The 84351-nt window shown below is 63.4% G+C and carries 74 protein-coding genes and 1 pseudogene; 48 read left to right on the forward strand and 27 right to left on the reverse strand.

Annotated features, from left to right (window positions below):
• Positions 1–39 precede the first annotated feature (39 nt).
• Genes NTD82_RS01970 through atzF form a run of 3 tightly spaced genes read right to left on the reverse strand, consistent with a single transcriptional unit; the run spans position 40 to position 6240 of the window.
• A complete protein-coding gene (locus NTD82_RS01970) occupies positions 40–768 on the reverse strand; it encodes a GntR family transcriptional regulator (protein WP_262127579.1) in 729 nt (242 codons plus the stop codon).
• 12 nt (positions 769–780) lie between these two features.
• A complete protein-coding gene (gene uca, locus NTD82_RS01975) occupies positions 781–4407 on the reverse strand; it encodes an urea carboxylase (protein WP_262127581.1) in 3627 nt (1208 codons plus the stop codon).
• A 12-nt stretch (positions 4408–4419) separates the two neighbouring features.
• On the reverse strand, positions 4420–6240 hold the full coding sequence (gene atzF, locus NTD82_RS01980) for an allophanate hydrolase (RefSeq protein ID WP_262127583.1): 1821 nt from the start codon (positions 6238–6240) through the stop codon (positions 4420–4422).
• A 286-nt stretch (positions 6241–6526) separates the two neighbouring features.
• On the opposite strand from atzF, the gene NTD82_RS01985 reads away from it, so the two are divergent.
• The 7 genes from NTD82_RS01985 to NTD82_RS02015 all read left to right on the forward strand — a co-directional run bounded on the left by NTD82_RS01985 (position 6527) and on the right by NTD82_RS02015 (position 11442).
• Positions 6527–7906, forward strand: a complete 1380-nt coding sequence (locus tag NTD82_RS01985) for a nucleobase:cation symporter-2 family protein (RefSeq protein WP_262127585.1) — start codon at positions 6527–6529, stop codon at positions 7904–7906.
• An 86-nt stretch (positions 7907–7992) separates the two neighbouring features.
• On the forward strand, positions 7993–8385 hold the full coding sequence (tusD, locus tag NTD82_RS01990) for a sulfurtransferase complex subunit TusD (protein ID WP_095157318.1): 393 nt from the start codon (positions 7993–7995) through the stop codon (positions 8383–8385).
• Between the two features lies 1 nt (position 8386).
• Positions 8387–8746 carry a sulfurtransferase complex subunit TusC gene (gene tusC / locus NTD82_RS01995; protein ID WP_095157316.1) on the forward strand — a complete coding sequence of 120 codons (360 nt, stop codon included), beginning with the start codon at positions 8387–8389 and terminating at the stop codon, positions 8744–8746.
• The gene (gene tusB, locus NTD82_RS02000) at positions 8746–9036 is read left to right on the forward strand and encodes a sulfurtransferase complex subunit TusB (protein ID WP_175649589.1); all 291 of its coding nucleotides are present in this window, start codon (positions 8746–8748) and stop codon (positions 9034–9036) included. The genes tusC and tusB overlap by 1 nt, the downstream gene beginning before the upstream one ends.
• Complete coding sequence (locus NTD82_RS02005) at positions 9033–9368, forward strand: TusE/DsrC/DsvC family sulfur relay protein (protein ID WP_262127587.1); 336 nt, start codon at positions 9033–9035, stop codon at positions 9366–9368. Before tusB ends, NTD82_RS02005 begins: the two co-directional genes overlap by 4 nt.
• Positions 9365–10360 carry a glycosyl transferase family protein gene (locus NTD82_RS02010; RefSeq protein ID WP_262127589.1) on the forward strand — a complete coding sequence of 332 codons (996 nt, stop codon included), beginning with the start codon at positions 9365–9367 and terminating at the stop codon, positions 10358–10360. Before NTD82_RS02005 ends, NTD82_RS02010 begins: the two co-directional genes overlap by 4 nt.
• A 113-nt stretch (positions 10361–10473) precedes the next feature.
• Positions 10474–11442 carry a glutathione S-transferase family protein gene (locus tag NTD82_RS02015; RefSeq protein ID WP_262127590.1) on the forward strand — a complete coding sequence of 323 codons (969 nt, stop codon included), beginning with the start codon at positions 10474–10476 and terminating at the stop codon, positions 11440–11442.
• 104 nt (positions 11443–11546) lie between these two features.
• Here the strand turns inward: NTD82_RS02015 and cysG are convergent, their stop codons facing one another.
• From cysG to ftsK, 6 genes are all read right to left on the reverse strand, one after another.
• Positions 11547–12935: a siroheme synthase CysG gene (gene cysG / locus NTD82_RS02020; protein WP_262127592.1), complete on the reverse strand. Its 1389-nt coding sequence runs from the start codon at positions 12933–12935 to the stop codon at positions 11547–11549.
• Entirely contained in the window at positions 12936–14216 is a 1281-nt protein-coding gene (serS, locus tag NTD82_RS02025) for a serine--tRNA ligase (protein WP_262127593.1), read from the reverse strand.
• Between the two features lie 27 nt (positions 14217–14243).
• Positions 14244–14618 (reverse strand): fluoride efflux transporter CrcB, encoded by a 375-nt coding sequence (gene crcB, locus NTD82_RS02030; protein WP_095157302.1) that lies wholly within the window; start codon positions 14616–14618, stop codon positions 14244–14246.
• Entirely contained in the window at positions 14615–15940 is a 1326-nt protein-coding gene (locus NTD82_RS02035; RefSeq protein WP_095157300.1) for a replication-associated recombination protein A, read from the reverse strand. Before NTD82_RS02035 ends, crcB begins: the two co-directional genes overlap by 4 nt.
• Before the next feature lie 18 nt (positions 15941–15958).
• Positions 15959–16582: an outer membrane lipoprotein chaperone LolA gene (gene lolA / locus NTD82_RS02040; RefSeq protein ID WP_262127594.1), complete on the reverse strand. Its 624-nt coding sequence runs from the start codon at positions 16580–16582 to the stop codon at positions 15959–15961.
• 63 nt (positions 16583–16645) lie between these two features.
• The gene (ftsK, locus tag NTD82_RS02045; protein WP_175649583.1) at positions 16646–19051 is read right to left on the reverse strand and encodes a DNA translocase FtsK; all 2406 of its coding nucleotides are present in this window, start codon (positions 19049–19051) and stop codon (positions 16646–16648) included.
• A 377-nt stretch (positions 19052–19428) separates the two neighbouring features.
• Between ftsK and aat the strand changes: the two genes are divergently transcribed.
• The 3 genes from aat (at position 19429) to infA (ending at position 21208) form a co-directional block, all read left to right on the forward strand.
• On the forward strand, positions 19429–20124 hold the full coding sequence (aat, locus tag NTD82_RS02050) for a leucyl/phenylalanyl-tRNA--protein transferase (RefSeq protein ID WP_262127595.1): 696 nt from the start codon (positions 19429–19431) through the stop codon (positions 20122–20124).
• Between the two features lie 55 nt (positions 20125–20179).
• Positions 20180–20887 (forward strand): arginyltransferase, encoded by a 708-nt coding sequence (locus NTD82_RS02055; protein WP_110972431.1) that lies wholly within the window; start codon positions 20180–20182, stop codon positions 20885–20887.
• Positions 20888–20989: 102 nt separating this feature from the next.
• Positions 20990–21208, forward strand: a complete 219-nt coding sequence (gene infA / locus NTD82_RS02060) for a translation initiation factor IF-1 (RefSeq protein WP_002553999.1) — start codon at positions 20990–20992, stop codon at positions 21206–21208.
• A 96-nt stretch (positions 21209–21304) separates the two neighbouring features.
• On the opposite strand, the gene clpA is transcribed toward infA, so the two are convergent.
• Together clpA and clpS are read right to left on the reverse strand one after the other, a co-directional pair.
• The gene (gene clpA / locus NTD82_RS02065) at positions 21305–23575 is read right to left on the reverse strand and encodes an ATP-dependent Clp protease ATP-binding subunit ClpA (protein ID WP_095157290.1); all 2271 of its coding nucleotides are present in this window, start codon (positions 23573–23575) and stop codon (positions 21305–21307) included.
• A gap of 30 nt (positions 23576–23605) precedes the next feature.
• On the reverse strand, positions 23606–23968 hold the full coding sequence (clpS, locus tag NTD82_RS02070; RefSeq protein ID WP_045188377.1) for an ATP-dependent Clp protease adapter ClpS: 363 nt from the start codon (positions 23966–23968) through the stop codon (positions 23606–23608).
• 229 nt (positions 23969–24197) lie between these two features.
• On the opposite strand from clpS, the gene cspD reads away from it, so the two are divergent.
• Positions 24198–24449 carry a cold shock domain-containing protein CspD gene (gene cspD, locus NTD82_RS02075; protein ID WP_095157288.1) on the forward strand — a complete coding sequence of 84 codons (252 nt, stop codon included), beginning with the start codon at positions 24198–24200 and terminating at the stop codon, positions 24447–24449.
• Between the two features lie 66 nt (positions 24450–24515).
• Here the strand turns inward: cspD and icd are convergent, their stop codons facing one another.
• Positions 24516–25772: an NADP-dependent isocitrate dehydrogenase gene (icd, locus tag NTD82_RS02080; RefSeq protein ID WP_095157286.1), complete on the reverse strand. Its 1257-nt coding sequence runs from the start codon at positions 25770–25772 to the stop codon at positions 24516–24518.
• Between the two features lie 418 nt (positions 25773–26190).
• Between icd and NTD82_RS02085 the strand changes: the two genes are divergently transcribed.
• From NTD82_RS02085 to nuoN, 23 genes are all read left to right on the forward strand, one after another.
• Complete coding sequence (locus NTD82_RS02085; protein ID WP_095157284.1) at positions 26191–28416, forward strand: NADP-dependent isocitrate dehydrogenase; 2226 nt, start codon at positions 26191–26193, stop codon at positions 28414–28416.
• Between the two features lie 80 nt (positions 28417–28496).
• Positions 28497–28937, forward strand: a complete 441-nt coding sequence (locus NTD82_RS02090; RefSeq protein WP_095157282.1) for an NUDIX hydrolase — start codon at positions 28497–28499, stop codon at positions 28935–28937.
• A 69-nt stretch (positions 28938–29006) separates the two neighbouring features.
• The gene (mnmA, locus tag NTD82_RS02095; protein ID WP_095157280.1) at positions 29007–30122 is read left to right on the forward strand and encodes a tRNA 2-thiouridine(34) synthase MnmA; all 1116 of its coding nucleotides are present in this window, start codon (positions 29007–29009) and stop codon (positions 30120–30122) included.
• Positions 30119–30739, forward strand: coding sequence for a high frequency lysogenization protein HflD (hflD, locus tag NTD82_RS02100; RefSeq protein ID WP_095157278.1), 621 nt, complete (start codon positions 30119–30121; stop codon positions 30737–30739). Before mnmA ends, hflD begins: the two co-directional genes overlap by 4 nt.
• Before the next feature lie 146 nt (positions 30740–30885).
• On the forward strand, positions 30886–32256 hold the full coding sequence (purB, locus tag NTD82_RS02105) for an adenylosuccinate lyase (protein WP_095157276.1): 1371 nt from the start codon (positions 30886–30888) through the stop codon (positions 32254–32256).
• A gap of 82 nt (positions 32257–32338) precedes the next feature.
• Positions 32339–33505: a cupin domain-containing protein gene (locus NTD82_RS02110; RefSeq protein ID WP_095157274.1), complete on the forward strand. Its 1167-nt coding sequence runs from the start codon at positions 32339–32341 to the stop codon at positions 33503–33505.
• Positions 33498–33929, forward strand: coding sequence for a GNAT family N-acetyltransferase (locus NTD82_RS02115; RefSeq protein ID WP_095157273.1), 432 nt, complete (start codon positions 33498–33500; stop codon positions 33927–33929). The genes NTD82_RS02110 and NTD82_RS02115 overlap by 8 nt, the downstream gene beginning before the upstream one ends.
• Before the next feature lie 66 nt (positions 33930–33995).
• Positions 33996–34760, forward strand: a complete 765-nt coding sequence (locus NTD82_RS02120) for a secretin N-terminal domain-containing protein (protein ID WP_262127599.1) — start codon at positions 33996–33998, stop codon at positions 34758–34760.
• Between the two features lie 524 nt (positions 34761–35284).
• Positions 35285–36610, forward strand: a complete 1326-nt coding sequence (gene aceA, locus NTD82_RS02125) for an isocitrate lyase (RefSeq protein ID WP_095157271.1) — start codon at positions 35285–35287, stop codon at positions 36608–36610.
• Between the two features lie 145 nt (positions 36611–36755).
• On the forward strand, positions 36756–37427 hold the full coding sequence (locus tag NTD82_RS02130) for a lysoplasmalogenase (protein ID WP_262127601.1): 672 nt from the start codon (positions 36756–36758) through the stop codon (positions 37425–37427).
• 355 nt (positions 37428–37782) lie between these two features.
• On the forward strand, positions 37783–38196 hold the full coding sequence (locus NTD82_RS02135; RefSeq protein WP_095157269.1) for an NADH-quinone oxidoreductase subunit A: 414 nt from the start codon (positions 37783–37785) through the stop codon (positions 38194–38196).
• A gap of 10 nt (positions 38197–38206) precedes the next feature.
• Positions 38207–38884, forward strand: coding sequence for an NADH-quinone oxidoreductase subunit B (locus NTD82_RS02140; protein ID WP_095157267.1), 678 nt, complete (start codon positions 38207–38209; stop codon positions 38882–38884).
• A 77-nt stretch (positions 38885–38961) separates the two neighbouring features.
• Positions 38962–40743 carry an NADH-quinone oxidoreductase subunit C/D gene (nuoC, locus tag NTD82_RS02145; protein WP_095157265.1) on the forward strand — a complete coding sequence of 594 codons (1782 nt, stop codon included), beginning with the start codon at positions 38962–38964 and terminating at the stop codon, positions 40741–40743.
• A gap of 2 nt (positions 40744–40745) precedes the next feature.
• Positions 40746–41243, forward strand: a complete 498-nt coding sequence (gene nuoE, locus NTD82_RS02150; RefSeq protein WP_095157263.1) for an NADH-quinone oxidoreductase subunit NuoE — start codon at positions 40746–40748, stop codon at positions 41241–41243.
• Complete coding sequence (nuoF, locus tag NTD82_RS02155) at positions 41240–42613, forward strand: NADH-quinone oxidoreductase subunit NuoF (RefSeq protein ID WP_262127602.1); 1374 nt, start codon at positions 41240–41242, stop codon at positions 42611–42613. Before nuoE ends, nuoF begins: the two co-directional genes overlap by 4 nt.
• Positions 42614–42746: 133 nt before the next feature.
• Positions 42747–45461 (forward strand): NADH-quinone oxidoreductase subunit NuoG, encoded by a 2715-nt coding sequence (nuoG, locus tag NTD82_RS02160; RefSeq protein WP_095157259.1) that lies wholly within the window; start codon positions 42747–42749, stop codon positions 45459–45461.
• Positions 45458–46465 (forward strand): NADH-quinone oxidoreductase subunit NuoH, encoded by a 1008-nt coding sequence (gene nuoH, locus NTD82_RS02165; protein WP_095157257.1) that lies wholly within the window; start codon positions 45458–45460, stop codon positions 46463–46465. Before nuoG ends, nuoH begins: the two co-directional genes overlap by 4 nt.
• Before the next feature lie 11 nt (positions 46466–46476).
• Entirely contained in the window at positions 46477–47025 is a 549-nt protein-coding gene (gene nuoI / locus NTD82_RS02170; protein ID WP_095157255.1) for an NADH-quinone oxidoreductase subunit NuoI, read from the forward strand.
• 9 nt (positions 47026–47034) lie between these two features.
• Complete coding sequence (gene nuoJ, locus NTD82_RS02175) at positions 47035–47535, forward strand: NADH-quinone oxidoreductase subunit J (RefSeq protein WP_262127604.1); 501 nt, start codon at positions 47035–47037, stop codon at positions 47533–47535.
• A gap of 4 nt (positions 47536–47539) precedes the next feature.
• Positions 47540–47848: an NADH-quinone oxidoreductase subunit NuoK gene (nuoK, locus tag NTD82_RS02180; protein ID WP_042125487.1), complete on the forward strand. Its 309-nt coding sequence runs from the start codon at positions 47540–47542 to the stop codon at positions 47846–47848.
• Positions 47845–49698 (forward strand): NADH-quinone oxidoreductase subunit L, encoded by a 1854-nt coding sequence (gene nuoL, locus NTD82_RS02185; protein ID WP_095157253.1) that lies wholly within the window; start codon positions 47845–47847, stop codon positions 49696–49698. The genes nuoK and nuoL overlap by 4 nt, the downstream gene beginning before the upstream one ends.
• A gap of 39 nt (positions 49699–49737) precedes the next feature.
• Complete coding sequence (gene nuoM / locus NTD82_RS02190) at positions 49738–51270, forward strand: NADH-quinone oxidoreductase subunit M (RefSeq protein ID WP_095157252.1); 1533 nt, start codon at positions 49738–49740, stop codon at positions 51268–51270.
• A 7-nt stretch (positions 51271–51277) separates the two neighbouring features.
• Positions 51278–52747: an NADH-quinone oxidoreductase subunit NuoN gene (gene nuoN, locus NTD82_RS02195; RefSeq protein ID WP_095157251.1), complete on the forward strand. Its 1470-nt coding sequence runs from the start codon at positions 51278–51280 to the stop codon at positions 52745–52747.
• 170 nt (positions 52748–52917) lie between these two features.
• On the opposite strand, the gene NTD82_RS02200 is transcribed toward nuoN, so the two are convergent.
• On the reverse strand, positions 52918–53196 hold the full coding sequence (locus NTD82_RS02200; protein WP_095157250.1) for an ogr/Delta-like zinc finger family protein: 279 nt from the start codon (positions 53194–53196) through the stop codon (positions 52918–52920).
• 234 nt (positions 53197–53430) lie between these two features.
• Between NTD82_RS02200 and NTD82_RS02205 the strand changes: the two genes are divergently transcribed.
• Positions 53431–53841 (forward strand): helix-turn-helix domain-containing protein, encoded by a 411-nt coding sequence (locus tag NTD82_RS02205; RefSeq protein WP_095157249.1) that lies wholly within the window; start codon positions 53431–53433, stop codon positions 53839–53841.
• A gap of 9 nt (positions 53842–53850) precedes the next feature.
• On the opposite strand, the gene NTD82_RS02210 is transcribed toward NTD82_RS02205, so the two are convergent.
• From NTD82_RS02210 to NTD82_RS02220, 3 genes are read right to left on the reverse strand one after another with little or no spacing between them, the layout of a single operon-like run.
• Entirely contained in the window at positions 53851–54204 is a 354-nt protein-coding gene (locus NTD82_RS02210; RefSeq protein WP_095157248.1) for a putative holin, read from the reverse strand.
• A complete protein-coding gene (locus tag NTD82_RS02215; protein ID WP_262127609.1) occupies positions 54197–54586 on the reverse strand; it encodes a head completion/stabilization protein in 390 nt (129 codons plus the stop codon). The genes NTD82_RS02210 and NTD82_RS02215 overlap by 8 nt, the downstream gene beginning before the upstream one ends.
• Before the next feature lie 14 nt (positions 54587–54600).
• Positions 54601–54858, reverse strand: coding sequence for a helix-turn-helix domain-containing protein (locus NTD82_RS02220; RefSeq protein WP_095157246.1), 258 nt, complete (start codon positions 54856–54858; stop codon positions 54601–54603).
• Positions 54859–55083: 225 nt separating this feature from the next.
• On the opposite strand from NTD82_RS02220, the gene NTD82_RS02225 reads away from it, so the two are divergent.
• Complete coding sequence (locus NTD82_RS02225) at positions 55084–57165, forward strand: TonB-dependent receptor family protein (RefSeq protein ID WP_262127611.1); 2082 nt, start codon at positions 55084–55086, stop codon at positions 57163–57165.
• A gap of 18 nt (positions 57166–57183) precedes the next feature.
• On the opposite strand, the gene NTD82_RS02230 is transcribed toward NTD82_RS02225, so the two are convergent.
• The gene (locus NTD82_RS02230; protein ID WP_095157244.1) at positions 57184–58248 is read right to left on the reverse strand and encodes an AI-2E family transporter; all 1065 of its coding nucleotides are present in this window, start codon (positions 58246–58248) and stop codon (positions 57184–57186) included.
• Positions 58249–58370: 122 nt separating this feature from the next.
• Between NTD82_RS02230 and yegQ the strand changes: the two genes are divergently transcribed.
• A complete protein-coding gene (yegQ, locus tag NTD82_RS02235; RefSeq protein ID WP_262127613.1) occupies positions 58371–59690 on the forward strand; it encodes a tRNA 5-hydroxyuridine modification protein YegQ in 1320 nt (439 codons plus the stop codon).
• A gap of 13 nt (positions 59691–59703) precedes the next feature.
• On the opposite strand, the gene NTD82_RS02240 is transcribed toward yegQ, so the two are convergent.
• Complete coding sequence (locus NTD82_RS02240) at positions 59704–62019, reverse strand: acylase (RefSeq protein ID WP_262127614.1); 2316 nt, start codon at positions 62017–62019, stop codon at positions 59704–59706.
• 214 nt (positions 62020–62233) lie between these two features.
• Here NTD82_RS02240 and NTD82_RS02245 point away from each other — a divergent pair, with 214 nt between their 5' ends.
• The gene (locus tag NTD82_RS02245) at positions 62234–62617 is read left to right on the forward strand and encodes a fe2+ zn2+ uptake regulation protein (protein WP_095157241.1); all 384 of its coding nucleotides are present in this window, start codon (positions 62234–62236) and stop codon (positions 62615–62617) included.
• A 41-nt stretch (positions 62618–62658) separates the two neighbouring features.
• Here the strand turns inward: NTD82_RS02245 and NTD82_RS02250 are convergent, their stop codons facing one another.
• Positions 62659–62847 (reverse strand): hypothetical protein, encoded by a 189-nt coding sequence (locus tag NTD82_RS02250; protein WP_095157240.1) that lies wholly within the window; start codon positions 62845–62847, stop codon positions 62659–62661.
• Positions 62848–63013: 166 nt separating this feature from the next.
• Between NTD82_RS02250 and NTD82_RS02255 the strand changes: the two genes are divergently transcribed.
• The 4 genes from NTD82_RS02255 (at position 63014) to NTD82_RS02270 (ending at position 65497) form a co-directional block, all read left to right on the forward strand.
• On the forward strand, positions 63014–63472 hold the full coding sequence (locus NTD82_RS02255; protein WP_262127615.1) for a hypothetical protein: 459 nt from the start codon (positions 63014–63016) through the stop codon (positions 63470–63472).
• Between the two features lie 304 nt (positions 63473–63776).
• On the forward strand, positions 63777–64157 hold the full coding sequence (locus NTD82_RS02260; protein WP_262127616.1) for a Mor transcription activator family protein: 381 nt from the start codon (positions 63777–63779) through the stop codon (positions 64155–64157).
• A gap of 69 nt (positions 64158–64226) precedes the next feature.
• A complete protein-coding gene (locus NTD82_RS02265; protein WP_095157237.1) occupies positions 64227–64865 on the forward strand; it encodes a DUF2589 domain-containing protein in 639 nt (212 codons plus the stop codon).
• A gap of 59 nt (positions 64866–64924) precedes the next feature.
• Positions 64925–65497 carry a DUF2589 domain-containing protein gene (locus NTD82_RS02270; protein WP_095157236.1) on the forward strand — a complete coding sequence of 191 codons (573 nt, stop codon included), beginning with the start codon at positions 64925–64927 and terminating at the stop codon, positions 65495–65497.
• Between the two features lie 9 nt (positions 65498–65506).
• On the opposite strand, the gene NTD82_RS02275 is transcribed toward NTD82_RS02270, so the two are convergent.
• From NTD82_RS02275 to NTD82_RS02285, 3 genes are all read right to left on the reverse strand, one after another.
• Positions 65507–69181 (reverse strand): translocation/assembly module TamB domain-containing protein, encoded by a 3675-nt coding sequence (locus NTD82_RS02275; RefSeq protein ID WP_262127617.1) that lies wholly within the window; start codon positions 69179–69181, stop codon positions 65507–65509.
• The gene (locus NTD82_RS02280) at positions 69178–70920 is read right to left on the reverse strand and encodes an autotransporter assembly complex protein TamA (RefSeq protein WP_262127618.1); all 1743 of its coding nucleotides are present in this window, start codon (positions 70918–70920) and stop codon (positions 69178–69180) included. The genes NTD82_RS02275 and NTD82_RS02280 overlap by 4 nt, the downstream gene beginning before the upstream one ends.
• Positions 70921–70986: 66 nt before the next feature.
• Positions 70987–71637: a GNAT family N-acetyltransferase gene (locus NTD82_RS02285; protein ID WP_095157233.1), complete on the reverse strand. Its 651-nt coding sequence runs from the start codon at positions 71635–71637 to the stop codon at positions 70987–70989.
• 169 nt (positions 71638–71806) lie between these two features.
• Between NTD82_RS02285 and xthA the strand changes: the two genes are divergently transcribed.
• The 3 genes from xthA to NTD82_RS02300 all read left to right on the forward strand — a co-directional run bounded on the left by xthA (position 71807) and on the right by NTD82_RS02300 (position 75232).
• Complete coding sequence (xthA, locus tag NTD82_RS02290) at positions 71807–72619, forward strand: exodeoxyribonuclease III (RefSeq protein ID WP_175649558.1); 813 nt, start codon at positions 71807–71809, stop codon at positions 72617–72619.
• A gap of 134 nt (positions 72620–72753) precedes the next feature.
• Entirely contained in the window at positions 72754–74058 is a 1305-nt protein-coding gene (locus tag NTD82_RS02295) for a phosphate ABC transporter substrate-binding/OmpA family protein (protein ID WP_262127619.1), read from the forward strand.
• A 178-nt stretch (positions 74059–74236) separates the two neighbouring features.
• Positions 74237–75232: a TerC family protein gene (locus NTD82_RS02300; RefSeq protein WP_262127620.1), complete on the forward strand. Its 996-nt coding sequence runs from the start codon at positions 74237–74239 to the stop codon at positions 75230–75232.
• Positions 75233–75339: 107 nt separating this feature from the next.
• Here NTD82_RS02300 and NTD82_RS02305 read toward each other — a convergent pair whose 3' ends face one another.
• Positions 75340–76569 carry an acyl-CoA dehydrogenase gene (locus NTD82_RS02305; protein ID WP_095157229.1) on the reverse strand — a complete coding sequence of 410 codons (1230 nt, stop codon included), beginning with the start codon at positions 76567–76569 and terminating at the stop codon, positions 75340–75342.
• 138 nt (positions 76570–76707) lie between these two features.
• Here NTD82_RS02305 and NTD82_RS02310 point away from each other — a divergent pair, with 138 nt between their 5' ends.
• On the forward strand, positions 76708–77634 hold the full coding sequence (locus NTD82_RS02310) for a LysR family transcriptional regulator (RefSeq protein ID WP_095157228.1): 927 nt from the start codon (positions 76708–76710) through the stop codon (positions 77632–77634).
• Positions 77635–77847: 213 nt separating this feature from the next.
• On the opposite strand, the gene NTD82_RS02315 is transcribed toward NTD82_RS02310, so the two are convergent.
• The gene (locus tag NTD82_RS02315) at positions 77848–78504 is read right to left on the reverse strand and encodes a CoA transferase subunit B (RefSeq protein WP_095157227.1); all 657 of its coding nucleotides are present in this window, start codon (positions 78502–78504) and stop codon (positions 77848–77850) included.
• Positions 78505–78540: 36 nt separating this feature from the next.
• Positions 78541–79239 carry a CoA transferase subunit A gene (locus NTD82_RS02320; RefSeq protein ID WP_095157226.1) on the reverse strand — a complete coding sequence of 233 codons (699 nt, stop codon included), beginning with the start codon at positions 79237–79239 and terminating at the stop codon, positions 78541–78543.
• A gap of 131 nt (positions 79240–79370) precedes the next feature.
• Between NTD82_RS02320 and NTD82_RS02325 the strand changes: the two genes are divergently transcribed.
• Together NTD82_RS02325 and NTD82_RS02330 are read left to right on the forward strand one after the other, a co-directional pair.
• Positions 79371–80267, forward strand: a complete 897-nt coding sequence (locus NTD82_RS02325; protein WP_095157225.1) for a LysR family transcriptional regulator — start codon at positions 79371–79373, stop codon at positions 80265–80267.
• A gap of 39 nt (positions 80268–80306) precedes the next feature.
• On the forward strand, positions 80307–81128 hold the full coding sequence (locus tag NTD82_RS02330; RefSeq protein WP_262127621.1) for an aldo/keto reductase: 822 nt from the start codon (positions 80307–80309) through the stop codon (positions 81126–81128).
• A gap of 3 nt (positions 81129–81131) precedes the next feature.
• Here the strand turns inward: NTD82_RS02330 and NTD82_RS02335 are convergent, their stop codons facing one another.
• Both NTD82_RS02335 and NTD82_RS02340 read right to left on the reverse strand, forming a co-directional pair.
• Positions 81132–84233: an error-prone DNA polymerase gene (locus tag NTD82_RS02335; RefSeq protein ID WP_262127622.1), complete on the reverse strand. Its 3102-nt coding sequence runs from the start codon at positions 84231–84233 to the stop codon at positions 81132–81134.
• Positions 84209–84351: pseudogene (locus tag NTD82_RS02340) on the reverse strand (DNA polymerase Y family protein); the annotation flags it as partial. The gene NTD82_RS02335 and the pseudogene NTD82_RS02340, both read right to left, overlap by 25 nt.

Here is an 84351-nt window from a genome sequence, read left to right on the forward strand (position 1 = left end):
ATCCCCGTAGGAGCGAGCTTGCTCGCGATCCGGCCGCACCTAACCGCCGCCCACCACCTTCATCGCCAACCGCTGCCGCGCGCTGTGCAGCATGTGCAAGGTGATCTTGCGCACTTCCGCCTTGCTCACTTCGATGTGCGCGCGCAGCAACTGGCAAGCCTGTTCGCCGCGACGCTGGAGGATCGCGTCGAGGATGTCGCCATGCTCCTCGTAGGTGGCGAACACCCGCGGCGACTGGGTGAAATCCAGGCGCCGGATGATGCGGATCTGCTCGGTCACCTCGCGGTGCACCCGGGCCATTTCCCGGTTGCCGGTGGCGGCTACCAGCGCGCAGTGGAATTCCTCGTCCAGGCGTGACACCGCGCGGCCATCCTGCAAACGCTGGCCCTCCTCGACCAGCCAGATGTTCACCAGATGTTCCAGGTGCCCGGCCAGTTCGACCTCCAGCCCGCACAGATGGCGAACCGAGGCCAGTTCCAGAACGATGCGCAGGTCATACAGCTCCTCGAACCGCGCGAAGTCGAACGGCCGGACCTGCCAGCCGCTGCGAAAATGCACTTCCAGGTAACCCTCGCGCTCCAGGTGGTAGAGTGCCTGGCGCACCGGCGTGCGGCTGACGGCCAGGCGCTTGGCAACATCGCCTTCGCTGAAGCGATCGCCCGGCAGCAGGCGGAATTCGAAAATGTCCTCCTTGAGCTGCTGGTAGATGCCTTCGGCGAGGTTTTCCGGCCGCTCCCGGGCGGCCTTTTTTTCAGGGGTGGGTAACATGATCAGACGTCCTCAAGCCACGGGATCCAGCAACAGCAATGCGTCGCCGGGCAGTACCGCCTTGCCCGGCTGGCAGCGCACGGCGCGCACCGTTCCGCTGACCGGCGCGAACACCGACAGCTCCATTTTCATCGCCTCCACGACCATCAACGGCGCCCCCGCTTCCACGGTCTGACCCGGCTGCACGAGGATTTTCCAGACGCTGCCGCACATGTCGGCGCTGACCACATGGGCATCGCCGTAGTCATCGGCGTCGTGCGGTGGACGGATCGCGGCGGTGGCCTCTTCATCATCCTGCTCGCGCCAACGGGCGATTTCCGCATTGAACGCCTGTTTCTGCCGCGCCTGGAAGTCGGTGATCTCCGCTTCATTGGCCTGGAGGAAACGCTGGTACTCAGCGAAGTCGAACACCGCGTCCTCGATGCGGATCTGCGCCCGGCCCTCGCGGAAGGCATCGCGGAAGGTGTCCAGTTCAGCCTCGCTGACCGGATAGAAGCGCACCTGGTCGAAGAAGTGCAGCAGCCACGGCTGGCCGTCCTTGAACTGGGCGTTGCGCGAAAAGCGGTTCCAGATCGGCAGGGTCCGCCCCACCAGTTGATAGCCGCCGGGAGAATCCATGCCGTAAATGCACATGTACATGCCGCCGATACCGACGGTGCCTTCGGCGGTGAAGGTCCGCGCCGGGCTGTATTTGGAACTGAGCAGACGATGGCGCGGGTCGAGCGGCACCGCGCACGGGGCGTCCAGATAAACATCGCCCAGGCCGAGAATCAGGTAGCTGGCGTCGAAGAGGATGTCGCGCACTTCCTCGCGGGTCGCCAGGCCGTTGGCGCGCTGGATGAAGTCGACATTGTTCGGCAGCCAGGGCGCTTCGCTGCGCACGGTTTCGCTGTAGCGCTGCACGGCGCCGAGGGTGGCGCTGTCCTCGAAGGCCATCGGCAGGTGGATGATCCGCGTGGGGATTTTCACCTCGTCGACGTCCGCCAGCCCGGCCTCCAGCTCCAGCAAATGCGCAATCAACGCCGACTGGTGCAGTTGCCGGCTGTTGTAGCGCAGTTGCAGCGAGCGCACGCCCGGCGCCAACTCTTCCAGACCGCGCAACGGTTTGGCCTTGAGCGCTTCCATCAACAGGTGGATACGCAGGCGCAGGGCCAGGTCGAGCACGTTGTCGCCGTATTCCACCAACACGTAGGCGTCGCCCGCCTGGCGGTAGGTGACGTGCGGGCGCTTGCCGCTGGCGGGCAGCTCGGCGAGCACCGTGGCGGACACCGTGGTGGCCGGTTGCAGGCTGGGCGCCGGCAGGGTCACCGCGGCAATCGCCGCCAGCGCCGCGATGCTGCCCAGTTGCGCCTGCTCCAGGCTCTGCGCCTGTTTGAAGCTGATCGGGTGGAACCGCACGGTGTCGCCGGGCTTGACCTGGCCGACCTTCCACAGCTCGGCCTTGGCGATGGTCACCGGGCAGACGAAACCGCCCAGGCTCGGGCCATCCTTGGTCAGGATCACCGGGAAGTCGCCGGTGAAGTTGATGGCGCCGATGGCGTATTCGCAATCGTGCACGTTCGACGGGTGCAGCCCCGCCTCGCCGCCGTCGGCCCGCGCCCAGCCCGGCTTGGGCCCGGAAAGGCGCACGCCGAGGCGATTGGAGTTGTAGTGCACTTCCCATTCGGCGGCGAAGAATGCCTCGATGGATGCTTCGGTGAAGAAGTCCGGCGCGCCGTGCGGGCCGTAGAGCACGCCGATCTGCCAGGTGCGGCCGTAGGCGGGAATCAGGCTGGCGTCCAGCGCCTGCGGCGGGCTCACCGGCGCCGGCGTGGTGCAGGCGGCCAGCTCGGGACGGGACACGCCGAGGATATCGCCGGGACGCAGGGTGCGCCCGGCATGACCGCCAAACTGGCCGAGGGCGAAGGTCGAGCGGCTGCCGAGATAGACCGGCACATCCAGGCCGTTGCGCACCGCCAGATAGGTGCGACAGCCACTGGCGGCGCGACCCAGCCTGAGCACTTGTCCGGCCTTGACCGCGATCGGCGCCCAATAGGCGATGCCCTCGCCGTCCAGGGTCGCCGGGCAATCGGCGCCGGTCAGGGCGATCAAGCCGTCGCTGTGGAAACGCAGGGTCGGTCCCTGCAAGGTGAATTCCAGACCCGCGGCGCTCTCGTGGTTGCCGACGATGCGGTTGGCCAGGCGAAAGGCGAAATCATCCATCGGCCCGGACGGCGGCACGCCGATGTCCCAGTAGCCGAGCCGGCCGGGAAAGTCCTGCACGCTGGAGTAGGTGCCTGGCTCCAGCACTTCGATGGCCTGCGGCTGATAGTCGAAGCTGTCGAGCAGCCGGGTCCAGACGTCGCCGCTGTGGAAACGCGGTGCGGCCACCACCTGGCGTAGGTAGTCGAGGTTGGTGGCGATGCCGTGCAGACGGGTCGCGGCCAGCGCCGCGGTCATGGCGGCGATCGCCTGCTCGCGGGTGTCGGCGTGAACGATCAGTTTGGCGATCATCGGGTCATAGAAGGCCGAAACCTCACTGCCGGTGCTGACCCAGGTATCGATTCGCACGTCCGCCGGAAAATGCACGTCGGTCAACACACCCGGGCTCGGCTGGAAGTTCTTCAGCGGATCTTCGGCGTACAGGCGCACCTCGATCGCCGCGCCTTGCGGTTGCCGCTGCAGCGCCGGCCAGTCCAGCGCCTCGCCGGCGGCGACCTGGAGCATGCATTCGATCAGGTCCAGGCCGGTGACCATTTCGGTCACCGGGTGCTCGACCTGCAGGCGCGTATTGACTTCCAGGAAGTAGAAATCGTCGCGGGCGGCGTCATAGATGAACTCGACCGTGCCGGCGCTGCGGTAGGCCACCGACTCGCCGAGCTTCACCGCGGCGGCATGCAGGCGCTCGCGGGTCGCCTGTGGCAGGTTCGGCGCCGGGGTTTCTTCCACCACTTTCTGGTTGCGCCGCTGCAACGAGCAGTCGCGCTCGCCGAGGGCCACCACGCGGCCCTGGCCGTCACCGAAAATCTGCACCTCGACATGCCGCGCCTGATCGACAAAGCACTCCAGGAACACCCCGGCATCACTGAAAAACTGCTCGCCCATGCGCTTGACGCTGTCGTAGGCGCTGGCCAGCGCGGCGGCGTCGGCGCAGCGGGTCAGGCCGATGCCGCCTCCGCCGGCGGTGGTTTTCAGCATCACCGGGTAACCGATGCGCTGCGCGGCCTGCAAGGCGTCGTCGAGGCTGTCGAGCAGCCCGGTGCCGGGCGCCATCGGCACGCCGGCCAGCGCCGCCAATTCACGGGCACGGTGCTTGAGGCCGAACTCGCGAATCTGCAACGCGGTCGGGCCGATAAAGGCGATGCCCTCGGCCTCGCAGGCCTCGGCGAACTCGGCGCTTTCCGAAAGAAAACCATAGCCCGGATAGATGGCCTGGGCGCCGCTCTCGCGAGCTGCTTGAAGAATGCGTTCGGCACGCAGGTAACTGTCGGCGGCTTTCTCGCCGCCCAGGGCGATGGCGAGGTCGGCATCGCGGACATGCTGGGCGTTGCGGTCGGCCTCGGAATACACCGCGACACTGCGCACCCCGAGTTTTTTCAAGGTGCGAATGGCACGGACGGCGATTTCGCCACGGTTGGCGATCAGGACGGTATGGAACATTGCGCTCTCTCCTTAAGCGGGTTTGCGGCTGGCGACAAAAGCGCGCCATCCGGCAAAGGCAGTGATGTCCTCGGCGCTTTCCAGCGCCCAGGCTTCGCAGATGAATCCTTTCACCCAGCGACCGTCGTTCAGCTGCACATTGCCGATGCCCAAGGGTAGTGGAATCTCCGCGACGAACTCGCCGAAGCGCGCCAGCGGGATATCCCAGACCTCGACGATGATCGAACTTCCGCTGCCATCGGCGCTGCGCGCCAGGCCCGGCTTGGGCGGCACGGTGCCGGGCAGCGCGTACAGGCGGTAGTCGGCGCTGGTCAGGGTTTGCTCCACCAGCACCGCGTCGCGGGTCAGCAACTGGAAATTCAGCGGCATGCCGGTGAGGTGAGCGCCCACCACCGCCAGGCGCACGCAACCCGGCGCCTGCATCACCGGCGCAGCGGGCGGCAAGGCACGACCGGTGGCGCCGAGCGGCAACGCCAGCGCCTGTTGCCAGCGCTTGCCCAACGAAGCCAGCGCGTGGTCGTGCCAGGCCGGGGCAATCAGGGTGATGCCCGCGGGCAGGCCGTCGTCGCGCAAGCCGGCGGGCAGCGCCAGGGCGCTGAGGTCGGCGAGGTTGGTGAAATTGGTGTAGGTGCCGAACTGGCTGTTGAACAGCACCGGCTCGGCCTGCATCTCGTCCAGCGTGCGCAGGGTCGGCGAGGTCGGCACCACCAGCGCATCGAAGCCGTCCAGCGCCAGCTCGATGGCGCGGCTCAGCCCCGCCCGCGCGTACTCGGCACGGAAGGCATCACAGGCGCTGAAGCCGAGGCCGCTCTCGACGATGCCACGCACCACCGGGTTGATCGCCTCGGGCGCCGCCGCCAGCATCGCCGACACCGCCACCGTGCGCTCCGCGACCCAAGGGCCTTGGTAAAGCTGGCTGGCCAGTTCACGGAACGGCGCGAAATCAACGGTCACCAGTTCCGCACCGAGTTCGCGCAGGCGCTCAAGCGAACGCTGGTAGACCGCCTGGTTGCCGTGGTCGCCGAAAAATTCCAGGCTGTCCGGCACCGCCAGGCGTGGCGTCGCGCCGATCGCCACGGGCGCCGTGCCGGGATTGCGCCGGGAGTAGGCGTCACCCGCGTCAAAGCCGCCAGCGACGGTCAGCACCCGCTCGGCATCCGCCACGGTCAGGGCGAAGATCGAGATGCAGTCCAGGGTGCGGCATGCCGGCACCAGCCCCTTGTTCGACAGCAGGCCCTTGGTCGGCTTCAGTCCGACGATATTGTTGAACCCCGCCGGCACCCGGCCCGAGCCCGCGGTGTCGGTGCCCAGCGAAAACGCCACCAGCCCGCGCGCCACCACCGACGCCGAGCCGGAACTGGAGCCGCCGCTGACGTAGGCCGGATCGAAGCTGTTGGGCACGGCGCCATAGGGCGAGCGGGTGCCCACCAGGCCGGTGGCGAACTGGTCCAGGTTGGTCTTGCCCAGCAACACCGCGCCGGCCGCCTGCAGACGGGCGACGACGGTGGCGTCTTCGCCGGCGACATAGGCGAACTCGGGGCACGCGGCAGTGGTCGGCCAGCCGGCGGCATCGATGTTGTCCTTGACCGCGAAGGGCACGCCGTACAGCGGCAGCTTGGTCAGATCACCGTCCACCGCCGCCCGCTGCGCAGCCAGGCCGGCGAGACGCGCACTCAAATGCTCCGGCGAAATCCGGGTGATCCACGCCGGGTCGCTGTCGGGGAACTGTTGCAGCAGTTCGAAAAGAAAGTCCGGGGTCAGGTCGCCGCTTGCGTAAGCGTGCTGCCAATCACCGAGAGTCCAGCCGAGGGTTCGCAGAGGAAGGGATTGCATGGGGGTACTCCATCTTGTATCCAAGTTTGGATTCGCTGGAGCAAAGGTCGGGCCAAGTGAAGTAATGGCTTTCAGATCAAGGTGTTAACTCAACAATGGCTGTAGGAAAGATCCTCATGCTGCTGCAGGGTGGTGCGGGGTGCTTGGTTGTGGTGCTGACAGGACCGCCGCGCGGTCTTTGGCGACGGTTCGGGGCGAAGAGCCGCAAAACGGTGCCGAACCCGCACTACCCCAAACCGCCCCGCCCCCGTAGAATGCGCTCCTTTTTTTCCTGGGGCAGAACGCCATGAGCTCAATCGAACAAGGTCCCGGCGCACCGGCGCAGGCCAATGAACTGGTGCTTGGCCTGGAAGACCGGCCACGCCTGTTGATCGGCCTGCTGGCCGCGCTGCAGCACCTGCTGGCGATCATCGTGCCGATCGTCACCCCGGGGCTGCTGATCTGTCAGGCGCTGGGCGTGTCGGCCCGCGATACCAACCTGATCGTGTCGATGTCGCTGGTCATCTCCGGCATCGCCACCTTCGTCCAGTGCCGCCGCTTCGGGCCGTTCGGCGCCGGGCTGCTGATCGTGCAGGGCACCAGCTTCAACTTCGTCGGCCCGCTGATCGCCGGCGGCGCGCTGATGGTCAAGCAAGGCACGCCGGTGGAAGCAGTGATGGCGGCGATCTTCGGCGTGGTCATCGCCGGTTCGTTCGTGGAAATGGGCATCTCGCGCATCCTGCCGTTCGTCAAACGCCTGATCACCCCGCTGGTCACCGGCATCGTCGTGCTGATGATCGGCCTGACCCTGATCAAGGTCGGCCTGATCAGCATGGGCGGCGGTTTCGCCGCGATGGGCAACGGCACCTTCGCCAACGGCGAGAACCTGCTGCTGTCCGGCGTGGTGCTGGCGATCATCGTCGTACTCAACCGCATTCCGCTGGTGTGGATGCGCAGTTGCGCCATCGTCATCGCCCTGGCCGTCGGCTATGCCCTGGCCGGCTACCTGGGCCGCCTGGATTTCACCGGCATGCACGAAGCGGCGCTGTTCCAGGTGCCGGTCCCGCTGCATTTCGGCCTCGGCTTCTCCTGGGCGCTGTTCATCCCGATGCTGGTGATCTACCTGGTCACGTCGCTGGAAGCCATCGGTGACGTCACCGCCACCAGCAAGGTCTCGCGCCAGCCGGTGGAAGGCCCGCTGTGGATGCAGCGGATCAAGGGCGGCGTGCTGGTCAACGGCGCCAACTCGCTGCTGGCGGGCGTGTTCAACACCTTCCCCAGCTCGATCTTCGCGCAGAACAACGGCGTGATTCAGCTCACCGGCATCGCCAGCCGCCATATCGGTGTGTGGATCGCCCTGATGCTGGTGGTGCTGGGCCTGTTCCCGGCGGTCGCCGGGGTGATCCAGGCCGTTCCGGAGCCGGTGCTCGGCGGCGCTGCCATGGTGATGTTCGGCGCGGTCGCGGCCTCGGGGATCAATATCCTCGCCAGCACCAGCCTCGACCGCCGCGCCCTGCTGATCATCGCCGTGTCCCTGGCGCTGGGCCTGGGCGTGGCGCAGGTGCCGGAGTTCCTCGCGCACATGCCGTCGGCGCTGCGCAACGTGCTGGAATCCGGCGTCGCCACCGGCGGTATCTGCGCACTGGTGCTGAACTGGTTCCTCCCGGAAGCCCGTCGCGAAGACTGAAGCACGCGTCCGCGACGCCAAAGCCCGCAGCCTGCTGCGGGCTTTTTGTTTTATCATTCCCGCAGTTTTTTCCCACAGAGCCTGCCATGAAGTTCGCCATCGCAGTTTTTTCCCCAGGCCACGCGCCCTCCTCGCGCCGGGCCCTGCTCTTCGCCCAGGCGGCCCTGGCCGGCGGGCACGAGATTGTCCGGTTGTTCTTCTACCAGGACGGCGTGCACAGCGCCTCGGCCAACGTGGTCACGCCGCAGGACGAAGCCGATATCCCCGCGCAGTGGCGCGCCTTCGTCAGCGACCATCAGCTCGACGCCGTGGTCTGCATCGCCGCCGCCCTGCGCCGTGGCGTGCTGAATGAAGAAGAAGCCACGCGCTACCAACGCCCGGCGGTGAACCTGCCAGCGCCGTGGGAACTGTCCGGCCTCGGCCAGTTGCACGAAGCCGCGCAAACCGCCGACCGTCTGGTCTGCTTCGGAGGTGATTGAAATGGCCAAGTCCCTGCTGATCATCAGCCGCCAGGCACCGTGGAGTGGCCCATCGGCCCGCGAAGCGCTGGATATCGCCCTGGCCGGCGGCGCCTTCGACCTGCCGCTAGGCATGCTGTTTCTCGATGACGGTGTGTTCCAGCTCGCCGCCGCTCAACAACCGGCGTTGCTGCAACAGAAGAACCTCGCGGCCAACCTCCAGGCGCTGCCGATGTTCGGCGTCGAAGAACTGTTCGCCGCCGCCAGCAGCCTGCGCGAGCGCGGCCTGGCCGCCGAGGGCCTGAGCCTGCCGGTGGAGGTGCTGGATGACATGGCCCTCGCCGCGCTGATCGACCGTTTTGACCAGGTGGTAACCCTCTGATGAGCACCCTGCACGTCATTTCCCATTCGCCCTTCAGCGACAACCGTCTCTACAGTTGCCTGCGCCTGCTGGGCCCCCACGATGGCCTGCTGCTGTGCGGCGACGCGGTCTACGCGCTGCAACCCGGCAGCGCGCCGCTTGAGGGGTTGCGCACCCTCGGCCCGCGCCTCTACGTCCTCGAAGAAGACCTGCAGGCCCGCGCCATCACCGAGAGTCCGGCCACCGCCGTCGACTACCCGGGCTTCGTCGCGCTGTCCTTGAACTACGACAAGGTCAATAGCTGGCTATGAACACCCTTACCGTCAACGGCCGCGACATCGCCCTGGACAAGGATGGCTATCTGGTCGATTTGAGCGACTGGTCCGAGGACGTCGCCCAGGCCCTGGCCGCCCGCGAGTCGCTGGAACTGAGCGCCGATCACTGGGAAGTGCTGACGCTGCTGCGCCAGTTCTACCAGGAGTTCGAGCTGTCGCCGGCGACCCGTCCGCTGATCAAGTACACCGCTCTCAAGCTCGGCGTGGAAAAAGGCAACAGCCTGCACCTCAACCGCCTCTTCAACGGCACTCCCGCCAAACTCGCCGCCAAGCTGGCGGGCCTGCCCAAGCCGACCAATTGCATATGAATTCACCACTCCCGCTCGTTACCGAAACCCCGGAAGAACACCCCTTCGCCCAGTTCGTGCGCATCCTCGGCAAGGGCAAGCGCGGCGCCCGCGGCCTGACCCGCGAGGAAGCCCGCGAGGCCATGGGCCTGCTGCTCGACGGCAAGGTCGAGGACACCCAGCTCGGCGCCTTCCTGATGCTGCTGCGGCACAAGGAAGAAAGCCCGGAAGAACTCGCCGGCTTCACCGAAGCCCTGCGCCAGCGCCTGAATGCCCCGGCCATCGCCGTCGATATCGACTGGCCAAGCTACGCCGGCAAGAAGCGTCACCTGCCCTGGTACCTGCTGGCAGCGCGCTGCCTGGCGATCAATGACGTGCGCATCCTGATGCACGGCGGCGGCGCACATACCGCCGGGCGCCTGTATACCGAGCAGGTGCTGGATCTGGTCGGTATTCCGTTGTGCCGCAACTGGGGCGAAGTCGAGACGGCCCTTGAACAGCACAACCTCGCCTTCTTCCCGTTGCAGGACTGGGCGCCGGGCCTGCAACGCATGATCGACCTGCGCAACACCCTCGGCCTGCGCTCGCCGATCCACTCTCTGGCGCGGGTGCTCAATCCGCTGGGTGCGCGCTGCGGCCTGCAGAGCATCTTCCATCCCGGTTACCAGGCGGTGCACCGCGAAGCCAGTCGCTTGCTCGGTGACCGCGCCATAGTGGTCAAGGGCGACGGCGGCGAGATCGAGATCAACCCGGATGCCACCAGCCATCTCTACGGCACTGCCGACAGCGCGGACTGGGACGAGGAATGGCCGCAGATGTCGGAGCAGCGCCATGTGAAGCCGGCCAGCCTGGAGCCGGATCATTTGCTTCGGGTCTGGTGTGGTGAGGCCAGCGACAGTTATGGCGAGATGGCGGTGGTCGCGACCATGGCCCTGGCCCTGCGTGGCCTGGGCCACAGCCGGGACGACGCCTTCGCCAAAGCCCGTGAATACTGGGCAACGCGCCTGGCCTGATAACAACCCATCGAATCCATCGATCAAAAACCCGGGATCTTTGCGCTATTTGTTCGAACTGAAGTCCGTAGACTGGGCTCCAACTTCTATACGAATTGCCAAGGAGCCCCCTCATGGGCCTGTTGATCGATGGACGCTGGCACGACCAGTGGTACAAAAGCAGCAAGGACGGCGCCTTCGAACGCGAAAACGCCCAGCGCCGCAACGCCCTGCCCGCCGCCGAGGCCGGGCGTTATCACCTCTATGTGTCGCTGGCCTGTCCGTGGGCGCATCGCACCCTGATCCTGCGCAAGCTCAAGGGCCTGGAAAGCCTCATCGACGTCTCGGTGGTCAGTTGGCTGATGGGCGAACAGGGCTGGACCTTCGACCAGAGCCAGGGCTCCACCGGCGACAAACTCGACGGCCTCGACTTCCTGCACCAGCGTTACACCCGCGACGACCCGAACTACACCGGCCGCGTCACCGTGCCGGTGCTGTGGGACAAGCAGGAGCAGCGCATCGTCAACAACGAGTCGTCGCAGATCATCCGCATCTTCAACAGCGACTTCGATGAACTCACCGGCAATCGCCTGGACCTCTACCCCGAACCGCTGCGGGCGAAGATCGACGCGCTCAACGAACGGATTTACCCGGCGGTCAACAACGGCGTCTACCGCGCAGGCTTCGCCACCTCGCAGGCGGCCTACGAAGAAGCGTTCGATGCCTTGTTCGCGGAGCTGGATGCGTTGGAGCAGCTACTGGACGGGCAGCGTTACCTGGCCGGGGAATACCTGACCGAGGCCGATGTGCGCCTTTTCACCACGGTCGTCCGGTTCGACGCGGTGTACCACGGCCACTTCAAATGCAACCTGCGGCGCATCGAGGATTACCCGAACCTGAGCAACTGGCTGCGAGAGCTGTATCAATGGCCGGGCGTGGCCGAGACGGTGGATATGGAGCATATCCAGCGCCACTACTACATGAGCCACAAGACGATTAACCCAAACGGCATCGTGCCCAAAGGGCCGTTGCAAGACTTTGGGCGGGCGCATGATCGGGAAAGGCTGGTTGGGCGGGGGATCTGGAGGAAGACCGGCGTCTGAATGATATTTGGGTCGCTGTGCGGCCTTCGCGAGCAAGCTCGCTCCTACAGGAAGGCATCACCAACCGTGTAGGAGCGAGCTTGCTCGCGATGGCCCAAAAACGACTAGCCCTGAGCCCCTTCGAACCACTTCAGCTTGTCCCGCAACTGCACCACCTCCCCAACGATCACCAGCGTCGGCGCATGAACCTCATGCTCCGCCACCAGTTGCGGCAGGTCTGCCAGGGTGCCGGTGAAGACCCGCTGGTTCTTGGTGGTGCCCTGCTGGACCAGCGCCGCCGGCGTATCCGCCGCGCGACCGTGACGAATCAGCTCGGCGCAAATGGTCGGCAAGCCGACCAGCCCCATGTAGAACACCAGGGTCTGGGCCGGCGCGACCAGATCATCCCAAGGCAGATTGCTGGTGCCGTCCTTGAGGTGGCCGGTCACGAAACGCACCGATTGGGCATAGTCGCGATGGGTCAGCGGAATCCCGGCATACGCCGAGCAACCACTGGCCGCCGTGATCCCGGGCACCACCTGAAACGGAATGCCCTGCTCCGCCAACTCCTCGATTTCCTCGCCTCCGCGACCGAAGATGAACGGGTCGCCGCCTTTCAAGCGCAGCACCCGCTTGCCCTGACGGGCCAGGTCCACCAGTTGCTGGTTGATCTGATCCTGCGGTACGGAGTGATCGGCGCGGCGCTTGCCGACATAGATACGCTCGGCATCACGCCGGCACATCTCGATGATCGCCGGAGCAACCAGACGGTCGTAAAGCACCACATCGGCTTGTTGCATCAGGCGTAGCGCGCGGAAGGTCAGCAGGTCCGGATCACCCGGGCCGGCACCGACCAGATACACCTCGCCAGCATTCTGCTGGGTAGCGCCATCCACCTTGGCCTGCAACAGGCGTTCGGCTTCGGCGCCCTGCCCGGCCAGTTGCCGCTCGGCGATCGGGCCCTGGAACACTTCTTCCCAGAAACCGCGACGCTGATTGACGTCCGGGTAGAGCCCCTTGACCCGCTCGCGAAAACGCGCGGCCAGACCGGCAAGCTCACCATAGGCGGCAGGAATCCAGGTCTCCAGACGGGCGCGGATCAACCGCGCCAGTACCGGGGCGTCGCCGCCACTGGACACTGCGACCACCAGCGGCGAACGGTCGACGATAGCCGGGAAGATCACCGAGCACAGCGCCGGCGCGTCCACCACGTTGACCGGTACGCAACGACGCCGCGCATCCGCTGAAACCTGGGCGTTGAGCGCCGGGTCGTCGGTGGCGGCGATGATCAGTTGGCAGTCATCCAGATCGCTTTCCTGATAGCCGCGGTCCAGGGTCTGGCCTCCACTGTGCCGAGCCAGCTCGGCCAGTTGCCCTTCGATCTCGGGCGCGACCACGCGCAGCTTGGCCCCGGCATCGGCCAGCAGGCGAGATTTGCGCAAGGCAATCTCACCGCCACCCACCACCAGCACCTGACTGCCACGCAAATTGTGGAACAGCGGCAAAAACTCCATTTAGCCGATGACCTCGAGGCCACCCATGTACGGCTTGAGGACTTCTGGCACACGGATGGTGCCGTCGGCCTGCTGGTAATTCTCCAGCACCGCGACCAGGGTACGGCCAACCGCCAGGCCCGAACCGTTGAGGGTGTGCACCAGCTCCGGCTTGCCGGTTTCCGGGTTGCGCCAGCGGGCCTGCATGCGGCGCGCCTGGAAGTCGCCACAGTTGGAGCACGAGGAAATCTCGCGGTACTTGTCCTGGCTCGGCACCCAGACTTCCAGGTCGTAGGTTTTCACCGCGCTGAAGCCCATGTCGCCGGTGCACAGCGCCAGCACGCGGTACGGCAGCTCCAGCGCCTGCAGCACGGCCTCGGCGTTGCGGGTCAGGCCTTCCAGGGCTTCCATCGACGCGCTCGGCTCGACGATCTGGACCATCTCGACCTTGTCGAACTGGTGCTGGCGGATCATGCCGCGGGTGTCACGGCCCGACGCACCGGCTTCGCTGCGGAAGCACGGGGTGTGGGCGACGAACTTGATCGGCAGTTGCTTGGCGTCGACGATCTCGCCAGCGACGATGTTGGTCAGCGACACTTCGGCGGTCGGGATCAGGTAGAAATCGGCCTCGCCTTCGCGGCTGATCTTGAACAGATCTTCCTCGAACTTCGGCAACTGGCCGGTGCCTTGCAGCGCCGGCGCCTGAACCAGGTACGGGGTGTAGGCCTCTTCGTAACCGTGCTCGTTGATGTGCAGGTTGATCATGAACTGCGCGAGGGCGCGATGCAGGCGGGCAATCGGGCCACGCAGCAGGGCGAAGCGCGCGCCGGACAGCTTGGCGGCGGTCTCGAAGTCCAGGTAGCCGTCGCGCTCGCCGAGGGCAACGTGGTCCTGGATCGGGAAGTCGAACGCGCGCGGAGTACCCCAGCGACGCACTTCGACGTTGCCGTCTTCATCCGCGCCCACCGGGACGCTGGCGTCCGGCAGGTTGGGCAGGGTCAGCAGGATCTGGTCCAGCTCGGACTGGATCGCGTCCAGCTCGACCTTGCCGGCGGCCAGTTCGCCCGCCATGCGCTCGACGTCCGCCATCAGCGGCGCGATGTCCTCGCCCTTGGCCTTGGCCTGGCCGATGGACTTGGAACGGGCGTTACGCTCGGCCTGCAGTTGTTCGGTCCGGGTCTGCACCGTCTTGCGGCGCTCTTCCAGGGACTCGATGCGCGCGACATCCAGGCTGAAGCCACGGGAGGCCAGGCGGTCCGCCACTTCCTGAAGTTGGCCGCGTAACAGTTTGGAATCGAGCATATCGTTCTCTCGTTATGTAGGTGTGGTTCAGATTCGGGTCAATGCCAGGCCGGCCCAAGTCGCGAGCAGGCCGCCCAGCACGCTGGCCGCGGCATAGCCGAAGGCCAACGGCGCCTGCCCGCTTTCGAGCAGGCGCACGGTATCCAGTGAAAAAGATGAAAACGTGGTCAGGCCGCCGAGGAACCCGACGATCAGGCCGGCACGCAGCTCGACCGGCACGAACGGGCGGTGCAGAAAAAGCCCGTAGAGCAGGCCGATCAGCAGACAGCCGATCAGATTGACCGCCAGCGTACCGAGATAAAAGTGGCGAGGCCAGTGGGCGTTGACCCAGTTGGCAGCGGCAAAACGCAGCAGTGTACCGGCAATCCCCCCGGCGCTGACGGCGGCAACGAGTGCAATCACGGTTTTCTCCGCTGCCGGGGACTGGTCCGGTCAAGCTCGGCCAGGTGCTTGAGCTTCTCGCCGATCTTCAGTTCCAGGCCCCGCGGCACCGGCTGGTAATACTGGCGCGGCTCGAGTTCGTCGGGGAAATAGTCTTCGCCTGCGGCATAAGCGTCCGGCTCGTCATGGGCGTAGCGGTACTCCTCGCCGTAGCCCAGTTGTTTCATCAGCTTGGTCGGGGCATTGCGCAAATGCAGCGGCACTTCCAGCGAACCGTGCTCGGCGGCTTCGCGCAGCGCGGTCTTGAAGCCCATGTACACGGCGTTGCTCTTCGGCGCGCAGGCGAGGTAGGTGATGGCCTGGGCCACCGCCAGCTCGCCTTCCGGGCTGCCGAGCCGCTCTTGCACGTCCCAGGCCGACAGGCACAGGCTCAGGGCTCGCGGGTCGGCGTTGCCGATGTCTTCGCTGGCCATGCGCACCACGCGCCGGGCCAGGTACAGCGGGTCGCAGCCGCCGTCGAGCATCCGCGCAAACCAGTACAACGCCGCATCCGGGTTGGAGCCGCGGATGGATTTGTGCAAGGCCGAGATCTGGTCGTAGAACGCTTCGCCGCCCTTGTCGAAACGCCGACGGCTGTCACCCAGCAGGCTTTGCAGCAGATCGACGCCGATCTCGCCGCCGTCTTCGGCCAGGTCCGAGGCGTTTTCGAGGAAGTTGAGCAGGCGCCGGCCATCACCATCGGCGGCGGCAAGCAGCATCTTGAACGCCTCATCGCCGAGGCTCAGGTTGCGCTTGCCCAGTCCGCGCTCCTCGGTCAACGCACGCTGCGCCAGACGACGCAGGGCTTCTTCATCGAGGCTTTTGAGCACATACACCCGTGCCCGCGACAGCAGCGCGTTGTTCAGCTCGAAAGAGGGGTTTTCGGTGGTCGCACCGATGAAAATCAGCGTGCCATCTTCGACATAGGGCAGGAACGCATCCTGCTGGGACTTGTTGAAACGGTGCACTTCATCGACGAAGAGGATGGTCCGTCGCCCGTACTGGGCCGCCTGCTGCTTGGCGATTTCCACCGCATGGCGGATTTCCTTGACCCCGGCGAGGACCGCCGACACCGTTTCGAAATGCGCATCGCAGAACTGCGCCAGCAACCGCGCCAGGGTCGTCTTGCCGACGCCGGGCGGGCCCCAGAAAATCATCGAATGCAGCGCGCCCTGCTCCAGTGCCTCGCGCAGCGGCTTGCCGCGCGCCAGCAGGTGCTGCTGACCGACGTATTCATCCAGATTGAGCGCGCGCATGCGCGCGGCCAAGGGCTGGGATACCGGTTCACTGCGAAACAGGTCCATGGACGGCTGTACGACCTCTTACTCTTTGATCACATCCGCGCCAGCGGGGATGTCGAACTTGAACTTGCTGGCCGGTACCGGCTCGTTGGCCTTGACGCCGTTGAACAGGATATTGGTGCGCGAGCCGGTGGTGTCGACCAGTTGCATGTCATTCACCAGGCCGCGACGGAAGGACAGGCGCAGGGAATCGAACAGGCTGTCCTTGGTTTTCGGCTTGAGGGTGAAATCCATGACCTCGCCCTGCTCCTTCGAGGTGATATCGAAGCTCTGGCTGATCTTGGAAATATCACCGGAAAGCAACAGGGCCGGGGTCTGGGTCAGGCGCTCGTCCAGTTTCTTGACGGTGGCCTGCTCCAGGTCCGGGTCCCACAGGGTAACGTTCTTGCCATCGGACACCACCACCTGCTCCTGCGGCGCGTCGGTGTGCCAGTAGAACAGGCCCGGACGCTGGACCACCATCTGCCCGGCGGTTTCCTGCAACTGGGTGCCGCCGGCATCGAGGGTCAGCTGGGAGAAACGAGCTTCGATGGTCTTCGAGTTGTTCAACAACTGGCTCAGGCGAGCCACATCCGCCTCGGCGGCAAAGGCCGAAACGCTGGACAGGCTCAAAGCGGAAATCAACATCATGCGAATCAGGCGCATGGCAATCCTCGTTGCAGAATGAATGAACCGGCGGGCATCGCTGCCCGCCGGCTGAATGGGGTATCAGTCCCGCGAAGGTCCCGGTGCGAGGACTTCACGTGAGCCGTTGGTGTTCATGGCGGTGACCACACCGGCCATTTCCATCGCCTCGATCATCCGCGCGGCGCGGTTGTAGCCGATCTTCAGCTTGCGCTGTACTGCGGAAATCGACGCGCGGCGGCTCTCCAGAACGAACTGCACGGCTTCGTCGTAGAGCGCATCGGTCTCGGCGTCGTCGCCGCCATCGCCACCGCCGCCGCCATCGAAGCCGCTGCCGGCCTCTTCGACGCCGCTGAGAATGTCTTCGTTGTAGTCCGGCGCGCCACGCAGTTTCCAGGCTTCAACCACGCGATGCACCTCGTCGTCGGAGACGAAGGCGCCGTGCACGCGAATCGGCAGGCTGGTGCCCGGCGGCATGTAGAGCATGTCACCGTGACCGAGCAGTTGCTCGGCGCCCCCCTGGTCGATGATGGTCCGCGAGTCGATCTTGCTGGAGACCTGGAACGCCATGCGGGTCGGGATGTTGGCCTTGATCAGACCGGTGATGACGTCCACCGACGGCCGCTGGGTCGCGAGAATCAGGTGGATACCAGCAGCACGCGCCTTCTGAGCGATCCGGGCGATCAGCTCTTCGACCTTCTTGCCGACGATCATCATCATGTCGGCGAACTCGTCCACCACCACCACGATGGTTGGCAGCGTCTTCAGCAGCGGCGGCACGTCGTCCATGCTCTCGCGGCGGAACATCGGGTCGTAGATCGGCTCGCCGGCTTCCTCGGCGTCCTTCACCTTGCGGTTGAAGCCCGCGAGGTTACGCACGCCCATGGCCGCCATCAGCTTGTAGCGCCGTTCCATCTCGGCAACGCTCCAGCGCAGGGCGTTGGCGGCGTCCTTCATGTCGGTGACCACCGGGCACAGCAGGTGCGGAATGCCTTCGTAGATCGACAGTTCGAGCATCTTCGGGTCGATCATGATCAGCTTGGCGTCTTCCGGGCCCGACTTGAACAAGATCGACAGGATCATCGCGTTCACACCGACCGACTTACCGGAACCGGTGGTACCGGCTACCAGCAGGTGCGGCATCTTCGCCAGGTCAGTGATCACCGGCTTGCCGCCGATGTCGTGCCCCAGGGCCATGGTGACCGGCGACTTGGCCTCGTCGTACTGCGGCGACGACAGCACTTCGGAGAAGCGCACGATCTGCCGGTCTTCGTTGGGGATTTCGATACCGACGGTGGTCTTGCCGGGAATCACCTCGACCACCCGCACACTGGTTACCGCCAGCGAGCGCGCAAGGTCCTTGGCGAGGTTAGCGATACGGCTGACCTTGACCCCGGCCGCCGGCTGGATTTCGTAACGGGTGATCACCGGCCCCGGATGAATCGAGTCCACCGAGACTTCCACACCGAATTCCTTCAGCTTGATTTCCAGCAGATGACCGACGGCCGCCAGGGATTCGGGCGAGCGGTTGACCTGCTTCTTCTCGGCGGGATCGAGAATGGAGATCGGCGGCAGCGTACCTTCCACGGCGCTGTCGACGAACAGCGGCGCCTGCTTCTCTTTCTGCACGCGCTTGCTCGGTTCCGGCGCCGGAGCTGCGGCCGGCATGATGATTGGCGGGGCTTTCTGCTCGCGCTCGGCCACATGTTTGGTAAGGGCCTGATCGCGCTCAATGATGCGTTCGCGGGCTTTTACCTGCTCGCGGCGATCGGGGACGGTGGGGGCAACCACGTCATGGACCTGCTCGTCGACCTCGCGCAGTTGCGCAACCAGTTGCTTGCGTTCGTTGCGGGCGGTCCACCAGCGATTGGCGGCGCCCTGGATAAGTTCGAAGAGGTCGAGGGTGATCTTGCCGGTGATGTCCATCACCTTGAACCACGACAGGTCGGTGAACACCGTCAGGCCGAACAGGAACAAGGCGATGAACATCAGGGTGCTGCCCTGCACGTTCAGCGCGTTCTTGGCCAAGTCACCGAGGCTTTCGCCCAGCGCACCGCCCGCCGAGGCCGGCAGGCTGGGTGCGGAATGGAAATGAATGTGCGCCAGCGCGGCGCCGGACAGCACCAGGAACACCAGGCCGATCAGCCGCCAGGAGAACAGCCAGCCGCTCCACTGCCAGGGCTGGTGGCGCTCGCGGAAGATCTGCCAGGTCTTGATCGCCAGCAGCAGCGGGAAGATGTAGGCGAAATAACCCAGCACCATGAACAGGACGTCGGCAAAGAAGGCGCCTGCACGGCCAGCGGCGTTCTGCACCTGATCGACGTTGCTGGTATGGCTGAAGCCCGGGTCGGCCTGGTCGTAGGTCAGCAAAGCCATCCACAGGTAAAGGCACAAGGCGCCCATGGCAATCAGGGCACCTTCCTTGAGCCTGTAATGCAACTGCTGGCGCCAGAGCGGCTCGGGATTGGGTGTTGCTGTGGGTTTCTTCAAAACTGGTCTATTCCTGCGCTTTTTGCGCGTCCAACCGTGATTGACCAACGGGCGCGGTCAACAAATCACTACTTTTAACATTACTGCCGACCTATCGCTATCGCGGCTCGGCGGATCGAACAGTCAGGCGGGTCAATTTCCCATGCAACAATTTGAGCACGCATTTTCTTTTGTGACAAAGGCTTATGCGGGGTTTTTGCGTAGTTGGGACAACTGCCCCCTGGTTAAGTTGCGCAAGAAGCAATTCGCCATCAGTTGCACAGGGCAAAAGCCTCTACCGTGCTTGTTCGAGAAGGCGCCGGCAGGCTTGTCCCGCGGGGCTTTTTCGGGTCATGCTGGGCGCCCTCCCCTTCCCTCGGCGGCGTGACCGAATAACGATGCTGACCTGGCTCAACCGCAACACCCTGGACTTCCCTCCTCTGGAAAAAGCCCTGCGGGAACCCAACGGCCTGCTCGCCGCCGGCGGCGACCTGCACCCCGAACGCCTGGTGCAAGCCTATCGCCACGGCTGCTTTCCCTGGTATCAGGATGGCCAGCCGATCCTCTGGTGGTCGCCGGACCCTCGCACCGTGCTGTTTCCCGACGAGTTGCACGTGTCCCGCTCGCTGCGCAAGTTCATGCGCCAGGCGCGCTATGAGGTCAGTTTCGATCAGGACTTCAGCGCAGTAATCCAGGCCTGCGCCGCGCCGCGCAGCTACGCCGACGGCACCTGGATCACCGACAACATGCAGGCGGCTTATGTCGAGCTGCATCGCCAGGGCCTCGCGCACTCCGTGGAGGTGCGCCAGGACAGCGAACTGGTGGGCGGGCTCTATGGCCTGGCGATGGGCCGGCTGTTTTTTGGCGAATCCATGTTCAGCCGGGCCGACAACGCGTCCAAGGTCGGTTTCGTGACATTGGTCGAACACCTGCGTGAGGCGGGGTTCGTCCTCATCGACTGCCAGATGCCGACCGAGCACCTGCACAGCCTTGGCGCACGCGCCATCGCCCGTGCGACCTTCGCCGATTATCTGCGCCAGTACCTGGACCAGCCCAATCGCGCCACCTGGATCTGCCAGCGAGCCGTTTGCTAGGCGAGTTTTCAGAGCTGGCTTACACTTAGAAAAAACACCTGCCGAGGGGTTGATCATGACTGAGTTGGCGCGGTTGAAGTTCTATGCCACTCAACCCCATGCCTGCAGCTACCTGCCTGACGAGCAAGCCACCACGCTGTTTCTCGATCCGAGCCAGCCGATGGACGCCAACGTCTACGCGGACCTGTCGGAAATGGGCTTTCGCCGCAGCGGCGACCACCTGTACCGGCCCCATTGCCAGAATTGCAATGCCTGCGTACCGGCACGCATCCCGGCTGCGCGCTTTACCCCCAATCGCCAGCAGAAACGCATCATCAAGCGCAACGCCGACCTGGTGGTGAGCCCCGCCCGCCCTTCGTTCAACGAAGAGTACTTCGACCTCTACCGACGCTACATCGAGCAGCGCCATGCTGACGGTGACATGTACCCTCCCAGTCGCGACCAGTTCTCGACCTTTCTGGTCCGGGACCTGCCATTCTCCCGTTTCTACGAGTTCCGCCTGGACGGCAAACTGGTCGCTATCGCGGTGACCGACCTGCTGCCCAACGGACTTTCGGCGGTCTACACCTTCTACGAACCTACAGAAGAACGCCGCAGCCTCGGCCGTTATGCCATCCTGTGGCAGATCGGCGAAACCCTGCGCCTTGGTCTCGATGCCGTTTACCTTGGCTACTGGATCAAGAACTGCAAAAAAATGAACTACAAGACCCAATACCGCCCTATTGAACTGCTGATCAACCAGCGCTGGGTCACCCTGAACTGAAAACCTTGGCTTGACCTCCATTTTTCGGGCACAATGCACGCCACTTTTTGTAGCTGGGTACTTCTGTGCCGGGCCATAACTGAACACCGAGGGCTTTACTGCATGTCGAAAGAAGACAGCTTCGAAATGGAAGGCACTGTCGTCGACACCCTGCCCAACACCATGTTCCGCGTGGAGTTGGAAAACGGGCACGTCGTAACCGCGCACATCTCCGGAAAGATGCGCAAGAACTACATTCGTATCCTTACTGGTGACAAGGTCCGCGTCGAGCTGACGCCTTACGACCTCAGCAAAGGCCGCATCACCTACCGCGCCCGCTAAAGTCGATACGAAAAAAGCCCGGCAATCGCCGGGCTTTTTTTCGTGTCGAACAAAACAGTGAACCTGCTGCGGGGGCGAACCCCCGCGAGCAAGCCATCAGGCCATTTCGGCCGTGGTCTCGAAATCGAAGACCAGTTCGCCGTCGCGGATGTCGATGTGCACCACACCGCCATGGTCGGCCAGTTCCCCGAACAGGATTTCCTCGGCCAGTGGCCGCTTGATCTTGTCCTGGATAAGCCGCGCCATTGGACGAGCCCCCATCTGCGCATCGTAGCCGCCAACCGCCAGCCAGTTGCGTGCTGCATCGGACACTTCCAGCAGGACACGCTTGTCCTCCAGTTGCGCCTGCAGCTCGGTGAGGAACTTGTCCACCACGCTCTTGATCGTCTCGTGAGTCAGGCGACCAAACTGGATGATGGTGTCCAGACGGTTGCGGAACTCCGGCGTGAAGCTCTTCTTGATCACTTCCATCGCATCGGACGAGTGGTCCTGATGCGTGAAACCGATGGAAGCACGCGCCGCAGTTTCGGCGCCGGCGTTGGTGGTCATGATGACGATCACGTTGCGGAAGTCCGCCTTGCGCCCGTTGTTGTCCGTCAAGGTGCCGTGGTCCATGACCTGCAGCAGCAGGTTGAAGACTTCCGGATGCGCCTTTTCGATCTCGTCGAGCAACAGCACGCAATGCGGCTGCTTGGTGATGGCTTCGGTCAGCAGACCACCCTGGTCGAAGCCGACATAGCCCGGAGGCGCACCGATCAGGCGCGACACGGTATGCCGTTCCATGTACTCCGACATGTCGAAGCGAACCAGCTCGACACCCAGCGCCTTGGCCAGTTGCCGTGCCACCTCGGTCTTGCCCACCCCGGTCGGACCGGAGAACAGGAAGGAACCGACAGGCTTGTCAGGCGCTTTCAGACCCGCACGAGAGAGCTTGATAGCAGTGGCCAGCGAATCGATCGCCGCATCCTGACCGAACACGGTCAGTTTCAGGTCGCGCTCCAGGTTGCGCAGCAGTTCCTTGTCGGAGCTGCTGACATGCTTCGGCGGAATACGGGCGATCTTCGCCACGATGTCTTCGACCTGCTGCACCTCGATGCGCTTGACCCGCGCCTCGACCGGTTGCAGGCGCTGATAGGCACCCGCCTCGTCGATCACATCAATGGCTTTGTCCGGCATGTGCCGGTCATTGATGTAGCGCGCTGCCAACTCGGCCGCTGCACGCAGGGCCTCGTCGCTGTACTCGATGCTGTGGTGGGACTCGAAACGCCCCTTCAGCCCGCGCAGGATGCCCACGGTGTCTTCGACCGACGGCTCGCTGACATCGACCTTCTGGAAGCGCCGCGCCAAGGCACGGTCCTTCTCGAAGATGCCACGGAACTCCTGGAAGGTCGTGGAACCGATGCAGCGGATGTCGCCAGAGGACAACAGCGGCTTGAGCAGGTTGGAGGCATCCATGACACCGCCGGATGCCGCGCCGGCACCGATGATGGTGTGGATTTCATCGATGAACAAAATTGCCTGCGGACGTTTGCGCAGTTCACCCAGGAGCGCCTTGAAGCGCTTCTCGAAGTCGCCGCGGTACTTGGTGCCGGCCAGCAAAGCGCCGAGGTCTAGCGAATAGACCACGCTCTGGGACAGCAGATCAGGCACCTGGCCGTCGACGATGCGCTTGGCCAGGCCTTCGGCGATCGCCGTCTTGCCGACACCGGCCTCACCCACCAGCAGCGGGTTGTTCTTGCGCCGACGCGCGAGAATCTGTGCCACGCGCTCGACTTCGCTCTCACGCCCGACCAGCGGATCGATACGGCCCTGACGAGCGAGTTCGTTGAGGTTGCTGGCGTAGGCATCCAGGGGATTACTCGACGACGAGGTTTCGCCGCCGTCTTCGTCCTGCATTTCCTGCTCGCCTTCGGGGTGTTCGCCGTGGCCGGGCACTTTGGAAATGCCGTGCGCGATGTAGTTGACTACATCGATGCGAGCCACGCTTTGTTGCTTGAGAAGGAATACCGCCTGGCTTTCCTGCTCACTGAAAATGGCCACCAGTACGTTGGCGCCGGTCACTTCACGCTTGCCCGAGCTCTGTACATGGAAGACGGCACGCTGCAGCACACGCTGGAAGCCCAGGGTTGGCTGGGTTTCACGGTCCTCGTCATGGACGGGGATCAGTGGCGTGGTGGAGTCGATGAACTCCTGCAGATCGTGTTTGAGTTTGTCGAGATTCGCACCGCACGCGCGCAAAACAGTCGCGGCGGCCTCGTTATCCAGCAATGCCAGCAGAAGGTGTTCAACCGTCATGAACTCATGACGCTTGGAACGGGCCTCCTTGAAGGCCAGATTGAGGGTGACTTCGAGCTCGCGGTTTAACATAGCTTCACCTCATACCCAAGTGGTCGGCGATTAACCGTCCTTCTCGATTTCACAGAGTAGCGGATGCTGGCTTTCCCTTGCGTATTGGTTGACCTGCATGGCCTTGGTCTCGGCGATGTCACGGGTAAACAATCCGCACACTGCCCGTCCCTCGGTGTGGACGGCCAGCATGACCTTGGTCGCCAGCTCGCGGTTCAGGTTAAAAAACACCTCGAGCACTTCGACGACGAAATCCATCGGCGTGTAGTCATCGTTGAACAAAACCACCTTGTACATCGGTGGCGCCTGCAGCGCCGGCTTGGCTTCCTGTACGGCCAGGCCAGCACCATCGTCCTCATGCGATTGCGGGCGATCCTGATTGAATGTTAGTCGAATCTGGCTATGTGCATGCATGGAAAGAATTTCATCATTTCGACAGGTTAGGGTTGAGGGTTGACCGCTTGAACCGACGCCAGGCAACGGCCGTCGCCTGACCTTGACTATCAGCAAAACGGTGTTACAACCAATAAGAACCCACCGTGGTCAATAAAGGTCCGCGCAGTCAACCAGAATTTTCGCAGGTTATATGCGGATGGAGTGGATGATACTCCAGTGATGGAGTCCTTTGCAGAGGGATATGAGGATGGCAAGCGGTAAAGTCAAGTGGTTCAACAATGCCAAGGGCTATGGCTTCATCAATGAAGAAGGCAAGACCGAGGATCTGTTCGCTCACTATTCGGCAATCAAGATGGACGGTTATAAAACACTGAAAGCCGGACAAGCCGTGACTTTCGACATCATCCAGGGCCCCAAAGGACTTCATGCCGTGAACATCGGTGACAGCACCAGCACGACAGAGGTCAAGACCACAAACCCGATCACCGCCGACGCCTGACCTTCAACGCGGCGAAAAAAAACCGGCCAACCTCGTCATACGGGGCTGGCCGGTTTTTCATGCCGCTTACATGTGCTTGATCAGCGCTTCACCGAAGCCCGACGACGAAACCAGAGTCGCGCCTTCCATCAGACGTTCGAAGTCATAAGTCACCGTCTTGGCCCGGATGGCGCCGTTGGTGCCCTTGATGATCAGGTCGGCCGCTTCGGTCCAGCCGAGGTGGCGCAGCATCATTTCAGCGGAGAGGATCACCGAACCCGGGTTCACCTGGTCCTTGCCCGCGTATTTCGGCGCGGTGCCGTGGGTGGCTTCGAACATCGCCACGGTATCGGACAGGTTGGCACCCGGCGCAATGCCGATACCACCCACCTCGGCCGCCAGGGCGTCGGACAGGTAGTCACCGTTGAGGTTGAGGGTCGCGATCACGTCGTACTCGGCCGGACGCAGCAGGATCTGCTGCAGCATGGCGTCGGCAATGGCGTCCTTGACGATCACTTCACGGCCGGTGTTCGGGTTCTTGAACTTCATCCACGGGCCGCCATCGAGCAGCTCGGCGCCGAATTCGTTCTTCGCCACCTCGTAGCCCCAATCCTTGAAGGCACCTTCGGTGAACTTCATGATGTTGCCTTTATGGACGATGGTCAGCGACTTGCGGTCGTTGTCCACGACGTATTGCAGGGCTTTGCGCACCAGGCGCTGGGTGCCTTCCTTGGAGACCGGCTTGATGCCGATGCCGCAATCCTGGTCGAAACGGATCTTGGTGACACCCATTTCTTCCTTGAGGAATTTGATGACCTTGTTGGCCTCAGGCGAACCGGCTTTCCATTCGATACCGGCGTAGATATCTTCAGAGTTCTCGCGGAAGATCACCATGTCGACGTCGCCCGGCTTCTTCACAGGGCTCGGGACACCGTCGAACCAGACGACAGGACGCAGACAGACATACAGGTCAAGTTGCTGGCGCAGCGCTACGTTCAGCGAGCGGATGCCGCCACCGACCGGCGTGGTCAGCGGGCCCTTGATGGAAACCACGTAATCCTTCACCGCGTCGAGGGTTTCCTGGGGCAGCCAGGTGTCCTGGTCATAGACCTGGGTGGCCTTTTCGCCGGCGTAGACTTCCATCCAGGAAATCTTGCGCTTGCCGCCGTAAGCCTTCTCGACCGCAGCGTCGACCACCTTGATCATGACCGGGGAAACGTCTACCCCGATACCGTCGCCTTCAATGAACGGGATGATCGGATTGTCTGGAACATTGAGAGAATGGTCTGCGTTGACGGTGATTTTGTCGCCGACTGCCGGAACCTCGATTTTCTGGTATCCCATGCTGCACTCCGCTTTTTTTGGTTTGTAGTCTTCATGCAATCCCCAGAGCCTAACCCAGTTGACGGCGAACGGAAACCTTGCCCACAAAACCGTCACAAAGCCGAAAAAAGCTCTACATCTTTCGTCTATAAATGGTCATCCGACATCTTCGTCTTGATGATTAGGACCAAGGAATTGGTATACTGCGCCGGTGACTCAAGGGTCACTTGGGGGCGAGATGTCCGCTACAGGTCCCGCTGCCCCGACAAGACTGAGCTGTTACCGCGGTTCAGCCGTTTGACACTCGACTGATGCAATCCACCATCACAGCCCTGGATCCTCGACTTTCCGCTCATGGATGTGTCTGAGCGAAGCGCTTACCCTGCGCGCCCTACCGAGATCCCGAGCACGCTCAGCAAAACAGAGAGTTAACCCGAATATGTCCACCCGATCCAAGATCATCTACACCTTCACCGACGAAGCCCCGGCACTCGCCACCTACTCGCTGCTCCCCATCGTCGAAGCCTTCACCGCTACTGCCGACATCGCAGTAGAAACCCGGGACATCTCTCTCGCTGCCCGCCTCCTCTCCGCCTTCCCAGAACAACTCGGCGCCGAAAAGCAAGTGGCCGACCATCTGGCGGAACTGGGACAACTGGCGACGACCCCGGAAGCCAACATCATCAAGCTGCCGAACATCAGCGCCTCGGTTCCACAACTGAAGGCCGCGATCAAGGAGCTGCAAGCCAAGGGCTTCAACATTCCGGACTACCCGGAAGCACCGGCCAACGACGCTGAGAAAGAAGCCAAGGCACGCTACGACCGCATCAAGGGCAGCGCCGTGAACCCGGTTCTGCGCGAGGGCAACTCTGACCGCCGCGCACCACTGTCGGTCAAGAACTACGCCCGCAAACACCCGCACAAGATGGGTGCCTGGGCCGCTGACTCGAAGTCCCATGTCGCTCACATGAGCAACGGCGACTTCTACGGCAGCGAAAAAGCCGCCCTCATCGAAGCCGATGACAGCCTGCGTATCGAATTGCTGAGCAAAGACGGTTCCACCACCGTCCTGAAAGAAAAAACCTCGGTCAAGGCCGGCGAAATCATCGATTGCGCCGTACTGAGCACCAAGGCCCTGCGCGCCTTCATCGCCGCTGAAATCGAAGACGCCAAGGCTCAGGGCGTGCTGCTGTCGGTTCACCTGAAAGCCACCATGATGAAAGTCTCCGACCCAATCATGTTCGGCCAGATCGTTGCCGAGTACTACGCGGACGCGCTGAACAAGAACGCCGCCATCCTTGAGCAGATCGGTTTCAACCTGAACAACGGCATCGGCGACCTGTACGCCCGCATCAAGAACCTGCCAGCCGAGCAGCAGGCGCAGATCGAAGCCGACATCCAGGCTGTCTATGCCATCCGCCCTGCGCTGGCCATGGTCAACTCCGACAAGGGCATCACCAACCTGCACGTGCCGAGCGACGTTATCGTCGACGCCTCGATGCCGGCGATGATCCGTGACTCGGGCAAGATGTGGAACACCGAAGGCCAGCTGCAAGACACCAAGGCTGTCATTCCTGACCGCTGCTACGCGACCATCTACCAGGCCGTGATCGAAGACTGCAAGAAACACGGCGCCTTCGACCCGACCACCATGGGCAGCGTACCGAACGTCGGCCTGATGGCGCAGAAAGCCGAAGAGTACGGTTCTCACGACAAGACCTTCCAGGCCAAGGCCGATGGCGTCATCCGCGTACTGGACGGCCAGGGTAACCTGCTGCTGCAACAGGACGTCGAAGCCGGCGACATCTTCCGCATGTGCCAGACCAAGGACGCGCCGATCCAGGATTGGGTCAAGCTCGCCGTCAACCGCGCTCGCGCCAGCAACACCCCGGCGCTGTTCTGGCTCGACCCGCAACGCGCCCACGACGGCGTGCTGATCGAGAAAGTCCAGAAGTACCTGAAAGACCACGACACCGCTGGCCTGGACATCCGTGTCCTGTCGCCGGTCGAGGCAATGAAGGTTTCGCTGCAGCGTATCCGCGCCGGCCAGGACACCATCTCGGTGACCGGTAACGTGCTGCGCGACTACCTGACCGACCTGTTCCCGATCATGGAACTGGGCACCAGCGCCAAGATGCTGTCGATCGTTCCGCTGATGAACAACGGCGGCCTGTTCGAAACCGGCGCCGGTGGTTCGGCTCCGAAACACGTACAGCAACTGGTCGAAGAGAACTTCCTGCGCTGGGACTCGCTGGGCGAATTCCTGGCACTGGCTGCTTCCCTGGAACACCTGGGCAACACCTACGCCAACCCGAAAGCCAAGGTACTGGCTGCCACCCTGGACCAGGCCACCGGCCAGTTCCTGGACAGCAACAAGTCCCCTGCGCGCAAGGTCGGCAGCATCGACAACCGCGGCAGCCACTTCTACCTGACCCTGTACTGGGCCCAGGCACTGGCTGCACAGACTGAAGATGCCGCACTGCAGGCACGCTTCGCCCCGCTGGCCAAAGCCCTGGCTGAGAACGAAGCGACCATCGTCGCCGAGCTCAACGCCGTTCAAGGCAAGCCCGTCGAAATCGGTGGCTACTACTTCCCCGACGCCGAGCTGACCAGCAAGGTGATGCGCCCAAGCCAGACCCTGAACAGCGCGATTGCCGCACTCTAAGGTTCGCTTGACGTAACATCGGAAGCCCCGGCCACGCACCGGGGCTTCTGCTTTCTGCGCTCGCCACACAGGAACCTTTCATGACCTGGCAACCCCATATCACCGTCGCCACCATCGTCGAAGACCAGGGCCGCTTCCTGCTGGTCGAAGAATTCAAGGCCGGCAAGCACGTGTTCAACCAGCCCGCCGGCCACCTCGAAGCCAACGAAACCCTGCTTGAAGCCGCCCTGCGCGAAACCCTCGAAGAGACCGCCTGGGACGTCGAGCTGACCGGACTGGTCGGCATCTACCTCTATACCGCCCCCAGCAACGGCGTGACCTACCAGCGAATCTGCTTCGCCGCCCGCCCTGTCAAGCACCATGCCGATCGCGCCCTGGACAGCGATATCGTCCGCGCAGTGTGGATGACCCCGGAAGAACTGGCCGCGGACCCCGAGCGCTGGCGCAGCGAGCTGGTCCCGCGCTGCATCGAGGACTACCTGGCGGGGCCTTTGCACAGCCTTGAGCTGATCCGCAACTGAGCAGGTTTTCGCCTTGAAGGACGCAGCCTGATAGAATCGTCGTCTTTTTCCAGATACGCACCCATACCTATGTCCGAACCAGCTCTCCAAAAGGCACGCGTCATCGTCGGCATGTCCGGCGGCGTGGACTCTTCCGTTTCCGCCCTCCTGCTGATGGAGCAGGGCTACCAGGTGGAAGGCCTGTTCATGAAGAACTGGGAAGAGGACGATGGCACCGAGTATTGCACCGCCCGCGAAGACCTGGCCGACGCCCAGGCCGTGTGCGACCGCATCGGTATCAAGCTGCACACCGCCAACTTCGCCGCGGAGTACTGGGACAACGTCTTCGAGCACTTCCTCGAGGAATACAAGGCCGGCCGCACGCCGAACCCGGACATACTCTGCAACCGCGAAATCAAGTTCAAAGCCTTTCTGGACTACGCCCTGGCCCTCGGCGCCGACCTGATCGCCACCGGCCACTACGTGCGCCGCCGCGACATCGACGGACGCACCGAACTGCTCAAGGGCCTGGACCCGAACAAGGACCAGAGCTACTTCCTCCACGCCGTCGGCGGCGAGCAGATCGCCCGCACCCTGTTCCCGGTCGGCGAACTGGAAAAACCCGAAGTCCGTGCAATTGCCGAAAAACACGGCCTGGCCACGGCCAAGAAGAAAGATTCCACCGGTATCTGCTTCATTGGCGAACGTCGCTTCAGCGATTTTCTCAAGCAATACCTGCCGGCCCAGCCCGGCGAGATCCAGACCACCGACGGCGAAGTCATCGGCCAGCACCACGGCCTGATGTACCACACCATCGGCCAGCGCCAGGGTCTCGGCATCGGCGGCCTGAAAGACGCCGGCGACGAGCCTTGGTACGTGCTGGAAAAAGACCTCGGCCGCAACGTGCTGGTGGTCGGCCAAGGCAATGAACACCCATGGCTGTTCTCCCGCGCCCTGCTCGCCTCGGAAATCTTCTGGGTCAATCCGATCGATCTGTCCGCGCCACGCCGCCTGACCGCCAAGGTCCGTTACCGCCAGAGCGATCAGGACTGCACCCTGGAGCGCACCGAGAACGGCTACCGCGCCGTGTTCGACGAACCTCAGCGCGCCGTGACGCCCGGCCAGTCCGTGGTGTTCTACGACGGCGAAATCTGCCTCGGCGGCGGCGTGATCGAAACCGCCGAGCCGTGGAGCGCCCGCGGATGAGCCCGACCCAGGAGCAACTGATCGCCCTTGGCGGAGTTTTCCAGGCCGCAGTGCTGGTTGACCGCATCGCCCGCACCGGTTCGGCCAGCGAGGCCAATATCGGCTGCATGCTCGGCAGCCTGCTGGTGCGCGACCCGAAGGACACCCTGGAGGTGTTCGGCGGCGATGACATCAATCTGCGCGATGGCTATCGCGCCCTCGCCAGCGCCCTGGAACGCGATCCCGGCAGCCTGCAGCGCGAACCGCTGCGCTATGCCCTGTCGATGCTCGGCCTGGAGCGGCAACTGGCCAAGCGCGGCGACATGCTGGAAACCATCGGCAACCGCTTGCCGCAGATCCAGTCCCAGGCCGAGCATTTCGGCCTGGTTCACGAAAACGTCATCGCCTCCAGCGGCGCGCTGTATCAGGATACGTTGAGTACCCTGCGCCAACGCATCCAGGTGCATGGCGACATGCGCCACCTGCAACAACCGAACAATGCGTCGAAAATTCGCGCCCTGCTGCTCGCCGGCATTCGCGCCGCGCGCCTCTGGCGTCAGCTTGGCGGCCATCGCTGGCAGCTGGTTTTCAGCCGGCGCAAGCTGCTCAGCGAGCTGTACCCGATGCTGCGCGGCTAAGACGTAAAAGGTCGGCGCGAAGCCCGCGCCGACCCAGCGAAATACACGATCCGGCCGGCAATACCTTTTGTCAGCCACCCGACCCGGGGGCATTTTTCATGTATGATATGCGCCCTTTTCAAAGCCTGACTGTCCGAGAACACCCCATGCAGCTCTCCTCGCTCACTGCGGTTTCCCCTGTAGACGGCCGCTACGCCGGCAAAACCCAGGCCCTGCGCCCCATTTTCAGCGAATACGGCCTGGTCCGTTTCCGCGCCCTGGTCGAAGTTCGCTGGTTGCAGCGCCTGGCCGCCCACCCGCAAATCGCCGAGGTTCCAGCGTTCTCCGCCGAAGCCAACGCCGTACTCAATGGCCTGGCCGATGAGTTCGCCCTTGAGCACGCCGAGCGCGTCAAAGAGATCGAGCGCACCACCAACCACGACGTCAAGGCCATCGAATACCTGCTCAAAGAGCAGGCGGCCAAGCTGCCGGAACTGGCCAAGGTCAGCGAGTTCATCCACTTCGCCTGCACCAGCGAGGACATCAACAACCTGTCCCACGCCCTGATGCTGCGCGAAGGCCGCGATACCGTGCTGCTGCCGCTGATGCGCCAGATCGCCGAATCCCTGCGTGAACTGGCCCACCGCTTCGCCGACGTGCCGATGCTGTCGCGCACCCACGGCCAACCGGCCTCGCCGACCACCCTGGGCAAAGAGCTGGCCAACGTCGTCTACCGCCTCGAGCGGCAGATCGCGCAAGTTGCCGCCGTCCCGCTGATGGGCAAGATCAACGGCGCCGTGGGCAACTACAACGCCCACCTGTCGGCCTACCCGCAGATCGACTGGGAAGCCAACGCCCGCGCCTTCATCGAAGACGAGCTGGGCCTGGTGTTCAACCCTTACACCACCCAGATCGAGCCGCACGACTACATCGCCGAGCTGTTCGACGCCATCGCGCGCTTCAACACCATCCTGATCGACTTCGACCGTGACATCTGGGGCTACATCTCGCTGGGCTACTTCAAACAGAAGACCATCGCAGGTGAAATCGGCTCCTCGACCATGCCGCACAAGGTCAACCCAATCGACTTCGAGAACTCCGAAGGCAACCTGGGCATCGCCAACGCGCTGTTCCAGCACCTGGCCAGCAAACTGCCAATTTCCCGCTGGCAGCGCGACCTGACCGACTCCACCGTACTGCGCAACCTCGGTGTCGGCTTTGCCCACAGCGTGATCGCCTACGAGGCCAGTCTCAAAGGCATCAGCAAGCTGGAGATCAACACCGCACGCATCGCCGAAGACCTGGACGCCTGCTGGGAAGTCCTGGCCGAGCCGATCCAGACCGTGATGCGCCGCTACAACATCGAGAACCCCTACGAGAAGCTCAAGGAGCTGACCCGTGGCAAAGGCATCAGCCCAGAGGCGCTGCTGACCTTCATCGATGGCCTGGACATGCCAGCCGAAGCTCGCGAAGAGCTGAAGAAGCTGACCCCTGCCAACTACATCGGCAACGCTGCGGCGCAAGCCAAACGCATCTGATCCATTTCCCGCGTTTTAACGCCCGGCCGAGCCGGGCGTTTTTATTGCTGAAAGAAATTTACTTTTTTTCAATAGGTTAACCATGAATTCTGATACTCCACTGCAACTTTTGGGCGGTTTGACTGCTCGCGAATTCATGCGCGATTACTGGCAGAAGAAACCGCTGCTGGTGCGCCAGGCGTTCACCGACTTCGAAAGCCCGATCGACGCTGACGAACTGGCCGGCCTCGCACTGGAAGAAGAAGTCGAATCGCGCATTGTCATCGAGCATGGCGAGACCCCGTGGGAACTGCGCCGCGGCCCGTTTACCGAAGAAACCTTCGGCACCCTGCCCGAGCGCGACTGGACCCTGCTCGTGCAATCCGTCGACCAGTTCGTCCCGGAAGTCGCCGAGCTGCTGGAGCACTTCCGCTTCCTGCCGAGCTGGCGCATCGACGATGTGATGATCAGCTTCGCCACGCCTGGCGGCAGCGTCGGCCCGCACTTCGACAACTACGATGTGTTCCTGCTGCAAGGGCACGGCAAGCGCAACTGGAAAGTCGGACAGATGTGCAACAGCGACAGCCCGCTGCTGGAACACCCCGACCTGCGCATCCTCGCCGACTTCGAGCAAAGCGACGAATGGAGCCTTGAGCCGGGTGACATGCTTTACCTGCCGCCGCGCCTGGCCCACTACGGCGTCGCCGAAGACAACTGTCTGACGTACTCGGTAGGCTTCCGCGCCCCGAGCGCCGCTGAAGTGCTGACTCACTTCACCGACTTCCTCAGCCAGTTCCTGACCGACGAAGAACGCTACAGCGACGCCGATGCCCAGCCAGTCAGCGACCCGCATCAGATCCAGCACGACGCACTCGGTCGCCTGAAGAGCCTGCTCAACGAGCACATGGGCGACGAGCGCCTGCTGCTGACCTGGTTCGGCCAGTTCATGACCGAACCGCGCTACCCGGAAATGGTCGCCGGCGAAGCGCTGAGCGAAGAAGAACTGATCGACAGCCTGGAACAGGGCGCGATCATTATCCGCAACCCAAGCGCACGCATGGCCTGGTCGGAAGTCGACGACAACCTGCTGCTGTTCGCCAGCGGCCAGAGCCGCCTGCTGCCGGGCGAATTGCGCGAGCTGCTGAAGCTGATCTGCTCGGCCGACGCCCTGCACGCCGAGAACCTGGCGCAATGGCTCGGTGACGAAGCCAGCCTGGAACTGATCTGCGAGCTGATCAAGCAAGGAAGCCTGGGGTTTGCCAATGAATAAGATCAAGGTGCGGCTTGCCGACTGGAACAAGGACAACGCTGATATCCGCAGGATTCGCGAAGCCGTGTTCATTGCCGAGCAGAACGTTCCGCCAGAGCTGGAATGGGATTCGGACGACAACGATGCCATCCATTTCCTCGCCGTCGAAGACGACTACGCCATCGGCACCGCCCGCCTGCTGCTGGACGGGCAGATCGGTCGCGTGTCGGTGCTCAAGGACTGGCGCGGACTGAAAGTCGGCGATGCGCTGATGCAAGCCGCCATCGTCGAAGCGCAGGACCGCGACCTGAGCCAGCAGATGCTGACCGCCCAGGTCCATGCCACGGCGTTCTATGAGCGCCTGGGTTTCCGCGTGGTCAGTGAAGAGTTCCTGGAAGCGGGGATTCCTCACGTCGACATGGTTCGCGATTCGAAAGCGGTGTAACTCACGGGTCCATCGCGACAGTTCGGCGCGATGGACCCGCACACAACCCCCGGAAACTTTGCCATCATGTCCACTCCACCCGCGGAGATCATGGACATGCCGCTACGCCCCCTGCTCGCCTCCCTGCTTCTGTCGCTCAGCCTGAATGCGCTGGCTGCCACCGAAGTCCTGCCCCTGAACCACCGCACCAGCGCGGAAATGCTGCCCGCCGCGCAAGCCTTTCTCGGCAAGGACGGCACCGTCAGCAGTTTCGAGAACAAGCTGATCGTCAAAGCCGAACCCGGCAAGATCGACGAACTTCGCACCCTTCTTCGCGATCTGGACACCGCGCCGAAACGTCTGCTGATCAGCGTCGACAACAACGACAGCAATTTCCAGGACAACCGCGGCAATGCGCGGATCATCCGCTATGGCACCGCCAACCGCGAAGGCGGACTGCAGCAGATCCAGGCCAGCGAAGGCACCCCCGCGCTGATCCAGGTTGGCCAGAGCGTCCCCATTACCAGCACGCAGACCGACAATTACGGTCGCGTGCAAAGCCAGACCGAGTACCGCAACGTCACGCAAGGCTTCTACGTCACCGCCAGCGTCTCCGGCGATACCGTTCACCTGAACATCAGCACCAACAATGACCGGACGAGCCAGGAACGTCCCGATGTAGTGAAAGTACAAAGTACCGACACAAAGGTCACCGGCAAGCTGGGTGAGTGGATCACGTTGGCGGGTGTGAATGCTCAAAGTCAGGCCGACCGCTCTGCCTCGACCCTGAGCTACTCGACTCAACGGGGTGAAAACATGACTTTGCGGGTAAAAGTCGACGCATTGGACTGAAGCCACGGAAATCAAGGCCTCGACCAACGGCCTTGAAACTGACTGATGAGTCGTATTAGACCAAAGATGTAGTGGAGTGAAAAAACCACTACAAAACATTTGACGACCTCAAATCGCAGAGGCATGATGGCCCCGCTCCCGCTAATCAGGGGCCCTGGCAAGGGCCTTCGGATCGCGCTCTAACCTACCCACCTGAGCCGAGTCCGTGTCTGTACAGCCCACAAGGCGGTTTGACGAGATTGCGACTGGAACGAAGTTGTCCCGAGGGACGGAAGCGCATCAACGGTACATGGCAAAACCTGATCGACGTAGCACGGCAACCACGAGCCAACCTGCCCGACAGTCCGCCAGCACCTGCTCACTTCCCCTTTTCGAGCACCATCGTTCAACGTCGTAACTTCGCCAGACTAGACTGAGTCGCCAGCGTCCTCTGACCAGCGAGCATTCGGTGCTGCCCCTGTATCAACAGCGCAGCCGACAGAGCGAACATTTTTCACAAGACCTATGCGACGAGGCTTATTTCCATGGCACTGACACGCGAACAGCAAATTGCAGCCCTCGAAAAAGACTGGGCCGAGAACCCGCGCTGGAAAGGCGTGACCCGTACCTACACCGCTGCCGATGTCGTCCGTCTGCGTGGTTCCGTTCAGCCAGAGCACACCCTGGCCCGCATGGGTGCGGAAAAACTGTGGAACCTGGTCACCAAGGGCGCCCACCCGTCCTTCCGCCCTGAAAAAGATTTCGTCAACTGCATGGGCGCCCTGACCGGCGGCCAGGCTGTTCAACAGGTCAAGGCCGGCATCCAGGCTATCTACCTGTCCGGCTGGCAAGTGGCTGCCGATAACAACTCGGCCGAGTCCATGTACCCAGACCAGTCGCTGTACCCGGTGGATTCGGTTCCAACTGTGGTCAAGCGCATCAACAACTCGTTCCGTCGCGCCGACCAGATCCAGTGGAAAGCCGGCAAGAACCCAGGCGATGACGGCTACATCGATTACTTCGCACCAATCGTGGCTGACGCTGAAGCCGGTTTCGGCGGCGTACTGAACGCCTACGAACTGATGAAGAACATGATCGAAGCAGGCGCTGCCGGCGTTCACTTCGAAGATCAACTGGCTTCCGTGAAGAAATGCGGCCACATGGGCGGCAAGGTTCTGGTTCCGACCCAGGAAGCCGTTCAAAAGCTGAGCGCTGCCCGTCTGGCGGCCGACGTTGCCGGCGTACCGACCATCATCCTGGCCCGTACCGACGCCAACGCCGCTGACCTGCTGACCAGCGACTGCGACCCGTACGACCAACCGTTCGTGATCGGCGAGCGTACCCAGGAAGGCTTCTACAAAGTACGTGCCGGCCTGGACCAAGCCATCGCTCGCGGCCTGGCCTATGCGCCTTACGCCGACCTGATCTGGTGCGAAACCGCCAAGCCAGACCTGGACGAGGCTCGTCGCTTCGCCGAAGCGATCAAGAAGGAATACCCGGACCAGATCCTGTCCTACAACTGCTCGCCTTCCTTCAACTGGAAGAAGAACCTGGACGACGCAACCATCGCCAAGTTCCAGCGCGAACTGTCGGCAATGGGCTACAAGCACCAGTTCATCACCCTGGCCGGCATCCACAACATGTGGCACGGCATGTTCAACCTGGCGCACGACTACGCCCGCAACGACATGACCGCCTACGTGAAGCTGCAAGAGCAGGAATTCGCTGACGCATCGAAAGGCTACACCTTCGTTGCGCACCAGCAGGAAGTGGGCACCGGCTACTTCGACGACATGACCACTGTGATCCAGGGTGGCAAGTCTTCGGTTACCGCGCTGACCGGTTCCACCGAAGAAGAGCAGTTCCACTGATCTGATCGGCTGTTGATGTTCGGGTGACACGCAAGGCCCGGGACCTGTGATGGGGTTCCGGGCCTTGTTCTTTGCGTATCCGGCAACCGGATGCCCAGCGATCCTTCGACTATGCTTGGACGCACGCCAACAACAAGGACCGGCCATGCCCCGCTCCGTGACCCTTTGCGCCCTCGCGCTGTTCAGCGGCGCCTTCTATTTATATGCAGTGTCCAGCGCCGACCTCTGGCTCGCCCTGGCGGCCAAGCCGATTCCGGTACTGATACTGCTGCTCTGGTTGACCACCGCGCCAGCCACACCCTATCGCCAGCGAATCATGCTCGGCCTGGGCTTCTCGATCATCGGCGACATAGCCCTGGCGTGGCCGGGCGATCTGTTCGTTGCAGGCCTGGCGGCGTTTCTCTGCGCGCACCTGGCCTACCTCTGGGCCTATCTCCACAGAACCCGCGCGCCGGCCTTCGGCGCCCTGCTGCTGGCGGCCCTCTGCGGCGCAGGTTTGTTCGGCCTGCTGGCCTATCACGGCCTGGGCGGGCTGTTCATCCCGGTGGCGCTCTACGCCCTGACCATCAGCGCCATGCTTTGGCGGGCGCTGGCCTGTGGCGGCGTCGCAGCGTTTGGCGCCATGAGCTTCGTGCTGTCGGACAGCCTGATCGGCATCGATCGCTTCGTCAGCGCCTTCGCCGCCGCGCCGTACCTGATCATCCTGTTCTACTGGCTTGGTCAGTGGGCCATTGCACTGTCGGCGCGACACGCGCAATCGGCACAATCCAGCGAAGCGTTGACCCAAGCCCCGACCCCGGTCGGAAAAAGCGTCTAGAACAAGGGATACCAATAACTTGCAGGCAAACAGTCGATGAACTTTGTAGTTGACTTGAACAGTAGGAATAACAACAGACCTTCAAATGATATTAATTATCATTACGAAACTTGCAATTCATTACGCCTCGAAAGAAACATAATTAACGAAACAAGGGACAATCCCCGTATTACGGGGCCTGGAGCGAGTCGGGAAAGATTTTTGTTCTTAATGCTACGAATAAATTTGCAGCAGAAATTTTACTTGCACCAGGTTTACCCATAAAATCAGCGCGATAGATTTCGCTGCGACATATCGTCACTGCTCTACTTCTTTTCAAGCTCAGAGACTACGTGCTCTGTTAAGGATTTTCAGCATGCCCGATTCGACTGGACTCATCGCCCACAACTGGGGCTTTGCCATTTTCCTTTTGGGTGTCGTCGGCCTCTGCGCCTTCATGCTCGGTCTGTCCAGCCTGCTCGGTAGCAAGGCATGGGGCCGTAGCAAGAACGAACCCTTCGAGTCCGGCATGCTGCCCACTGGCGGTGCCCGCCTGCGCCTTTCGGCAAAATTCTATCTGGTCGCGATGCTGTTCGTGATCTTCGATATCGAAGCCCTCTTTCTCTTTGCATGGTCTGTGTCGATTCGCGAAAGCGGCTGGACCGGATTCGTCGAAGCTCTCGTTTTCATAGCAATTCTGTTGGCAGGTCTTGTCTACCTTTGGCGGGTCGGGGCGCTCGATTGGGCTCCCGTGGGTCGTCGCAAGCGGCAAGCGAAGCTGAAACAATGAGGCTTTGGCAATGCAATACAATCTCACCAGAATCGATCCGGATGCGCCCAACGAGCAGTATCCAATCGGAGACCGGGAAACCGTCTCCGATTCGCTGCTAGAGGACCAGGTCCACAAGAACATCTTCATGGGCAAGCTCGAAGATGTGCTCAGTGGTGCGGTCAACTGGGGTCGCAAGAACTCCCTGTGGCCCTACAACTTCGGCCTGTCCTGCTGCTACGTGGAGATGACCACGGCGTTTACCGCGCCGCACGACATCGCCCGTTTCGGCGCTGAAGTTATCCGGGCATCACCGCGCCAGGCCGACTTCATGGTCATCGCTGGCACCTGCTTCATCAAGATGGCACCCATCATCCAGCGTCTTTACGAGCAGATGCTCGAGCCGAAATGGGTCATTTCCATGGGTTCGTGTGCCAACTCCGGTGGCATGTACGACATTTACTCGGTCGTTCAGGGGGTCGACAAGTTCCTCCCCGTGGATGTCTACGTGCCTGGCTGCCCGCCTCGCCCTGAAGCATTCCTGCAAGGCTTGATGCTGTTGCAGGAATCGATTGGCAAGGAGCGTCGCCCTCTTTCCTGGGTCGTTGGCGACCAAGGCGTGTATCGCGCCGAAATGCCAGCGCAGAAAGAGCTGCGTCGTGAACAGCGCATGCAGGTCACCAACCTGCGCAGCCCCGACGAAGTCTGATCCAGCGAACCGCTGCCTGTTCACAAGACCAGGCGGCCTGGCTTCATTCTCTACGTTGACCGAAAGCGACCGAGACCATGACCGCGGACACCGCTATTTATATTCCGCCTTACAAGGCTGACGACCAGGATGTGGTCGTCGAACTGAACAATCGTTTTGGCCCCGAGGCGTTCACCGCCCAGGAGACCCGTACCGGCATGCCGGTGCTGTGGGTTGCCCGCGCCAAACTGATCGAAGTACTCACCTTCCTGCGCAACGTGCCCAAGCCGTACAGCATGCTGTATGACCTGCACGGCGTGGACGAGCGCCTGCGCACCCAGCGTCGCGGCCTGCCTGGCGCCGACTTCAGCGTTTTCTACCACCTGCTCTCGGTAGAACGAAACAGCGACGTGATGATCAAGGTCGCGCTGAACGAAAATGACCTGAACCTTCCGACCGTGACCGGCATCTGGCCAAACGCCAACTGGTACGAGCGTGAAGTCTGGGACATGTTCGGCATCGACTTTGCCGGCCACCCGCACCTGACCCGCATCATGATGCCGCCGACCTGGGAAGGTCACCCGCTGCGCAAGGACTTCCCGGCGCGCGCCACCGAGTTCGACCCGTTCACCCTGAACCTCGCCAAGCAACAGCTCGAGGAAGAAGCCGCGCGCTTCAACCCGGAAGCCTGGGGCATGAAACGTCAGGGCGCGAACGAGGACTACATGTTCCTCAACCTCGGCCCCAACCACCCGTCCGCCCACGGTGCGTTCCGTATCGTCCTGCAACTGGACGGTGAAGAGATCGTCGACTGCGTCCCGGACATCGGCTACCACCACCGTGGTGCCGAGAAGATGGCCGAGCGCCAGTCCTGGCACAGCTTCATTCCCTACACCGACCGTATCGACTACCTCGGCGGGGTGATGAACAACCTGCCGTACGTACTGGCCGTCGAGAAGCTGGCGGGCATCCAGGTGCCGCAAAAGGTCGACACCATCCGCATCATGCTGGCCGAGTTCTTCCGGATCACCAGCCACCTGCTGTTCCTGGGTACCTATATCCAGGACGTCGGCGCCATGACCCCGGTGTTCTTCACCTTCACCGACCGCCAGCGCGCCTACACCGTGATCGAAGCCATCACCGGTTTCCGTCTGCACCCGGCCTGGTACCGCATCGGTGGCGTCGCCCATGACCTGCCGCGCGGCTGGGACAAACTGGTGAAAGACTTCGTCGAATGGCTGCCAAAGCGCCTCGACGAGTACACCAAGGCTGCCCTGCAGAACAGTATCCTCAAAGGCCGTACCATCGGTGTTGCCCAGTACAACACCAAGGAAGCGCTGGAATGGGGCGTCACCGGCGCCGGCCTGCGTTCCACCGGCCTGGACTTCGACCTGCGCAAGGCCCGTCCTTACTCCGGCTACGAGAACTTCGAGTTCGAAGTACCGCTGGCCCACAACGGCGATGCCTACGATCGCTGCATGGTCCGTGTCGAAGAGATGCGCCAGAGTATCCGCATCATCGACCAGTGCATGCGCAACATGCCGGAAGGCCCGTACAAGGCGGATCACCCGCTGACCACGCCGCCGCCGAAAGAGCGCACCCTGCAGCACATCGAAACCCTGATCACCCACTTCCTGCAGGTTTCGTGGGGCCCGGTCATGCCGGCCAACGAGTCCTTCCAGATGATCGAGGCGACCAAGGGCATCAACAGTTATTACCTGACGAGCGATGGCGGCACCATGAGCTACCGCACCCGGATTCGTACCCCGAGCTATCCGCACCTGCAGCAGATCCCGTCGGTGATCCGCGGCAGCATGGTCGCGGACCTGATCGCGTACCTGGGCAGTATCGACTTCGTTATGGCTGACGTGGACCGCTAAGCATGAACAGCACGCTTATCCAGACTGACCGTTTCGCCCTGAGCGAAACCGAGCGCTCGGCCATCGAGCACGAAATGCATCACTACGAGGACCCGCGCGCGGCGTCCATCGAAGCTCTGAAGATCGTCCAGAAGCAACGTGGCTGGGTGCCTGACGGCGCCATCTATGCCATCGGCGAAATCCTCGGCATCCCGGCCAGCGACGTCGAAGGCGTGGCCACCTTCTACAGCCAGATCTTCCGCCAGCCGGTCGGACGCCACATCATCCGCGTCTGCGACAGCATGGTCTGCTACATCGGTGGCCACGAGTCCGTGGTCGGCCAGATTCAGAGCGAACTGGGCATCGGCCTCGGCCAGACTACCCCGGACGGTCGTTTCACCCTGCTGCCGGTATGCTGCCTGGGCAACTGCGACAAGGCCCCGGCCCTGATGATCGATGACGACACCTTCGGCGACGTTCAGCCGACCGGTGTAGCCAAACTGCTGGAGGGTTACGCATGACCATCACTTCCTTCGGCCCGGCCAACCGCATCGCGCGCAGCGCCGAGACCCACCCACTGACCTGGCGCCTGCGTGACGACGGCGAGCCGGTCTGGCTTGACGAGTACCAGGCCAAGAACGGCTATGCCGCCGCCCGCAAGGCACTGGCGCAGATGTCCCAGGACGATATCGTCCAGACCGTGAAGGACTCCGGCCTCAAGGGCCGTGGCGGTGCGGGCTTCCCCACCGGCGTCAAATGGGGCCTGATGCCCAAAGACGAATCCATGAACATCCGCTACCTGCTGTGCAACGCGGACGAAATGGAGCCGAACACCTGGAAGGACCGCATGCTGATGGAGCAACAGCCCCATCTGCTGGTCGAGGGCATGCTGATCAGCGCCCGCGCCCTCAAGGCCTACCGTGGCTACATCTTCCTGCGCGGCGAATACACCACCGCCGCACGCAACCTGAACCGCGCCATCGATGAAGCCAAGGCCGCTGGCCTGCTGGGCAAGAACATCCTCGGCAGCGGCTTCGATTTCGAGCTGTTCGTCCACACCGGCGCCGGTCGCTACATCTGTGGCGAAGAGACCGCGCTGATCAACTCGCTGGAAGGCCGTCGCGCCAACCCGCGTTCCAAGCCGCCCTTCCCTGCCGCCGTTGGCGTCTGGGGCAAGCCGACTTGCGTGAACAACGTCGAAACCCTGTGCAACGTGCCGGCCATCGTTGGCAACGGCGTTGACTGGTACAAGTCGCTGGCACGCGAAGGCAGCGAAGACCACGGCACCAAGCTGATGGGCTTCTCCGGCAAGGTGAAGAACCCGGGTCTGTGGGAACTGCCATTCGGCGTCACCGCCCGCGAGCTGTTCGAAGACTACGCCGGTGGCATGCGCGATGGCTTCAAGCTCAAGTGCTGGCAGCCAGGCGGCGCCGGTACCGGCTTCCTGCTTCCCGAGCACCTGGATGCGCAGATGTATGCCGGCGGCATCGCCAAGGTGGGCACCCGGATGGGTACTGGCCTGGCCATGGCGGTGGACGACAGCGTCAACATGGTCTCGCTGCTGCGCAACATGGAAGAGTTCTTCGCCCGCGAATCCTGCGGCTGGTGCACTCCGTGCCGCGACGGCCTGCCATGGAGCGTGAAGATGCTGCGCGCCCTCGAGAAGGGCCAGGGCCAGCAGAGCGATATCGAGACCCTGCTGGGCCTGGTCAACTTCCTCGGCCCTGGCCGCACCTTCTGCGCTCATGCACCGGGCGCCGTCGAGCCGCTGGGCAGTGCCATCAAATACTTCCGCCACGAGTTCGAGGCCGGTGTCGCCGCCCCTGGCAGCGCCGCCCTGAGCCCGAACCTGGCCAAGCCAATCCCGGCCCCGATCGTGGTTGGCGCATAACAAGATGAAACGCGGATGGTCCGTGCCATCCGCCAGCCTCGCAGGCTCGCCCGACCATTGTCGCGCGAGCCGCGGGCACACCGATTTCCATTAGCCACGCCCGCACACGCGGGCCAACGAAGAACTTTGAACCATGGCCACTATCCACGTAGACGGCAAAGCGCTCGAAGTCAACGGTGCGGACAACCTGTTACAGGCTTGTCTGTCGCTCGGCCTCGACATCCCTTATTTCTGCTGGCACCCGGCGCTCGGCAGCGTCGGCGCCTGCCGGCAGTGTGCGGTCAAGCAGTACAACGACGAGAACGACACCCGTGGTCGTATCGTCATGTCCTGCATGACCCCCGCCTCCGACGGCACCTGGATTTCCATCGAAGACGATGAGTCCAAGGCGTTCCGCGCCAGCGTCGTCGAATGGCTGATGACCAACCACCCGCACGACTGCCCGGTCTGCGAGGAAGGCGGTCACTGCCACCTGCAAGACATGACGGTCATGACCGGCCACAACGAGCGCCGCTACCGTTTCACCAAGCGTACCCACCAGAACCAGGAACTCGGCCCGTTCATCGCTCACGAGATGAACCGCTGCATCGCCTGCTATCGCTGCGTGCGTTACTACAAGGACTACGCCGGCGGCACCGATCTGGGCGTCTATGGCGCGCACGACAACGTGTACTTCGGCCGTGTCGAAGACGGTACCCTGGAGAGCGAATTCTCCGGCAACCTGACCGAGGTCTGCCCTACCGGTGTATTCACCGACAAGACCCACTCCGAGCGCTACAACCGCAAATGGGACATGCAGTTCGCCCCGAGCATCTGCCATGGCTGCTCCAGCGGCTGCAACATCAGCCCGGGTGAGCGTTACGGCGAACTGCGCCGGATCGAGAACCGCTTCAACGGTTCGGTCAACCAGTATTTCCTCTGCGACCGCGGCCGCTTCGGCTACGGCTATGTCAACCGTACCGATCGCCCACGCCAGCCACTGCTGGCCGACGGCTCCAAGCTGAGCGTGGACGCTGCCCTCGACCAGGCCGCCGATCTGTTGCGCGGCCGCACCATCGTCGGTATCGGTTCGCCACGCGCCAGCCTGGAAAGCAACTACGGCCTGCGCGAGCTGGTCGGTGCCGAGTACTTCTATTCGGGTATGGAAGCCGCTGAACTGGAGCGCGTGCGCCTGGTTCTGCAGGTGCTCAACGACAGCCCGCTGCCAGTACCGACCCTGCGCGAGATCGAAGACCACGACGCCGTGTTCGTCCTCGGTGAAGACCTGACCCAGACCGCTGCCCGCGTCGCCCTGTCCGTGCGTCAGGCTACCAAGGGCAAGGCCGAGGCCATGGCCGAGTCGATGAAAGTCCAGCCATGGCTCGACGCCGCGGTGAAGAACATCGGCCAGCACGCCCTGTACCCGCTGTTCATCGCCAGCCTGGCCGAAACCAAGCTGGATGACGTCGCCGAAGAATGCGTTCACGCAGCGCCCGCCGACCTGGCGCGCCTCGGCTTCGCCGTGGCCCACGCCATCGATCCAAGCGCCCCGGCCGTCGAAGGCCTGGACGCCGACGCACTGGAACTGGCCAAGCGCATCGCCGATGCCCTGGTCGCCGCCAAGCGTCCGCTGATCGTTTCCGGTGGTTCGCTGGGTTCCAAGGCGCTGATCGAAGCTGCCGCCAACATCGCCAAGGCCCTCAAGCTGCGCGACAAGGCCGGCTCCCTGAGCCTGGTGGTGCCGGAAGCCAACAGCATCGGGATGGCCATGTTCGGTGGTGACTCGGTGGATGCCGCGCTGGACGCGGTGATCTCGGGCAAGGCCGACGCCATCGTCGTGCTGGAAAACGACCTGTACAGCCGCGTCCCGGCCGCCAAGGTCGACGCCGCGTTCGCCGCTGCCAAAGTGATCATCGTTGCCGATCACTCCAAGACCCCGACCACCGACCGCGCCCACCTGGTGCTGCCAGCCGCCTCCTTCGCCGAAGGCGACGGTACTCTGGTCAGCCAGGAAGGCCGTGCCCAGCGCTTCTTCCAGGTCTTCGATCCGACCTACCTGGACAGCAGCATCCTGGTTCACGAAGGCTGGCGCTGGATGCACGCCCTGCGTGCGACCCTGCTGAACCAGCCGGTGGACTGGACCCAACTGGACCACGTCACCAGCGCCTGCGCCAGTGTCACCCCGCAACTGGCCGGCATCGTCAACGCCGCACCGTCCGCCGCGTTCCGCATCAAGGGCATGAAGCTCGCCCGCGAACCGCTGCGCTACTCCGGTCGTACCGCCATGCGCGCCAACATCAGCGTGCACGAACCGCGTACCCCGCAGGACAAGGACACCGCCTTCGCCTTCTCCATGGAAGGTTACTCGGGCTCGGCCGAGCCGCGTTCGCAAGTGCCGTTCGCCTGGTCGCCGGGCTGGAACTCGCCGCAAGCCTGGAACAAGTTCCAGGACGAGGTCGGTGGCCACCTGCGTGCCGGTGACCCGGGTACTCGCCTGATCGAGTCCCAGGGTGATCGCCTGAACTGGTTCGCCAGCGTTCCGGGCGCCTTCGCCCCGGCCCGCGGCACCTGGCAGGTCGTGCCGTTCTACCACCTGTTCGGCAGCGAGGAGAGTTCGTCCCGTGCAGCACCGGTGCAAGAGCGCATCCCGCAAGCCTACGTCGCACTGGCCAAGGCCGAAGCCGACCGCCTGGGTGTCAACGAAGGCGCCCTGCTCAGCCTGAACGTCGCGGGTCAGACCCTGCGTCTGCCGCTGCGCATCAATGAAGAACTGGGCGTTGGCCTGGTTGCGCTGCCGAAAGGCCTGGCCGGTATCCCGCCAGCCATCTTCGGTGCATCCGTCGAAGGCCTGCAGGAGGCAGCACAATGACCTGGTTCACCCCCGAAGTGATCGATGTGATCATTACCGTCGTCAAGGCCGTCGTGGTCTTGCTGGCGGTGGTGGTCTGCGGTGCGCTGCTCAGCTTCGTCGAGCGGCGCCTGCTGGGCTGGTGGCAGGACCGCTACGGTCCGAACCGCGTCGGCCCGTTCGGCATGTTCCAGATCGCTGCCGACATGCTGAAGATGTTCTTCAAGGAAGACTGGAATCCGCCCTTCGTCGACAAGATGATCTTCACCCTGGCGCCGGTCGTGGCCATGAGCGCGCTGCTGATTGCCTTCGCGATCATCCCGATCACCCCGACCTGGGGTGTCGCGGACCTGAACATCGGCCTGCTGTTCTTCTTCGCCATGGCCGGCCTGTCGGTGTACGCCGTACTGTTCGCCGGCTGGTCGTCGAACAACAAGTACGCCTTGCTCGGCAGCCTGCGCGCCTCGGCCCAGACCGTGTCCTATGAAGTGTTCATGGGCCTGGCGCTGATGGGCATCGTGGCCCAGGTCGGCTCGTTCAACATGCGCGACATCGTCGACTACCAGGCGCAGAACCTGTGGTTCATCATTCCGCAGTTCTTCGGCTTCTGTACCTTCTTCATCGCTGGCGTCGCCGTGACTCACCGTCACCCGTTCGACCAGCCGGAAGCGGAACAGGAACTGGCCGACGGTTACCACATTGAATACGCCGGCATGAAATGGGGCATGTTCTTCGTGGGTGAGTACATCGGCATCATCCTGATCTCGGCGCTGCTGGTAACCCTGTTCTTCGGTGGCTGGCACGGTCCGTTCGGCATCCTGCCGCAGATCCCGTTCATCTGGTTCGCCCTGAAAACCGGCTTCTTCATCATGCTGTTCATCCTGCTGCGCGCCTCCATCCCGCGCCCACGCTATGACCAGGTGATGGACTTCAGCTGGAAGTTCTGCCTGCCGCTGACCTTGATCAATTTGCTGGTGACCGCTGCGCTCGTGTTGCTCAACACGCCAGCTGTTGCGGCCCAGTGAGGATTTGACCCATGTTCAAATATATTGGCGACATCGTTAAGGGCACCGGCACCCAGCTGCGCAGCCTGGTAATGGTGTTCTCCCACGGGTTCCGCAAACGCGACACCCTGCAATACCCGGAAGAAGCGGTCTACCTGCCGCCACGCTACCGTGGCCGTATCGTGCTGACCCGCGACCCCGATGGCGAAGAGCGCTGCGTAGCGTGCAACCTGTGTGCCGTGGCCTGCCCGGTCGGTTGCATCTCGCTGCAGAAAGCCGAAACGGAAGACGGACGCTGGTATCCGGAGTTCTTCCGCATCAACTTCTCGCGCTGCATTTTCTGCGGCCTCTGCGAGGAAGCCTGCCCGACCACCGCGATCCAGCTCACGCCGGATTTCGAAATGGCCGAGTTCAAACGTCAGGACCTGGTGTACGAGAAGGAAGATCTGCTGATCGCCGGACCAGGCAAGAACCCTGATTACAACTTCTACCGTGTTGCAGGTATGGCGGTTGCCGGCAAGCCGAAAGGCTCCGCGCAGAACGAAGCCGAGCCGATCAACGTGAAGAGCTTGCTCCCTTAAGGAAGAAAGATGGAATTCGCTTTCTATTTCGCATCCGGTGTCGCTGTGGTGTCCACCCTTCGGGTGATCACCAACACCAACCCCGTGCACGCCCTGCTCTACCTGATCATTTCGCTGATCTCCGTGGCGATGACCTTCTTCGCCCTCGGCGCTCCGTTTGCCGGCGCGCTGGAAGTGATCGCCTACGCTGGCGCCATTATGGTGCTGTTCGTCTTCGTGGTGATGATGCTCAACCTGGGTCCGGCTTCGGTCGCCCAGGAACGCGGCTGGCTCAAGCCCGGCATCTGGACCGGCCCCGTGGTCCTCGGCACGCTGCTGCTGCTCGAACTGCTGTATGTGCTGTTCAGCAACCAGAGCGGTGCTGCCATCGGTCATACCACCGTCGACGCCAAGGCGGTCGGCATCAGCCTGTTTGGTCCTTACCTGCTGGTAGTGGAACTGGCCTCCATGCTGCTGCTCGCCGCGGCGGTAACGGCTTTCCACCTCGGCCGCAACGAGGCGAAGGAGTAATCACATGCCTGCTATCCCACTCGAACACGGCCTGGCCGTCGCCGGCATTCTGTTCTGCCTCGGTCTGGTCGGCCTGATGGTCCGCCGCAACATTCTCTTCGTGCTGATGAGTCTGGAAATCATGATGAACGCCTCGGCACTGGCCTTCATCGTCGCTGGCGCCCGCTGGGCGCAGCCGGATGGACAGATCATGTTCATCCTGGTGATCAGCCTGGCAGCCGCCGAGGCCAGTATCGGCCTGGCGATCCTGCTGCAGCTGTATCGCCGCTTCCACACTCTCGATATCGATGCAGCCAGTGAGATGCGCGGATGAATCTTCTCTTTCTGACTTTCGTATTCCCCCTGATCGGCTTCCTGCTGCTGTCGTTCTCCCGTGGTCGTTTCTCGGAGAACCTGTCGGCGCTGATCGGTGTCGGCTCGGTCGGTCTGTCGGCGATCGTCGCAGCCTGGGTGATCTGGCAATTCAACGTCGCGCCACCGGAAGGCGGCGTGTACAGCCAACTGCTGTGGCAGTGGATGTCGGTTGACGGCTTCGCACCTACCTTCACCCTGCACCTGGATGGCCTGTCGGTCACCATGCTGGGCGTGGTGGTCGGCGTCGGCTTCCTGATCCACCTGTTCGCCTCCTGGTACATGCGCGGTGAAGCGGGTTACTCGCGCTTCTTCTCCTACACCAACCTGTTCATTGCCAGCATGTTGTTCCTGATCCTGGGCGACAACCTGCTGTTCATCTACTTCGGTTGGGAAGGCGTGGGCCTGTGCTCGTACCTGTTGATCGGTTTCTACTACAGCAACCGCAACAACGGTAACGCGGCACTCAAGGCCTTCATCGTCACCCGTATCGGCGACGTGTTCATGGCCATCGGCCTGTTCATCCTGTTCCAGCAGCTCGGCACCCTGAACGTGCAGGAACTGCTGGTGCTCGCGCCGCAGAAGTTCCAGGCGGGCGACACCTGGATGGTCCTGGCGACCCTGATGCTGCTCGGTGGTGCCGTCGGTAAATCCGCGCAACTGCCGCTGCAGACCTGGCTGGCGGACGCGATGGCCGGTCCTACCCCGGTTTCGGCACTGATCCACGCCGCGACCATGGTGACCGCAGGCGTCTACCTGATCGCCCGTACCCACGGCCTGTTCGCCCTGGCGCCGGATGTACTGCACCTGGTTGGCGTGGTCGGCGGTGTGACCCTGGTCCTGGCCGGTTTCGCCGCGCTGGTCCAGACCGACATCAAACGTATCCTCGCCTACTCCACCATGAGCCAGATCGGCTACATGTTCCTGGCCCTGGGCGTCGGTGCCTGGGACGCGGCGATCTTCCACCTGATGACCCACGCCTTCTTCAAGGCCCTGCTGTTCCTCGCCTCCGGTGCGGTGATCGTTGCCTGCCACCACGAGCAGAACATCTTCAAGATGGGCGGCCTGTGGAAGAAACTGCCTCTGGCCTACACCAGCTTCGTGGTCGGTGGCGCTGCGCTGGCCGCCTTGCCGCTGATCACCGTTGGTTTCTACTCCAAGGACGAGATCCTCTGGGAAGCCTTCGCCAGCGGTAACACCGGTCTGCTGTACGCTGGCCTGGTGGGTGCGTTCATGACCTCGCTGTACACCTTCCGCCTGATCTTCATCGCCTTCCACGGTGAAGCCAAGACCGAAGCCCATGCCGGCCACGGCATTTCGCACTGGCTGCCACTGAGCGTGCTGATCGTCCTGTCGACCTTCGTCGGTGCCTGGATCCATCCACCACTGGCCGGCGTTCTGCCGGAAAGCGCTGGCCATGCCGGCGGCGAAGCCAAGCACAGCCTGGAAATCGCCTCGGGCGCCATCGCCATCGCGGGTATCCTGCTGGCCGCGGTGCTGTTCCTGGGCAAGCGTCGCCTGGTCACCGCCATCGCCAACAGCGGCATCGGCCGCGTCCTCTCGGCCTGGTGGTTCGCCGCCTGGGGCTTCGACTGGATCTACGACAAGCTGTTCGTCAAACCTTACCTGTTGATCAGCCACATCCTGCGCAAGGATCCGGTTGACCGCGGCATTGGCCTGATTCCGCGTATGGCTCGGGGCGGTCACGCCGCCATGAGCAAAACCGAAACCGGTCAGCTGCGCTGGTACACCGCTTCGATCGCCGTGGGTGCCGTCCTTGTACTCGGCGCCGTTTTGATGGCTGCGGTCTGATATGAACCTTGCGACTTTGCGAAAGGAATTGAGCCCGTCATGATTTTGCCTTGGCTGATCCTGATCCCCTTTATCGGCGGCCTGCTGTGCTGGCTGGGTGAGCGCTTCGGCGCCACCCTGCCGCGCTGGATCGCGCTGCTGACCATGTCCCTCCTGCTTGGTATCGGCCTCTGGCTGTGGGCCAACGGGGACTACACCCTCGCCCCCGCTCCCGGCGCCGCGCCGCAGTGGGCGGTTGAATTCAAAGTGCTGTGGATCGAGCGCTTCGGCATCAGCCTGCACCTGGCCCTCGACGGCCTGTCGCTGCTGATGATCCTGCTCACCGGCCTGCTCGGTGTGCTCTCGGTACTCTGCTCGTGGAAAGAGATCCAGCGCCACGTCGGCTTCTTCCACCTCAACCTGATGTGGATCCTCGGCGGCGTGGTCGGGGTGTTCCTGGCCCTGGACCTGTTCCTGTTCTTCTTCTTCTGGGAAATGATGCTGGTGCCGATGTATTTCCTCATCGCGCTCTGGGGTCACAGCTCCTCCGACGGCAAGAAGACCCGGATCTACGCAGCAACCAAGTTCTTCATCTTCACCCAGGCCAGCGGCCTGATCATGCTGGTGGCGATCCTCGGTCTGGTACTGGTCAATTTCAACAACACCGGGGTGATCACCTTCGATTACACCCAGTTGCTGAAAGCCGACCTGCCGGCCGGCACCGAATACCTGCTGATGCTCGGCTTCTTCATCGCCTTCGCGGTCAAGCTGCCGGTGGTGCCGTTCCACTCCTGGCTGCCTGACGCTCACGCCCAGGCACCGACCGCCGGTTCCGTGGACCTCGCCGGTATCCTGCTGAAGACTGCGGCCTACGGCCTGCTGCGTTTCGCCCTGCCGCTGTTCCCGAACGCCTCGGCCGAGTTCGCGCCGATCGCCATGACCCTGGGTCTGATCGGGATCTTCTACGGTGCGTTCCTGGCATTCGCCCAGACCGACATCAAGCGTCTGATCGCCTTCTCCAGCGTTTCGCACATGGGCTTCGTGCTGATCGGTATCTACTCCGGCAGCCAGCAAGCCCTGCAAGGCGCGGTGATCCAGATGCTGGCCCACGGTGTTTCGGCTGCCGCGCTGTTTATCCTCAGCGGTCAACTGTACGAGCGCCTGCACACCCGTGACATGCGCCAGATGGGTGGCCTGTGGCACCGCATCGCCTACCTGCCGGCCATCAGCCTGTTCTTCGCGGCCGCGTCGCTGGGTCTGCCAGGCACCGGTAACTTCGTCGGCGAGTTCCTGATCCTGATCGGCAGCTTCGTCAGTGCCCCGTGGGTCACCGTCATCGCCACCTCCGGCCTGGTGTTTGGCTCGGTCTACTCGCTGATCATGATCCACCGCGCCTACTTCGGCCCGTCGAAATCCGACGAGGTCCTGGCCGGCATGGACAACCGCGAACTGATCATGGTGCTGGGCCTGGCTGGCCTGCTGATCCTGCTGGGCGTGTACCCGCAACCGTTCCTCGACACTTCTGCCGCCACCATGAGCGGTGTGCAGCAGTGGCTCGGTACCGCTTTCACTCAACTCGCTTCGGCCCGGTAAGAGCGCTATGGACCTGACGATTCAACACTTTATCGCGCTTGCGCCGCTGCTGATTACCACCATCACCGTTGTCGTGGTGATGCTGGCAATCGCCTGGCGCCGCAATCACTCGCAAACCTTCCTGCTGTCGACCGTGGGCCTTAACCTGGCCCTGCTGTCGATCCTGCCGGTCCTGAAGATCGTTCCTCTGGCGGTCACCCCGCTGCTGACCATCGACAAGTTCGCCTGCCTGTACATGGCGCTGATCCTCATCGCCACCCTGGCCTGCGTCACCCTCGCCCACGCTTATCTGGGTGATGGCGGCAAAGGCTACCCGGGCAACCGCGAAGAACTGTACCTGCTGATCCTGATGGCAGCGCTCGGCGGTCTGGTTCTGGTCAGCGCGCAACACCTGGCGGGCCTGTTCATCGGCCTGGAACTGCTGTCGGTGCCGGTCTACGGCCTGGTCGCCTATGCCTTCTTCAACAAGCGCTCGCTGGAAGCCGGCATCAAGTACATGGTGCTCTCGGCCGCAGGCTCCGCGTTCCTGTTGTTCGGTATGGCGCTGCTGTACAGCGATGCCGGCAGCCTGAGCTTCGACGGCATCGGCAAGGCGCTGGCCGCCACCAACATGCCGAGCCTGCTCGCGCAACTGGGCCTGGGCATGATGCTGGTCGGTCTGGCATTCAAGCTGTCGCTGGTGCCGTTCCACCTGTGGACCCCGGACGTCTACGAAGGGGCTCCGGCACCAGTCGCGGCCTTCCTGGCCACCGCGTCGAAGGTTGCCGTGTTCGCTGTCGTGGTGCGTCTGTTCATGCTCTCCCCTGCTGCCAGCAGCGGCGTGCTGACCACCGTACTGTCGGTGATCGCGGTCGCCTCGATTCTGGTCGGTAACCTGCTGGCCCTGACCCAGAGCAACCTCAAGCGTCTGCTCGGTTACTCGTCGATCGCCCACTTCGGTTACCTGCTGATCGCCCTGGTGGCCAGCAAGGGCCTGGCGGTGGAAGCCATCGGCGTCTACCTGGTCACCTACGTGATCACCAGCCTCGGCGCCTTCGGCGTGATCACCCTGATGTCCTCGCCGTACAACGGCCGTGACGCGGACGCCCTGTACGAGTACCGCGGCCTGTTCTGGCGCCGTCCGTACCTGACCGCAGTGCTGACTGTGATGATGCTGTCGCTGGCCGGTATCCCGCTGACCGCAGGCTTCATCGGCAAGTTCTACATCATCGCTACCGGCGTCGAGTCGCAACTGTGGTGGCTGGTCGGTGCCCTGGTAATCGGTAGCGCCATCGGCGTGTTCTATTACCTGCGCGTCATGGTCACCCTGTTCCTGATCGAGCCGAACCTGCGTCGTCACGATGCACCGCTGAACTGGGAACAGCGCACCGGCGGCGTCATGCTGCTGGCCATCGCGATCCTGGCCTTCGTCCTCGGCGTCTATCCGCAGCCGCTGCTGGACCTGGTGCAACACGCCGGCCTGCAACTGGTCGGCTGATAGCCCCGGAAAGACAAACACCCCGCTTCGGCGGGGTGTTTTTTTTCCACGACATTACGATTGCCTCCTTCCCTGGCAACGTCACGCCAGATCCTGCTTCAGCCAGACACCGGCTGACAGGGACCGCGTGCCCCTTCGACGAAGATCCCTTCCCCGTCAATCGACCTGCATCACAGGCTCATGCCCTCCTGGCCCGTCCCTTCCGGCATGGGTGCAGGGAAAGCCGCGCGTCGCAACTCACTGTCGGCACGCGGCAGATGCACTTCCGGGTTGGGCATGCCGCTGGGGGACAGCTCGTGCGTCATTTCGAATTCGGCCCGTACCGACCAGCCGCAGGCTTCCGTGGTGCACTGCAAGTAGGCTACCCGCAGGAAAATGTGCCGGCCCTCGCTGGTGCGGATACGCATGCGGCTTTTGCAATGCGGGCATACGAGCTTGTAAGTACTCACAGCAGCCCCCTCGATGTGAGGCAGCACACTCCGCTGTTCTGACGGTAATTCATTCCTATTCCAATCTCCTGTAAGCTCAAAACGCCCAAGCAGAGAAATTTCCTATTCTCATGATGGAAACTTCCGACATTTAATTTCCCCAAACGAGTAGTGCTCGATGTTGCAAAGAGAGAGAATGCGATTTGCATATTTTTTTGCCGAACATTATATCAGCACCCCACAGGATTACTCGTTATGAGTATTAATGGATTTGCTGCGGTTCTTGCCAGAATGAAGCTCGTGACCCAGTCAACCACCGATTCAGGCCTGTCATCCGCACTTGGCGTAAGCCCGCAAACCGTCAGCAGCTGGAAAGGCCGCGACAGCATCCCTTACGCGATATGCGTAGACCTTGCCGAAAAACATGGCGTTTGCCTCGATTGGCTGTTGGTCGGCGAAGGTCCGAAATTTCGTACCGCTGCCCAATACGCGATAAACACCTCGATCGACCCGGAGTGGGAGACCCAGCTGATCGCCCAGTTGCGCCTGCTCGAACCGAGCGACCTGCACGCCATCACCCTGGCCATTCAAGAGAAGCAGCGCCTGCGCGAGCTGGAACGGCAGGTCGAGGAGATCGCCGGCCTGCTACCGCAACGCAACAGCTAGCCGCCGCGCTCAACTCCCACCCCGCAAGCGCTGGATAATCTCGCGGAGGTCCGCGCCGTCGATCCAGATCATCACTTTGATGACAATCGGAATCACCACCACCGCACCGATGAACGCGGCCTCACCGCCAGAGAGAAACGGCGCGATCGAACGCATCAGCGGGGTGAAGAGATAGCCAACCCCCGCCGACAGAAACAGCGAGCCCATGCGCTGCCAGGCCTTCAGCAGACCCCGGGTACTGGCGACCAGCCAGGCGCCAAGCAGCGCGCCAAACACCACGTCACCGTCCACCGTCGGCAGGGCCGAGGCCAGCCCGAGCCCAACGAAAAGACTGGAAAGATTGGCCGAGGTCGGATCACTCATCGCGCTCCCCTTTTGCTGCCTTGAGGCGGCGGCGCGGGCATTCGACGACCGTAACCTGCTTGCCCAGCTCGAACCGGGTCGCTTCCGCCACCGCACGCCAGTAAAGCTGCGCCAGGGTGGGCCGCTTGCCATCACCCGGCAGGTCGAGCAGCATCTTGTAGCCGCGTCCGCGCAGGGCCTGGCGCCACGACAGAAACTCCTTCACCACGCTCGACGCAGCCACCCGCGCCGCCACTTCGAGGCGGGCGTGGCCGATGTCTGCGGGCAGTTGCAACTGCTCGCGGATCAAGCGCAGATCGATGGCTGGCCAGAACGGATCGCTGGCCACCAGATAACGATGATTGTCCGCGTGGGCCGCGAGACAGGAATCATTGGATTGCATTTCCACTCCCTGGCTCACGAAAGGTCCGACTGATGATTGAGGATGCCGTAGCGCAGCGCCTTGATCACTGCCGCCACCCTCGAATGCACGGACAGCTTGCGCAGCACGTTGCCGACATGAAAGTTCACGGTCGATTCCTTGCATTCAAGAATTTTGGAAATTTCCCACGAGGTTTTTCCGTAGGAACACCAGAACAGCACTTCCCCTTCTCGCTTGGTCAACGACGGTGGATCGGCGGCCGCCAGGGCCGGGGTTACAGGGTCGGATGGCATGTCTCTCTCCGTGCACGTGGCCCTGATCTCGCGGGCCGATTGACGATGCCGGAACGATACGAAGGTGACGCCGTGTCGGACCAGTCGCACAACATGTAGCCAACGCGACTACATATCAGCGAGGGAAAGTCCTGCCTCGAAAGCGGAAGATTGTGGTGATTTCACAGGGCTTTCGTTCGTCTGATCTCACATTGCCTGCCAGACCAAATCCGTTGGAGCTGTAAGATGCCTTCCCCTTTGTTCCTGCATTCCTCCCTGTACCTGCTTGGCCTGAGCCTCGCTGGCGGCACCGCCGTCCAGGCCGCTGATACCGTCGAACTGGGCCAGGTGGTGATCCAGGAAAAACAACAGGACGAGTTGCACGCCGCGCAAGAGCGCCTGCGGGAAGTGCCGGGCGGGACCAACCTGGTGGACATGAGCCGGGTCGAACAAGGCCGGGTCGCCAGCAACCAGGATGTGCTGGCCTACCAGCCCGGGGTGTTCGCCCAGTCCGCCGGCAACGACGGCATCAAGCTGTCGATCCGAGGCTCGGGGATCAACCGCGCACCGGGCGCCCATGGCTCCGGCACCTATGTGATGTTCGACGGTCTGCCACTGACCGGGCCGGGCGGCACACCCTACGAACTGTTCGAACCGCTCTGGCTGAGCCGCGCCGAAGTCTTGCGGGGGGCCAACGGTTTCGACCGCGGCGCCCTGGCCCTGGGCGGCGCGATCAACTACGTGACCCACACCGGCCATGACGCAGTGCCACTGCAACTGCGTTACGAAGCCGGCAGCCGCGGCTACATGAAGCGCCAGATCAGTTCCGGCCAGGTGCTGGGCGACCTCGACTATTACGTCGCCCTCACCGACTCGGAGTACGACGGCTATCAGGACCACAGCAGCGGCAGCAGCAAAGGCATCGCCGCGAACGTCGGTTATCGCTTCAACCCCAATTTGGAAACGCGCTTTTACCTGCGTTACCGGGAAACCGAGAACGACCTGGCCGGACGCCTGACCCAGGACCAGATCAAGCATCACCCGCGTGCCGCCAACCCGGCGTACCTGACCCGCGACGACAGCCGTCCGCAGCCGGGCAGTACCTGGCTGGGCAACAAGACCACCTTCTATCTCGATGACGATTCGCAACTGGAAGCAGGCCTTGTCTATCACGACTATCCGATGGATCTGCGTGAAGGTCCGATGCGTCTGAAGGTCGCCTACACCGACGTCAGCGGCACCCTGAATTATCAGCGCCGCCATACCCTGTTCGGACATGAGAGCAAAACCACGATTGGCTGGCGCACCACCAAGCACCTGCCCAATAGCGGCGCGTCGCAATACTCGCGAGTGAACGGCGTATTCGGTGCGAAAACCCGCGATTTCACCTACCAGGGCTCGGATACCGTCCTGCATATCGGCAACGAACTGGAACTGATCCCAGACCTGTGGCTGACCAGCGGTCTGGCGGCGATCTACACCCGTCGCGAGAGCGACGTTACCTTCCCGGTTTCCGGCGGCAAGGTCAGCCAACATGACTGGGACTACGCGCCGCGCCTCGGCTTGCGCTACGACCTCAGCCCGGCGCTGCAACTGTACGGCAACCTGAGCCGCTCAGTGGAACCGCCGCACCCGTGGTCACTGATCTGGAGTGCACCGACCCAGACCCAGCCGATCGAAATGCAGAACCAGACCGCGACCACCCTGGAGTTGGGTGCCCGTGGCGATTCGGATCTGGGGCGTTGGGATCTGGCGTGGTATTACGCCAAGGTCCGCCACGAATTGCTGGCCGTGGAAACCCAGGCGGCAACCCAGACAACCGCGGCAATCGTCGGCGAATTCAACGCCAGCCCGACCACCCACCAAGGCGTCGAGGCCTCCCTCGACAGCCCGCTCTGGGAACGCCCCGCGGTCGGCAAACTCTCGCTGCGCCAGGCCTACACCTTCAGCGACTTCCACTACCGCGACGACAAGGTCTTCGGCGACAACCGTCTGCCCGGCATCCCGATGCATTACTACCAGGCCGAGCTGCGCTTTGACCTGCCGAGCGGGTTCTATGCCGGGCTGAATACCCAAATGGCATCGAAGGTCCAGGTCGACTACGCCAACAGCTACAACGCCGACGCCTACGCCCTGCTCGGCGCCACCGTCGGTTACAACGCGCCGAAACAGGACTGGCAGACCTGGCTGGACCTGCGCAACCTGACCAACAAGCGTTACGCGGCCATCGTTGTTCCGGGCTACAACGACAGAGGCGCCGATGTGGCGCGCTCGGTGCCGGGCGAAGGATTCGGCGTCTACGCGGGTATCTCCTACAGTTTCCGCTGAAAAATCCGGCTCACGGCCTCAAGGCGGCAACTGCACCTGAGGCCGGGTCTCGCTGTAAATACCCCAACTGGACACAAACAGCGCCGCAATCAACGGCCCAATGACAAAACCGTTAAGGCCGAACACCGCCAGCCCGCCCAGCGTGGACACCAGCACCAGGTAGTCAGGCATCCGCGTGTCCTTGCCCACCAGCAACGGGCGCAGCAGATTGTCCACCAACCCGATCACCCCGACGCCAAACACCGTCAGCACCACCCCTTGCCAGACCGCGCCGCTGAGCAGGAAATACACCGCCACCGGCGCCCAGACGATCCCCGCCCCCACTGCCGGCAACAGCGACAGAAACGCCATCAGCACCGCCCAGAGCAACGGACTCGGCACATCCAGCACCCAGAAAATCAGGCCACCCAGCGCTCCTTGGGCTATGGCCACCAGCAGGTTGCCCTTGACCGTCGCCCGCACCACCCGGTTGAACTTCAGTTGCAGACGGCGCTTCTGCTGCTCGGCCAACGGGATGGCCTGGCGAATCTTGCGTACCAGCTCGGCCCCATCACGCAGGAAGAAAAACAGCAGGTAGAGCATCACTCCGAGGCTCACCATCAGTTCGAAAGTGCTCTGACCAAAACTGTAAGCCTGGCTGGCGAAGAACTGACTGCCCTGCAGCGCGCCCTTGGCAGTCTTGTCCCGCAGCCCTTCCAGGTCGCCCATGCCCATACGTTCCAGCGTGCGCTGGGCGACATGCGGCAGCATGTCCTTGAACCGCTCGACATTCGCGGCGATATCCAGCTCACCGCTTTCGATGCGCTTGTACAGCGACGAGCCTTCCTGCACCAGCAGGCCACTGACGATGATCATCGGCAACACCGCGATCAGCAGGCAGGTCAACAAGGTCAGCGCCGCCGCCACATTGCGCCGCTGATTGAAGCGCAGCAGCAGCCGGCGCTGCATCGGCGCGAAGAGAATGCCGAGGATCACCGCCCAGAACACCGCGCCGTAATACGGCAGGAGAATCCAGATAAAGGCCAGGGTCACCAGCACCAGTAACCCGATAAGGGTTTTTCGTTGTACGGCCGTTTCGTTCATGTCCACTCCTTTAGCACTCTGAGCATTAGTGCGCGGCGCCAAGGAGAAAGTGCCGTTGCTCCAGATCAATAAATCCGAAGAGGCGTTGGGGTAGCATCCGCGCCTTTTGCCCCGACCTGATCATGACCAACCTGACCAAACCCGAACTGCTCGCCCCCGCCGGCACCCTGAAGAACATGCGCTACGCCTTTGCCTATGGTGCCGATGCGGTCTATGCCGGCCAGCCGCGCTACAGCCTGCGGGTGCGCAACAACGAGTTCGACCATGCGAACCTCGCCCTCGGCATCAAGGAAGCCCAGGCCCAGGGCAAGCAGTTCTACGTGGTGGTCAACATCGCCCCGCACAACGCCAAGCTGAAGACCTTTCTCAAGGACCTGGAGCCGGTGATCGCCATGGCCCCGGACGCGCTGATCATGTCCGATCCCGGGCTGATCATGCTGGTCCGCGAGCACTTCCCGCAGATGCCGATTCACCTCTCGGTGCAAGCCAACACGGTGAACTGGGCCAGCGTGAGGTTCTGGAAAAGCATGGGTCTGACCCGGGTGATCCTGTCGCGGGAACTGTCTCTGGAAGAGATCGGGGAAATCCGTCAGCAGGTGCCGGAAATGGAGCTGGAAGTGTTCGTCCACGGCGCGCTGTGCATGGCCTACTCCGGCCGTTGCCTGCTGTCGGGCTACATGAACCGCCGCGACGCCAACCAGGGCAGTTGCACCAACGCCTGCCGCTGGAAATACACCGCGACGGAGGCCACCGAGAACGAAACCGGGGACATCGTCCGCGAAGTCGACCCGACCCTGGGTATCGGCGCGCCCACCGAGCAGGTGTTCGTTTTGCAGGAGAGCAACCGTCCGGGCGAAGACATGCCGGCGTTCGAAGACGAACACGGCACCTACATCATGAACGCCAAGGACTTGCGCGCGGTGCAGCACGTCGAGCGTCTGACCCGCATGGGCGTGCATTCGCTGAAGATCGAGGGCCGGACCAAGTCGCACTTCTACTGCGCCCGCACCACCCAGGTGTATCGCCAGGCCATCGACGACGCGGTGGCCGGCCGCGAATTCGACCGCTCGCTGATGCTGGATCTGGAATCACTGGCCCAGCGCGGCTACACCGAAGGTTTCCTGCGCCGGCATGTGCATGACGAGTATCAGAACTATCAGCGCGGCAACTCGGTGTCGGACCGCCAGCAGTTCGTCGGCGAACTCACCGGGGAGCGGGTCAACGGCCTCGCGGAGGTCCAGGTGAAGAACCGCTTCGCCCTGGGCGATCACCTGGAGTTGATGACGCCGGGCGGCAACTTCCACTTCGACCTGGCCGACCTGCGTGACCGCCAGGGCAAGCCGATCGAGGTCGCGCCCGGTGACGGCCACACGGTCTACCTGCCCGTGCCGGAGCAGGCAGACCTGGCCTACGCCCTGCTGATGCGCGACGTCAGCAACTGACCGCGCTTTGCGGTTAGCGCTGGGCCGCCATGTCGGCGCTGTCCGTAGCGCGGATCACCAGGGAGCGGTACTGCGGATCGGCCTTGATCTGCGCTTCGGTGAACGGCGTCGGGTACCACTGCTTGGCCGAAAACGCGCGGGTCTGGTCACTGCCATGGGGCGAAGCGGCCTCGCTGGACTGGGAGAACACCAGCAGCCCCTGGGCGTTCGGGCCCTTGTCGTCGAAAGTCACCAACTGAAGGTAACTGGTGCCGCTGACCACCAAGCGCTTGCCCGGCGCCACTTCGACACTCTGGATCGCGTTGTACACGCCGAGGTTGGCCGGGCCGCCATGGATCGGTGTGCCGTCGGCGGCCTGCTGAATCTGCCCCCATTGACGTTCGTCAGCGAGCCCGGCCTGGGCCACTTGCTGCGCCGAGGCGCGTAGTGCGTCTCGCAGTTTCGCCGCGACATCGGCACGCTCGTAAGCCAGGCCACGCGGGGTGTACCAAGGATCGGCCGGGTTGAACGGCACGCGCCAGAACCCGCCCTGTTTCTGCAATGCCTGCATGATCGACTGGAAATGCACCAGGCCCAGCCCGCTCTCCAGATTGGCGCGCCGGTCCCAACCCGCCAGGCTGTCGCAGACGGCTTTCAACGAAGCGTCATCGCGCTCGCCGGCACACCACTTCAGCAAATCAGGCAACAGCACGTCGGCCAGATAGACCTGGTCGTCCATGACCATCTGCTTGAGGTCTTGCGCGTCGAGCTTGCCGGGCTGCTCCAGACGGGTCAGGGCGAAACGGCTGCGCGGCCCGAGCGGCAGGCTGTCGCGGCTGATCAGCGGCGAGAAGCCGGTCAGCGGCTCAGCCGGGTTGGCCAGCCAGGCGGTGTCGTTGGAGTGCTGGACGAAGTCCGCGCGGCTCAGGTGCGGTTGCATCTGCGCCGGGAAAATCCCCGGCTGCGCCGCGCGCGCATCGACCTTCCAGTTGCACGCGCTGCGCGAACCATCGAGGACGATCATTTCCAGCCCGGCCGCCGGATCGCTGCAGCGGCCCAGCAATTCGGTATCGACGTAGGGCACAACCGAGAAATTCATGTACAGGGTCTGCCCGGCCCCATCGGTGGCCAGCGTGTTGACCCACGGAATACCCTGCAAACGCTGCACCGAGTCCTGCAACGCGGCCAGGCTGTCCGCCTGGTTGATCGCGTGCCATTGCTGCAGCACGCGGGTGTTATCGAGGTTGGCATCCCGCAGGCTGAAGGCAACCTGCGAGGTCCAGTCCAGGCGGCCGGGCCACTGGACCACAGGGCCGAAACGGCTGCTGAACAATTCGCGGGTCACCGTGCTCAACTGGCCATCCGCGCCTTTGACGGTGACGCTCAGTTGCTGCCGGTCCAGCGGCAACGATTGCCCATCCAGCAGGTAACGAGTCGGGTCTTTCGGGTCCAGTTGCAGGCGGTGCAGGGTGAAGTGGCGCGAGGCATCGACGGTGTGGGTCCAGGCCAGGTGCTGGTTGAAACCGATATTGATGACCGGCAGCCCCGGCAGCGCGGCGCCCATCACATCGAGCTGGCCGGGCACGGTCAGGTGCATCTGATAGAAACGCATGCCGCCGCCCCAAGGGAAATGCGGGTTGGCCAGCAGCATGCCGCGCCCCGTGGCCGAACGCTCACGGCCAACGGCCACGGCGTTGCTGCCGCGCTCAAGGGCAAAGCGCTGCTGACGTTCCATGGCCAGGTGGAATTCGTGGGTGCCACGCTGCGCCGCAACCGTCGGCGGCTTCGCCCCCACCACCGCTTCCGCGAACTGGCCGACCCCACCTTCCACCAGCAGGCGCCGGGTCAGCTTGACCAGATCGAAGGCCGTGATCGGCCGCAACCATTGCGCCTGCCGGCATTCCTCCGGCAGGCCCTGGGCGGTGCGCTCGGCGAGCGCGCGGTTGAAGCCCTTGGCGTAACCCTTCAGCAACGCCTGGATCGGCGCCGGCTGCGCCTGCCAGAACGCCGACACGGAGGTCGGCGTGTTGAGCCAGGTGAAAAACAGGTCGCTGGTGAGGTTTTCCCGCTGTTCGAGGGTGCGCTGTTGCGGCCCGAAGTAGCGCGAGCGCTGGCCATTGACCGTCAGCACTTCATTGGCCAGCAGGCAGAGGTTGTCCTGCCCGTAGGCGTAGCCGATGCCGTAGCCCAGGCTGCGGTCGTCGCTGGCGAGGATGTGCGGCACGCCAAAGGTGGTGCGACGGATTTCCGCGTGGATGTCGTCCGGGACATCCCGGGCCTGGGCCGAAAGACCGAAGCCGACGAGCAGTGTGGCCAGGCAAAGTTTGGGGAGGGATGCAATGGTGATCACGCGAACTCCAGCCGGATCAGGATCAAGGGGCATCCTGAATGAACGAAGCTCACATGAAAAATTTACGGTAAAGGGGGCTTTGCTTCGTTACAGGTAGGAACGCGGAATTTTTTTTCCGAAAAGTTGCAGATTTGCCGCGCTCATTCGTCTTATAGGGTGAGAGCGTCATTTTTGAACGCAGGACAGACAGGCTCTGGAAAGGGAGTTTTTTCGAATGTACAACCAACAACAACCGGTTCAACCGCTGCGTTACAGACGCAAGGTCAACGCCCCGCTACAGGTCAAGAGCGAAGCCCCGGAAACCGAGGAACGCGCGGGCAACGAGCAGATCCGCGAACTGCTGCGGGTCTTCGGCCTGCGCACCAGCCTGATCCGGCTCAAAGTCATCGACGCCTTGCACATGGCTGACCGTGACGGTCGCAGCATCGGCGTGCGCGGCATCCACAGCCAACTGGAGAAGCTGGATATTCCGCTGTCCTTCCTCAGTGTGCGCGAGGTGCTCAAGCGCCTGTGCGTGGAAGGCGTGATCAACATGGGCAGCGACAAGTGCTACAGCCTCAACCCCCAGGCCCGCGCCGTCCTGGAACAAAACCGCTGAGCGACCGGCCGGCGCAAGCCGGCCGCCCTGCTCGACTTCCGTCAGGGTTTGACCTTGCGGCGCATGATGCCGTTGATGACCACGAAGATCACCGCCAGGCCCATGGCCAGGTACTGGAACAACTGCTCGGTGATCACGCCTTGCTTCTGCAGCCAGGACATCCCCAGCATGGCGCCCAGCAGGATCAGGGTCATCAGGATCGAGTATTTGAGGCGTTGCCGTTGAGTCATTGGTAAATCCTTGCGACAAACTGTGGTGACGGCCCGGAACTGGCCGGGCGCCATGATACAACGCCGCTTTCGCCCCGAGGATGTTTTCCCGGTTTTTTACACCCCCCGTACCTGAAAGCATGCGTGGCTCCGGGCACTGCGCCCTCTCCAGCGAGCCGACCCTCCCATGTCCATCCGCCTTCTGCTTGGCAGCCTCACGCTGGCCACCAGCCTCGGTGCCCACGCGCTGAACACTGAAAAACTCCCCGAATCCGCCTTGCTGTCCCTCGGTGCCACCCTGGCCCATGGCGCCGGCAGCAGCCAGTGGCAGCAACTCTGGCAACGCACCCGCGCCGCCGGCCACCTGAGCCCGGGCGAGATGGCCCACTTCACCCTCCCCCAACCGCAGGTCGCCGAGCTGGTGAAGACCACCCTGCGCCAGGCCGACAGCGCCGACGCCGCAAAATCCACCCAGGTGCGCTATCGCCGCGACTTCCAGCCGCAAGTGGTGGGCATGCTCAGCGGCACCCCGCTCAGCGCCATCTGCCTGTGGGTCGACTGGCGCACCCTGCCGGAGCTCCATGAGGCCTCCATGGCGCCGCATATGGGTCAGGTCAGCCTGCTTGTCAGCCAACCTTGTCCCTGAGTGAGCTTTGCCAACACATGTGGCGTGTTGCGCGGCGGTGACGCCGAACCACAACGGCTGGAATCTCGAAGCAGAGGTTCTGCCTACCACCGGCGATCATGAAACTTACAGTTCTTTGACTCGTTGGCTACCGTCGCTGACCTGCTTGATACCTAGCGACCCCGGTTCGGCTGATCGAGAATCGACCTCACGCCACCTGCCCAGTCCAGTGCTCGATCGCTCTTCGCTTGGCACGGATATTCAAGCCCTGCATGGCCCGACACGGTGGCCCTTTGCTCACCACGCCAACAACAAGGAAGTCATCATGCAATCCTGTGAACTGAAGCGAATCGACATCGGGCAACTTCCGCAATCACTGCAAATGCTCATTGACTGTATCGGCATCGAACATGCTTACCGCCTCACCAGCATTTACGGCGGGCGCCCCAAGTACATTCCCAAGCACCTCGAACGCACCTCGCTGGCGGAAATTCTCCCGGTCGACGCCCTTGAAGCGCTGATCAAGCGCTACGGCGGCATGGCCCTGGAAATTCCCAAGTGCGATCACTTCAACCGCCAACTGCGCAACCAACAGATTCAGGAGGAAAGCTCCAACGGCCTGTCACGCAGCGTACTGGCGAACAAATACGGCCTGAGCCTGCGCCAGATCGGCAACATCCGCCGACAGGATGCCCTCCAGCGCTGACCGACAACCTGCCGGCCCATCACCGATAACCCGCGCAATCCCGCGCACTTCGAGAAAAGGAACTCTTGAATGGCAACTCTCGACAGCGGCCTCATCGGCTCTGTAATGAACGCACTCCCCCTCGACCGCATGATCTCCGGCCCGCTGCAAGCCATGATCCAGGCCCAGGTCACCGCCAGCAAATCCTACGCGGACTTCCTCATGGGGGTCTGCATCAAGGACGGCAAGGCCGTCGCCATCCAGTTCGACTACGACGAAGCCCTCACTGATGAGCAAGGCGTCTACAAAGGCACCGTGTCGCGCAAGATGCAGATCCCGCTGCTGGCCGCCGTCGCCCACCCGAACATCGTGGTGGAAGAAGGCACCATCGACTTCGAACTGACCGTCAGCCAGCAAGCGGAAAACACCAGTGAAACCGCCGGCTCTGCCGAGTTTGGCGCCTCACTGGGTTGGGGGCCGTTCAAGGTGGACGTACGCGGCCAGGTCAGCCACAAGTCCACGCAGACCCGCAAGACCGACACCCGCGCCCGCTACGCCGTCAGCACCAAAGTCCGGCGCCAGGACCCGCCGGAGGCGCTGATGCGGGTCATCGACTTCCTCACCGACGCCGCCACCAAACCCATCACCCTGCCCAACACCGAAGCCCGCAGCCCCGAGGCGCTGCCCGACGACAACAAACTGCCGGCGCCGGACCAGCAGACGGCCTGAACACCTCGCCCCGACCGCCCCGCCCTCACCGGCGGGGCATCCTTTCATCCCGCTGAGGAATGCTGCCCGTGGATCAAACGCCCCCCAAGGAACCGATCGCGTCGAGTGACCTGTGCGACATCACGCGCGGCCTGCAAGAAGCCGCGTCCGCCACCACCAGCCTGATCGCCCAGCAATACATCAGGTTGTTCGACCAGTTTTTCGACTACGACCCCGAAGCCCTGGGCACACCGATGAAGGCGAAGATGGTGGAAGTGGCGGTGGACGACCAGCACAGCCTGAAGATCCCCTTGATCGCCCTGGTCGCGCCGCGCGGGCTGGCGCTGGAGCGGATGCAGGTCGACCTGTCAGTGAAGATCCAGAACACCCGGCCGGCCGCGGACCAGTGCCCGGAAGCCCGCCATCAGCGTTTTTTCGTCAAGGTCGGGCAACAGACCAAACGCCAGGGCGAGGCCCGCGACCCCGACGAGGTGCAGATCCGCATGCAGTTCCACGCCTGTGAGCCACCGGAGGCACTGAACCGGCTGATCGAGGAATACACCCACCTCATCTCGCCCTCGCGCCGGGCCGCCCTGCCCGACGACCGCCCGCCTTCCAGCAACGAGTTCATCGACGCCGCCACCGTGCGTTGACCCGCCGCCTCAGAAGTCCCGCTTGTAGAACAGATCCAGGGAGCTGGCCACGCCGCTGGCCGCTTCCAGGTACAAACGCTTGCTGAGCATGTAGCGCAAGGCGATGGTGTTGGCCGGTTCGAACACCCCCACGCCGTAGCGCAGGCTCAGTTTTTCGGTCAGGTTGCCGCTGGCCACCACGCTGGTGGTGTTGCCGCTGCCTTCGGTGTCGAGCTGGAAGTCATCGATGCCCAGGCTCGACGCCAGACTGCCGGTGATCCCCGCACTCCCCGCCAGGCCCAGTCCCAATGCCGCTTGCGCCAACATGTTGTTGTCTTCGCCGGTGGTACTCAGCGGACGCCCCAACACCAGATACGACAAGGCCTGTTCCTGGCTCATGGCCGGCTCGGAGAACACTTGGGTGGTGGGTTGTTCGGCGCTGCCGCTGAGGCGGATCCCGGCAATCACGTCATCGGTCTTGCGGATCGCTTCGATATCCAGATACGGCTGGTCGATCGGCCCGGCGAACAGCAGACGCGCGCGGCGGATGGTCAGGCGCTGGCCATAGGCGCGGTAGCGGCCATCGGACAGGCTCAGTTCGCCACGGGTATCGAGGTTGTCGCCGATATGCACATGACCGAGCAGATTGGCGGTCAGGCCGAAGCCGCTGAACGAGAGTTTTTCCTGGCCCACCTGGACATCGATGTCCATCGCCACGGCCATCGGCGCTTTACCTTCCTCGGTCTGATGACCAACGATCACCGTGTCCTCGGAGACCTTGACGGTGGACGGCGGCAGATCGCGCACCGTGATCTTGCCCTTGGGCACCAGCACCTTGCCGCTGATCGCCAGCCGCTCGCCCTGCAGGCTGATCTTGAGGTCAGGCGCCACTTCGAGGGCGGCGTAAGGTTCGACGTTGACCGGCAGACGCTGCCCCTGCAGCGCCAGGCCCACCGCCAGGGCCCGGCCCCAGCCGATCTCGCCACTCAGCCGGCCTTGCCCGGCTTCGCCACTGCGCCAGTCGCCCGTGAGTTGAACCTGCTCGCCCGCGATCAACGCCCGCACCGTCAGCTCGCGCAGGCTGATCGGCAATTCCGCCCCGCCGACCTCGCCCCCCGACAACACCAGGTTACCGTTGACCAGCGGCGCCAGCAGCGTGCCGGAAATCTGCCCGCTGCCATTCAGTTGCCCGGCCAGCCGCTCGACCATCGGCACGAACGGCCGCGCCACCGCCAGATCCAGACCGCTCAAACGGAACTCGCCGCTCAGCGGCTTGTTGCGCGCCAGCGGATCGATGCGCGCCGACAGGCTCAACTCACCCAGGCGTCCACCGCGAAAATCCAGGCGGGTATCGACCCGACGTGGGCCCAACGTGCTGTCCAGACGCAGGCTCTGGTACGGGAAATCAACCCACTGCCCCTTCTCGCGGATACGCAGGGTGCCGCCACTGGCATCCACCTGCACCGTGCCTTTCGGCCCGCTGGCCGGCAGGTCGAGATTGATATCGGCGTTGAGCTGGCCCTGCCAGGCGAAGTCCTTGGGCAGCCATTGCGCCAGGCTGTCGAGGGGGAATTGCTTGAGGTGGTAGCGAATCCGCGGCTCCGGCGCCAGGCGCTGCTCGTCGCCACACAGGCTGGCCTGCCCGGACCGCCAGCAATGGGTGCCGAAATCGATCTGCCCATTCGCCAGCCGCTGCAGTTTCGCCGGCGCTTGCAGGCGCCAGTCCTGACCACCGGCGCGAATCTCGCCCGAGGCCAGGCGGCCGCGCCAGTTGCCCTTGTCCAGTTGGCCATCCAGGCCCAGGTCGAGCTTGAGCTGCGGCCCGTCCAGCGCCAGTTGCAACTGCTGTTGGCGGATGTCGCCCTGGCCCTTGGCGGTCAACGTGCCGAGCGCCGTCTCGCCGGCGCGAATGCCGCTGGCGCTGAGGTCGATCAAGGCTTTCTGGTTGCTGTCCAGGCGAGCGTCGAGGTTGAGGATCTGCAGACGGTTTTCCGCCTGGGCCAGTTGTTGCCCTTGCAGCTTCAACTGCCCTTGCGGCGCCTTGAGGGTGCCCGCCACATCGACGCGGCCCTTGATCTGCCCCTGCAATTGCGGCCAGAGCTGGCCGAGACGCGGCAGGTTGAGGTCGATCTGCCCGGCGAGGCGCTGTTGCAGGCTGCCACTGCCGATGACCTGGTTGTCACCCAGGCGTAATTGCAGGGTTCCCAAGGTCCACTGCTCGCCCGCGCCTTCGGCCTTGAGCTGCAACACCGCCGGTTGGCCACGCAGTCGGCCCTTGAGGTCGAGGTCGGCATTGAGGCTGAGTTTTTCGTTCTTCAACTCGCCTTTGCTACGCAGCGGTCCGCCCAGGGTGCCGGGCATCTCCGCCAGCCAATACGCAGGGTTCAGGTCCGAGAGATCCAGCGCCGCATCCCACGCCACGCCATTGGCGAAGGCGACGCTGACACTGCCGGCCGCCTTGCCCTGGCCTGCTTCCAGTGCGAGCTGCGGCAGGCTGATCTTGCCGAGGTCGCCCTTGAACGGACTGCTGACTTTGAACGCGCCAGCCGGGCCGTCGAGGTCGCCGTTGAAATCACCTTCGTAGTTGCCATCGCGGTACTGCACCTGGGCCTTGAGCCGGTACAACTGCACTTGCGGAGGCTGCTCCAACGGATAGAGGCGCAGCCAGGGAAAGTCCTGCCAGTCGAGGGTGGCGCTGGCCGTCAGGGCTTGCTCCCAGTTGGCGCTGGCGGTCAGACCCAGGCGTTGCGCCGGGGTGGCGGTCAGGTCGAGGGCCGCCACTTCGGCGCCCTTGGCATCGACCCGTCCGCGCAGGGCCAGGTTGATCGGCCCCTGCTCCGCCGCCAGGTTGCCCGCACCGATCAGTTGATAGCCGGCCTTGAGGTCCCCGTGGGCGGTGAGTTCCAACTGCTCGAAACGCAGGGTGTCCGGCAGGCTGCCCAGCGCCTTGAAGCCGGTGGCGCTCAGGCGCACTTGCGCCGGCAGGTTGTCGGCCAGCGGCTGCAACTGGCCGCTGAGGCGACCTTGCAGATAGCCGCTGCTATCGGCTTGCAGGTCCAGGCTCTTCTGCAGTTCGCCCTTGACCTGCAACGCCAGGTTCCAGGCCTGGCCGTCCACTGCCGGCAATTGCAACTGCCCTTCGGCCTGCAACGGCCAGTCGCCGCCGGGTTGCAGCAGACCCTGAAGGGTCAGGTGCAGGTCTTCGCGCTTGAGGTCGAGGCTGTCGATCTTCAGCCCTTCACGGGTCCAGTGCGCCGCCAGGGTCAGGCCGCTCAACTGTTCGGCGCCGTCCAGACGCAGGGTGCCGACCTGCACTTCGCCCAGTTCAATGGCCAGCGGCAGGTCGAGTTCGGGAAGTTTCAACGGCCCGCTGTCAGGGTCCGTTTCGGTGGGCGCGAAGGTCAGTTCGACCTGCGCCGCGTGCAGTTTGTCCACGCACAGGGTGCGCCGCAGCAAGCAACCGGGCGTCCACTCCAGCAGCGGCGCGACCAGTTCGACCCGGTCGCCACCCGACTGCCAGACCAGCTTCTCCGCCTGCCACTGCCGGGCGAGGGTGCCCTGAAAACCGTCCACCTCAAGCCCGGGCACCAGGCCCAGTGCCCAACGGCTGCCGGCCTGGGTGCCGAGTACCAGCCCCAGCGCCAGAAGCAGCAAGACCAGCAGCGCGAACAGGCTGATCGCGATCCATTTCGATACCTGCTTCACAGCTCCGGCCCCATCGAGAAGTGCAAACGAATACCGCCGTCGTCATCCAGCGCCTTGGCCAGGTCCAGGCGCAGTGGGCCCACCGGCGAAACCCAGCGCACGCCGAAGCCGACGCCGGTCTTGAGGCTGGGGAAGTCGAGATTGTTGAAGGAGTTGCCCTGGTCGACGAAGGTCGCCAGCCGCCATTTGTCGGCGATCTGGTACTGGTACTCGGCGCTGCCGGCAACCATGTAGCGGCCACCGATGCGGTCGCCGTCGCCATTCTCCGGTGACAGGGTCTGGTAGTCGTAGCCGCGCACGCTCTGGTCGCCACCGGCGAAGAAGCGCAGCGATGGCGGCACCGATTTGTAGCCGTTGGTGGCGCTGCCGCCGAACTGCACGCGGCCGAGGAAACGGTGGTTCTGCGCCAGCGTGGTCAGGCCCTTGACCAGCACGGTGCCGTTGACCAGGTTGGTGTCCGAGAGCAACCCTTCCTTGGCCACCCGCACATCGAATTGCAGGCGATAGCCATTGTGCGGATCGATACGGTTGTCGCTGCGCAGGTAGCTGTAGCTGACGCCGGGCATCAACAGGGTGCTGAGGCCGGAGTCGTCGCCGAGGCGATATTCTTCGCGCTGCCATTTCAACGAAATCACCCGCTGCCAGCCGCTGGGCAACTTGCTGTGCCATTCCGGGCCGACGGTCAGCAGCTTGCTGAGGGTGTCGGTGCCGGCGATCTCTTCATATTGATAACCGCCGGCATAGCGCAGCTTGTCGGTGAGCGGCGGGTCGAGGGGCACGTCGTACCACAGGCCGACGTTCTGCCGCGGCGCCGACAATTCGGTTTCGATGCCGTAGCTGTGGCCTTGCGGGTTGACCCAGTGGCGCGTCCAGCCGGCCTTGCCACGCGGACCGACGTCGGTCGAGAAGCCGAGGCCCAGGCTCATGGTCCGCGGCTTGCGGGTCTGCACCTGGACATCCACCGGAATGCTCTGGCCCACTGCTGCGGTCGGCGCGGCATCGACCCGCACGCCTTCGAAGTAGCCGCTCGATTGCAGCGCGTTGTTCAGTTCAGCGATCAACTCGGAGTCGTAGGGCGTGCCTTCCTTGAACGGCACCATGCGTTGCAGCAGCTCTTCGTCGAACGGCGAATCGCCGTCGAACTGCACCCGGCCCAGGCTGTAGCGCGGGCCGCTGTCGTAGACCAGTTCGATATCCGCGACCCCGGCAGCCGGGTCCACCGCCAGGCGGTTGCGCACGAAGTGGCCCTTGAAGAAACCGTAGCGCGACGCCTGGTTCTGGATCAGCCGCTTGGCGTCTTCGTAGTGACCGTGATTGAGCACTTCGCCGCTGCGCAAGGCACGGCTGTCGGGGACACGGAAGGATTTGAGCTGGCTGGCCGGGCCTTCGATGCGCACGCTGACGTCGCGCAGGCGGATCGGCTCGCCCGGCTCGATGTTCAAACGCAGGCGCGGGCCCTTGTCATCGTCGCGCGGCGGCAGCACCTCGCTGTCGATCTGCGCCTGGTAGTAACCCAGTGCCTGGGCGGCCTTGCGGGCCTGTTCCTCGGCCCCGCGACTGAAGCGCAGCAGCGCCTCTTCATCGCGCTCGCCGAGGCTACCGATATAGCCCTCGACATTGGCCTTGAGGTCGTTATTGGCGGGTTTGATGCGGATAACCAGCTCACTCTGTGCCGCCGCCGCGAAGCTGCTGGCCAGGCACAGGATCAAACCGCAGGTGAAGCGTCCTGAATACGTCATAGGCGCGGATGCTACCAGAGCCTGGCGAATGGCTGGAACCCGAAAGGCGTCTGGGTCGGGCCTGCGTCAGGCACTTTCCTGTGCGACCCGCTGTGGTCCCGGGTGAAAAAACACATGCTCGCGGATCGGTCCCACAGCGATTTCGCCAATCTCCTGGTAGCCCTGGCGCTGGTAGAACGCCAGGTAATGCTCGTTGCCGGTATCCAGCACCACGCCGTGGGAATTTTCATCCTCGGCGCACCAGTCGTGGACCGCCGTCAGCAATTGCTCGCCGTAGTGCTTGCCCTGGAACTGCGGATGAATGCCCAGCAGCGGCAGCACATGCACGGCGTCGCCGGGCAGGCAGGCCATGAGCGCGGCGCGATAATCGAGGTAGCGGCGGGTGCAACGGAAGCCGGCGCTCAACACCATGCGCATGCGCCAGGCCCAACTGTCGGTGACGCCCAGGCGGCGTACCGGCGGCGAGATCAGGGCGATGCCAATCAAGCGGTCGTCCACCAGCAGGCCAATTGCCGGCAACTCCTGATAGAAGTGCTGACGCACCCGCTCGCGGACCAGCGCCCGCACGCGCTGGTCGAAGCCGGCGCGTTCGGCTTCAAACAGGTAACCGTAGGTGGGTTCGTGGCGGTAGGCGTGGTAGAGCAGCGAACGTGCCTCGCGGCTGTAGCCACTGTCGAGTAGACGGACTTCGGCCGGCGCGGGGGTCGATTCAGGCATGGTCACGGTTCTCCTGATGGCAGTTGGGCATGGCTCTTTGAGATGCGGGCGGCGCCAACGTTCCTTCTTGGTTGGGCTGGAGTATAGACAGCCGCTTCAACGGCATCATCGCTGGCCGGCCAGGCCGATGTCGGCTAGCATCCAGCCTTTTACCCAGGACCCTGTTTCCATGAAGATCGTCTCGTTCAACATCAACGGCCTGCGCGCCCGGCCCCATCAATTGGCGGCGTTGATCGACAAGCACCAGCCCGATGTCATCGGCCTGCAGGAAACCAAGGTGTCGGACGAACAGTTCCCGCTGGCGGATGTCCAGGCCCTCGGCTACCACGTTCATTTCCATGGCCAGAAAGGCCATTACGGCGTCGCCCTGCTCTCGCGCAAACCGCCACTGAGCCTGTTCAAGGGCTTCTCGACCGACGAAGAAGACGCCCAGCGCCGTTTCATCTGGGGCACGTTCGCCGACGACAATGGCAACCCGATCACCATCATGAACGGCTACTTCCCACAAGGTGAAAGCCGCGATCACCCCACCAAGTTCCCGGCCAAGCAGCGCTTCTACAGCGACCTGCAGGCGCTGCTGGAAACCCAGTTCAAGAACGACCAGCCGGTAGTGGTGATGGGCGACGTGAACATCTCGCCGGAAGACTGCGACATCGGCATCGGCGCCGACAACGCCAAGCGCTGGCTGAAGACCGGCAAGTGCAGCTTCCTGCCCGAAGAGCGCGAGTGGATGGCCCGCCTGAAGAACTGGGGCCTGACCGACAGCTTCCGCCACCTGCACCCGGAAGTGGTGGACCAGTTCAGTTGGTTCGACTACCGCAGCCGCGGCTTCGAAGACCAGCCCAAGCGCGGCCTGCGCATCGACCTGATCATGACCTCCAACGCGCTGTTGCCGCGGGTCAAGGCGGCGGGTGTGGATTATGAGTTGCGCGGGATGGAAAAACCTTCCGACCACGCGCCGATCTGGCTTGAATTGAACTGATCGATCCGGGGACCGCATGGCGGTCCCCCACAAGGGCCATCTGCTCGCGATCAGCCTCCGCCGCACCTGTCATCTTTCGGTCACCTGCCTGTCTTAATCTGCCGAAACCTTCGTTTCCAGAGTCTCCGCCGGCAATGATCCGCCCCTGTGCCCTTCTCCTTATTCTGCTCGCGCCCCTTGCCGCCGCCGACACCCTGCGCATCCAGGGCTCCAACACCATCGGCGCGGTGCTGGCGCCTGCGCTGGTGCGCGGTCTGCTGGAAGACCGTGGCCTGCGTAATATCGAGACCCTGCCATCGGACGTCGCCAATGAGGTGCGCGTACAGGGCCGCGACGACAACGGCCAGGTGCAGCGGGTGGAAATCGCCGCTCACGGCAGCAGCACCGGTTTTATCGCACTGAAAAACGGCAGCGCCGACCTCGCCGCCGCCTCGCGCCCGATCAAGGACAGCGAACAGGCCGAACTCCAGGCCCTGGGCAACCTGACCGGCGCCGACGCCGAGCAGGTCATCGCCCTGGACGGCGTGGCGGTGCTGGTCCATCCGGACAATCCGCTGCCGCAACTGACCACCGAGCAACTGGCCGGGGTCTTCTCCGGGCGCATCGCCACCTGGGAAGAACTCGGCGTCGGCGGCGGGCCGATCCAGTTGTATGCCCGCGACGACCGCTCCGGCACCTGGGAAACCTTCAAGACGCTGGTGCTCGACCCGCATCACCAGCGCCTCGCCAGCAGCGCCCGGCGCTTCGAGTCCGGCGAGCAGTTGGCCGAAGCGGTGCGCCACGACCGCCAGGCCATCGGTTTCAGCAGCCTGACCACCGTCCACGGCGCGCGGGTGCTGGCGGTTGCCGACGGGGCCTCGCGGGCCATGCTGCCGAGCGCCGAGCAGATCGCCAGCGAGGACTATCCGTTGTCGCGGCGGCTGTATTTCTACCTGCCGCCGACGCAACGCAATCCCCTGGCCAAGGCGCTGCTGGACTTCACCCAAAGCCCGCGCGGCCAGGCCATCGTCGCCAGCAACGGCTTCGTCGCCCAGCAGGTGCGCCCGCTCAGCGAACCACCCCAGGCCGACCTGCCGCCGCGCTATCGCCACCTGCTCAGCGAGGCGCGGCGGCTGTCGGTCAATTTCCGTTTCCAGGAAGGCAGCGCGACCCTGGACAACAAGGCCCTGCGGGATATCGAGCGGCTGGCGGACTACCTGCGACAGAACCGCAAGCTCGACGGCAAAGTGGTGCTGGTGGGTTTCGGCGACGCCAAGGACGACGCCCGCCGCGCCGACCTGCTGTCGCGCCTGCGGGCAATGGCGGTGCGCCGCGAACTGGCCAGGCACGAGGTCACCCTGCGCGACGTCATCGGCCTCGGCGCCGAATTGCCGGTCGCGGCGAACACCGATACCCAGGGCCGCATCCGCAATCGCCGGGTTGAAGCCTGGGTGTATTGAAAGAACGGTGCGCTGAAGGAAATTTCTTAAAGTCTTGTAAGACCTTGTAACGCTCTCGCCCGCCCCGCCCCGTGTCCGGCAACTAGGCTGGAACCTGTGACGCCGGGCCCCTCTGACGGTCGCCAACCGCCATGTCGGAGTCACAGTTGCTTGCCAACTACGACATCGGGAGGGGCTCATGACAGCTCTGCAAGATTTTTTCAGCGCCGAATTCCTCGGCACCAGCAGCCTGCTCTGGCTGGCCTTTATCGTGATCGTCATCGCCCTGCTGGTCTTCGACCTCGGGGTGCTGCACCGCGACCAGCATGAAATCGAAATGCGCGAAAGCCTGCTGCTGTATGCCGGCTATTTCAGCGTCGGCGTGATGTTCGGCGGCTGGATCTGGTACGAACTGGGCGCCCAGAGTGCCCTGGAGTTCTACACCGGATTGCTGGTGGAACAGTCGCTGTCGATGGACAACGTGTTCGTCATGGCGATGATCTTCGGCTTTTTCGGCATCCCCCGGCGTTACCAGCACCGCGTGCTGTTCTGGGGCATTCTCGGCGTGGTGGTGTTGCGGGCGATCATGATCGGCGTCGGTAGCGCGCTGGTGAAGGAGTTCGACTGGATCCTCTATATTTTCGGCGCGTTCCTGCTGATCACCGGGGTGAAGATGCTGTTCAGCCGCCAGGAGTCGCACCCTGACCTGGCCAACAACCCCTTCATCAAATTCATCCGCAAGCATGTGCGGGTCACCGACCAGTTGCACGGTGCGCGCTTCTTCGTGCGCCTGGTGCCGGCGGGGCAATCGAAGGCGATCCGCTACGCCACGCCGCTGTTTCTTGCCCTGGTGCTGATCGAACTGGCCGATCTGGTGTTCGCCGTGGACAGCGTGCCGGCGATCTTCTCCATCACCCAGGACCCGTTCATCGTCTACACCTCGAACATCTTCGCGATCCTCGGGCTACGCGCGTTGTATTTCGCCCTGGCGGCGTTGATGCACCGGTTTGTCTACCTGAAGTACGCGTTGGCGCTGGTGCTGATCTTCATTGGCGGCAAGATTTTCCTGCACGGGTTCATCGGCAAGATTCCGGCGCTGTTGTCGCTGGGGGTGACGTTCGGGTTGCTGGCGGGCGGGGTGGTGTTGTCGTTGTTCAAGACGCGGGATGAGAAGGAGCCGCAGAAAGAGCATTGAACAGATGGCCTCATCGCTGGCAAGCCAGCGCCCACAGACTTTGGACTGTGTGGAAGCTGGCTTGCCAGCGATAAGGCCAACAGAGCGACAAGTACTTGCTGAACGTATCAGTGACTGCCGCGCAGCATTTCCTTCGGCACATACTTGCCGATCTCGTACTTGCCGATCGCCGCCCGGTGCACTTCATCCGGGCCGTCGGCCAGGCGCAGGGTGCGCTGCATGGCGTACATGTAGGCCAGCGGGAAGTCGGCGGAAACCCCGGCACCACCGTGAATCTGGATCGCCCGGTCGATGACCCTCAACGCCACGTTCGGCGCCACCACCTTGATCTGGGCGATTTCGCTACGGGCCACCTTGTTGCCCGCGTGGTCCATCATGTACGCCGCTTTCAGGGTCAGCAGGCGGGCCATGTCGATCTCCATCCGCGAGTCGGCGATCTTGTCGACGTTGCCGCCCAACCGCGCCAGTGGCCGGCCGAAAGCGGTGCGCTCCACCGAGCGCTTGCACATCAGTTCCAGCGCCCGCTCGGCCATGCCGATCGAACGCATGCAGTGGTGGATACGGCCCGGGCCAAGGCGGCCCTGGGCGATTTCGAAACCACGGCCCTCGCCGAGGATCACGTTGTCATACGGTACGCGCACGTTCTCGAACAGCACTTCGGCGTGGCCGTGCGGCGCGTCGTCGTAACCGAACACCGGCAGCGGACGGACGATCGTCACGCCGGGCGCGTCGGTGGGCACGAGAATCATCGAGTGCTGCTGGTGGCGCGGGTTTTCCGGATTGCTCAGGCCCATGAAGATCATCACCTTGCAGCGCGGGTCGCAGGCGCCGGAGGTCCACCACTTGCGGCCATTGATGACCCACTCGTCGCCATCGCGCACCGCGCGGGCGGCCATGTTGGTGGCGTCGGACGACGCGACGTCCGGCTCGGTCATGGCGAAGGCCGAGCGGATATCACCGCGCAACAGCGGCTCCAGCCACTGGCGCTTCTGCTCGGCGCTGCCGTAGCGCACCAGCACTTCCATATTGCCGGTGTCCGGCGCCGAGCAGTTGAACGGCTCCGGCCCCAGCAACGAACGGCCCATGATTTCCGCCAGCGGCGCGTACTCCAAGTTGGTCAACCCGGCGCCCAGTTCCGACTCGGGCAGGAACAGGTTCCACAGGCCTTCGGCCTTGGCCTTGTTCTTCAGTTCTTCCATGATCGCGGTCGGTTGCCAGCGATCGCCCTCGGCGACCTGTTGCTCGAACACCGGTTCAGCGGGATAGACATAGGCGTCCATGAACGCAGTGACACGTTCGCGCAGGGCCTGGACCTTGGGTGAGTAGGCGAAATCCATGAGCAGTACCTTCTTCGTGAAAGGGATCTGGAATCGATGCTAGATCACCGGGCAAAATCCACCTAGTCTATTTTCGGCGTGTATAAACATTCATAACCGATATATGATCGACCCCATAACGCCAACAAGAGCAGTGCCATGAACTTGAGCAAGGTCGACCTCAATCTGTTCATCGTTTTCGATGCCATCTACACCGAAGCCAACCTGACCCGCGCCGGGCAGATCGTCGGCATCACCCAGCCGGCGGTGTCCAACGCCCTCGCCCGCCTGCGCGAAACCTTCAATGACCCGCTGTTCGTGCGCACTGCCCAGGGCATGGTGCCGACGCCCATGGCGCAGAACATCATCGGTCCGGTGCGCAACGCGCTGTCGCTGCTGCGGGTGTCGGTGCAGGAAAGCCGCATCTTCAATCCGCTGCAGGCCAACAAGACCTTCCGCATCAGCATGACCGACCTCACCGAGGCGGTGGTTCTGCCGCCGCTGTTCCAGCGCTTGCGGCGCCTGGCGCCGGCGGTGGTGATCGAGAGTTTCCTGTGCAAACGCCGCGAAACCACCAAGGAACTGGCCGCTGGCCGCCTGGATTTCGCCGTCGATGCGCCGCTCAACACCGACCCGCAGGTGCGCCATGTCAAGTTGATCCAGGACCAATACGTGTGCGCCATGCGCCAGGGCCACCCGATGGCCAAGGACAAGATCAGCCTCGACGAGTACATGAGCCTGACCCACATCCACATTTCCAGCCGCCGCAACGGCCTGGGTTATGTCGACCTGGCGCTGGGCAAGATGGGCCTGCAACGGCGGATCGCGCTGCGTTCGCAGCATTACCTGATGGCCTCGCAGGTGCTGCAGCAGACCGACATGGTCATGACCGTGCCCGAGCGCTTCGCCCGTCGGCACAACCTCAACTACGCGAGCCTGCCGGTGAATGACGTGCCGCCGCTGGAAACCCATTTGTACTGGCACGAAAGCACCGACCAGGACCCGGCCAACCGCTGGATGCGCGAGCAGATGATCGAGTTGTGCCAGGCGGTGGTGGCGCAGGATGAGCGGGATGTGAAGGCGTAGAAAAACAATCGCGGGGTCGGTTCGGGGCAAGGAGTGCGTGGTTCCTTGTCCCGGGCCGGCCCCGCGAGTGCATTTACAACCCGGTGTGTATTCGCTGGCCTTTGGGCCTCATCGCTGGCAAGCCAGCTCCCACGGGCATCGCAGATCGTCAGAACAGCGCTGTAGTTGTGGAAGCTGGCTTGCCAGCGATGAGGCCCGAAAGCCCCTACAAAATCAGAAGGTCATTTCCTTCACATCATCCGCCACGATCAGCTTGCCCGCAGTCTTCTCGATAATCTCCTCGACACTCACCCCCGGCGCCGTCTCGCGCAGGATGAAAGTGCCGTTCTCGATCTCCAGGTAAGCCAGGTCGGTCAGCACCTTGCGGATGCAGCCGGCACCGGTCAGCGGCAGACTGCAACGCGGCAGCAGCTTGGACTCGCCGTCCTTGGAAGCGTGGGTCATGGTGACGATGATGTTGTCGGCGCCCGCCACCAGGTCCATCGCCCCGCCCATGCCCTTGACCAGCTTGCCGGGGATCATCCACGAGGCGATGTTGCCTTCCACATCCACCTCGAACGCGCCAAGCACGGTCAGGTCGACATGGCCGCCACGGATCATGGCGAAGGACTCGGCGGAGTTGAAGATCGACGCGCCACGCCGGGCGGTCACGGTCTGCTTGCCGGCGTTGATCATGTCGGCATCGAGTTGGCTTTCGGTAGGGAATTCGCCCATGCCCAACAGGCCGTTTTCCGACTGCAGCATCACGTCGATATCAGCCGGGACATAGTTGGCCACCAGGGTCGGGATGCCGATGCCGAGGTTGACGTAGTAGCCGTCCTTGAGTTCGCGGGCGACGCGCTGGGCCATTTGTTCGCGGGTAAGTGCCATGGTCAGGATCTCTTTGTTGTTCTGTGCAAGGACGGGTCAGGCTTTGACCGTGCGTTTTTCGATGCGCTTTTCGAACGTGCCGACAATGACCCGGTCGACGTAGATGCCCGGGGTATGGATCTCGCTCGGCAGCAGCACGCCCGGCTCGACGATTTCCTCGACCTCGACCACGGTGATCTTGCCGGCGGTGGCCGCCAGCGGATTGAAGTTCTGTGCGGTGTTGCGATAGACCACGTTGCCGTAGTGGTCGGCTTTCCAGCCTTTGACGATGGCGAAATCACCGGTGATGGCTTCTTCGAGGATGTAGTTGCGGCCGTTGAACTGGCGCACTTCCTTGCCGTCGGCAACCGGCGTACCGTAGCCGGTGGCGGTGTAGAAGGCCGGAATACCGGCGCCGCCAGCGCGCATTTTCTCGGCCAGGGTGCCTTGCGGGGTGAGTTCCACCTCCAGCTCGCCGCTGAGCAACTGGCGCTCGAACTCGGCGTTTTCGCCAACGTAGGAGGCGATCATCTTGCGGATCTGGCGGTCTTCCAGCAGCACGCCCAGACCGAAACCATCAACGCCGCAGTTGTTCGAAACCACGGTCAGGCCGCTGACGCCGCGGCGCTTGATTTCAGCGATGAGGTTTTCCGGGATGCCGCACAGGCCAAAACCACCCGCCAGTACCGTCATGTTGTCGGTCAGGCCTTCGAGGGCCTGTTCATAGGTTGCTACGCGCTTGTCCAGTCCGGCCATGCTGATCCGCCTTTTGTCGTTGTAAGAGCCCGACAGCGTGTCGGGAAGCGTCTGTCGGCATCTTCTCCCCTGGCGACTTATTTGTTAATTTTGTTTTTCTCATCGATTGATTTGGTTTTTAAAACAATCCCATGAACGTCAAGCAATTGCGTGCCTTCGTCGCCGTCGCCACTTACCAGAGCTTTGCCCAGGCCGGCGAGCACCTGCACCTGTCGCAGCCAGCCCTGAGCCTGACCATCAAGAGCCTGGAAGAACACCTGGGCGGCACCCTGCTCAGCCGCACCACGCGCAGCGTCAGCCTGACCCCGGAGGGCGAAGTCCTGCTGCCGTTGGCCCGGCAACTGCTGGCCGACTGGGACAACACCGAAGAGCTGCTGCGCCAGCGCTTCACCCTGCAACTGGGGCGGGTGTCCATCGCCGCCATGCCGGCCTTCGCCGGTAACCTGCTACCACCAGTCTTGAAGGTGTTTCGCGAGCGTTACCCGCGGGTCAACGTCACCGTGCATGACGTGATCAACGAACAAGTGCTGGAACTGGTGCGCCATCGGCGGGTCGAGTTGGGTATCGGCTTCGAGCCGGAAACCAGCGAACCGCTGCTGTTCAAGCCGCTCTACCTGGACCGCTTCGTCGCGGTGGTGCCAACCGACTCACCGTTGGCACAGCAGCCACAGGTGCGCTGGCAAGAGCTGCTCAAGGAAGATTTCATCACCCTGCAACGTCCTTCGGCGGTGCGCCTGCTGCTGGAACGGCATGTGGCGGCGGACCACGGCAAGCTGGCGGTGGCGTTCGAGAGCCATCAGTTGTCCACGATTGGCCGGATGGTCGCCAATGGGTTGGGGGTCAGCGCGGTGCCAGCCTTGTGCATCGGCCAGATGCGCGAGCTGGGGGCGCAATGCGTGCCGCTGGTGGCACCAAGTATCGAGCGGCGGATCGGGGTGATCCTGCTGGCGGACCACAAGCTGTCGGCGGCGGCGCAGGCGGTGCTGGACGTATTGATGGAACAGATCAAGGAGCCCGCGCTGGTGTGATGTGCGGCCCCACTACACTCAAGAAGGAGATGTTCAACCATGCGCAACACAACGCTCGGCGACAAACAGGTGCCCATCATCGGCCAAGGCACCTGGTACATGGGCGAGGACCCTGGCCAGCGCCCGCGTGAAGTCGCAGCCCTGCAACAGGGCATCGACCTCGGCCTGACGCTGATCGACACCGCGGAGATGTACGCCGAAGGCGGCGCGGAAAAGGTGGTCGGCCAGGCGCTGGCTGGCCGTCGCGACAAGGTATTCCTGGTCAGCAAGGTCTACCCGCACAACGCCAGCCGCAAAGGCGCCATCGCCGCCTGCGAACGCAGCCTGCAGCGCCTCGGCACCGAGCACATCGACCTTTATCTGCTGCACTGGCGCGGTCAGTACCCGCTGGAAGAAACCGTCGAAGCCTTCGAGCAACTGCGCGACGCCGGCAAGATCGGGCGCTGGGGCGTGTCCAACTTCGACACTGACGACATGCGTGAACTCGATCAGCCGACCTGCGCCACCAATCAGGTGCTGTACAACCCCGAGCAACGTGGCATCGAGTTCGACCTGCTGCCGTGGTGCCGCGAGCATCAGGTGCCAGTCATGGCCTACTGCCCGCTGGCCCAGGCAGGCCGCCTGCTGCGCCACCCGGTGCTGACGCAGATCGCCGAAGCCCATGGCGTCACGCCGGCGCAGGTGTGCCTGGCCTGGGTCACCCGCCAGGACGGGGTGATCGCCATTCCCAAGGCGGTGGAGCCGCGCCATGTCCAGCTCAATGCCGCCGCGGCCAACCTGACCTTGCGCGCCGAAGACCTGCACGCCATCGACCAGGCGTTTCCTGCGCCGACCCGCAAGCAGCGCCTGGCGATGGTCTGAGGCTCAGTGAAAGTCCCGGCTGCGCACATCCAGCCCGTGTAACAGCGGGCTGAGATCTTCCAGGCGGCGGGCGATCAGATGGCGCACGCCGTCGGCAAACTCCAGCTTGCCCATCACCCGCATCAATTGCGCCCCCACCAGCACCCGCCGCTGACGCTCGGCCAGGTCGCGCCAGACCACCACATTGAGCATGCCGAACTCATCTTCCAGGGTGACGAAGGTCACGCCGCTGGCGGTCTGCGGTCGCTGCCGGCCCACCACCAGACCCGCCACGCTGATCACATCACCATGGGCTACGCCCTCCAGCCCCTGCGAACTGCGACAACCCAGCCCCGTCAGGCGTCGACGCAACAACGACAGCGGGTGTGGGCCAAAGGTGGTGCCCACGCTCTGGTAATCGGCGAACAGGTCTTCGCCGATGCTCGGCGCAGGTAACTCGACGGGCGCTTCGGCGGTGGGCTCGATGCCGGCGAACAGCGGCAATTGCGCCTGCACCGCCGCCACCTCCCAGCGCGCCTGATAGCGGTGCCCGGCCAGCGCCGCGAGGGCACCGGCATCGGCCAGCAGGTCACGGGCGCGACCGTCGAGGCTGGCGCGCAGGCACAGGTCGGCGACATCGCGAAAACCCCGTTCTTCCCGCACCCGCACCAGACGCAGGGCATCGTCCTGGCGAAACCCGCGTACCTGGCGCAAGCCCAGGCGCAGCGCCAACTGACCGTCTTCGCGCGGTTCCAGGGTGCAATCCCAATGGCTGTGATGCACATCCACCGGACGGGTCTCGATCCGGTGGCGGCGCGCGTCCTGCAGAATCTGGTCGGGGCTGTAGAACCCCATCGGCCAACTGTTGATCAGCGCACAGGCGAAGATCGCCGGCTCATGGCACTTCAGCCAGCAACTGGCGTAGGTCAGCAAGGCAAAGCTGGCGGCGTGGGACTCGGGAAAACCGTAGCTGCCGAAGCCCTTGATCTGCTCGAAGATGCGCTCGGCGAACGCCAGGTCGTAGCCGTTTCTCAGCATGCCTTCGGTCAGCCGCTGGCGATGGGGTTCCAGACCGCCGTGGCGCTTCCAGGCGGCCATGGAGCGGCGCAGTTCGTCGGCTTCGCCGGGGGTGTAGTCGGCGGCGACGATGGCCAGGGACATGACCTGCTCCTGGAACAGCGGCACGCCCAAGGTGCGCTCGAATACCGCCTTGAGCTTGAGGGACGGATACGTCACTTCCTCCTTGTCGTTACGTCGCCGTAGAAAGGGATGAACCATATCGCCCTGGATCGGCCCCGGCCGGACGATCGCCACCTGGATCACCAGATCGTAGAACTTTCTGGGCTTCAATCGCGGCAACATGGCCATCTGCGCCCGCGACTCGATCTGGAACACGCCGATGGTGTCGGCGCGGCTGATCATGTCGTAGGTCGGCGCGTCATCGGCGGGAATGCTGGCAATGGTCAGGCGCTGGCCGCGATGCAAGGCGTACAGGTCGAAACAACGGCGCAAGGCGCTGAGCATGCCGAGGGCCAGCACATCGACCTTGAGCAGACCGACGGCATCGAGGTCGTCCTTGTCCCACTGGATCACCGTGCGCCCTTCCATCGCTGCGTTTTCCACCGGCACCAGGGTGTCCAACGGCTGCTCGCTGATGACGAAACCACCAGGGTGCTGGGACAGGTGCCGAGGGAAACCCATCAGCTCGCCGGTGAGAGTCAGCACCCGGTGCAGCAGCGGGCTGTCCGGATCGAAACCGGCTTCGACCAGGCGTTCGGCGGACGGCACACGATCGCTCCAGCGCCCGCAGCAATCGGCCAGGGCGCCGAGCTGGTCGGGCGGCAGGCCCAGCACCCGGCCGATGTCCCGCACCGCGCCCGCGGCGTGGTAGCTACTGACCACCGCAGTCAACGCCGCCCGATGGCGACCATAGCGGTTGAACACGTATTGCAGGACTTCCTCGCGGCGTTCGTGCTCGAAGTCCACGTCGATATCCGGCGGCTCGTTGCGCTCGCGGGACAGGAAACGCTCGAACAGCAGATTGCTCCGGCTCGGGTCGAGCTCGGTGATACCCAGCACGAAACACACCACCGAGTTGGCCGCAGAACCCCGACCCTGGCAGAGGATGTCTCGCTCGCGGGCGAACTGGACAATGTCGTGGACCGTCAGGAAATAGGACGCGTAGTTGAGGTCGGTGATCAGTTCCAGCTCGTGCTCCAGCGCCTCGCGGTCCTTGACACCGATGCCCTGCGGCCAGCGCCGGGGGATGCCCCGCTCGCACAGCGCGCGCAACCAGGCGCTGGCGCTGTAGCCGGCGGGCACGACTTCGTGGGGGTAGTGGTATTTCAGGTCACGCTTGAGGTCGAAGTGACAGCGCTCGGCGATCCGCGTGCTTTCTTCCAGCAACGCAAACGGGTACAGCGCCGCCAGTTGCGGCAGGCTGCGCAGGTGCCGCTCGCCATTGGCGAACAGGCGGTGCCCGGCTTCCGCGACGGTGGTGTGATGGCGAATGGCGGTCATGCAGTCCTGCAAGGCGCGTCGACCGCGAGCGTGCATGTGCACATCACCGCTGGCCACCGCCGGAATGCCCAGGGTCGTGGCCAGCGCCAGCAAGCGCTCCAGACGCTGACGATCGTCGTGGCCGTGATGCAGTTGCACGGTCAGCCACAGGCGTTCAGCGAACACCTCGCGCAACCAGCGGCCCGGCGCCGGATCGTCGAGATCATCCGGAACCCACAACGCCAGCAGGCCTTCCGGAGGATTGTCGAAATCCTCGCGCAGCAACCGATAGCTGCCCTTCTCCGCCCGCCGCCGGGCCCGGGTGATCAGGCCGCACAGGTGCTGGTAACCGCACAGGTTCTCTACCAACAGCACCAGCTTCGGGCCATTCTCGACGCGCATTTCGCTGCCGACGATCAGCGGCAGCCCCACCTCATGCGCCGCCTGCCAGGCGCGGACGATACCGGCGAGGGTGCACTCGTCGGTGATCGCCAGGGCCTGATAACCCTGTTGCCGGGCGCGGCCACACAACTCCTGGGCGCTGGACGCGCCGCGCTGGAAACTGAAGTTCGACAGGCAGTGCAACTCGGCATACCCCATGCTCATGCGAACCAGCCCTGCAGCCACAGCACATCGCGCTCGCCGCTGTGAAAGTAGGCCCAGCCGCGCAGGCCGCTATCGGTTTCGACCCGGTAGTAATCGCGCCGCACATCGCCGCCGTCCCACCAGCCGGACTCGATGCGCT

It is taken from the genome of Pseudomonas sp. 5P_5.1_Bac1, assembly GCF_025466015.1.
In the GTDB taxonomy this organism is placed as follows: Bacteria; Pseudomonadota; Gammaproteobacteria; order Pseudomonadales; family Pseudomonadaceae; genus Aquipseudomonas.

Excerpts from the sequence above, each read along its gene's own strand:
- NTD82_RS02320 (WP_095157226.1), bottom strand. The coding sequence starts at position 79,239 with ATGGCCGGACTGGACAAGCGCGTAGCAACCTATGAACAGGCCCTCGAA.
- NTD82_RS02305 (WP_095157229.1), bottom strand. The coding sequence starts at position 76,569 with ATGGATTTCGCCTACTCACCCAAGGTCCAGGCCCTGCGCGAACGTGTC.
- serS (WP_262127593.1), bottom strand. The coding sequence starts at position 14,216 with ATGCTCGATTCCAAACTGTTACGCGGCCAACTTCAGGAAGTGGCGGAC.
- NTD82_RS02090 (WP_095157282.1), top strand. The coding sequence starts at position 28,497 with ATGACCTGGCAACCCCATATCACCGTCGCCACCATCGTCGAAGACCAG.
- clpA (WP_095157290.1), bottom strand. The coding sequence starts at position 23,575 with ATGTTAAACCGCGAGCTCGAAGTCACCCTCAATCTGGCCTTCAAGGAG.
- nuoJ (WP_262127604.1), top strand. The coding sequence starts at position 47,035 with ATGGAATTCGCTTTCTATTTCGCATCCGGTGTCGCTGTGGTGTCCACC.
- NTD82_RS01985 (WP_262127585.1), top strand. The coding sequence starts at position 6,527 with ATGAGCTCAATCGAACAAGGTCCCGGCGCACCGGCGCAGGCCAATGAA.
- nuoL (WP_095157253.1), top strand. The coding sequence starts at position 47,845 with ATGAATCTTCTCTTTCTGACTTTCGTATTCCCCCTGATCGGCTTCCTG.
- nuoH (WP_095157257.1), top strand. The coding sequence starts at position 45,458 with ATGACCTGGTTCACCCCCGAAGTGATCGATGTGATCATTACCGTCGTC.
- infA (WP_002553999.1), top strand. The coding sequence starts at position 20,990 with ATGTCGAAAGAAGACAGCTTCGAAATGGAAGGCACTGTCGTCGACACC.
- NTD82_RS02280 (WP_262127618.1), bottom strand. The coding sequence starts at position 70,920 with ATGACGTATTCAGGACGCTTCACCTGCGGTTTGATCCTGTGCCTGGCC.
- hflD (WP_095157278.1), top strand. The coding sequence starts at position 30,119 with ATGAGCCCGACCCAGGAGCAACTGATCGCCCTTGGCGGAGTTTTCCAG.
- NTD82_RS02270 (WP_095157236.1), top strand. The coding sequence starts at position 64,925 with ATGCTGCCCGTGGATCAAACGCCCCCCAAGGAACCGATCGCGTCGAGT.
- icd (WP_095157286.1), bottom strand. The coding sequence starts at position 25,772 with ATGGGATACCAGAAAATCGAGGTTCCGGCAGTCGGCGACAAAATCACC.
- purB (WP_095157276.1), top strand. The coding sequence starts at position 30,886 with ATGCAGCTCTCCTCGCTCACTGCGGTTTCCCCTGTAGACGGCCGCTAC.
- xthA (WP_175649558.1), top strand. The coding sequence starts at position 71,807 with ATGAAGATCGTCTCGTTCAACATCAACGGCCTGCGCGCCCGGCCCCAT.
- NTD82_RS02130 (WP_262127601.1), top strand. The coding sequence starts at position 36,756 with ATGCCCCGCTCCGTGACCCTTTGCGCCCTCGCGCTGTTCAGCGGCGCC.
- NTD82_RS02245 (WP_095157241.1), top strand. The coding sequence starts at position 62,234 with ATGTACAACCAACAACAACCGGTTCAACCGCTGCGTTACAGACGCAAG.
- tusB (WP_175649589.1), top strand. The coding sequence starts at position 8,746 with ATGAGCACCCTGCACGTCATTTCCCATTCGCCCTTCAGCGACAACCGT.
- lolA (WP_262127594.1), bottom strand. The coding sequence starts at position 16,582 with ATGCGCCTGATTCGCATGATGTTGATTTCCGCTTTGAGCCTGTCCAGC.
- NTD82_RS02210 (WP_095157248.1), bottom strand. The coding sequence starts at position 54,204 with ATGAGTGATCCGACCTCGGCCAATCTTTCCAGTCTTTTCGTTGGGCTC.
- NTD82_RS02035 (WP_095157300.1), bottom strand. The coding sequence starts at position 15,940 with ATGGACCTGTTTCGCAGTGAACCGGTATCCCAGCCCTTGGCCGCGCGC.
- NTD82_RS02010 (WP_262127589.1), top strand. The coding sequence starts at position 9,365 with ATGAATTCACCACTCCCGCTCGTTACCGAAACCCCGGAAGAACACCCC.
- NTD82_RS02115 (WP_095157273.1), top strand. The coding sequence starts at position 33,498 with ATGAATAAGATCAAGGTGCGGCTTGCCGACTGGAACAAGGACAACGCT.
- NTD82_RS02005 (WP_262127587.1), top strand. The coding sequence starts at position 9,033 with ATGAACACCCTTACCGTCAACGGCCGCGACATCGCCCTGGACAAGGAT.
- nuoK (WP_042125487.1), top strand. The coding sequence starts at position 47,540 with ATGCCTGCTATCCCACTCGAACACGGCCTGGCCGTCGCCGGCATTCTG.
- nuoC (WP_095157265.1), top strand. The coding sequence starts at position 38,962 with ATGACCGCGGACACCGCTATTTATATTCCGCCTTACAAGGCTGACGAC.
- tusD (WP_095157318.1), top strand. The coding sequence starts at position 7,993 with ATGAAGTTCGCCATCGCAGTTTTTTCCCCAGGCCACGCGCCCTCCTCG.
- nuoI (WP_095157255.1), top strand. The coding sequence starts at position 46,477 with ATGTTCAAATATATTGGCGACATCGTTAAGGGCACCGGCACCCAGCTG.
- NTD82_RS02315 (WP_095157227.1), bottom strand. The coding sequence starts at position 78,504 with ATGGCACTTACCCGCGAACAAATGGCCCAGCGCGTCGCCCGCGAACTC.
- cysG (WP_262127592.1), bottom strand. The coding sequence starts at position 12,935 with ATGGAGTTTTTGCCGCTGTTCCACAATTTGCGTGGCAGTCAGGTGCTG.
- yegQ (WP_262127613.1), top strand. The coding sequence starts at position 58,371 with ATGACCAACCTGACCAAACCCGAACTGCTCGCCCCCGCCGGCACCCTG.
- aat (WP_262127595.1), top strand. The coding sequence starts at position 19,429 with ATGCTGACCTGGCTCAACCGCAACACCCTGGACTTCCCTCCTCTGGAA.
- NTD82_RS02215 (WP_262127609.1), bottom strand. The coding sequence starts at position 54,586 with ATGCAATCCAATGATTCCTGTCTCGCGGCCCACGCGGACAATCATCGT.
- nuoM (WP_095157252.1), top strand. The coding sequence starts at position 49,738 with ATGATTTTGCCTTGGCTGATCCTGATCCCCTTTATCGGCGGCCTGCTG.
- atzF (WP_262127583.1), bottom strand. The coding sequence starts at position 6,240 with ATGCAATCCCTTCCTCTGCGAACCCTCGGCTGGACTCTCGGTGATTGG.
- NTD82_RS02310 (WP_095157228.1), top strand. The coding sequence starts at position 76,708 with ATGAACTTGAGCAAGGTCGACCTCAATCTGTTCATCGTTTTCGATGCC.
- NTD82_RS02295 (WP_262127619.1), top strand. The coding sequence starts at position 72,754 with ATGATCCGCCCCTGTGCCCTTCTCCTTATTCTGCTCGCGCCCCTTGCC.
- nuoF (WP_262127602.1), top strand. The coding sequence starts at position 41,240 with ATGACCATCACTTCCTTCGGCCCGGCCAACCGCATCGCGCGCAGCGCC.
- uca (WP_262127581.1), bottom strand. The coding sequence starts at position 4,407 with ATGTTCCATACCGTCCTGATCGCCAACCGTGGCGAAATCGCCGTCCGT.
- NTD82_RS02110 (WP_095157274.1), top strand. The coding sequence starts at position 32,339 with ATGAATTCTGATACTCCACTGCAACTTTTGGGCGGTTTGACTGCTCGC.
- NTD82_RS02205 (WP_095157249.1), top strand. The coding sequence starts at position 53,431 with ATGAGTATTAATGGATTTGCTGCGGTTCTTGCCAGAATGAAGCTCGTG.
- NTD82_RS02255 (WP_262127615.1), top strand. The coding sequence starts at position 63,014 with ATGTCCATCCGCCTTCTGCTTGGCAGCCTCACGCTGGCCACCAGCCTC.
- NTD82_RS02325 (WP_095157225.1), top strand. The coding sequence starts at position 79,371 with ATGAACGTCAAGCAATTGCGTGCCTTCGTCGCCGTCGCCACTTACCAG.
- NTD82_RS02140 (WP_095157267.1), top strand. The coding sequence starts at position 38,207 with ATGCAATACAATCTCACCAGAATCGATCCGGATGCGCCCAACGAGCAG.
- NTD82_RS02015 (WP_262127590.1), top strand. The coding sequence starts at position 10,474 with ATGGGCCTGTTGATCGATGGACGCTGGCACGACCAGTGGTACAAAAGC.
- NTD82_RS01970 (WP_262127579.1), bottom strand. The coding sequence starts at position 768 with ATGTTACCCACCCCTGAAAAAAAGGCCGCCCGGGAGCGGCCGGAAAAC.
- NTD82_RS02330 (WP_262127621.1), top strand. The coding sequence starts at position 80,307 with ATGCGCAACACAACGCTCGGCGACAAACAGGTGCCCATCATCGGCCAA.
- NTD82_RS02260 (WP_262127616.1), top strand. The coding sequence starts at position 63,777 with ATGCAATCCTGTGAACTGAAGCGAATCGACATCGGGCAACTTCCGCAA.
- nuoG (WP_095157259.1), top strand. The coding sequence starts at position 42,747 with ATGGCCACTATCCACGTAGACGGCAAAGCGCTCGAAGTCAACGGTGCG.
- NTD82_RS02085 (WP_095157284.1), top strand. The coding sequence starts at position 26,191 with ATGTCCACCCGATCCAAGATCATCTACACCTTCACCGACGAAGCCCCG.
- NTD82_RS02250 (WP_095157240.1), bottom strand. The coding sequence starts at position 62,847 with ATGACTCAACGGCAACGCCTCAAATACTCGATCCTGATGACCCTGATC.
- clpS (WP_045188377.1), bottom strand. The coding sequence starts at position 23,968 with ATGCATGCACATAGCCAGATTCGACTAACATTCAATCAGGATCGCCCG.
- NTD82_RS02055 (WP_110972431.1), top strand. The coding sequence starts at position 20,180 with ATGACTGAGTTGGCGCGGTTGAAGTTCTATGCCACTCAACCCCATGCC.
- nuoN (WP_095157251.1), top strand. The coding sequence starts at position 51,278 with ATGGACCTGACGATTCAACACTTTATCGCGCTTGCGCCGCTGCTGATT.
- NTD82_RS02300 (WP_262127620.1), top strand. The coding sequence starts at position 74,237 with ATGACAGCTCTGCAAGATTTTTTCAGCGCCGAATTCCTCGGCACCAGC.
- tusC (WP_095157316.1), top strand. The coding sequence starts at position 8,387 with ATGGCCAAGTCCCTGCTGATCATCAGCCGCCAGGCACCGTGGAGTGGC.
- cspD (WP_095157288.1), top strand. The coding sequence starts at position 24,198 with ATGGCAAGCGGTAAAGTCAAGTGGTTCAACAATGCCAAGGGCTATGGC.
- aceA (WP_095157271.1), top strand. The coding sequence starts at position 35,285 with ATGGCACTGACACGCGAACAGCAAATTGCAGCCCTCGAAAAAGACTGG.
- NTD82_RS02265 (WP_095157237.1), top strand. The coding sequence starts at position 64,227 with ATGGCAACTCTCGACAGCGGCCTCATCGGCTCTGTAATGAACGCACTC.
- NTD82_RS02285 (WP_095157233.1), bottom strand. The coding sequence starts at position 71,637 with ATGCCTGAATCGACCCCCGCGCCGGCCGAAGTCCGTCTACTCGACAGT.
- NTD82_RS02120 (WP_262127599.1), top strand. The coding sequence starts at position 33,996 with ATGTCCACTCCACCCGCGGAGATCATGGACATGCCGCTACGCCCCCTG.
- NTD82_RS02230 (WP_095157244.1), bottom strand. The coding sequence starts at position 58,248 with ATGAACGAAACGGCCGTACAACGAAAAACCCTTATCGGGTTACTGGTG.
- mnmA (WP_095157280.1), top strand. The coding sequence starts at position 29,007 with ATGTCCGAACCAGCTCTCCAAAAGGCACGCGTCATCGTCGGCATGTCC.
- NTD82_RS02225 (WP_262127611.1), top strand. The coding sequence starts at position 55,084 with ATGCCTTCCCCTTTGTTCCTGCATTCCTCCCTGTACCTGCTTGGCCTG.
- nuoE (WP_095157263.1), top strand. The coding sequence starts at position 40,746 with ATGAACAGCACGCTTATCCAGACTGACCGTTTCGCCCTGAGCGAAACC.
- NTD82_RS02135 (WP_095157269.1), top strand. The coding sequence starts at position 37,783 with ATGCCCGATTCGACTGGACTCATCGCCCACAACTGGGGCTTTGCCATT.
- NTD82_RS02220 (WP_095157246.1), bottom strand. The coding sequence starts at position 54,858 with ATGCCATCCGACCCTGTAACCCCGGCCCTGGCGGCCGCCGATCCACCG.